Origin of the sequence: Halomonas sediminis, from assembly GCF_044871105.1 — a bacterium.
Taxonomy (GTDB): Bacteria; Pseudomonadota; Gammaproteobacteria; order Pseudomonadales; family Halomonadaceae; genus Vreelandella; species Vreelandella zhuhanensis.
The window spans coordinates 3270337-3384754 of record NZ_CP085246.1; the positions used below are offsets into that span (position 1 = coordinate 3270337).

The following is a 114418-nucleotide window of genomic DNA, read 5'->3' on the forward strand; positions in this document are numbered from 1 at the left end:
GACCCGCTACGTCAGCGAGGACCAGGCCATGGACTCCGTGGCCGGCTACTGCGTGGTCAACGACGTTTCCGAGCGCGAGTTCCAGCTCGAGCGCAGCGGCAGCTGGGACAAGGGCAAGGGGTGCGACACCTTCGGTCCCCTGGGCCCCTGGCTAGTGACCCCGGACGAGGTCGCCGACCCCCATGCCCTCGACCTCTGGCTGGAGGTAGACGGCCAGCGCTACCAGGATGGCAATACCCGCACCATGGTTTACCGGATCCCCTTCCTGATCAGCTATCTGAGCCGCTTTATGAGCCTGCAGCCAGGCGATGTCATCTCCACCGGCACACCGCCTGGAGTGGGCATGGGCCAGCAGCCGCCAACCTACCTGAAGCCCGGCCAGCGCATGCGCCTGGGCATCGAGGGGCTCGGCGAGCAGCATCAGACCGTCGTCGCCGAACCCGCACGCTAACCGGAGGCCGTCATGCGAACCGTCGTCTGCCAAGAGCCCGGCCGGCTGATCCTCGAGGACCGTGCCGCCCCGTCATGCGGGGCCGGCGAGGCCCTTCTGCGTATCCGACGGGTCGGGGTGTGCGGCACTGATATCCACGCCTTCGGCGGCAATCAGCCCTATTTCCAGTATCCGCGGGTACTCGGCCACGAGCTGGCCGGCGAGATCGTCGCCGTGGGCGACCACGTCGACCCGGCGCTGGTAGGCCGCAATGCTTACGTGATTCCTTACCTGCACTGCGGAGACTGCCGGGCCTGTCGCCAGGGCCATAGCAACTGTTGCCGGCACATGCAGGTGATCGGTGTACATCGCGACGGTGGCATGTGCGATAGTTTGGCGGTGCCCGTAGAGCAGCTCGTGACCTCCGACACCCTGCCTCTGGACCAGCTGGCCCTGGTCGAGTGCCAGGCCATCGGCGCCCACGCGGTGCGCCGCAGCGAGCTCAGCGAGGGCGAGCTCACCGTGGTGGCCGGCGCCGGCCCCATCGGCATGGGCGTAGCGCAGCTGGCACGCGAGCGAGGAGCCAGAGTGGTGGTGGTCGACACCAACCCCGAGCGCCTGGCCTTCTGCCGCGATCGGCTCGGCATCACAGACACGTTGAATCCCCTCGAGGAGGACGTTGCCGCGGCCCTGCAGGCACTCAGCGATGGCGAGCTGGCCGACGCAGTGTTCGATGCCACGGGTAACCCCTCCGCCATGCAGCAGGGCTTCGACTTGGTCGGCCACGCCGGCCGCTACGTGCTGATCAGCATCGTCAAGGCGGACATCACCTTCCACGATCCGGACTTCCACCGCAAGGAGATGAGCCTGCTCTCCAGCCGCAACGCCACCCGGGAGGACTTCGACGAGGTATGCCGGCTGATGGAAGCGGGCCGCCTCCCGGCCAGCGCCATGATCACCCACCGCGCCGAGCTGGATGATCTTCCCGACTACATGCCCGCCTGGTGCGCCCCGGACAGCGGCGTGATCAAGGCCATGATAGAGCTCGATTCCCCAGGATACGTTTCAGCGGAGGCCGACATTGCCCCACACCATCGCCAGTGACAGCGGCCAACTGGCCAGCCTACGCGTGCACGCCGCTGATAACGTGCGTGTCGCCCTCAAGGACCTGCCAGCCAGCAGCGAGATCGACGCTGATGGCCGCACCCTGCGCCTGGATGAGGCGATCCGCCACAAGCACAAGTTCACCGTCCGGCCGCTCGACACGGGCGAGGCCGTGATCATGTACGGCGTCACCGTGGGCCGCGCTACCCGACCGATCCCTGAAGGCGCGGCCATCACTACCGAAAATACCGAGCACGGCACGGCCACCACCCAGCCCCAGGCGCGGCGCGGCGAGTGGCAGGCCCCCGACGTCACGGCCTTTCGCGGCGCCACCTTCGACGGCTTCCACCGCCCCGATGGTCAGGTGGGCACTGCCAACATCTGGCTGGTGGTTCCCCTGGTATTTTGCGAGAACCGCAACATCGAGGTGCTGCGACAGTGCGTGGCCGACGCCCTAGGCGACGACCCCTTCCGCGACTACAAGCGCATGGCCCGCGAACTGCTCCACGGCGCCGCCGGCCAAGCGCCGGCCGAGCCGTCCGGTGAGCGGCTCTTCCCCAACGTCGACGGGGTGCGATTCCTCACCCACACCCTGGGCTGCGGCGGTACCGATGACGATGCCGAAGCGCTGTGCCAACTGCTGGCGGGCTACATCAGCCACCCCAACGTGGCCGGCGCCACGGTGCTGAGTCTGGGTTGTCAGAAGGCCCAGATCGGCATGCTGCGCGACGCCGTGGCCGAACGCGATCCCGACGGTCTGCGCCCGGTGCACTACCTGGAGCAGCAAGGAAGCACAAGCGAGGAGGCGCTGATCCGCGAGGCGCTGACCACCATCTTCGACGGCCTGGCCGAGGCCAACAACGTCACGCGAGCCCCGGCACCGCTCTCGGCGCTGAGCCTGGGCGTGGAGTGCGGCGGCTCCGACGGCTTCTCCGGGCTCTCCGCCAACCCCTTGGTAGGGGCTGTCGTCGATCGCCTGGTAGCGCTGGGTGGCAGCGGCATCCTCAGCGAGTTCCCTGAACTGTGTGGCGTGGAACACGAGCTGATCGCCCGCTGTACCGACGACACCGTGGCAAGCCGCTTCCAGGACCTGATGGAGGCCTACCAGCAGCACGCCGCACGGGTAGGCGTCGACTTCTCGATGAATCCCTCCCCCGGCAACATCCGCGACGGACTGATCACCGATGCCATGAAGTCCGCCGGTGCGGCCAAGAAGGGCGGCGACAGCCCAGTGGTGGCCGTGCTTGACTACACCGAACCCCGCACCAAGGCTGGCCTCAATCTGCTCTGCTCACCGGGAAATGACGTGGAGTCGACGACAGCACTTGCGGGTTCCGGTGCCAACCTGATCCTCTTCACCACCGGGCTGGGCACGCCCACCGGCAATCCGGTCACCCCGGTCATCAAGATCTCCAGTAACAGCGAACTGGCCGCGCGCATGAGCGACGTCATCGACTTTGACGCCGGCCCCATCATCCGCGGAGAGACCAGCATCGACGCGCTGGCAGAGCAGCTGCTGAGACTGTGCATCGACGCGGCCTCGGGGCGGTATCTGCCTCGTGCGGTGCAACTGGCTCAGTACGACTTCATCCCCTGGAAACGCGGGGTCTCCCTATAGTGGGTCGCTATAAAAGACAAGGCCCGCAGCTCAGCTGCGGGCCTTGTCTTTTATGGTGCGGGCGGGGTGACACAGATCACCCCTCGGCACTCAAGCGCTTCTTGAGCTGCATATAAGTGCCGTAGTGGCGATCCAGATGACGGCGCATAGCTGCTTCGGCGGCATCCGGATCGCCGGATTCGATGGCTTCGACAAGCTCGACATGGGCCGCCAGCGCCGCCTTGTCTTCGTCCTTCTGCTGTAGCACCTGGGCGCGACGGTCGTCGAGCCACTCGGAGAGCGCCACGTGGATGGCATCGAAGATCGGGTTGCGAGCGATGCTCGCCAGCACGCCGTGGAAGTCATTATCGGAGCGCTTGAAGCGAGCCTCGTCGCCTACGGCATCATGATTCTCCTGCAGGGCGCCACGCAGCCGAGCCAGGTCCTCCTCCTCGGCATAGCTCGCCGCATAGCGGGCCAGGGAGATCTCGAACAAGGCCCGGGCCTCCTGAAAGTACTGCTGGCCGTCAGGCTTGGAGAGCAGCTGGCGGGTTACTCCGGAGAGCCGCGCCATCACCGCCTCGGCGGTGGGCCGGATCACCCGTGCCCGGGTACCGCTGTTAATGGCGATCAGACCCAGCTGCTGCAAGTAAAATAACGCCTCACGCACCGCCGGACGGCCGACCCCAAACTGCTCCATCAACTCTCGCTCGGAAGGCAGTTGATCGTTCTCGCCAAGCCACCCCTCGAGGATATCCGCCTCGAGCTGCTCGGCGACTTGTTCGGAAAGCGTCTTGCGCTCGATCCGGTATCGGGACATGGGCTGGTTCTCCTGGTTGATCCGCTGCTTGACCGCCATATTACTACATTTAACCCTACCCCCGCTCAAGCCAGAGGCTGTAATGCCGGAACATTCAGGGTCTCGGCCAGTTCGGCGTAAGCACGTTGGTTGGCACTGTCCAGTGGGATACCCTCAGCGTCGCGGTGTGCCAGGCAGTTCCACTCCCGATCCCCGGGCACCAGTACCTCGCTGCCAGCCATGGCGGGGCGGGAACGAAGATCCGCGAGATATTCGCTCAGGCAGGCCTGAAAGGTCGACGCCTCGGTGAAGGCGGCGGGGTTCATCGCCAAAACGAAATGCCCGATACCACGCGGGGTCGACATGTCCGGCCCACCCATGGGCAGTAGTCGAAAACCGTGAAGCATGCCGGAGAGAGTAGAGCTGAGCACTTCCACCATGCCACCGAGTCCCGCCCCCTTAAAGCCGAAGTCGCTACCCCCAAGGGGCAGGAGTGCCGCCACCTCATCGGGCTGACGAGTCACTTCTCCCCGGGCATCCGCAGCGACCTGATCAGGAAGCTCACGGCCGATGGCGCCATACTGCTGGACACGGTTCCATGGCACCGAGCTGGTCGCCATGTCAAGCAGGTAGGGCGACTCCCCCGCTACAGGGGCGGCGAAGGCGATGGGATTGGTCCCGTGAAAGGGCGTCTTGCCTTCGTGCAGGAGCACGAAGGGATCGGAATTGCAGAAGGCCATGCCGATCAGGCCTCGCTCGGCGGCCGCCAAGGCATAACAGCCTGCCGCGCCGAAATGCGAAGAATGCCCAACGGCCACCGCCCCGAGCCCAACCTCTTCGGCCATGTCCCCGGCATGTGACATCGCGGTGTATGCGGCCAAGTGACCGAAACCATTATCGGCATCCAGAAAGCCGGTCGCCGGCAGTCGGCGACTGAAGCGCATCTCGGGATGCCCGCTGATTCTTCCACCTTGCAGCGCCTTGAGGTAATGAGGAAGCAGCCGCAGACCATGGCTGTCGGTCCCCAGTCGCGAGGCCGTGACCAAGGCCCGAGTCACGGCCACAGCCGAAGCCTCATCGGTACCGGAACGGACCAGTGCCGCCTTGATGAAATTCTTCAGGTCGTCAACAGGTACCCGGAACTCCTGCATTTGCTGTTTCATCGATCAGTATTCCTTTTTCCTCTCGTGGAAGCGTGGCTCACCGATAGACCAGAGTCGGCAGCCACAGTGAGATCGCCGGAATGAAGGTCACCAGCAGCAACGAAATCACCAGCGGAATCAAGAACGGCAGGGTGCCACGCATGCACTTTTCAAAGGAAATGTTCGACACCCGCGAGAGCACGTAGAGCACCATGCCGACAGGCGGCGTCAGCAGGCCGATCATCAGGTTGAGGACCATGATCACCCCGAAGTGGACCGGGTCGACTCCGGATGCCACCGCCAGCGGCAGCAGTACCGGCACCAGGATAGTAATGGCGGCAATGGTCTCCATGAAGCAGCCGACGATAATTAGCACGATGTTGATGATGATCAGTGTGGCCACAGGGTTATCGGCGAGGGGTCCGAGCAGATTGACCACCTGCTGAGCGACCTGGTTGCTGGTCAAGATCCAGGCGAAGATCGAAGCCCCTGCGACGATCAGTAGGATAACAGCCGTGGTCTCGATAGTTTCCATACTGACCTTCATCAGCCGCCGCCAGGTCAGGATGCGATACACCACGCCACCCAGAAAGAGTGCATATACCACGGCGGCGATGGCAGCTTCGGTGGGGGTAAAGGCACCGGTCATGATGCCGCCGACGATGATTACCGGGGTAAACAGCGACAGGATGGCGCGTCTGAAGGTCTGCCACAGCACCGACCACGAGAAAGCCGCGTCACGCTGATAGCCGCGACGCCTTGCCAGGAAGAATATCATCAGCATCAGCACGAGGCCCATCAGCAGTCCAGGGACCAAGCCGGCCACGAACAACTGGCCCACCGATACCGAAGCCATGACACCATAGATCACCATTGGCAGGCTGGGCGGAATGATGGGACCAATGGTCGATGACGCCGCAGTGATGCCCACCGCGAATTCCTCGTCATAACCGGCTTCGCGCATTGCTTTGATTTCAATGGTGCCCAGGCCACCGGCATCGGCCACGGCGGCACCCGACATGCCAGAGAAGACGATGCTGGCACCGACGTTGACGTGGCCGAGGCCGCCACGCATCCAGCCCATCAGTGCCTTGGCAAAGTCGAAAATACGCGTAGTGATACCACCGTTATTCATCAGGTTGCCAGCGAGAATGAAAAACGGAATCGCCAACAATGGAAAACTATCGATGCCGCTGATCATGCGCTGAGCGACCACCACCTCGGGCACGCTCCCGGACAACGCCACATAGAGCAGACTGGATCCCCCCAGGCTGACGGCAATGGGCACGCCAAGCACCAGCAGGGTGAAAAGCATGCCGAAGAGAAAAAACAAGTACTGCTCGGTGACCGCCAGGACGATACAGCCAAGGATGGCAAGCGCCGCGAGCACAGGTGGCACCAGGGTGCCGCGCCGCCTCAGGGTCAGGATATTGGACATGGAAAGGCTCTCTCGGTCGACGTTATCACTGGGAATCCAGCAGCTCACTGGTACCGCTGTGCCAGTGGCGGATGGCTAGCTGAACGGCGCGCACCAGCATCAGCACGAACCCCAACATTACGATGTAGTAGAGATAGCTCTTGGGGATATCCACGGATGTCATCAGCGCCGTGGTCAGGCTGGACAGATTGAAGGTGAGCCAGACCATGGCAGCAAAGAAGGCAATGTTGGCCAGATCCACCAGTGTCGAAGCCGTTCGGGCCATCCAGAATGGCATGTAGCGATAGAAGAACTCGACGGCGATCTGGGATCCCTTTCTCACCGTCATGGCGCCGCCCATGAAGCCCACCATCACCAAGAGGTAGCGAGCCATTTCCTCTGTCCAGGCAATGGAATTGCCCAGTACGTAGCGGCTAAAGAATTGGACGAAGACGTCCAGCGCCAGCACCCAGAACACCGCAAGGGTGGCGTAATCTTCAACACCGTAGTCCCGCCACTCGAAGGTATCGTCTTCCTCGATCTGAAAACCGGAATCCTCGTCAGGCCATTTTTCTGTCGTCATATGACAGCTCCATAGAGAGCGCCACCCCATTGAAGGGGTGGCGCGTCGGCAACGAGAAGGAGATTACTGACCGATCGCCTGAAGACGGTCGTAGGTTTCCTGATCCCAGGTAGCGTCTTCACCAGTATGGTAGGGAATCACCGCTTCGCGGAAAGGCGTGATATCCACTTCGTTGACTGCGACGCCCTGCTCTTCGAACCAGGCGACCAGATCCTCTTCTGACTGCAGGATGTCCTGAGTGATGCCCTCACCGGCCTCGGCATAGACCTCTTGGAAAACCTCGCGATCTTCCTCGGAGAGACGATTCCACAGCTGTCCGCCAGCGATGGTAATCAGCGAGTCGGTGATGTGCCCAGTGAGATTGATGTAGTCCTGCACCTCATGGAAAGCCTTGGCCTTGATCGTCGGAAGTGGGTTCTCCTGCGCGTCGACCACGCCCTGTTGGAGCGCCAGGTAAACCTCGGCGAAAGCAATCGGGGTAGGATTGGCGCCAACCGCCTCGGGGAACATCATGTACATGGGCGCATTGGGCGTGCGGATCTTCAGACCCTGCATGTCCTCGGGGGTGTTGATCGGCTTGTTGGAGGTGACGTGGCGCCGGCCATAATAGTTCATGGCCAGTGGCACGTTGCCGGTGGCGTTCTGGTAGCCCTGGGCGATCTCCTGGAAGAGCTCGCTGTCGGCATAGGCCTGCCAGTGGTCGAAGTCGCGGAACATGTAGGGTGCACCGGCGATGCCGATCGGACCGTAGAAGCGACCGGCGAACTGGTTGCCGGTATAGATCAAGTCAACGGTGCCCAGCTGCAGGCCTTCGTTGATATCCGCTTCCTTGCCCAGCGAGGAGGCCGGATGCACGTTGATGGAGTAGCGACCGTCGGTGCGATCTTCGATCTGCTCTGCTGCCCACAGAGCCCACATATGATAGGGCTCAGTGGTTTCGTAGACGTGGGCAAAGTTCAAATCCTCTGCCTGGGCGGCTCCGGCCAGGCTGACGCCGCTGGCAATGAGCATCGCGGTCATCATTCGGGACAATGGGAACTTGTGCTGAGGCTTGTGGCTCATCTTGTACTCCTCACAACCGTTAGGTTTGTTGTATTGTCGCTGGAACGGTGCGCATCATTGTTATTCGACGTCGTTTTGTGCGCTTATCTGAGCGTCTGGCTGTATACGTATCATACCAACAGATTCAACCTAGTCCTTACTGCAGGCACACGCAACCGCCGGCGGGGCTTTTGATATTCACCTTTAGTGGAAGCCTTGGTGAAGGCGCTGCAGCAGGTCAGGCATCCCGAAACCACCTGCTTTGGTCATCACCAGGCGATGTGAATCACCATCCAATCGTCCCAGTGGCACTCCAGGCGCCCATTCGGCCTCCACTTGGATGAATCCCACACCCAGCTCATCCAGTGCCGCCATCGCAATATCACCGCCGGTGAGAAACAGCAGGCCAGATGCCTCCGGTAGCCAGGTAGCCAGCACCTTGGCTACCCCGCGCCCCATTGCCTGTGCGATGAACCATGGATCATGCGCTTCATCTTCTCCTCCGGGTACCAGCAGCAGTTGTGGTACTAGGGTATCCGGCCAGTGATCAGCAAGAGCGTGCAAAACAGGCAGTGACGGAGCCGAGGCCTGTAGAAGAGAACACTGCTCTACCGCTCTGGCACTGCGCGAGCCGACGACATAGAGGCGTTGCGGTACCCGCTGCAGCGCAATTGTGGAGGCAGTCAGCCGACCAAAGCAGCGCTGCGCGATGGCCGTGGCCAAGCCTGCGGCTCCCACCATCAACCACATACCGGATGTGAACAGGACAGCGTCATAGAGGCGTGCCAGATCCTGATCACTAGCTGCGTCAGCCACACAGTCATGATCCGGCAGGCTATAACTTTCAGGCTGATGGCGCGACAGATCGACACCCCTGACAGCGAAGGCGTGATCCAATGGTCCGATCAGGGGCGCAGAGCGGGCATCCTTCGCGTAGGCGCTTTCGGTGAGCGGCATTCCCTCTACCCACACCTCGGCGTCACGCACCACCCGACCTTGAGTTGGTACTGCCGGCGCCACCAATAAACGACGGCCAGTCGCCTTGCGCAGGGCCAGGCTCTCGGCGATCACCTGGCCACGCAGAGTGGAATCGACCTTCTTGAACCACAGCTCGGGCGCTACTCGATCCAGCTGCCGGGCCGCATCAGCGACGCGAGCGGCAGCCTCGTCTGCATGCAGATGGCGCGACTCGGTATTCACGGCAAGGACCTGGGGGTAGTCTCCTTCCCAGTTCGCCAAGCAACGTTCCAGTCGCTCCAAGGACACCACCACGCGGGCATCAGCGCCACGTGAAGCAAAAGGAGCGGCGGCATCCAGCGCCCCGGTCAGGTCATCTGCGATGATAACCACCCGGCATCGACTCATGGTCCACCTCCCTCCGCCAAGCGACGGGCGTAGGCGATAGCCGATCCCATGTTGGTGGCATCTGCCCTACCCTGCCAGGCAATGTCAAACGCTGTGCCATGATCTACCGAGGTTCGCTGGAGCGGCAGACCCAGACTGACATTCACTGTCGTATCGAAGGCAATCAGCTTCACCGGGATGTGCCCTTGATCATGATACTGGGCCACCACCAGATCGAATTCACCCCGGCTGGCTCGATAGAAAACGGTATCGGCTGAGATCGGCCCCTGGACGCCGTAGCCCTGATCGCGCAGCGTCCTGACCGCGGGCGCAATGATGCGCTCGTCTTCGTCACCAAAGATTCCCCCTTCACCACAATGAGGATTCAACCCTGCGACGGCGATACGTGGTGCCTCAATGCCCATGGCCACCAGATGATCATGCCCGACAGCAACGGTCTCGGCGATACGCTGCTCGGTGACCCGGTCGATGGCCTCGCGCAGCGACACATGAGTCGACACATGCAGGGTCGACAGGTGCTCGGAGGCTAGCAGCATGAACGATGACGGCGCGCTGGTCAGCGACGCCAGCATGCCGGTGTGGCCGTCATAATGGTGGCCGGCGGCATGCAGTGCGGCCTTGTTGAGCGGCGCGGTGACGATCACCCTGGCCCGGCCGCTCTGCACCAGTTCCACGGCTGACCGGACGCAGCGGAACGCCATGTCGCCGGCACCGGCACTGATCTCACCATCGGGAATCTCGGCACCCTCCGGCGCCTCGATCACGGCGACTGCCACGCTGTCGTCGTCCTGCGTTTTCTGGTCGAGCGGAACGAAGGTGAGCGCGGTTCCGATGGTGTCCGCGGCACGACGATAGATCGCCGGGTCGCCGACGATCAGGCTGCTGGCCCGTTCAGCCGAAGACATGGCCGCCAGGGCACGACAGATGATCTCCGGCCCGATACCGGCCGGGTCTCCCATGGTGATGGCGATATCGTAGGTGTGCGATGAATTATTCATGGCATCAGCTGCCCGCCGTTGACTTCAATCACCTGGCCTGTGACGTAACCACTCATGCTCTCGGTGCCCAGAAATACGTAGGCGCCAACACACTCCTCAGCACTGCCCAGACGGCCCTGGGGAATCGACGCGCGTGCCGCCTCCATCTGGGTATCATTGGAGTGGCGCTCGTGGAAATCCGTGGTGATAACGCCGGGTGCCACGGCATTGACACGGATATTGTCGCCGGCGAGTTCCTTGGCCATGTTGCGGGTCAGGGTGGTCACGAATCCCTTCGCCGAGGCGTAGAGACCCGCGCCGGGACCACCGCCATTGCGCGCAGCAATCGAGCCGGTATGGATGATGTTGCCGCGACCGGCGCGACGAAAATGAGGCAAGGCAGCTCGACTTGCCATCACCACCGAGCGGGCGTTGAGATCCATCACCCGGTCATACTGCGTATCGTCCATCTCATCCAGCGTCACCCGACCCAGCATGTCACCAGCATTGTTGATCAGCAGATCCAGGCCACCCAGGCGATCGGCGGCCTCGTCGACCAGGCGAGCCGCCTCGACGGAACGGCTGACGTCACCCTTGACCGTGAAGGCGTCTCCGCCGGCTGCCTGAATCTCTTGTGCTACCGCCTCGGCACCCTTGGCGCTCGCATGGTAGTGCACCGCCACATGCGCGCCCAAGGCACCGAACTGTCTGGCCACGGCGGCCCCGATACCTCGGCTGGCACCGGTTACCAACACCCGCTTGCCCTTCCATTCCTCGAGCATCACCGTCTCCTGCTATTGTCTCTTTAATGGGTGAGTAGCTTCCTGCGTCGGCATCAACCTATCGACCCGACGCCGCGCCTTGCGCTAGAGTGAAGCCATTGGCATACCTGTCATACAACACGACATCAATAACATGATAGGCGAAAGCTGGCCAGACGCCAGCCCACCAGGAGGCCTCATGCAACCCATTTTCGCCCACAACTGTCTGCCGCGGGACCTCATCCGCGCCCCTGATGAATGACCTCGCCGCCAGAGGCTACGCCTGACCCGCATATCACCTTTATCTAAGGAGTCCGCCATGACCACCATCACTCGCCTCGAGGTGCAGGACATTCGTTTTCCCACCTCCCGCTCGCTGGACGGCTCGGATGCCATGAACGCCGCCCCTGACTACTCCGCCAGTTACGTGATCCTGCATGTCGATGATGGTGGGGCCCAAGGCCACGGCCTCACTTTCACCATCGGCCGCGGCAACGAGATCGTGGTCACCGCGGTACGCTCGTTGGCTCCCTTGATCGAGGGGCGCACCCTGGCCTCCATCACGGAGAACATGGGCACCTTCTGGCGCGAGATCACCGGCGACAGCCAGCTGCGCTGGATCGGCCCCGACAAGGGCGCCATACATCTGGCCACTGCGGCCATCGTCAACGCCGTCTGGGACCTGTGGGCCAAGCGCGAGGGCAAGGCGGTGTGGAAGCTACTGGTGGACATGAGTCCTGAGCAGCTGGTGCGCTGCCTCGACTTCCGCTTCGTCACCGACGCCTTGACCCCTGAAGAGGCGATTGCGCTGCTGCGCCGGCAGGAGACGGGCAAGGCTGCCCGGGAGGCAGAAATGCAACGCGTCGGCTACCCCGGCTATACCACCTCGGCGGGGTGGTTGGGCTACAGTGACGACAAGGTGCGCCACCTGGCCCGGGAGGCCCTCGCTGAGGGCTGGACTCACTTCAAGCAGAAGATCGGTGGCAACCTCGAGGAAGACGCTCGCCGTGCCGCCCTGCTGCGCGATGAAATCGGCTGGGAGAACGTGCTGATGATGGACGCCAACCAGGTGTGGGAGGTGGACGAGACAGTAAGCAAGATGCGCCGGCTGGCCGAATTCGACCCGCTGTGGATCGAGGAGCCCACCAGCCCCGACGACATCCTCGGCCATGCCGAGATCCGCCACCGCGTCGCGCCGATTGGCGTGGCGACCGGTGAGCATTGCCACAACAAGGTGATGTTCAAGCAGTTCCTCCAGGCCGAAGCCATCGACTACTGCCAGCTCGACGCCGCTCGCCTCGGCGGGCTCAACGAGGTAATCCTGGTGGCGCTGATGGCCGCCAAGTTCGGCGTTCCCATCTGCCCCCACGGCGGTGGTGTAGGGCTGTGCGAGTACACCCAGCATATCTCGCTGTTCGACTACATCGCCGTCTCCGGCAGCCTCGAAGGGCGGGTACTAGAATACGTCGATCATCTCCATGAGCACTTCATCGACCCCGTGGTGATCATACGCGGCCGCTATCAAGTGCCCGAGGCACCAGGCTACAGCATCGCCATGCACCCCGAGTCCTTGGCCCGACACCACTACCCGGACGGTGCAGCCTGGCAGGAGGAAGCCTGAGATGGATGCCGACGTCCTCCTCGATGCCCTCAGCAAACGCCTGGGGGAACGCGGCCTGCTCCGCGATCCCGAGGCCATGGCCCGCTACGCGTGCGACTGGGCCGGCGACCGCTTGGGTGTCCCCCTGGCGGTGGCTTGCCCCGCCTCCACCGCCGAGGTGGCCGAGACAGTCCGCCTGTGCCGCGAGCATGGCGTGCCCATGACGCCCCAAGGCGGCCACAGCGGTCTGGTGGCCGGTGCCCTGCCCGCTGTCGGCGACGGCGAACTGGTGATCAGCCTGGAACGCCTGGACCGGGTGCGCGACATCGACCCGGTCAACTTCACCATGACCGTGGACGCCGGCTGCATCCTCGAGAGCGTCAAGCAGGTCGCCGCCGAGCACGACTGCGACTTCCCACTGTCGCTGGGTGCCCAGGGCAGCTGCCAGCTCGGCGGCAACATTGCCACCAACGCCGGCGGACTCAACGTGCTGCGCCACGGCATGATGCGCCAACTGGTGCTGGGCCTGGAGGTGGTGCTTCCCGACGGCCGTGTCTGGAATAACCTCTCCACCCTGCACAAGGACAACCGCGGCGTCGACCTCAAGCAGCTGTTCCTGGGCAGCGAGGGCACGCTGGGCATCGTCACCGGCGCTGTGCTCAAGCTCTCGCCGCGACCCACCCAGAGTCGCACTGCGCTGCTCGGCCTACCCTCGGTGGCGGCGGTGATCGACCTCTACGGCCATGCGCGGCGCGACTGCAGCGACCTGCTCTGTGCCTTCGAGCTGATCCCTCGACGCTGCCTTGAGCTAGCCATGGAGGCCACGCCCAACCTTGGTGACCCCCTGGATGCCCCCTATCCCTGGTATGTCCTTATGGAGGTATCCGCCAGCGGCCCCCTTAATCTGGACGCCATGCTCGAGCATCTTCTGGAGCGAGGCATGGAGCGCGGCCTGGTGCTGGATGGCGCTCTGGCGTCCAACGATACCCAGGCCCAGCGACTCTGGCAGTTCCGCGAGAGCATGCTTGAGGGCCAGCGGCGGCGCGGCGAGCACTTGCGAACCGACATCTCCGTGCCCATCTCGGCGATTCCCGCCTTCGTCGAAAAAGCCAGCCAGGCGGTGATGGCGCGCTCGCCGAAGTGCGAGATCATCGCCTATGGCCACGTGGGTGATGGCAACCTGCACTTCAATATCCTGCCGCCGCCGGACATGGATGAAGCGGACAAGAAGGCACACCTTCATAGGCTGGAAGAGGAGCTCTTCGAGGTGCTCGATGACTTCGGCGGCAGCCTCAGTGCCGAGCACGGCATCGGCCGCACCAAGCAAGCCGCCTATCTGGCGCGGCTGTCGCCTATGGATCGCGAACTGGCAGGAGGCATCAAGGCACTGTTCGACCCTGAAGGACTGATGAATCCCGGGCGAATCCTGCCAACTGGCTAAGAGGGCCGGCCAGAAGGGAAGCGCCCTGCCAGGCCACGAAGCGCCTCGGCCAAGAGCGTGACATCAGCGCCCAGGCCCACGAAGGTACAGCCTGCAGCTAGGTAGTCGCGGGCCTCACGCTCGTCGAAGGTGACGATTCCCGCTGCCTTACCGGCCGCACGGATACGCTCGATAGCTTCCTTGATGGCGGCCACTACCTCGGGGTGGCCGGGGTCGCCCCGATGCCCCATGGCTGCCGAGAGGTCCGCCGGCCCGATGAAGAGGCCGTCGACGCCGTCGACGGCGGCAATCACCTCCAGATTCTCGAGAGCCTCGGGGCTCTCCAACTGCAGGATCAGGCAGACCTCCTCGTCGGCGCGATCGAGATAGTCGCTCATCTGGCCCCAGCGTGAGGCGCGAGCCAACACGCTACCCATGCCACGCATGCCTCGTGGCGGATAACGGGTGGCGGCCACCAACTCCTCGGCCTGCTGGGCGCTGTCCACCATGGGGATCAGCAAATTCTGCACGCCGATGTCCAGGTATTGCTTAAGCAGTACCGTCTCGCCATGAGGGGGACGAACCACCGGCTGACTGGCGTAGGGAGCGATCGCCTGCAACTGGGCCAGCAGGCTGCCGAGGTCGTTGGGCCCATGCTCGCCGTCCAGCAGCAGCCAGTCGAAGCCGGCAGTAGCGGCCAGTTCGCTCGCGTAGGGGCTGGCCAACCCCAGCCAGATGCCGGTCATGACCTCACCGTTGAGCAACCGACGCTTGAAGCGATTGATAGGCATGTGCATACGGGAGCCCCGTTCCTTAATAGTCTAGGATTCAAGCTAGCAGTGCATGAATCGAAGCTTTTCATTAAAGCATACTTGTCATACAAGCATACACTCACTCATAGTGAGTCGTGTAGAACAAATCCAATGCCCCATCCCTGGCAGTTTCTCTACGCCGGGAGTTAGACAAGGAGATCTCCATGAGCACGCTATGGCGCAACACCCTTATCTTTGCAGGAGCCGCCACCTTGGGCACCGGCCTCGTCCAAGCCCAGGACACCCCGAACCTTTCCGACCCGCCTGCCATCGACGGTGCCGTGGTCGGTGATCACGGCAGCCACACCATCCGCATGGGCATCGGCCTGGCCGAAACCTCGCCGCAGTATCTCTCAAGCCAGTATTTCGCCGACATCCTCGCCGAGCGCAGCGAAGGGCGGCTCACCGTCAACGTCTTTCCCAACAGCCAGCTGGGTGACGATGTACAGATGATGGAGATGATGCAGACCGGCACCCTGGACATGTCCTACCCCTCCTCATCGCCGGCCACCACCTATGTGCCCGAACTCGCGGTATTCGACCTACCCTTCCTGCTGCCGACCCGTGAGGCGGCCATCGCAGTGATGAACAGCGATGTCGCCCAAGGCATGCTCGATGCCTTCGATGGTACCGGCATCAAGGCGCTGGCCTTCTCCGAGAATGGCTATCGCCAGCTTTCCAACAGCGTCCGTCCCGTGGAAACGCCCGAGGACGTTGCCGGACACGGCACGGGTGGTCTAACTATCCGTACCATGGAGAACCCGGTCCATCTGTCCATCTGGGAAACCTTGGGTGCCAATCCCACTCCAATGGCCTTCGGTGAGCTGTTCTCGGCCATGGAACAGGGTGTCGTCGACGGCCAGGAGAATCCCTGGAGCACCATCCTGACATCAAACTTCCACGAGGTTCAGGACTACGGCTCCGAGACGCGCCACGTCTATACGCCCTTCATGCTGATGATGTCCGAGCGTACCTGGGATCGTCTGGACCCCGAGTACCAGGAACTCGTCCAGGAGGCAGCTCGCAAGTCCGCGGCCTACGAGATCCAGCTGGCCACCAATTACGACGACTGGGCGCGCAACCAGCTCGAGGAGCGCGGCATGCAGATCACGCGTCTCGACGACGACCAGATTGCCGCCTTCCAGGAAGCCGTGCAGCCGGTCTATGACGAGTGGGCTCCGCAGATCGGTGAAGACCTGATTGCCGATATCCGCGAAATCGTCGACGAAACCATGAACGACTGATATCGCGTCACCCGATGATCGCTCAGCGACAAGGGGCCTTGCTTGGCCCTTTGTCCTGCCTCTGGAGCCTCGCCATGTCTGAATCGATTTCTCCCCCACCCGATATCGATGCCTATCTTGCCGACCCCAACCGACGCGCCCTCGAACTGGATTTCAAGACGAGAAAAGGGCCCGCGGTCTTTCGTTGGCTAACCCGGTTCATGGAACACCTGATCGCCACCATCCTGGTGGCACTCATCATCTCGGTATCGGCCAACGTGATCGGACGCTCGTTGCTCAATAATTCGCTGCCCTGGGCGGATGAACTGGCACGAATGCTGTTTGTCTGGCTGATCTTCATCGGGGCCGCCGCGGCCTTCGCTCACTTCGAACATATCGCCGTTGATTTCGTGGTACGCAAGCTCAAGCCGCGTGCCGCCTACACGCTCTACCTAGTCCAGCACCTGATCATTAGTGGGCTGATGGGCATAATGATATGGGGCGGTTATGTGGTGATATCCCGCTCGACGGGTCGAACCGCAATCCTCGGTGTGCCTTGGAACCTGATCAATGTCTCCCTGGTGCTGTGTTCGATCTTTATCCTCGCCGTGGCGCTGTGGCGCGCCTGGCAGTGTGTGCGGCTGATCCGCACGTCGCCGTTGTCCTCAAACTCTCAAAGCGGAGTGCGTTGAGCCATGCTATGGATTTTTCTGGCTATCCTGTTTGCCTCCATCGGTATCGGGCTACCCATTGCCTTTGGCCTGGGTGTCGCTGCTGTGGTGATGGCGGTAATGTCAGACATCCCGCTGTCGATCCTCATCGAACAGTCGATCCGCGGCGTCAATAGCTTCCCGCTGCTGGCCATTCCCTTTTTCATCCTGGTCGGTGAGGTAATGAGTCAGGGCGGGATCGCCCGTCGCTTGATGGACCTGGCCGGGGCCTTGGTCGGCTTCATGCGGGGAGGGCTTGGCCAGGTGGCGATCACCGGCTCGATGTTCTTCGGCGGCATCAGTGGCTCGGCCGTCGCCGACACTGCGGCCACCGGGGCGATGATGATTCCCTCTATGAAGCAGCAGGGTTACTCGGCGGCCCATGCCACCGCTATCAACACTGTCTCCTCGGTGATTGGCATCATCATTCCACCGTCGATCCCCCTGATCTTGTTCGGCATCGTCACCGAGACCTCTATCAGTCGATTATTCATCGCCGGCATCGTGCCGGGAATGCTGATCGGCTTTGCGTTGATGTTCACCACCTTCATCATGGCCAGCTTCAAGCATGCCGGACAGACCCGGAAGTTTCGCCTCGATGTGCTCTGGCAGGCCTTCAAGTCGGCCTGGCTGGCGCTGGTGCTACCGGTGATCGTGATCGGCGGCATCATTGGCGGGGTGTTCACGGCCACGGAAGCGGCGGTGGCCGCGCTGCTCTATTCGCTGGCCATTTCACTGCTGGTCTACCGCGAGTTCCCCCTTCGTGATCTCTGGGGGATGCTGATCCGCACCGCTCGACTGACCGGCATGGTGCTTTTGCTGCTGGCCTTCGCCACCGTGATCGCCTGGTTTCTGACCATCAACATGGTGCCGCAGACACTGGTTCAGCAGGTCCAGGCGATCACCCAGGACCCCTTCTGGCTGTTGATGATCGTCGCTGGCCTGCTGCTCCTGGTCGGCTTCGTGATGGACCTTACCCCTGCCATGGTCATCATGGCGCCGATGCTCACGCCGATCGCCACCTCGGTGGGCGTCGATCCGGTCTACTTCGGCGTCCTGATGGCCTACATCCTCGGCATTGGCCTGCTTACACCGCCGGTGGGCACCTGCCTCTATGTGGGCTGTGGGGTCGGCAAGGTGTCTATGGAGCAACTGGTCAAGGCGATGCTGCCCTACTATGTGGCGCTAGTGGTCGTGCTGGTAATCCTGATCGCCTTTCCCGGCCTGGTGACCTGGTTGCCCAATCTCACCGCCGTACGTGGCAGTTGACGGAGCCGCCTGACCATGAGTTCACAGCGCATTCTGGTGATGGGGGTATCCGGTTCGGGCAAGTCCCATGTCGGCCTCCTGCTGGCGAAGCGCCTGGGTGTCGACTTCATCGACGGCGACGACTACCACTCGCCGATCAGCATCGACAAGATGGCCCGCGGCATCCCACTCACCGACGAAGACCGCCGTGAGTGGCTGAAGACTCTGGCAGGCTTTCTGGCCGACTTTCGCGCGCGCGATGCGACAGTAGTGATTAGCTGCTCGGCACTCAAGCGTCGTTATCGGGACACTCTGCGCCAGGGGGATCCAGCGCTGGCCATCCTCTTCCTGAGCGGCAGTCGTGAAACACTCCATCAACGGCTTGCGCAGCGTGAAGGACACTTCTTCAAGGGCGACGCCATGCTCGACAGCCAGTTTGCCGCTCTGGAGCCGCCGGACGCGGACGAGGCGGTAACCCTAGATATCTGCGCTGCCCCCGAGAGACTGGTCTCCGAGTTTCTTCAACAAAAGAGGTGAGTCGACCGCCCACACAGTGATGTCTAATCCAGTCAAGGAACACCAATGAAGATCACCCGACTCAGAACCTGGCAGGTACCACCACGCTGGCTGTTTCTCAAGATCGAGACCGACGAAGGCTGCTATGGCTGGGGTGAACCGGTCGTCGAGGGCCGTGCCGCCACCGTGGAGGCCGCCGTCCACGAACTGGCCGACTACCTGGTTGGCCAGGATCCGCATCGCATCGAGCATATCTGGAACCTGATGTACCGCGGCGGCTTCTACCGCGGCGGCCCCATCCTGATGAGCGCCATCGCCGGAATCGACCAGGCGCTGTGGGATCTCAAGGGGCGCGACTTGGGCGTGCCGGTCCACCAGCTACTGGGTGGTGCAGTACGCGAAAGGATGCGCATGTACGCCTGGACCGGTGGTGACCGCCCCTGCGACGTGGGGGCCGGTGCCAAGGTCTTGGTGGAGCAGGGATTTACTGCCTTCAAGATGAACGGCACCTCGGAACTACAAATTGTTGATTCCCACCGCAAGATCGACGAGGCCGTGGCCCGGGTAGCCGTGGCCCGCGAGGTGGTGGGCCCGGACATTGGCATCGCCATCGACTTCCACGGCCGGGTACATCGTCCCATGGCCAAGGCACTACTGCGTGAGCTGGAGTCCTTCCACCCGATGTTCGTTGAGGAGCCGGTATCCCCCGAGCACCTGCCCTGCCTTCGGCAGATCGCCGGCGGGCTCGGCTACCCACTGGCCACCGGCGAGCGGCTGCACACTCGCTTCCAGTTCCGCGATCTGCTCGCCGACGGCATGATCGACATCGTCCAGCCCGACCTCTCCCACTGCGGTGGCATTAGCGAGGGACTGAAGATCGCCGCCCTGGCCTCGGCCTATGATGTGGCATTGGCCCCGCACTGTCCGCTCGGTCCGCTGACCCTGGCCGCCTCCCTGCAGCTGGATGCGGTGTGCCACAATGCCTTCATCCAGGAGCAGAGCATGGGTATCCACTACAACCGCGACAACGACGTGCTCGACTACCTGGTCGACAAGTCGGTGCTGGCCATCGAAGAGGGCTTCTGCGCCATCCCCCAGGGGCCAGGACTAGGTGTGGAGATTGACGAGGCCTTCGTCGAGGAACGCGCCAAGGTTGGCCATCGTTGGCGCAATCCAGTGTGGACCCATGAGGATGGCTCCATCGCCGAATGGTAGGAGAGACACCATGACACCCACAGCTCATAAGACGGCCAATTGGATTGCCGTGGACTGGGGCTCCAGCAACCTGCGTGCCTGGGCACTGGACGCCCAGGGGGAGGTGCTGACGCGGGGCGGTAGTGAGCGCGGCATGCTCTCGTTGATGCCGGTCGATTACGAAAAGGCGCTACTGGAGGTGATCGACAACTGGCTGCCCAGCACCGGCACCGTTGACGTCCTGATCTGTGGCATGGCGGGCGCTCGCCAAGGCTGGCGAGAAGCCGCCTACCTGGCGGTGCCGACCCGCCTGGATGATCTGGTCCGGGGTGCCGTGGCTCCCCCGCTCAGCGACCCGCGCCTGAGGGTGAGTCTGCTACCAGGACTCTGCCAGACCACCCCTGGCAGCTTCGACGTGATGCGTGGCGAGGAGACCCAGATAGCAGGACTGGTCGCCTGCGAGCCTGACTTCTCGGGCCTCGCCTGCTTACCGGGCACCCACGCCAAGTGGGTCCGGCTCGAGAAAGGCTCGGTGACCCACTTCACCACCTTCCAGACCGGTGAGCTCTACGGGTTGTTGGCTTGTCAATCGGTACTGAGGCACTCCATCGGTGAGGACGACCTGACCGATCCCGGCTGTCGTGAGGCCTTCGTCACCGCAGCCCATGAGATCCAGTCGGCGCCCGGTCGCTATCCGGCATTGCTGTTCGGCCTGCGGGCCGCCGATCTGTTGGACGTGGATCTGCCCGCCGGCGAAGCTCGCAGAGCTCGACTGGCCGCACGCCTCTCGGGGCTCACCATCGGCCTGGAACTGGCCGGCCTGGACGCCGAACTGGATAGCCCCATTACCCTGATCGGCAATACCGCGCTCTGCAACCGCTATGCCCTTGCACTCGATGCCCTCGGCCACGAGAGCGGGCACCTGGACGGCGAGACCGCGGTACTCGCCGGCCTCGAGTTCGTTTATCGGACACTCGCTGTATGAGACTCAACTTCGGAGCCCCCTCATGACCTTGTCCCTGATCGGCATCCTGCGCGGCGTCACCCCTGAGGAGGCGGTGGCGATAGGTGAGGCGGTAGTTGCCGCCGGCATCACCACCCTCGAGGTGCCCCTCAATTCCCCCGACCCCCTGGAAAGCATCCGCCGCCTGGCCGAAACACTGGGCGGCCGCGCACTGGTCGGTGCCGGTACCGTGCTGACGGTCGCTCAGGTGCACGACGTCCATGCCGCTGGTGGTCAGCTGGTGGTCTCACCTAACTGCCGTCCGGCGCTAATTGAGGAAACCCGCCGCCTTGGCATGCAGAGCTGGCCAGGGATTGTCAGCCCCTCCGAGGCCTTCGATGCCCTGGATGCCGGCGCCACCGGCCTCAAGCTGTTTCCCGCCGTCCAGGTAGGCATCGGCGGGATGCAGGCACTACGCTCTGTGCTGCCTAAGGGCTCCCGGCTCTATGCGGTAGGCGGCATCGGCATCGATAATCTCTCTGCCTGGCGCTCCGCCGGCATCGACGGTGCAGGGCTGGGTAGCGCGCTCTATAAGCCTGGCCAATCCTCCGTACAGGTAGGGCAACAGGCACGCGAGCTGGTAGCTGCCTGGCAGGCCACCAAGGAATATATTAAATAATGAGCAATAGTCGCGTAATTTATTTGACAGGCGGTGCTCAGGGTATCGGACTGGGCATTGCCGAGCATTTACTCCACCAAGGTGACTGTGTTGCCTTGACGGATATCGATGCCGAAGCGATTGAATTCTGTCGGGAGCGGCTTGGCCACCCGCAGCAACTGCTTGCCATGCACTCGGACGTACGCGATGAAGCACAGATTGCCGATAGCCTGGCTCAAACGCTGACGCGCTTTGGCCGGCTGGACGGCGTGATTCATAATGCCGGGATTGCCGATCCGTTTTGTGGCCCCGTCGAGACCCTTGAACTAGCCACTTGGCAGAATTATCTGGATACCAACCTCACCCCGGGCTTTCTGTGTGCCAAGCATGCAGCACCTCATTTGCGTGCCACCTGCGGCAGCCTGATCTTGATAGGATCGACTCGCGCCCTGCAATCGGAGCCCGACAGCATTGCCTATGCGGCAAGCAAAGGCGGCATCCAGGCGCTTACCCATGCCTTGGCGGTAAGCCTGGGGCCGGATATCCGCGTCAACGCCATCAGTCCCGGATGGATTGACGTGAGCGACTGGCAGAAAACGTCACAACACCAGCCAGCTGAACTCGACGAACAGGATCATGCCCAGCATCCCGCCGGTCGGGTGGGAAGACCCCAGGACATCGCCGCCATGGTCGCCTATTTGCTTTCCGATCAAGCCGGCTTTATCACTGGACAGAATTTCGTGGTAGATGGTGGCATGACGCGCAAGATGATTTACGCCGATTAAGTTGTGTGGAAAAGAGCGTAAATCAGTCCTATCTTCTTCAAGAGGTCTGATGACTTGCAGGACATTTGGCCATAAGGCCCGACCAGTCTGTTGCAGGGCTCATAAGACCAACGATGGCATTCATTCCTGAGTGACTGAACAAGATTTGGAGGCACTGATGCTACGCATTCTTTTCGCAACCAGCACCATCGCCCTTATGAGCACTTCTGCGGCATTGGCCCAACAAGAGGAAATGACACTGGCATTCGGCGAGGCCGAGATCGCCGAAGAATGTCTCAACGACCTGATGGTCTTCTCCCAGCAAGTAGCCGAGGAGGGTTATTGGTTTAGCGGTTTTCGCGCAGGCTGGGGCTGGCGTGGTTATGGTACGACGCCCGGCGTTGCATCGGAACCTGTCCCGGCACCCGATAGCGTTCCGCCCGTTCCCGATCCGGAAGCGACGGTGCCTTGGGCTGCCATCGGCTGGCAGGCTGCCCCGGGGCACGAGCTCCGATCTCTGCAGAATGCCGCCGTCACGTTGGCGCGGCGCGGCGACGCGGAAGGCTGCGAGTTAGTCAGTCAACGTCTGCAGATGATTTATAACGGCTATGTTGAGCAGCTTCAGGAGGCGGGAGTCCAGCCAGGCGATGTGGTCGCGTGGCGCGAGCAGCAAATCGTGTCGGCAATCCCAGTGGATGAGTTAGGGCAGATGCTCTCGATCGATTGGGTTACCGGCACTGACTTGCGCAATCTCGAGGATGAGCAGCTGGGCAGTATCGAAGATGGAGTAATGGGGCCGGAGGGTGATGAACTTGCCTACGCGATCGTCGGCCATGGCGGCTTTTTGGGCTTCCGGCAGGAGCATGTTGCCGTGCCGTGGGATATGTTGCTAGTGACGCCCGGGGTAGAAACTTTCATCCTCGATGTACCCGAGGATGCGATCGAGAATGCGCCGCGCCTGGACCCAGAGCGCCGGGAAGTTACCGCCGAGATGGCCGATGAAATCGAAGGCTACTGGCAGCAGTACCGGGAAGACTGACCGTTCCTGAATAACCCCCACCGCCTGGCCAAGAGGTGGGGGATAAGTTGGCAGACTACGCTACGGAGCCAACAATTTCAGGTTAAGAACTCGCCGTTCCAAGGTTCATTCTTCGCCTTAAGGGGTAACGGGTTGGGTCGGCTCTTCCAGCATGTTGTCATCCGCCAGCCCCACTGAACGCTACTTCTGCGGTGGAGGATTGAGCGTTTACTCTTCCGTCGGCAGCCTCCTATCATAGGTGGCAACACGGCCCCGCCCCTCGGCTTTCACGAGCTTATGCGGGGGTTCTTATTTGCATGCCAATTTTTATGACCATCACTGCTCTCAGTCAGCTGGCGCCCCGCACGATAATTCGCCCCGCCGTTTATCCATGGCAGAGCCTGCTCGTCTGGCGGCTTGGGCGTTGAACGCCAAGCTTAAGATACTCAGTCGACTTAAGCAGTTTGTGCTAGGCCGGTCCCAGTGATTTGGCTGTGCAAAGCATGCAGTAAAGTAATGTTGAGGGTGTAGCTGCGCGAGGCATCAATATTGAGCTTGGAGCAGCTAACGACCCAAAGCGGCCTTTTAGGAGCTTTGCATATATGTTCAAAGCGTCGCTTTGTGCTTCAAATGAGAATGCTTGTCGGCGTTAGTCAAGTCATCACAATCAGCCGAATGTAGAGGCACGATAGGCTATACTTGAACAGTAATCCGGAAGGAGATTTAAGAAGAGGAGCTAGCATCCGGCCACTTATAAGGGGCGCCGATGACACAGGGATCTTCAAGGAAGCGGCACTGGTGGTGGCTCGCCCCGCTGATACTGGTGGTACTCGTCATTGCCCTCGTGCAGCTGATGTCATGGAACGTCTTCAAGCCGCTGATCGTCGAGCGTATCGAAGCGGCGACCGGACGCTCGGTGGCCATCGAGGGCGATGTAAAGGTCGACTTCCTTCCCCGCCCGGCGATTTCGCTGCACGACGTCAGGATCGGCAACCCGGCGTGGGCCGCCTCGCCGCAGATGCTCAAAGCGCAGCGCGTCAGTGTCTCGCCGTCGCTTGGCGACCTGCTCGATGGCGAGTTCGTGCTGGACGCGGTCGCGATCGACGGTCCGACCCTCACCCTTGAGCAGCGCCGCGACGCCCCCGGCAACTGGGTGTTTCCTGATATGCAGGACGGCGAGGAGACCCAGCAGCCATCTGCAGCCGATGATCCGACGGCGCCGCCGGTGGCCATCCGCCGGCTCTCCGTGACCGATGCCCAGGTGCACTACCGAGCCGCCGGCGCGGACACGCCGGTGGCGATGACGATTCCCTCCCTCCAGATCGAACGTGCCGGCGACGGCCTGGACACGTCCGCGGCATGGGTCTTCGACGAGCGCCGCTTTACGCTGCAGGCGCACACTGACTCCCTGGAGGCCCTGCTGGGGGATGCCGCGTCCTTCGGTGGCGAGATATCCCTGGGCGCCGACGATGACCGGCTGAGTGGCACCTTCCGTCTGCCCGAGTTTCCCTCCCTGGCGTCCCTGCAGGCAGACGCCGAGCTCAGCGTGGCGTCGACCGCCGACTGGGCCCAGTGGCTGGGGCTGCCTGTCGTGGAGCTGGGCGCTCTGCAGGTGGCGATGCGCCTGGTCCGCGAAGGCAGCGAATGGCGACTCAGCGAGATCGACGCCTCTGCCCTCGATAGCCGCCTCACCGGTGACCTGGAGGTGAAGACCGCCGACGAGGCCCCGCGCCTGAACGGTCGCCTGGATGTCACCCAGATCGATCTCGCTGCCTGGCGAGAGGCCCTGCCGGAAGGGGAAGAAACGGCAGGCTTGGCCATACCAGTTCTGCCGGACCTGCGCGGCAAGATAGCGCTGTCGGTGGGTCGACTGGCGCTGGATCAGTGGGTGTTGGAGGATCTGGAAGCCGAGATGCACCTCGCCGAGCACACGCTCGCCCTGGAGCCGATCACCTTCGCCGTCACAGGCGGCAATATCGAGGCAAGCATCGACCTGAACAGCAACCCCGACACACTCTCGGCAGAGGCGCGGATCTCGCTGCAGGAGCTGGATATGGAAGCCCTGGGTATCGCCCTCGAACCCGGTGACGCCGCATCGGGCGACACCTTGGTGGGCGACGTCGCGTTGCGCCTTTCGCCGCTGGAGCAGCGCGGTGCGTTCGCGCGTGAGACCCTGCTTGCGAACCTGCAGATCGACAACGGCCGCTTTTCCTACAGCAACCAGGAGGTCGGAAGTGACCTCGATCTCGTCCTCGCCACCGGCGAGGCACCGCCGCTGCGGCTCAGCATGACGGGCACCTTCCGCAACAACCCCCTGACCATGGAGGTCCAGGGCGGCCCTCTGCCCGAACTGGTCGCGCTGGATGAGGACTATCGCCTCGCAGCGGAGGCCAGCTCCGGAAACCTCCAGGCTCGGGTCGACACCACCCTCGCCTCGCTGCTGGACCCAGCGACACTCTCCGCCGACGTGATGCTCCAGGCCCCTGGCGCTGGCGACCTGGAAGCCTGGGCAGGGCCGGCGCTGCCTCCCCTGCCCGAGTTTCGCCTGGCAGGTCGCCTGGAGCGGGACAACGAACACTGGTCCGCCACCGGGCTCGAGGGCGAGATAGGCGGGGCCCGTGTCGCCGGCAGCGTCGAGTTTCGCAATGCCGAGCGTCCGGTGGTGCAGGCCGACCTCGAGGCGGGACGCATCGTCCTTGCCCGGCTTCTCCCCGATGGCGCCGAAACGAACGGGGAGGCCGAGCCAGATTCACTGCTGGCGCCGCTGCGGGGTTTCGATGGGCAAGTGGCGCTGCGCGCGGACAGCCTGGTACTGCCAGACGGCACCGTACTGCAGGACCTTGCCATGGACGCCGGCTTCGATGCCGGAACGCTGGACGTCGATCCCCTTCGCTTCGGTCTTGCCGGCGGCCTCGGGAAGCCTCGACACGGTAATCGACGACCTGTCGCTGGCCCGGCTGGTCGATACCTTCACGCCGATGGAAGACCGGCTGGGCAGGCTCTCCGGAGAATGGCACCTGGAGATGAGCGATACCTTGCCCGTCGGCAGGCGCCAGGACCTGCTCCTACCGTTTATCGGCCGAATACGGGTCGAGCCCTCGACGCTGCGCTTCGAGGCCCCTTGGGCCGATACCGACTTCACCTTGAGGCTCGAAAGTCGTGGCCTGGAGGAGGGGAATCGGCAGTTGCATGTGGCGGGGGAAGGCCGCTTTGACGGCGAACCGGCAACGCTCTCGCTGGTGGGTGATTCCCTGCTCGAGGCCCGTGACCCAGGCCGACCCTATGCACTGGACCTCGAGGCCGAGGTCGTTGGCAGCCGGATCGCGGTGCAGGGCTCCCTTCTGCGACCGCTCGCCCTGCAGGGCCAGAAGCTAACGTTTACCTTGGAGGGCCCCAACCCCCAGCGCCTCAGCCGCCTGCTGGGCGTGGCGCTGCCGAAGCTGCCGCCTTACTCGGTGTCGGGGAACCTGGAGCTGAACGACCAGCGCTGGAAGCTCGGCAACATGGAAGGGGAGATCGGCGGCAGTGACCTCGATGGCTGGCTTAGCCTCGATACCCGACCCCGCCCGCCGCACCTGACGGGCGAGCTGCAGTCCGACGCCCTCGATATCGCGGACCTGGGGGTCATCTTCGGGGCAACACAGGAAACACAGGAAAACGGTGACCGCTTCATCCTGCCCGACACGCCCTTCGTCGGCGAGGGCTGGCACACCCTGACGGCGGACGTAAGCTACCGGGGAACGTCCGTGCGGGCAGGCGATGTGCCGTTGAGCAAGGTGGATATCGACTTTCGCCTCGAGGACGGCCACGGCCGCTTCGAGCCGGTCAGTTTCGGCATCGGCGAGGGAAACATCGACCTGGAACTCGACCTGGATGCCGGCAGTTGGCCACCCGTCGGTACCCTGCAGGTGGAGATGCGACGCGTGGATCTGAACGATGTCCTGCGCCACTGGAACCTGACCAGAGAGAGCGCGGGCGTCGTGGGGGGACGGGGGAAGTTCTGGGTCGAGGGCCGCTCGGTCGCCCAACTCCTGGCGTCGGCCGATGGCGGCCTGCTCCTGCTGATGACCGGCGGCCGGCTCGACGCGGTGCTCGTGGAACTGGCCGGTCTCGATGCTCTCCAGGCGTTCTTCAGCTGGCTGCGCGGGCGCGAGCCGATCCCCATCGAGTGCGTCTACGCCGACCTGCAGGCGAGGAATGGCGTCGCCGAACTGGATACCCTCGTCATCGACACCCGGGATACCACCTTCACGGCGGGTGGCGAGGTGGACCTGAACACGGAGCGCCTGGATATCTCCGTCTTCGCCCACCCCAAGGATCCCAGCGTCTTTACCGGAAGCGCGCCCTTCCATCTGGGCGGAACCTTCGATGCCATCGAGCCAGGTGTCCATGATGGCGGCCTGGGGCTGGGAATGCGCGCCGGGGCCAGCGCCGTGCTCGGGGCCATCGCCGGCCCCATCGCCGCCCTGATCCCCTTTTTGGGCACGGGGGACGACCCGGACATGGCGTATTGCGAGGGGCTGGTCAGTCGCGCTCAGGAAGCGATCCGAGACGAGGTGGGCGGACCATGAAGCGAGGCGACTCGACAAGAAGCGTGACCCCAAACTATACACAACAACTTCCCGCTCCTGGGGAGACAGCTTGTTTGCCGGCTCCGGGCGGTCGGCGTCGGGGCGGCAATCAGCCGTCACTTCGCCTTTGGTGATTCAGCGGTAGTGGGTTCGCACATTGATGCCCATCACCTGACAGGCCTTGACCAGCCGAGCACCGTCACGCTGGGCGTCTTGCATCCATGTCACGATGCGCTGGCAATCCGGAAGGCTGGCCAGTCGTCCTCGTCGTGGGTCGTACCTCAGATCGCCTCTGCCTTTTTTTGACAAGGTCAGCAGGGCCGCCGTCTCGGCGAGCGCCTTGTCCTTGCGGTGCAACTCACGGCAGTAGGCGCTGAGTTCGGCCTTGTTCATCGGGGCCGTCTCCAGGACGACCTGGAACTTCTCCTGGCTGGTCCACTGGTTGGGTTGGATGGAACGTGATGGCAAAATCTGCCCTCGTGCTCTGGCCTGTTTCCGCCAATTATAGAGAGTTGCCGTCGAGATGCCCTGCCGTCGACTTGCCCGAGGCCTGGGAGGTCGTCGTCTTCGAGGATTCTTCTCCCAACGCCTTCGCTCTGCCGTGGCGACCTATCCCGCCGCCACCCCGGCTGACTGTTCCGGGACGCCTCTTCTCGTTTCAAGTAACAACATGCTTCACTTGAAGGCGAGTCTCGGTATTGCTTAAATACAAGATAAAAGATGATCCTGAAGAATCAGCTGGGGGCGCGACCGTCCTGTGGTTGCGATTCGCTACCCTCTCGGAGACGCTCGATGGACGCATTGCCCTGCTGCGACAGGGTCGCCAGGCGGTCGATCTGTTCATCCAGCCGGGGCAGGGCCTCCTGACGATAGGTCGAGAGATCATCGATCGCGCCCATCACCTCGCCGAAGGCCTCCTCGAGCACTTGCATGTCGAGCATCGCGCCGGATGCCCGCTTCTGGATGTCCACACCTTGCTGGCGCAGCGCCTTGGCGGTCCCGCCGATCATCTGCGATGTGGTGGTGTTGAGGGCTTCGATGCGATCCAGCACCAGGCGCTGGTTGGCCATGGCCATGGCCACGGTGACCGCCACGGTGAGGGCCGAGACGGTGACGTTGATGGCCCTGTCCACGCCGCGCATCAATTCCCGGTTGTTGCGGATGATGACCTCCAGCGCCAGCACGCCCTGCTGGCTTACCGCCAGTTGCTGCTGAAGGTCGACGATGCGCTGACGCAGGGGAAAGAGCAGTTCTTCCTCGAGGAAGCGACGCCGCGGATCATCGGCATCGCGAGCGGCGATAGCGTCCTGCAGACGGCGATCTATCAAGCGGCCCAGGGCGATCTGGCGGTTCAGCTCGCGCAGGATATCGCGCAGGGCCTGCTGGTCATCGTTCAGGGTGAGGTTGTCACGATGCAGCATGTCGCGACCACCTTTCAGGTCCTCGATAACCGCGTCCAGCGCCTGCTGGGCATTCTCGAACTTCTGAAAATAGCGCTGCAGGCGGCTGTCGATGCCGGGAATGATCGCCAGGACGCGGTCCAAGGCACTCGGTGCCAGGCGGTGGCGAGCAGGATCGAGCCCTTCCATACGCCCGCGAAGATCGACCAGCGCCTTGGCCACCGGCCCGCCCTCATCGCCCTGGTGAGCCAGCTTGCGCAGCGGCGTCTGCAGCATGGCGCTACGATGCGCGGCCTGCTGCTGCAACTCCAGACCCATCTCGTCCACGGCACGCCGCTGGCGAACCACCGAGCCCTCTTCATCTTCGGCGAGCACCTCCTCGACGAAGCGGTCGGCCATCGCCTCGAGTTCGGGGTCGATGTCCCGCTCATCGGGCTCGGCCGAGTCGGCTTTGGTCGTCCCCAGCTGGCTGGCGATCTCGTCCACCGGTGGCAGAGAAAGGCGACTGTCACCTTCGGATTGCGGGGTCATGGGCATCTCCTGAGCGATTAAAAAGACCGTTGTGAAGGCCGTCACAATAAATCGAACGGCTGATCAATCCTTGCGCGCGTAACGATCGGCGCCCTCGACGAAGCGGCGCAGGTCCTCCAGCGCCTTCTCGGTGGTGACCGAGGCCTGGGGGCGGGCCGTCTCGATGCGCGCCATGGAAACAGCGGTATCATCGAGGACGGTCAAGGCCGATTCGATGCGAGCGGAGAGCTCACTCAGCCGCTGTTCGGTCTCCACCAGCAGGTCCAGGCGCCGCACCAGGGCGGCGCGCTCCTCCTCGCTCAACCGCTGGCCTTCCCGCGCCAGGCGCCGCCGCACGTAGTCGCCGTCCACGCTGACCACCCCTCGCGCTTGGGACGCCATGGTGGTCAGCGTATCCACCGCGCCGAGACAGACCTGGGTCACCAGGCCGCGCGAGCGCTCGAAGGCCAGCTCGCCACTGTGGAAACGGCTACCCAGGACATCCAGCACATGGCGATAACGGCTGTAGAGGCGATCCGCCAGGACCGCCAGGTCGGGACGGTTAACCTCCAGCAGGCGCTGCTTGGCCCGGCACATGGCCAGCACCAAGTCATCGGCGCCTTCGGGCGGCCTAGCCGGGTCGAGTACTGCCAAGCCTGCCTCATGGGCCTCGCGTTCCTGCCGGGCACGGTGACGCCGGGTCTCGGCCGCCGTCAATGCCTGCCGACGCCGCTCGCGACGGCGGGCCAGCCAGCCACGCAGGGTTCGCTCAACGGGCAGCGCCACGGGAATAGCGACGATGCCCGCCAGCCAGCCAAACAGGCTGGGGCTGAAACCGCCCCACAGGGAGGTCAACCACAGCAGCATGCTGATGAAGGGAACCACCAGGCAATAGCGGAAAATCACCTGCAGCCGGCTGGGGGCCGCCACCGGAAGCGCCAGGCCAGGATTGAAGAGCCCCACCAGCAGCCAGGGCAGGCAGGTCATAAAGAGACCATAGGAAAATCCCTGCAGGAATCCCAACATTGATACGGCTATCCTTCATTCATGGAACGCAAACACCGAGTGTAGAGTAACCGAGATGGGATGCTAAGCAACAGCTGGGCACAATATGGGCTTCATGCGCAATGAAGTCATGATATGGCGATCCAAACACCCCTGCACCGTTACAATTTGCGACTCACGCCATGTTTGGTCCCGAAGAGTAATGGTTCATAACGTAGACCATTACTCTTCGGGACCAAACAGTTAAGTACGAATTGCGCCGTTCGTACTGGTACGCAGTCCAAGGCCGGATAGTACGCACCATTGGGTATGCACCTGGCTTGCGTACTTCACGCACAGTTTCGCGCAGTAATTCCACGCACTTTGGCTGCGTGACGATCACCTGAATTTCTTGGCACTATAAAAATGAGCCAAACACTGGTCATATAGTTCTAAAGATAGTCAACCAAGGCACCATGGAGCTGAATTGCAGCGGCGAGTATTGATGCCGAGTACAAATATAAGGAGCGAGGAACTATATGTTTTGTCCGAAGTGTGGGGAGCAAGTAGCAACACAAAATGCCGTATTCTGTTCTGCATGCGGAAGCAAACTGCCGCTAGAAAAGCAGTCTGATCTGGCAACAGTTTTCCGGACATGTTTTTCAAGCAGCTGCTCGTAGTTCTGATTCGTAGTCCGCTGGACTCATATAGTCATTGCTGGAGTGCAGCCGCACCCGGTTATAAAACACTTCGATATATTCGAAGATGGCCTGCTTCGCTTCTCCTCGCGTTATGAAGTCCTCGTGATAAATCAACTCGGTTTTCAGCGTGTGGAAGAAACTCTCGGAAGGGGCGTATCCCAACAATTCCCCTTTCGGCTCATACTGCATCTGAACTCATGCTGCTTGAGCAGCTGCTGGAAGCTATCCGAGGCATACTGGCTACCACGGTCACTATGAACCAGTAAGCCAGCCGTCGGCCGGCGTTTCCAGATCGCCATATTCAGGGCATCGTTCACCAGAGCAGCCGGCATTCGGTGGCTCATTGACCACCCCACAACAGCGCGTGAGCAGAGGTCAATAAAGACTGCCAGGTATAGCCAGCCTTCCCGTGTCGGGATATACGTTATGTCGCCTACATAGGCTTGATCCGGCTTCTTCGCCGAAAAGTGTCGATCCAGAAGGTTAGGGGCCACAGGCTTGTCATGCTTCGAGTGGGTGGTGGCTTTGAACTTCCGTCGCGTCTTGCATTCAAGGCTTTCTTCCTTCATCAATCGAGCGATTCGGCGGCGGCTGATGGTTTCGCCATCTCCGGTCAGCTTCTTTTGAATACGCCGTGTCCCATAGGTTGCCCGGTTCTTTTGGTGATGGTGGCGAATTTTGGCCTTCAACGCCTTATCCTGCTGATCTCGCTGACTAGGTGGTCGGGATCGCCCCTTGTAATAACCACTACGCGACACCTCAAACACTCGGCACATCAGGGCAGTACTGAAGTTACCCTGATGAGCTTTGATAAAGGCGTACCTCAGAGAGATTCCTTGGCGAAGAAGGCGGCCGTCTTTTTTAATATGGCTCGCTCTTCTTTAAGCAGGACGTTCTCTCGACGCAGCTGCTTCTGAAGTGGAAGCGGAAGTGCTGCCAGAAGACAAGGGCAAGATTGTCCAGCGCCTGAAAGACGAAGGCCGCATTGTGGTCATGGCCGGCGATGGCGTTAACGATGCGCCAGCCCTGGCAACGGCGGATGTCGGTGTGGCCATGGGCACCGGCACCGATGTCGCCATCGAAAGTGCCCGCATTACATTGTTGCGAGGCGATCTGATGGGTATTGTGGAAGCTCGCCGATTGTCTCTGGCGACCATGCGCAATATCCGGCAGAACCTGTTTTTTGCCTTTATATACAATTCCGCCGGCATTCCCATTGCAGCAGGAGTTTTGTATCCGTTTTTCGGCATACTGCTGTCCCCGATTTTTGCCGCGGCCGCCATGTCACTGTCCTCCGTCAGCGTGATCGTGAATGCGCTGCGTTTGAGGGTGGTCAAACTCGATCAATAACCATTGAACTTCCGAATCATTGGAGAAAAGCATGTCATACACAATCAATCGAATTATCAAAGATGCCGGTTTTGAGGATGTCGACCAAAGAGCGCGTCAGGCGCTTACCGACCACGGCTTCGGGGTGCTGACGGAAATTGACGTCAAGACCACCATGAAGAAAAAGCTGGATAAGGACATGCCGGCCTACCGGATTCTCGGGGCCTGTAATCCGGGTATGGCCTGGGAAGCCATCGGAGTGGAACCTCGTGTGGGTGCCATGCTGCCCTGCAATGTCATTCTTCGTGAGGTTTCGGAGGGCGTTGAGGTCAGCGCGGTAGACCCCGTGGTTTCCATGTCCGCCATTGACAATGACGAGCTCAAGCAGGTTGCCGGGAAGGTCAGGGATATGCTTTCTGAAGCTGTGCAGGCGATCTGACTAGCTCAGGGCTGATGATTCAGGTCAATAACTGTTGATTAAAACTCAATCGGAGCTCAATTTTCAGTCTCGATTCAGTTTAATGGCCTTTACTGAACATGATGCAGATGTCTGCAGATTTTAAGGAGGATCTCATGAACAGATTTACCCGTTTAATCGCGTGTTCCGTTCTGGTGGCAACACCCGTTTTGACTTTTGCACAGGGCAATTCCGATCAAATGCCCCGTGGCGGCATGATGAACCAGGAACAAATGCAGCAAATGAATGAAAACATGGCGCAAATGCAGGCCTTGAGGCAGGAGATGCGCAATGCCACGTCAAACGCCGAGCGCCAGCGCATCCGGGAAAAGCATATGGAATACATGCAGGACTATATGGGCATGATGCGTGGTGGCATGATGGGCCAAGGCATGGGTCAGGGCATGGGTCAGGGCATGGGTCAGGGTCAGGGTCAGGGTCAGGGTCAGGGTCAGGGAATGATGGGCAATGGCCAGGGCAGCCGTGCTGGTGCTGGTGCTGGTATGGATAATGAGCAGCGTCTGGAGATGATGGAGAATCGCATGAATCAGATGCAGTTCATGATGGAGCAAATGCTGGAGAACCAGGCTCAGAGCCAAAAAGGGCAGTAATCCTTACAGGGCCTGTCCTATTCCGTCAGCCCGGGAATCACCTTTCGGCGCGGTAGTGCGTCGCAGCATAGCGCTGTTTGCGGTGTGGTGGGTGTTAACCCTGGGCGATGCTTCCGGTCTGGGGGTTGGCGTTGTCGTCGCGGTTCTGGTTGCCGGGTTGTCTTTGCGCCTTTTCCCGCCTTCCGGTTATCGGCTTCGGCCACTCGGGTTGCTGCTCTTTTCCGGCTATTTTCTTTCCCGCTCCGTTGTTGCAGGGCTGGATGTCGCCCGCAGGGTATTGTCACCGGCCCTGCCGGTCAATCCCGGTGAAATTTCTCTGATCCTGGGTTTGCCTAAAGGCAGCCCGCGCTGGCTGCTGGCCAACACCCTTTCGCTGATGCCTGGTACCTTGAGTGTTCTGCTGGAGGGCAACCGGTTGACCCTTCATTGCCTTGATACCACCGTACCGGTTGAGCAGGACGTGCGGGAGACCGAAAAGCAGGTTGCCCGGGTATTTGGCCTGCAATTGAACGCCGATAACGGAGCGGCTTTGTGACTCTGATACTCAAGGCGGTTGCCGCTTTCCTGTTGCTGACATTGCTGATCGCCCTGATCTGGCGCGGCCCGGCACCGGCTGACCGGACACTGGCCCTTGCGCCGGGCGACTGTGGAGTATGTCTCGGTGAATGCCCCGTGTCCGGTGCTCGTACTGCCATCACTGGAAAAGTCCGGGCAGGGGAAGATAGCTAGAGTGTCGCCCCCTATTAAGGATGTGGCTATGGCTTGCCAGTGGCTTATATTGTATTTTCCTGAAGATCCGCTTCTGGCCGAAAGCGGATAGTGCATATTTCCCTTACTCCTAAGTTCCCCAACATCACATCGAGCGCTGGAATGCTGTTCTGCATTCATTCACTTACAACAAAATGAAAACACCGAGCAGTTAGCGTGTATTTTGGCGCAGGTATCTGGATATGACTGAAACCTACGACGCCTCGCACAGGCAATTTTCTATTTTGCTTGAGATTAAACGGCTGGTGAAAGCTAAAGCTGGTACGGTATCAGGGCTATTTAGTCGTTGCATATCAAGGATTCGGCATGGTTTCACCTCACAAACCAACTCCAGCCAGTCGTTTCTACGACGATCACGCTCAACAATTGTTTGCGCAGTATCAGTCGTTAAATTTTGAACGTATCCATGGCGAATGGCTGCACCACCTATCTGGGCAACCTGGCTTAGTACTAGACGTTGGCGCAGGCAGTGGTCGGGATGCCAAAGCACTTGCGAAACGTGGCTGGCAAGTCATGGCAGTGGAACCTGCCGATCGTCTGCGAGCGCTAGGGCAAGTGCACACATCTGGTGATGATATCTCTTGGCTAAACGACACACTGCCTGCATTGAACCGTGTGCGTCACCTATCGCAACGATTTCAATTGATACTGGTATCTGCTGTCTGGATGCACCTCGATCATGACGAGCAGCAGCGCGCTTTGCGGGTTCTATCGTCACTCCTGGCACCCGGTGGAATTCTTGTTATTACCTGCCGCGAAGGCCCAAGTCGTGATGAGCGCCTATTCCAAACAGTAAACCTGCCAGCATTAGAGCGCTGGGCACAAGACCTGGCGCTTCTGCAGTTGCAAGCAAGCCACAATGACGATCAACTTGGTCGTGACGGAATTGCTTGGCATTTACGTGTATTTAAACTACCGGACGATGGCTCTGGCGCATTACCCACGTTACGACACATCATCGTCAATGATGACAAAGCATCGTCTTACAAGCTGGGGTTACTACGCACTCTGACGCGCTTGGCCGACAGCGCGCCAGGCATCGTAATCTCACATACAGAAGATTGGGTCACGGTGCCGTTAGGTGCGGTAGGTCTTTTTTGGCTGAAGCTGTACCGCCCATTGTTAATAGAGCAACAATTGCGCCAGGCACCCGGCAAGAAAGGCTACGGTTTTGCAAAAGAAGACTTTTATCGTCTGAAGCAGGTCTCTCCGCACGACTTACGTATCGGCTCACCTTTTTACGACCCTCAAGTAGCAGCCACGGTTATGTGCTCGATTCGTGATGCTTGTCAGACGATCCTCAAGATGCCCACGCACTTCACCACTTGGCCAGGGAGCCAGCGCCCCATTTTCGATGGCAATAGCCAAAGCCTTCGTATTCGTGAGCAAGCGATTCGCCTTGATAGCGAAACATTGGCCACTTTCGGAACCTACTGCATTCCGACTCAACTGTGGGATTCCATGAGCCGCTATGCCTGTTGGCTAGAACCAGCGATAGTGCATGAGTGGGTGCAACTGATGCAACGCTATGATGCGTCTTACGATATTGGCAAACTGCATCAAGCCTTACAGTGGCAAGAAAGCCGCCGTGATACACAGCAAGTTCGCCTGCTGGTGAATCAACGCCTGCAAGATTCCACACCACTTCCCTGTGTTTGGTCGCAAAAAGATTTACACCGTTGGGCCTATGCGGTGGATCATTGCTTCCCTTGGTCGCGTTGGAACAATAACGATCTGTGGAATCTGCTACCTACCACCGAAAAAGCTAATCAAGCAAAATCCGATCGCTTACCGTCCGCTGGGGTTATGCAGAATGCCAAACAAGATATTTTGCACTGGTGGCACTACCTAGATGGTAGCAAAACAACCCACCAGCAATTTCGTGACGAGGCTGCCGTTGCCCTTCCTCTTGCCACCTCAGCAACTACTCTAGATATGCTGTTCGACAGCGCCCTATTGCAACGTCAACGATTAAAGGCAAATCAGCAATTAGCGGAGTGGATGGGTATGCGCCAATAAAGTGTGTGACCAAGCCTGCGACTAGTAAAAGCCAAAGGTCATAACCGAATAGGCGTATCAGGAAGGTGATTAAGAGGTTGTGGTCACGATTTGGTCACAGGCAAAAAATAAGGGCCTACGCGTTAGCGTAAGCCCTTGATATTCTTGGTGCGCCCGGCAGGATTCGAACCTGCGACCCTCGGCTTCGGAGGCCGATACTCTATCCAACTGAGCTACGGGCGCATTGCGTTTTTCAACGCGTGCGTATCGTAACCGTACGCGGGCAATGTGTCCAGCCGTGAGACGAGTCCGGCGCGGGAAAGCCGATTGACCGTTCTCGCTCCCCTGGTGCATTCTTTCAAGGCGTTATCGCCTTATTCCCAAGGAAAAACGACAATGAAAAAATTTGCTTTGAATACGCTGGCGCTGGGTGTGTCTCTTGCGTTGGCCGGTACGGCTTCCGCCTCCGAATTTACCGATATGGACCCGGTCACGCTGCGCCTGGCGCATGTGGTCAACGAGCAGGACGGCTTTCATATTGCCGCCGTCAAGTTTCAGGAACTGGTGGCCGAGCGTACCGAAGGCGCGGTGAGCATCGAGCTTTATCCCAACGCTTCGCTGGGTGACGAGCGCACCCTGCTGGAAGGCATGCAGATCGGCACCGTGGATATGGGCGTGATCACCAACGGCCCGGTGGCCAATTTCGTCGAAGAGATGGCGGTGTTCGAGTTGCCGTTTCTGTTCCCCTCGCCGGAAGCCGCTTACGGCGTGCTCGACGGCGAGATCGGCCAGGAACTGCTCGACAAGCTTTCCGAGGTCAACCTGAAAGGGCTGGCCTATGCCGAACGCGGCTTTCGTAACCTGACCAACAGTGAGCGCCCGGTGAATACGCCGGAAGAGCTGGACGGCCTGCGCATTCGCGTCATGGAAAATCCGGTGTATGTGGATACCTTCCGCGAACTGGGCGCCAATGCCATCCCCATGGCATGGACGGAAGCCTTGACCGCCATGCAGCAAGGCACCATCGATGGCCAGGAAAACCCGGTCAATGTGATCCATTCGTTCAAGCTCTACGAAACCCAGGACTACATGACCCTCTCGCGGCACACCTATGCCCCGGCGATCTTCGTGATGGGCATGCCTGTCTGGAACCAGCTGCCGGAAGCGGCTCAGGACGTGTTGACCCAGGCCGCCCAGGAAGCCGCCGAGCATGAGCGTCAGGTAAATGCTGAAATGGAGTCCGAGCAACTGGCCGATCTGCGCGAAGCCGGCATGCAGATCAACGAAACGCCGGATATCCAGGCCTTCCAGGCAGCGGTGACCCCGGTATACGAAAAATACGGTGAGCAGTTCGGCGACTACCTGACACGCATCCGCGAGGCGCTGGAGTAAGTGACCAAGCTTGCGCGACCGTTGTTAGGCTTTCTGCAGCGTATCGAGCGGGGCGTTGACGCCGTCATCGAGCCTACGGTTTTTTTGGGCATGGCGGCGTTGATCGGGGTGATCACCCTGCAGATCATTTCCCGGGTGTTGTTCTCCGCCGTGGGTTGGACCGAAGAAGTCGCTCGCTTTCTGCTGGTGTGGATTACCTTTCTGGGGGCAACCCTGGCCTTTCAGCGCGGGCGGCATATCGCCGTGACCTTCGCCGTGGACGCCCTGCCCGGGCGCCTGCGCCAAGTCGCCCGAATTGCCGCCACCTTGGTGGTACTGGCCTTCATGGTGGCGCTGGTGGTGATCGGCTATCGCTATATGCAGGTGCAAAGCTTTCAGAAGTCGGCGTCGATGCGACTCTCCATGACCTACGTTTATGCCGTGATTCCACTCAGCGCAGCCCTGATGGGCTGGTACGCCCTGGTCGATCTCTTGGAGCTACTTGTGGATGGCAAGCGCCTTGAGGAGCCGAAGTTATGACGCTGCTACTGTTCGGGCTGTTTTTCGGCTTCATGCTGTTGGGCGTACCCATCGCCCTGGCGATAGGCGCCAGCTCCCTGGTCGCCCTGAGCCAGGCCGGGGTGCCCTTGATGGTGGTCACCCAGCAGATGTTCCAGGGCATCAATTCGTTTGCCCTGGTGGCGATTCCCATGTTCATTCTGGCCGGCGACTTGATGGCCCAGGGCAAGGTCAGCGAGCGGCTGGTCAACTTCGCCGACTCCCTGTTCGGCTTTCTGCGCGGCGGCTTGTCGGTGGTGTCGGTGATGGCGGGGATGTTCTTTGCAGCGATTTCCGGCTCCGGGGCGGCGACCACCGCGGCGGTGGGCTCGAGCCTGGTGCCGGAGTTGCGCAAGAAAGGCTACGACCCGGCCTCCGCCGCCAGCCTGATTGCCGCCAGCGGCACCATCGGGGTGGTGATCCCGCCTTCGGTGCCGATGATCATCTATGCGGTGATCGCTCAACAGTCGGTATCCAAGCTGTTTTTGAGCGGTTTTCTGCCGGGGCTGGCCATGGGGTTGGGGCTGATGGCGATTGCGATTACCCAGGCGTACCGGCGTCAATACCCCAAGGGCACGCCGCTTTCTCTGGCGACTATCTGGCGCACGCTGAAAAGTGCCAGCTGGGGGTTGATGACCCCGGTGATCATTCTGGGCGGGATATTTTCGGGCATCTTCACCCCCAGCGAGGCGGCGGTGGTGGCGGTCAACTACGCCCTACTGGTATCGCTGTTCGTTTATCGCGACCTCAAGCTCGGCGATGTGTATCGCATCCTGATTCGCTCGGCGATGACCACCTCGGTGATCATGCTGGTGATCGCCACCTCGGCGGTGCTGAGCTGGACGCTTTCCAGCTGGCAGGTCCCCGGCGCCATCGCGCAAGCGGTACTGTCTATATCCACCAATCCTTACGTAATCATGCTGCTGGTGGTGGGGATAATCCTGCTGACCGGGGTGTTCATCGAAACCGCCAGCGCCTTGATCATTCTGACGCCGGTCTTGCTGCCGCTGGTGCTTCAGCTGGGCATCGACCCGATTCACTTCGGTTTGATCATTGTGGTGGGGTTGGCGATCGGCATGATCACCCCGCCGGTGGCGATCAACCTGTATGTGGCTTCATCGGTCACCCAGCTGCCCCTGGAGCGCATTACCCGGGCGATCATTCCCTACTTGCTGGGGTTGATCAGCGTGTTGTTATTGGTGGTGTATGTGCCGATTCTCGCCGGCTGGTCAGGGGCTTGAACAGCGGCCCGAGAGAGCCAAGGAGGCAATTCAAAAACAAAGAAGATTTAGCATTCTATAACTTAGGTTAACGAGTCCTACCGAGCATGCAGTGCACAGTGAAGGTGTGGCGGCCATGGAAGGCCCTCGAGGCCTGTGAAGGGAAGCGCGCGACACACAGGGAAAAGGAAAAAGGCCTGCCACGCCTTTTACAATTGCTCTGACCTTCTCCTGCCCGGTCAGGGCAATTTTTTATTCAGCGTTTGTTTATTCAGCGCTTAGCCAGTGCAGCGACTTCATCATGCACAAGCTCGGCAATTGCCTGTTCGTCACCCTTGAAGCGTTCAGGATCAATGGGCTCGCCAATCACTACCCTGACCCGCTCGCGCTTCGGCATTCGTCGTCCCGGCGGCAGTGCCTCCCAGGTGCCTTCGATCCATATGGGTATCACCGGCACCGGCTTGGCGCGCAATACCAGCCCCAAGCCCGGTTTGAAGGCTTGCAAGTTGCCATCGGGCGAACGCCTACCTTCAGGAAACCAGACCAGGCTATGGCCACGTTCAAGGCAGGTTACCGCAAGCGCCAGGCTGCTGCGTGGCGCAGCGCCGGGGTCGATAGGTAATACCCGCGCGCAGCGGCTTAACCAATGCGTCACCGGCCCGGAAAACAGCATGCCGGTCCAGCCCGCCCAGTAGAGCGATTCCAGCTGATCGCGGTCAAGTATCCGCGCCAGCACTAGGGGGTCGAGCAAGCTTAGATGGCGCGGCGCGATCAGATACCTGCCCTTGGCGGGCAATCTGCCGCGTACCTCCAGGTCCATGAACAGATAACTGATCGCTCGCGCCAGTCCCAATAGCACCACGCCGGTCGCTCGTTGCAAGGCGCTGCGTGGCGCCAGCGTGGCTTTCCGGTCGGCATCGAGCATTTCTTCCGGTTGACCGAGCGAGGTCAACAGATCCTCTCCGGCTTCATCGGCGCCGGACGCCCCCGCAGCCTCGTTGAGCAGGTCGCGTACATTGTGTACGCGGGAAATGGCGGCATCATCCAGTTCAATCCCGGCATGCTCACGCAGCGCCAGGGTCAAGTCGACCCAGCTGAGTGAATCAATCCCCAAGTCCCCTGCCAGGCTGCTGTCCGGGGTAAGGCGAATGTCATTGAACCGCCTGGCCAGATAGTGCCAGGTCTTCTCCGCCGCCGGGTCGGAGAGTAGCTGCTGATCTTCCGGGGCCATGGCTTCCGGGGTGATCGGCTCGGGCGCTGCCTGGGAGCTCTCGTCAACCTCACCCAGGCTCTCGAACAGCTCCTTCAACTTGTGGCGGCGCAGCTTGCCCAGGCGGGTGCGGGGCAGCGGGTCGAGCGTGATGCGCAGCTCCCCCGGCCGGTGGTGGCTGGGAAGCTCGCGGGCCGCTTCGCTCACCGCTTTCTTGACGGCCCGGCGCAGGTCTTCGCCGCCAGCTTCACGCAGCAGGTCGGGCTCCGGCACCACCACTGCCGCCAAGCGATCCTTATGCTCAAGCACGCCAGCTTCGCGGAGCTTCCCGGAGGCGGTCAAGGCCTTCTCGACACGTTCGGGGTCGACGTTTTCGCCGCCGGAAAGCACGATCATCGCTGACTTGCGACCCTCTATGTACAAATAGCCGTCTTCATCCAACCAGCCGACATCCCCGGTATGAAACCAGCCTTGGTCATCGAGATCTTCCCGGGTCTTTTCCGGCAGATTCCAGTAGCCACTGAAGACGTTGGGGCCACGCGCCAGTATCTCGCCCTTTTCGGAAATGCTCAGCTCGACCCCAGGCAAGGCGATGCCGGCGCTTTGAAGGCGAACTCTTTCGGGCGGGTTCATGGTCAGAATCGGCGAGGTTTCGCTGAGCCCGTAGCCGGTGGCCACTTCCCAGCCCAGCCCTTGCAGCTTGGCGCCCAGTTCAGGGTCTAGCGCCGCGCCCCCCGCCACCATCAGGCGTAGCCGGGGAGCAATGCGTTGGTGAAGCTTGCCGAATAGACGTTTTCCCAGCCGCCAACCAAAGCGCTGGCGTGCGGCAATCGAAAGCTGGAGCATTCCTGAAAACAGCTCAGCCGCCAGCTTGCCGCGCCCGGCCACGCGCTCGTGCAGTGCATTCCAGATCGCTTCATAAAGGCGGGGCACGGCTTCTATCAGGGTGGCGTCACCCTCGCGCAGCGCCCGGATGATCTGCGGCCCCACCAACGAGAAGGGAATGATGATCGGTGCGCCAAGGGTCAAGGGAATCAGGATCCCCACGGTAAAGGGATAGACGTGGTGAAACGGCAAGGGCACCAGGACGCGGTCGCTGCTGTCCGCCAGGTTCTGGGTGCGCAACGCTTCCACGTTGCTGGCGATGTTGTAATGGGTCAGCGGCACACCCTTGGGAGGGCCGGTGGTGCCGGAGGTATAAAACAGCGCCGCGATATCCTCCACCTGCGCGCGTATCGGCACCGGCTCTGCGTCCAGTAACTTTCCCCAAGGCTCTGCGGGTTCGGGTTCGCCCTGGGCGTTATCGGATGATTCGGCATCCAGCAGAAACAGCGTCACCTGGTCTTCGATATCCGCCAGACGTGAACGTAGTGCACAGGTGGTGATCGCGAAACGTGGCTCGCAATCATTCAGTGCATGCTGCATGTCTTCACCGGGCATCTGGGTATCCAACGGCACCACCACGCCCCCGGCATGCAGGATGCCCAGCGCCGAGACAATCCAATCGACGCTGTTGGGGGCCAGGATCACCACCCGGTCGCCACGTTCCAGCCCTTGCTTCTCCAAGCCGCCGGCGAGACGCGCATAACGTTCGAACACCTCCTGGCGGCTGGTGGTAGTTAGCGTTTCTCGCCCCAGTTCGACGACGGCCGGGTGCCGTTCGTCCACCTTCGCAGAGGTCAACATCTGATTGAGCGTGGTGACATCCATTGACTAGGCGACTCCTCACTTTTGGAATAACTACTTAGCCTTAACCCTAGTCAAGCTTGGTCGCCATCGCCATGCGCCGCCGATGAGGTGGCTCAACGCTGGGCTCGGCGTGCCTTGTAGCGCTGAGGTTTCATTCGTGTTGACATCCTTCACAAATATTAGACCTTTGTCTATGCCTAGGTTACAATTCTAAAAATCTCGTTCTATTTCCAGCGCCATTCATTGAGTGGCGTTTTTTTTATGCTCTTTTTTCCTACTGGATACGTCGTTCAATGGCTCAAACTCAAACCGATTCACCTCCTCGCTCACATAAGCTAGGCGATCCCGTGGTGCTTATATTGACCATCGGGTTCGTTCTCGCCTTTGTGCTGCTTTCGCTTTACGACACCGACCTGGTGGCCGACAGCATCAGCAGCGGCTTCGCCTGGACGGCGCTGACCCTGGGTTCTTATTTTCAGTTGCTGCTGATTCTGACGTTCTTCATTGCTATCGGCCTTGCCATGACGCCCGCCGCCAAGGCGCGTATCGGCAATCTCGATGCGCCGGAGATGAGTACGTTCAAGTGGCTCTCGATTATCTTGTGCACCTTGCTTGCCGGAGGTGGCGTCTTTTTTGCTGCCGGTGAACCGGTGTATCACTTCGTGGTGACGCCCCCGGCCTTCGATACCGAGGCAGGCACCGCCGAAGCGGTTGCCGGTGCCTTGGCGCAATCGTTCATGCATTGGGGATTTCTGGCCTGGGCGGTGCTCGGATCATTGTCTGCGGTCGTGCTGGCGCATGCGCACTACGTCAAAGGTGAGCCCCTGCAACCGCGTACCCTGCTCTACCCGGTGTTCGGCAAGCGCCTGATGCGCGGGCCGCTGGGCGGCGTAGTGGACGCCTGTTGCGTTATCGCGGTCGTGGCCGGCACGGTGGGACCCATCGGTTTTCTGGCGACCCAGATGAGTTACGGCCTGCATGAACTGTTTGGTTTGCCGCAAGGCTACCCGACTCAGCTGGGCATTCTGGGGGTATTGGGAGCTGTCTATGTCGGCTCAGCGGTCAGTGGCGTGCATCGCGGTATCCAGTTGCTCAGCCGTTTCAATGTGTTCCTGGCGCTGGCCATCGCTTTGGTCATCGTGGTGTTCGGTCCCACCCTGTTTCTGGTCAACAGCTACCTGCAAAGTACCGGCACTTACCTGAGTGAATTCTTCACCATGGCGAGCATGACCGCAGAAACCGCACCGGCCTGGTGGATGCAATGGTGGACGGTGTTCTTCTTTGCCTGGTTCATCGGCTATGCGCCGTTGATGGCCATTTTCGTGGCGCGAATTTCTCGTGGCCGCACCATCCGTCAGATGATTCTGGCAGTGGCGGTCATTGCACCGATTGCCACCACTATCTGGTTCACCTTGCTGGGTGGTTCGGGCATTTATTATCAATTGACCGATACCATCGACCTCACCGAAGCGCTGAATAATTTCCAGTTCGATGTGGCGACCCTCACGGTGGCTCAGGCACTGCCCGGCGGCACCTGGATGGCATTCGCCATTCTGCTTCTGACCAGTATCTTCGTGGCCACGACCGGCGACTCCATGAGCTACTCGATTGCGATGGTCGGCGCAGGCCATGACGCCCCGAGCTCTCTCATTCGGGCTTTCTGGGGGATCACCATGGCGCTGATGGCCGCCATTCTGCTGTACATGGGAGCCGGTCAAATCGGCGTGTTGCAACAATTCATCGTGCTTACCGCGATCCCGGTTTCCTTGATCCTGCTTCCCTCACTTTGGAAAGGGCCGCAAGCGGCTTATGCCATGGCGCGCGAACAAGGGATTATTGATTAACACGACATAAACCGCCGGTGTTTTGCCCATGAAAACGGGGCGCCGACTTTCGTCGACGCCCCGTTTTTTTCGGTACTACTCGCTTCCAGAAACAATCGCTTCCAGGATCAATCGCTTTCAGGCGTACCTTCAGTGGGTGCCTTCATCCGACGGCGTAGGATGGGGCCCACGATATAGGGCAGGATCAAGCCCAGTGCCGCGAAGACCCACAAACCGATGGCCAACCCGCTGTCCCACAGAATCATCCAGTCACCGTCGGAGATATCCATGGCATGGCGCAGGTTCTTCTCCATTTCCGGGCCCAGCAACAAGCCGAGGATCACCGGCACCAAGGGAATCTCCAGCTTGCGCAGTACGTAACCGCCCACCCCGAAGGCCACCATGAAATAGAGGTCGAATATGGTGTTGCTGATCGAGTAGATGCCCACGAAAGCCACCATGGTGACAATCGGCAGCAGGTACATCGGCGGCACCGAAAGCAGCTTGACGAAGATGCCCACCAGCGGAATGTTGAGCACCAACAGCAGGAAGTTGCCGATCAACAATGCCGCGATCACGCCCCAGACGATGTCGGCGTTCTGGGTGAACATCAAGGGTCCCGGGGTGATGTTGAGCGAGATCAACAGCGCCAAGAGTACCGCCGTGGTACCGCTGCCCGGTACGCCAAGAGTCAGCATGGGCACCAGGGCACCGCTGGAAGCGGCGTTGTTGCCAGCTTCGGGCGCCGCCACACCGCGTGGGTCGCCTTGTCCGAAATAGCCTTTCTTGCCCAGCACACGCTTTTCCAAGGTATAGCTGATGAAGCTACCCAAGGAGGCACCGGCGCCCGGCAATACCCCGGCGACAAACCCCAGCACCCCACCACGGAAGCTGGTGGGCAGGATATCGCGGATATCCTTCCAGGAAAGCGAGAGCCTGTTGACCTGCATCTTTTCCTTGCCGCCACCGGCGCGCTCCTCGATGAAGAACAGCAGCTCGGAAATGGCGAACAGCCCCACGATGGCGATGATGAAGTCCACGCCCTCGAAGAGTTCGAGCACGCCGAAGGTGTAGCGCGGCACCCCGGTGTTATCGATGCCGACAGTCGCGATCATCAGGCCGATACAGGCGGCGACCACCGTCTTGATGGGGTTCTTGCCGGTGATTCCGCCAAGGGTGGCGAACGCCAGCAAGAAGAGCGCGAAATATTCCGCCGGGCCGAACGTCAGGGCGAAGTTGGCCAGCAGCGGTGCCAGCAGGATCAGACCGATAGTGGCGATCAGGCTACCCACAAACGAGGCCACGGCGGAGATCGCCAGCGCCTCGGAGGCCTTGCCCTTCTGGGCCATGGGGTAGCCGTCCAGGCAGGTCATCATCGCCGGCTCATCGCCGGGAATATTCAACAGGATCGACGAAATGCGCCCGCCGTACATGGCCCCGGCATACACCGAGGTCAGCATGATCAGGGCAGTTTCCGGGGCCAGCCCCAGACTGAAGGCCAGCGGAATCAGGATGGCCACGCCATTGGCCGGGCCCAACCCCGGCAAGGCACCGATCAGGGTACCCAGAAAAGCGCCAAGCAAAGCGAACATCAGGTTATGCGGCTGCAGAGCAACGCCGAAACCGTCCATCAGATAGCCGAGGGTTTCCATCAGTTCACCTCCAGGAACGAAAGCAGACCCAACGGCAAAGCGAGATCAAGCGCAAAACTGAACAGGAAGTACACCACCACCCCCGAGACTGCCCCGGTGATATAAGCATTGACCGGGGGCGCGCCCATCCGCCAGCAAAGCGTTCCCACCGCCAGCGTGGTGCTGATGATGAAGCCCAATGGCTGAAGCAGCATGGCATACAGCAGCAATACCCCCACGGCGATAATCAGCTCGATGCCGGTACGGCTCCAGGGCCAGGCATTGTCAGGATCGGGGCGGACGATCAGATATAGGCTGGAAAGTGCCAGCACCACGGCCAGCAACTTTGGAAAAGTATCGGGGCCGACGGACTCGGCCCCCCCGAACGGTTCCGGGAACTGAGTCGCGGCCCAGCCGTACGCGACGGCCAGGACGATCATCAGGACCCCAAAGATGCGGTCGTTGAAGGTCATTACTGAATCAATCCGATATCTTTGGAAAGCTGTTCGATGTCCTTGATCTGATTGAGCACGAATTCCTCGAATTCACCCGCGGTCATGTGGAAAGGCATCAAACCGTTCTGGGTCATGACGTTCTGCCATTCCTCGCTCTGGTAGATGGTGTCCATGGCATCGGTCCAGTACGCCTCGGCGTCTTCGGAGATATCCGCCGGCATGTAGAAGCCTCGCCAGTTGGGACCCAGGGCATCGATGCCCTGCTCACGGGCGGTGGGGATGTCGGACAGATCGCCGGGTAGGCGCTCTTCGGAGAGGACCGCCAAGACACGCAGGTCACCGGATTCCATGAACCCCTGGGCTTCGGTGACATCGCCGGTAAAGGCATCAACGTGCCCACCGATCACCTGGGTCAAGGCTTCGCCGCCGTTGTTGTACGACAGATAGGCAATGCGCGGGAGGTTTTCGACATCGGCTGCCTGGGCGGCAATCAACACTTTGAGATGGTCCCAGCCGCCCTTGGCGCTACCGCCGGCGAACTTGACGCTACGCGGGTCTTCCTTGAGCGAGTCCATCAGTTCGTTGAGGTCATCAATCTCGGAATCGGCAGCCACGGCAATAATCCCGTAATCCGCGCCCAGAGCACCGATCCAGTTGACCATATCGGCGGACAGCCCCGGGAATTGCCCTTGGGCCAGACGCGTGGTGGTGGCAGTGGAGGCTGCGACCAGCAGATGGTCGTCACCGGCGCGCTTGCTCACGGTATGGGCAAACGCCACGCCGCCGCCGGCACCAGCCATGTTGATGGTCTGCACATTTGCTGGCACCAGATCGAGCTCCTGCATGACGTTACCCACGCTGCGGCAGGTAAAGTCCCAGCCACCGCCCGGGTCGGAGGGGGCGATACATTCCACCTTACCCTCCGGTTCGAAGGCGGCGGCAGTGCTGGAAAAAGTGGTAACAGCGGCTAGCGGCAGGGCCAGCAGGGTTACGTACTTCAAGGAAGGCTTGAGGGTCATGGCGTTCTCCACGTTTCAATCTGTTTTTGTAGTGATGCGTGTTGTGGCGATGTGTGGCACTTCACGCTGCGAACGTTAGAAGAATGCAGACCCTGGCGACAAGCTTGTGAACATAAAGCACAAAAAGAGCATTGTGAGCATTTTGTTCATTCTGTTCACGGACGCTTCTCAAGGCTTTTTCAAGGGCTTTCTTAAGGGCTTTCCAGCCAGCCGGTGGTATCCGCCTGCAACCGATAACGTCGCTCGGGCCTACCAACATCACCGTAGCCCAGTTCCGCTTCCACCACCTGTACCGATACCAGAAATTCCAGATAGCGCCGCGCCGTGGAACGACTTGCGCCCATGGCGCGCGCCACCTGCATGGCAGCCAGCGGTTCAGGCACTTGTTTGAGCGCTTCCACCACCGAGCGTAACGTCAGGCGGTCGATGCCTTTGGGCAAGGCACGCGTCCCTGCGTTTGATGAGTTTTCCGGGCGTAGCCTGGCCAAGGCGCGATCCAGTTCCTCCTGGCTCATTTTCCCCTGGGCCGCCAAGGCACTCCGCTCACGGCGAAAGCGCGCCAGCATCTGCGCCATGCGTGCCGCTTCGGTAGGCTTGATCAAGTAATCGAACACCCCGCCGCGCAAAGCTTCGCTGATGGTTTCCACCTCGCGTGCGGCGGTGACCATGACGATATCCACCTGGACGTAATCGCGACGCAGCGCCCAGAGCAGTTCCAGGCCTTCCACATCGGGCAGATAAGCATCCAGCAATACCAGCTGAACATTTGATGCATGGCGCGCCATCAGCTCGCGGGCTTCCGCCCCGTTGCGCGCCACGGCGACCACCTCAAAACCCGGGCTTTGTTCGATAAAGGCACGATGGATATCAGCGATGCGAAAGTCGTCTTCTATGATCAGGATTCCGTAATTCGAAGCGGGCATCCCTCCTCCTGCGATGTCGGGCATCGTCTTGTCATGGTTGGCGTGGGGTCAGGCAAAACCGGCTGGTGCGCGACACAGTGAGCGATCGAGCACCACGATAAAGCAGGCCCCGCCCAGCTCACTTTCCTCCAGCGTGATGGCACCGCCGTGTTCGCGGCATAGCCGCGCCACTAGTGCCAGGCCGATGCCACAGTGCTTGCCCGGCTTGGTCGAATAGCCTTCGCGAAAGATGTGTTCAATGTCCTCCGGCGGTACACCCGGGCCATTATCTTCCACCTCGATCAACAGCTGCTCGCCCAGATCGGTGAAAAACAATCGCACCTGAGGCTCATCGGAGGCTCCCTGCAAAGCGGCATGGCAGGCGTTATCCAGAAGGTTGCCTACCACGCTCATCAGCACTTCCTGGCCGGTGGCGGTCAACGGTTGGGAAAGCGAGCTCTGTTCGTCGATTTCCAGGCTGACACCAAGCTCCCGGGCGCGAGTCAGCTTGCCCAACAAGGTGCCGCTCAGCACGGCATCGGCGACATGCCGCATCAGGAAATTCATCTGCGCCTGGGCACGTTCGCTTTCCTGATGGATCAATGCCAGGGCGTCGTCGATGCGATCAAGCTGCAACAACCCCGAGATGGTATACAGTTTGTTGGAAAATTCATGGGCCTGAGCGCGCAGCATGTCCACGTCGCGACTGGCCTGACTAAGCGCCTGGGAAAGATCGACGATTTCACGGCGGCTACGAAAGGTCGCCACCGCTCCTTCGATTTCGCCTTCATAGGAAATAGGCACCCGGTTGACGACCACCGGGTGGTCCCCCAGCCACATTTGCTGATCGAACTGCTGCTCTCCCCGCTCCAGTACTTCAAGCAGGCGCGAATTAGGCACCACCGCCTGAATGTGCTGGCCCAACACGGCTTTTTCGGTAGCGGCCAATCCCAGAAAGCGCCGCGCCTGCTGATTGACCAAGGTGATGCGCCCTTCTCGATTGATCGCCAGGATACCTTCGTGGATCGACTGCAAGATGGCCTCTTTCTCCATGGCCAGACGGGCGATTTCATGCGGCTCCAGCCCCAGAATTACTTTCTTCAGATGGCGCGAGAGCAGGTAGGCCCCGGCAAAGCCGAGCACGATCATCGCCGCCACCAACCACCAGCCGAAGCTGGTGTGACGCCCCACGTCCATGGCGATTCGGTCAAGCATGAAGCCCACCGAGACCAGCCCGAGGATATTGCCTTCGCCGTCGAAGACCGGCGTCTTGCCGCGGATCGCCTTACCCAGCGAGCCGGTGGCTTCGGAGACATAGGATTCGCCGTGAAGCAGAGCTCGCTGGTTGTCACCGCCCACCATCGGCAAGCCAATCCGCTCAGGCAATGGGTGGGAGTATCGCACCCCCTGGGTATTGCCCACCACCACATAGCGCGCTCCGGTTCTCAGACGAATGCGCTCGGCAATCGGCTGGATGGTCGCAGCAGGGTTCTCATCGGAGAAGGCATCGATCAGCGCGGGAATACTCGCCACGCTCTTGGCCACCGCCAGGGCACGTTCGCCCATCTGGTCGCTGATGATCTCCGCCTTGCGATGATTGAGGTAAGTACCTTGGGCCAGCAACATGCCCGCCAGCAGTACCCCGACGAGCACCATGACCTGCAAGCGAAAACTACGCGTCAACCAGCTTCGCCGGGCACGTGCTCGGCGCCAACGCTGAATGTCGGCAATGGTTCGATAGCGAGGGGAGGACATGGCGGTACTCATCGGCGGTTGCTGCGCCAGTATGGCACGCCCGATGCTTGAGGTTAATCGGTGCCTTTTGTTACTGAACTGGCGCAGTGGTAGTCGCTACTTCCCAAGCATGGTCACCATTTCATGACGTTAATTAAATTGAAATTTTCGCCATGGCCGACTAACTTTTTTAGAGCATGCAAGCTTGGACGCTCGGGTATTGCATCAGCGCTGAAGCAAAAGGGAAAGCAGGTAACACAAGCATCCGGCTAACGCGCTTCAAGTGATTGATTAAACGTAAAGGGAGACTAACGATGCAAGCCAAAGAAGTCATGACAACACGCCCAGAGTACCTGAATGCGGACGCATCCATCCGTGAGGTCGCCGAACTGATGCGCGATACCGACTCCGGCTTTGAGCCTCTCGTCCGGGGTGCAAAAGTGGAGGGGGTAGTCACTGATCGAGATATCACCATCCGCGGCATTGCCGAAGGCAAGAACCCCGAAGACAACGCAACCGATATCGCGACGCAGGCCGCTCTCTACACCTTTTCAGACACGGATGTGGTGGATGTGCTGAAGAATATGCAGGAGCAGAAGGTTCAGCGCCTCCTGGTACTCAAAAGCCCGGACCAAAAAGACTTGGTGGGCATTATTACCGTGGGTGATATTGCCGATCAGTGCAAAGATGACGCAGTGATCAAGGAGCTGGTCAACTGCGCCAAACATTACCGCTAAGCACCTTTTCAAGCAAGATCGTTAAGGACTTTTCAGGCTGTCCGAGAGGCTTTTACAGCGAAGGGCAGCCTCGTCCATGCAACTGTCGCCCGCTACCGGAGAGCAGTTCATCCACCGGCTGGCGTACGTAATCATGCTGGTAATAGCCGTCGTCCACCACTTCGCCATCCCAGGCGATGATATCCAGGTCCATGGTGCGCGGGCCGGACTTGACCGGTCCGCGCACCCGGCCAAGCCTATCTTCTACTTCCTTGAGATAAGCACGAAAAACCTCTCGCTCCAGCGAGGTTTTCACCAATAAGGCGGCATTGAGAAAGTCCGGCTGCTCCTGCAACCCCACCGGAGCGGTACGAATGGCGCGCGAAGCCTTTATCAGCTCACACTCCTCCTTGAGAATCTTTTGGACCTGGGCAATATGCCATTCAGGTTCAATGTTCGAACCCACCGAAATCAGGCATTCATGCATGTCTCTCGACGTATCCGACGGTGACATCGGCTGCGGCATAACGGGCTACCTTGTATCAAGCTCAAATCGAAACGCAGCATGGCTGCCATGGCAAAGAAAAATATATAGAGAAATATACAAAACCAGTATGGAACTGTCTTTTGCCTAGCCTAGCGCTTTACGCTCCATGTGCAGGTACTGTACAACTTATTGACAAACGCTGCATTCACGCAGCCTGCCAGTCTACCGTATCAATGAGGGATAGTTCATGAGCTCATATGCTGCACTGATTACCGGGGGAGCCACCCGGCTGGGTCGCCACTTTGCCGAAGCATTGGCCGAGGCCGGGTTCGATATCGCCTTGCACGTCAATCGTTCCCGCGATGAAGCCGAAGAAGTCGCCACCGTCATTCGTGCCAAGGGACGAGAGTGCGAGATCTTCAGCTGCGATTTCATGCAAGAGGATGTCGCCGATCTGATCACAGCAGTGTCTCAGCGCTTTCCTCACTTGAATGTCCTGATCAACAGTGCCTCGGCTTATACGCCAGCATCGCTGGCCGAGACCGATATGGCCATGCTCGAAACCCAGTTTCGCGTCAACTTGTTCACCCCGCTGCTGCTGCTGAGGCATTTCGCCACCGTGGTAAAAGAGGGCCGCGTTATCAATATCATCGATAACAAGGTGGCTTATCACCAATACCCCTATGCGGCCTATCTGCTTTCCAAGAAAAGCCTGGCGGAAATGACCCGCATGGCGGCACTGGAGTTCGCTCCCCGCATTCGGGTCAATGGTATTGCGCCGGGGGTGGTGCTGCCTGCCTCGCAGCGCACCAGCGACTACATCCAATGGCGTATCGATGGTATTCCGCTCAAGCGTCAGGGCGACCCGGATCACTTGGTGCAGGCACTGCATTACCTGCTCGACAACCCTTTCGTGGCCGGGCAGATTTTGTTCGTGGATGGCGGCGAATCGGTCAATCTGGAAGGTCGGCATTCGGAAAACTACGCCCCTCTCTGAGCCGTTCATTTGCTATTGGATAACCAGCAGAAAGGGCTGCCGAAGCAGCCCTTTTGTGGTTTAGTTCCAGTCGATTCAGGTAGTTTCCTCATCATCGAAATCGCCCTTGAAAGCGGGGTTGGGTCTGGAGCGTGGGTTCTCCGAACGGTTCGACTCGTCGGAACGCGGCTGCCCGCCAGGGCGGCCGTCGATATCGAAAGGTTGCTGCATGACCCGCAGGTTGGCCGGGGGCGCTTCGCCCTCCTTACCCACACCGAAGTAGAGCGTGGTGTGCGGGAAGGGAATTTCGATGCCCGCCTGATCGAAGTGCAGCTTGACCAGACGATTATAGGCACGGCCGGTGGCCCATTGGGTGCCCGGGGTCGTCTTGATGCGTACCCGGATATTCACCGAGCTGTCGGCCAGGGCCACCACACCCGCCACTTCCAGCGGCGCCAGGATATTCATCTTGTGCTCTTCGTCATTCGACAGTTCATCGAAGGCGTTACGTAGCGCGATGATCGCGTCGTCGATGCTTTCACGATAGGCAATCCCGTACTCACCCACGTGATAACCGAACTCACGCATGAAGTTGGAAACGGTATCGACGCTCGAGAACGGAACGATGTGGTAGGTGCCGCTCAGATCACGGATGCCCACCGAGCGGATGCTCAGACGCTCCGCCGTGCCGGTGATTCCCCCGACCGTGACCACATCGCCGGTGTTCATGGCATTTTCCACCTGGATGAAAATCCCGGTGATGATGTCCTGCACCAGTTTCTGGGAACCGAAACCGATTGCCAGACCCAGCACCCCGGCACCCGCTATCAAGGGGCCGATATTGATGCCGATTTCTGCCAGCACGATCATCCCTGTCATGGTGATGATGGCGATCGCCAATGCATTGCGGAACAGGCTGAGCAGCGTCTTGGCCCGGGCATCCGGCTCGCCGGACCCGGTTTCGGGGTTGAGCTTGTGCTCGATCAGACTCGCCAGCCCCAGCCAGATGGCGATGGAAATGAACAGGATTAACGCTACCCCGAACACCTTGCTGACCAGCCCGCTCCCCGCTTCCGAGGCGTACCAGCCCACTAGGTCGAAGGCGCCCCAGGCATTGAGCACCACCATAACCACTACAATGAGGATGATCGTGCGGATAACCCTAAGGGCGTTGGGGACGTAGGAATTGAGACGAATTTCGAGTAACGGTAGCTTGCGTCGCAGGTCATCGGAAAGCGTGATGCGACGGCCGATGGCTTGCGTCAAAAACGCGGAAATCAGTAGGCCCACCACCACGGCCGCCAAGGTTTTCAGCGTCGCGAACAGCACAAAGGGCAATGCATCGGCGGGGCGTGTCAGCACCAGCACCAGCACCATCAGAAAATACAGCAAGGCAAACAGGTGCCAGGTACGCGCGAACAACGTCAACGACACTCGGCTGGCGGTAAAGCTCGAGTTGGCCGCCATCTGGTTGAGGTTATCGCGCAGGTGCACACGATTCTTGAGCACCACCGCCACGGCATAGATAAACGCCAATAGGATAATAAGCGTGCCCAGCATCTGTCCCAGCGACGTGGCCACGTAGAAGTTGACCAGTGGCACCACCACCATCAAACCATAGCCGACCATGCCAACCAGTCGGGCCAGCCAACGGTTCCAGTAGGAGGCTTCCAGCGTGGAAACCGGCAACAAGCGAAGGCCCTCATAGCGCGAGGAAAATAACATCCGAACCGCCGCCTTGAGCAGCTCAATCACCAGAAAGGCATTCAGGAACAGCGAGGCGCGGGTGGAAAGCTCACCGGCTTCTCCCACCGCAAAGGTAGCGATCAGGTTGCCGGCGACATAGGCCAGCACCACGACCAACACATCCAGCACGACGGCCAAGGCCACACATAATACCAGGCGCAACACCGGGTTGAGCCCCGCGCCATGCAGCGACCAGTTGCTGATCCTGGTGAATAGCGGCTTGGCAAAGCGGCGAAACAGGACGAAGGCAATGACGGTGGAGACAATCACCAAACCCAGGTTGACCGCTGCGCTGGTGAAGGCGGCCAGGTCGAAGGTGTTTTCTCCCTCGGCACTGAGCAGTTCTCTAACCAGCGAGCCCGTCTGGCCCAGCTGTTCTCCAACATCGCTGACCATACGGCTGGTCAGCTCCGCCAGCTGGCGGGGCAGCGAGACATCCGCCGGCGCCATGTCACTGCCTTCAGCGGCTTGTGCGGGCGAAAGCTCTGCACCTTCCGAGGCTTGCACAGCCAATTTACGCAACTGCTCAATCAGCTCCTGGCGCGCCTGGTCGTTCTCGAGCAGATCCGCCAGTGTGGAATACGCCGGGGGCTCGGCTTGCGATGATTCTTGCGGTGGATCGGCGGGACTGTCCAGCGTCAGTGTTGTCTGCGCCGAAACCGGCGCTGCCAGCAAGACCAGCATTGCCAACAACCAGATGCCCAGCCAGGGCAATAATCGTAATGGCGTCACCATAACCTCCGTATCGGTGGGGAAATATCAAAAGCTAACGTCTGTCTACTTTTTGTACAAGTCGGGCTACTGACACAGCGGGGAAAGCCACAGATGGGCCAGCGACAGCACCACCGCGTAGCGTCCGCCCTTGGCAATCAGTATCCATGCCAGTGCCCGCCACCAGGGCAAGCGAAATACACCTGCCAGGACGGTCAAGGGGTCGCCGATCACCGGCACCCAGGCGACCAGCAGGCTGTACTCACCAAAGCGATGGTACCAACCTTCGGCACGCGCCAATCCTTGAGGCGAGGCGGGAAACCAGCGCTTGTGCTGAAAATGCCTGGCGTAGCGTCCCATGGCGACATTGACCAGGCTGCCTAGCGTATTGCCGGCGGTGGCGACTATCCACAGCATCACCACCGGCTCGCCGAGGCACCATTGGCGCGCCAGCCATACTTCCGAGCCCCCGGGCAGTAACGTGGCGCTTAGCAGCGCTACGATAAACAGGCTTAGCATGCGATCAGCAACACTTGGGCGCCTGGCCTCCCAATGTTGCAGTGATCTCGGCGGCCACTTCCCGCACCAGCTCACCGAGTTCCATCAAACGTGCCTCAGGGATCCGCGCCACCGGCCCGGAGACCGAAATCGCTGCCAGGGGCGTCGCCGTTTCATCGTGAATACAGGCGGCTACACAATGCAGGCCGATAGCATGTTCTTCACGGTCACAGGCAAAGCCTTGGTGGCGAACCTCGCTCAGGTTCTCCAGCAGCGTCTCGGGCTGGTACAGGGTGTTATGGGTCACCTGAGCCAGCTCACGCCCTTCAAGCAGGCGCGCGCGCTCATCATCCGGCAACCAAGCCAGAAGCGCCTTGCCCACGCCGGAAGCATGCAGCGGTGCCCTTGAACCCAGCCGGGTGATCATGCGCATCATCTGCGGTGATTCATGCTGGGCGAGAAATACCGCTGTGGTAGCGTCACGCACGCCCAGGTTGGCGGTTTCCCCGGTTTCAGCAGTCAACCGGCGCAAGAAGGGGCGACTGGTGGCGACGAAATCACGTGCTTCGAGAAAGCTATTGCCGATACGAAACGTCTTGACGTCGATGCGCCACAACCCCTGCTCGCTTTCCTGGGTGACAAATCCCTGGCTCTGTAATGCCTGTAATAGGCGGTGTGTTGTGGAAGGGGCCAGATCAGCGGTCTCGGCAAGCTCGGAAAGCGCCATGCCGTCGGGACTGGCCGACAGATATTCCAGCATGTTCAGGCCACGCACTAACGACTGGCTGTGTCCGCCACTGGCTTTCTTGGTTCCCGCTGGGCGGCCCGCCGTCCTGCGCTTGACTTCATTCACCCTGTTTCTCCCGCTTGAAAACGTCAAAGCGCATCAGGATAACGTGCCAGCCCGGTGCTGTCGCCTTCACGGAAGGCGCTCAGCGATGCTTCCATTGCGGCGCGCGCTTGGCCATGAAGGCATCGATGCCCTCGGCTGCATCGTCTGCCAGCATGTTGCAGGCCATGGTTTCTCCGGCAAATGCATAGGCGTCTTCCAACGGCATCGCCAGTTGGCGGGCGAACATTGCCTTGCCGGTACGTATCGCCACGGCACTCTTGGCGCAAATACTCGTGGTGAACTCGGCCACGACAGCGTCTAACCCATCCTCCTCCGCGACACGATTGACCAGCCCCCACTCACAGGCCTGATCGGCACTAATGAATTCGCCGGTCATGAGCATTTCCATGGCGCGCTTGCGCGAGACGTTACGGCTCAACGCCACTGCCGGAGTGGAACAGAAAAGCCCCACATTGATACCCGAAACGGCAAAGCGGGCCGAACGGGCGGCTACCGCCAGATCGCAGCTCGCCACCAACTGACAGCCCGCCGCCGTGGCAATGCCCTGAACCCGGGCAATCACCGGTATCGGCAGATTGACGATGGCTTGCATTACCTGGCTGCACCGGGCAAATAGCGTTTGATAATAGGCCTTGTCCGGGTTGGCGCGCATCTGCTTCAAATCGTGCCCGGCGCAGAACGCCTTGCCTTGAGCGGTCAGCACCACGCAACGCGCATCTTGATCCTGAGCAATCTCATCAAGCGCCGCCTGGAGCGCTTCGAGCATTTCTTCGGAAAGGGCATTGAAGCTTTTGGGACTGTTGAGTGTCAGCGTGATGACCCCCTGTTGAGCATCTCGCTGAACCAGAGGCTCGGTTGTAACGCTAGTCGTCATCTTGTGTTCCTTTCTAGTTGTTCCTTGCACGAGGGTGGTTATCCACCATCGGCGTTAGTCCACGGGTTCGGACTCGAAGTGCAGGCTCTCCAGGCATTGCTGATAATGGTCGCGAAGCTGTTCATGATTCTCGGCCCCCAGAAAGATAATGCCGAGATGATAGGACACGGGATTCTGATTGGGCAACTCGCTGAGGCGCGTGCCCGGTTCAACTTTCAGCTGCACCCGGGTGCCTGGAAAACGCTCGGCAAGCGCATCGAGTTCCTCCCTGCTGGGCACTCGGGTAATGATCCGATCCTCATTGCCATAAGGAATGAAGCATTTGGCGGCAACGGCGAAGCGTCCTTCACGATTTGGCAGCGAAGGTCGCCTGCCCAGCGCAATGTCGACCATCACTGCATGGTTGGACATGCCATCGACCATGACGAATATTTGGCTATGCGACTGGGAGATACGCGGGTTGAACTCCACCACCCAGAGGCGTTCCTCTTCCTGGTTCCATAGGAACTCGACATTGAAGCCGCCATTGTCGTAGCCGATATGCTCGAGAAAGCGCTTGCTGGCCTCCACCATCTGCTGCTGGATGTGTTCAGGCATGCTCGAGGGATATTCCAGGCGGTCATACAGCGCCTCTTGCTCCTTGGGCTGATCGATTACCCCGTGCACGCTGAATTTACCCTGAAAAGCCACCCCTTCTGGGGCTGCCTGCCTGCCTGAGATTATGGCTTCGGCAATGCAGGTATTGCCGTTGGCGCGCTGAATTTCCTCGGGTACATCAATATACGCCAAGGCTTCATTGAAAGGGTCACCGAGACGATGAATGCCTTCGCGAGTTTTCTCGATGGCCTCATGGAACTGGGCGTCGTTCTCTATCAAAAACCCCAGCTGCGAGGAAAACGCCTTGACCGGCTTAAGCCAGAACGGATAGTCGAGCGTCACCTGATCCAGCGGAGAATCGGCAAAGGGGTCGACACTGCAAAAATCGGGTACGAACTCGGGAATCACCTTGCGTTGTTCCAGGCGGCTCCAATACTTGTGTTCACACTTGAGCACGCTTTCCAGCGAAGCAGCGGGAAGCCCGTACTCCTTACACAGCAGCGGCACCATGACGCTAGTAGGGAAATCCCACTGGGCGATAATCGCATCGATGGAGCCTGGAAAGGCGTCCAGTTCCTGACGCGCCTCTTCGACAAGCTTATTGAAAGAGAACGTTTCCGATGTCGTCAGCCTTTGCTCATCCAACAGATCATGAAAATTTAGCTGTTCGGCGTTATGCAAGGTTTCAAGCTCGGCATGTTGCCCCTGCTTCATCGCTGGAATAAAGACATTCTTCTTCATCGTTCCATCCTCCTTGTATCTCCGCCCATCAAGAGATCAGCGACGAACGTCAATCCAGCATGTCGCCCTCCTCTTTTGTATCGGGCCATGAAAACAACGTAGACAGAGAGTGGTTCCAGCGCAAAACACCAGGCCCCCTTTCAAAAGGGTCTTGCACTGACAATGGGACTGATCACTCCCGGGTGATAAGCTCTCGAGCCTGCATCGATCCGACCCTTGAGGCAACCACAGTGAACAGGAAAATCTGGCTACGCGCCCTGGTTCTGCCACCGTTGCTGGCGCTGGGCCTTTTGGGGCTGTGGTGGTTATGGCATTGGCAATACAGCCAAGCCCAAGCCCAAGCCCAGCGCCACGCCGAAAATCGCCTGGCACTTTACACCAGCAGCCTGCAAGGCGCGCTGGAACGCTTTACCTATTTGCCTGGCCTACTGGCCCAGCAGCCTTTAATCCAGACAGCGCTACGCGAACCCAATGATGTAGTCCTGCCTCAAGTCAACCAGCACCTGGCATTGGTCGCCGAACGTTCCGGCGCCGAAACGATCTTTCTCATGAATGATCAAGGTGTCACCCTGGCCAGCAGCAACCATGAACTCGAACAAAGCTTCATCGGCCACGATTATCACTTTCGCCCGTATTTTTTCGATGCCATGCACAAGGGTAGCGGAGAATTCTTTGCGGTAGGCAGCACGACCGGGCGGCCGGGTTATTTCACCTCTTACGCCGTCACGCTTTCCGATGCTCCTTCCGACACGGCGACCGCAGGGGTGCTGGTGGTCAAGGTCTCGCTGGAAGCGCTCCAGGACGATTGGCGCCGAGCGCATGAAAACGTCATGTTGTCGGATGCCAACGGCGTGGTGATACTTTCCAGCCGCGAGCAATGGCGTTTTCAGCACATCGATGGGCTTTCCGATACCGCCTTGGCGCAGATTCACGCCCAACGTCAATTTCTCGACGAACCGCTCCCCTTGCTGGGTCGCCGTCTGCATGACGGTACCCTGGTAATGGACACCCAAGGGGTAGGCAATCGTTTTCTGGTCACATCCTTGCCGCTTTCCACGCTTGGATGGTCCATGCATTACCTGAGCCCGGTGCGCCCGCTTTATATCAGTGCGCGCAACATGCTACTGGCCGGTCTGGTCACGCTTTCCGCTTTACTGTTGCTTGGCCTGTGGCTACGCGAACGCCAAAAACGCCAGCACATGCGCGATGCCCAGGCGCAGATCGTCCAGCAAGCCAATGTGCGCCTGGAAGAGCGTGTCCAGGAGCGTACCCGGGCATTGGAGGATGCCCAGGCCGAGCTGGTCCAAGCGGGTAAACTGGCCGCCTTGGGCACCATGGCGGCAGGTATCGCCCATGAGCTCAACCAGCCACTTTCCGGCATACGCACCTATGCCGCCAACGGCGAACGCTTGCTGGCGCTTGGCCGCCAGGAAACGGCGGGGGCCAACTTTCAGCGCATTCAGGTATTGAGCAAGCGCCTGGCCCGGCTGATCGAACAACTCAAGCTCTTCGCCCGCAAGGGTGGCAGCCGAGACAGTGCGGATCTCCAGACCCATCTGGACTTCGTGCTTGAACTACTCGAGGAGCGCTTCCAGCAACAAAAAGTACGCCTAGAGCGTGACGGTACCTGGCAGCAGCCACTGCTGGTGCGCGGGGACGACGTTCGCCTTGAGCAATTGCTCACCAATTTGCTGGGTAATGCGCTGGATGCCTTGGGCGACACGCCGGACGGCGTGATTCACCTTCACGCCGAGGTAACCCCGGCGCAAGTGCTATTGACCATTCATGACAACGGCCCCGGCCTGCCCCAAGAGGTTATCGACCAGATGTTCGACCCCTTCTTCACGACCAAGCCGGTGGGCGAAGGCCTGGGGCTGGGTCTGTTCATCAGCTACGGTATCGTTCAGGACCTTGGCGGCAAGCTCAGCGCCGGCAATCACACCGCCAAAGGCGCCTGGTTTCGTCTGGCGTTACCGCATGGCGAGGAGACCCCTTCATGACACCACCATCTGCCAGCGCCTTCTCTCGCATACCTGCCGCCACTTTGTCGGTCTGGCTGGTAGAAGACGACGCCGATGTACGCGACTCCCTCAGCCAGTGGCTGGAAGTATCCGGGTTAGAGGTGCGAACGTTTTCCCGTGCCCGCGAGGCGCTCAAGGCACTTCAGAATGACCAGCAGTGCGGTGTCTTGATCAGTGACATCAAGATGCCCGAGATGGATGGCCTAGCCTTGTTCGCCGCCGTGCAGGCGCTCGACACACCGCCTCCGGTGATTCTGATTACTGGCCACGGCGACGTGCCCATGGCGGTGGCAGCGATTCAGCAGGGGGCCTGGGATTTCGTGCAAAAGCCCTTCGAGCCCGAACGCCTGGAAGAGTGTGTTCGCCGGGCGCTTGAGCATCGCGCCCTGGCGCTGGAAAACCTCCAGCTGCAACAGGCGCTGCGCCATAACTATCTGAACACTCGACTGCTTGGCGACTCTACGCCCATGCAAACGCTGCGGCGCCAGGTGGAAAACCTGGCCGCCAGCCGCGCTAACGTGGTGATCAACGGGGAAACCGGCAGCGGCAAGGAAGTGGTGGCCCGCGCCCTGCACGATTTCGGCACCGGCAGCCAAGGTAACTTCGTGGCCTTGAATTGCGGCGCCATGAACAGCGACTTGATCGAATCGGAGCTGTTCGGGCATGAAAAAGGCGCCTTTACCGGGGCGGGCGAGCGGCGCATCGGCCGCCTGGAAGTCGCCAGCCACGGCACCCTGTTTCTGGATGAAATAGAATCACTGCCCATTTCCGCTCAGGTCAAGTTGTTACGCGCCCTGCAGGAAGGCGAAATCACTCGACTGGGCAGCAACCAGGTAATTCACCTTCACCTGCGAGTCGTAGCGGCGAGCAAGGAAAACCTGCTGGAAATGGTGTCGGACGGGGGTTTCCGAGAGGATCTCTATTATCGCCTCGCGATTGCCGAGCTTGCGATTCCTCCCTTGCGCGAGCGACGCGAGGATATTGCCTTGTTGTTTCGCCACTTCTGCCATCAGGCCGCCGAGGTTCACGAAAGGCCCCTGCGCGAGCCCACAGCGCAACTGCTTGGCGCCCTGGGCAATCACCGCTGGCCGGGAAACCTGCGTGAGCTGCGCAATATCGCCACGCGCTTTATTCTGGGGCTGGATCTACCCTGGCAAACCTCGCTTGTGCCGCAACACCAAGCCTGCGCCCTGTCGGCCCGCACAGAAGCATTTGAAGCCACCGTCCTGAAAGAGGCACTGCAGCGCCATGCCGGCAACATTCAAGCAGTGCTCGAAGAGCTCGACCTGCCTCGCCGCACTCTCAATCAGAAGATGCAACGCCATCAGTTGCGCCGCGAAGATTTCCTGGTTCCCTGAAAGCTTTTCAGACAGGCCTGGGTCATCGGCCATTTCTTGCCGATGAAAGCGAAAATCACCGGCGAAAAATGGCCGATGGTCGCGCTGCCTTCTTCGCCTTTCGTCGCATGAATAAAAACACAAGTTATTGATTAGTATAGACCTACTGAAACATGGCCAGTTTCTCGCTCTATTGGAAACGGGGTAGCGATTACTCCCACAATTCCAATAAGCCAGGAGACACTCCATGCTGAAACGCCAATTTCTCAAAACCTCACTTTGCCTCGCTACCGCTGCCGCAATAGGCGTGAGCGCCTCCACGGTTACCGCTCAGGAAAATGACCAAGGCGGCCAATACATCATGGGCACCGCCACCACCGGGGGCACTTTCTACCCGGTAGGCGTGGCGCTTTCCACCCTGGTACGTGTCAAGCTCGAACCCACCCACGACATCTCCGTTTCCGCCATCAGCTCAGCGGGCTCGGCGGAAAATTTACGTCTGATGGACGACGACCAAGCCCAGTTCGGCATTCTCCAGGCGCTCTATGGCGCCTGGGCGTGGTCCGGTGAAGGCCCGGTACCCAAGGCCTACGACAACGTGCGCTCAATTTCCATGCTGTGGCAGAACGTCGAACACTTCGTGATGCGCGACGCGCTTGTCGAAACCGGCACCATCGACGACCTGGCCCAGCTGTATGGACGCGGCTTCTCCATCGGCGCACGCAATTCCGGCACCGAAGGCTCCGGTCGGCAGATTCTTGCCGGTCTGGACATCGATCCGCAACAGATGGACATTGCCTACCTGGGTTACAGCCCCAGCGCCGATTCCATGCAGAACGGCAATATAGACGGCATGAACATACCGGCCGGCGTGCCGGCTTCCGCCGTGACCAGTGCCTACGCCAACATGGGCGATGACATCACCACCCTGAACGTGACCGCTGAGCAGCTTGAACGCATCAATGGCCAATACCCGGTGTGGAGCGCTTTCGAAATTTCCGCCGACACCTACCCCGGTCAGGACACGCCGATCAATACCATTTCCCAGCCCAACATCCTGGTGGTCAACGCCGATGTGCCGGAAGAACATGTGTATCAGATCACCAAGGCGATGTTCGAGAACCTGCCGTTTCTGAACAACATTCACCCAGCAACTCGCGACATGGCAGTGGAAAAAGCCCTCGACGGCCTGCCGATGCCGCTGCATCCAGGTGCCGCACGCTATTTCCAGGAGCAAGGCATGCAAATTCCCGAGCACCTTCTCGAAGGCTGATGTTCCTCTCGTCCAGCATCCGCCCGGCACCGGCCGGGGGGATGACCTCTCTATGCCTTACTGTGTTTCATGAGGTACACCATGCGCCATTCGACACCTGATACGGTGCGCGACGAATCTGCAAGCAACGCCCCGGAGCGCCTCGACCACCCTTGGCTTGGCCGGATTCTGAGTCTGCTCGCCATCGTCGTTGCCTTCTCGCATATCTATTTCAATACCCTGGGCACCGTCTCGGAGGTCTGGGTCAGCGCCCTGCACTTCGGCATGTTCGGGCTGCTGTGCGCCCTTTCCGTGCCCATGTTCAAGGCGCGCTCCGCTAGCGGTCAACGCCTGTTGCTCGCGGTCGATGTGTGTCTCGGCCTGGCCGCCCTGGGGTGTGCGTTTTACTTGATCGGCTTCGAAGACGCCCTCTATGCTCGTGGGGTGCGCTTTTCCCTGGCCGACTGGATCGTTTCGATTACCGCTTTGGCGTTGGTACTGGAATTCGCCCGCCGTACCACCGGCTGGTTCATCCCACTGCTATGTATCATTGCGCTGACCTACGTTGCCTGGTGGGGACGCTATGTAGGTGGGGTGTTCAATTTTCCCGGGCTGAACTGGGAAACCGTGCTCTTTCGCAGCTTTCTCGGCGGTAACGGCATCCTGGGTTCGATCGCCCGAATTTCCTGGTCCTATGTCTTCATGTTCATTCTCTTCGGCGCCTTTCTGGTACGTTCCGGCGCCGGAGAGTTCATCATCGAGTTGGCGCGTTGCGCCGCTGGTCGCTTTGTCGGCGGCCCGGGGTTCGTGGCGGTGTTCGCTTCCGGGTTGATGGGGTCGGTCTCGGGTTCCAGCGTGGCCAATACCGTTTCCACCGGCGTGATCACCATTCCGCTGATGCGCAAGGCCGGTTTTCCACCGCGCTTCGCTGCCGGGGTTGAAGCCGCGGCTTCCACCGGGGGCCAGCTCATGCCTCCGGTGATGGGTGCGGGCGCCTTCATCATGGCCTCCTATACCCAGGTGTCGTATCTCACCATCATCGGCGTCGCCGCCCTGCCGGCACTGCTGTACTTTCTTTCGGTGGCCATGTTCGTGCGCATCGAAGCCAAGCGCAGCGATGCACAGCAGATGGAAACCGAACAGGCGCCGCGGCTGCTCGACGTACTCAAGGGCGGCTGGCATTTCCTGCTACCGTTGGTGATACTGGTCGCGGCGCTTATCAATGGTTTCACCCCCACCTACGCCGCTGGTATCGCTATCGTGTCGGTGGTGGGCGCCTCCTGGCTGTCACGTTCCCCCATGAACCTTCGGGCGATAGTCGACGCCCTGGTGCTGGGCACCCGCAACATGATTCCCACCGCGATCCTGCTGCTGACGGTCGGATTGATCGTCAACGTGGTGGCCACCACGGGTATCGGCAACATCTTTTCGTTGATGATCACCGACTGGGCCGGCGGCAGCCTCTTGATCACCATGGTGTTGATCGCGATTGCCTCCCTGGTGCTGGGCATGGGCCTGCCGGTAACCGCCGCTTATATCGTGTTGGGCACGCTGTCGGCACCGGCGCTTTACGGCCTGATGGCGGAAAGCCAGCTGCTGGAACTGATCATGGCCGGTGAGCTACCCGAGCAGGCACGCGCGATCTTCATGCTCGCAGCCCCAGATGCGCTGGAGGCGTTGAATGCGCCGATGGATGCCGCCAGCGCCCAGGAACTGCTGGCGGTGGTCCCGGATAACTTCCGCTCACAGCTTTACGAGCAGGCGCTTTCGCCGCATACGTTGTCGATGCTGCTGGTCGCCGCGCACATGGTGATCTTCTGGCTGTCGCAGGATTCCAACGTGACCCCGCCGGTATGCCTTACCGCTTTCGCCGCGGCGGCCATCGCCAAGACACCGCCCATGCGCACCGGCTTTACCGCCTGGAAAATCGCCAAGGGGCTCTACATCATTCCCTTGCTGTTCGTGTGGTCGCCAATGATCACCGGCACGCCAATGGAGATACTGGTGGTATTCGCCTTCGCGCTGTTCGGTATCTACGCGATTATCGCGGGGCTGGAAGGCCATCTGGAAAGCGAGCTGCCCTGGTGGCTGCGCCTGGCCATGTTCCCCATAGGCGCCCTGATGCTGTGGCCCCATGGTGTCTTGCTGATGGACTTCCTAGGCCTGGCGCTGTTTCTGGCCACGCTGGTGTGGAGTGCCAGACGCGACCGCCAGACGGTGCTTGCCACCGCCTGACACTGGGCGGGAACACGGGGAAATCGATCGACTCTGCAAGGCATTCAAATAAAAATGCCGCCACCCAAAAGAGCGGCGGCATTTTTGTGTTACTTCTTAGTACTTCTTCTTGCACTACTTCGAAAGTGATCGGTTTGCAAGCGATTGGCAGATCAGCCGTTCTTTGACGAATACAAGGCACGGATCTTCAGGGTGTGCTGGACCTTCTTCAAGGCTTCCAGCGCCTGAGGGCCGTAGGCTTTGTCTACGTCGATCACTACGTAGCCGACCTTGTCGTTGGTCTGCAGGTACTGGCCGGAAATGTTGATATCGTTTTCCGACAGCACCCGGTTGATCTCGGAAAGTACCCCGGGCACGTTGTCGTGAATGTGCAGCAGGCGATGCTTGTCCGGGTGGGCGGGCAGCGCCACTTCGGGAAAGTTGACCGAGGTGACGGTGGTGCCGTTGTCGGAATAGGTGATCAGCTTCTCGGAAACTTCGATGCCGATATTTTCCTGGGCTTCCAGGGTCGAACCGCCGATGTGCGGGGTCAGGATAACGTTTTCCAGTCCGCGCAACGGGCTTTCGAATTCTTCGTTGTTGCCCTTGGGCTCCACCGGGAACACATCGATGGCCGCACCGTTGAGTCGGCCTTCCTTGATGGCAGCTGCCAGGGGTTCGATTTCCACCACGCTACCGCGCGAGGCGTTGATCAGAATACCGGCGTGCTTCATGGCGGCGATTTCTTTCTCACCGATCATCCAGCGGGTGGAAGGCAGGTCCGGCACGTGCAGACTGACCACCTCGGAACGGCTCAGCAGCTCCTCCAGGCTGGCGACCTGGGAAGCATTGCCCATGCCCAGCTTGGCGATGGCGTCGTAAAAAAGCACCTTGAAGCCCAGCGACTCCGCCAGTACCGAAAGCTGCGCGCCGATGCTGCCATAGCCCACGATACCCAGCGTCTTGCCGCGGGCTTCATGGGAATTGCTGGCCGATTTCAGCCAGCCACCCTGGTGGGCTCGGGCATTCTTCTGGGGAATGCCGCGTAGCAGCATGATGGCTTCCGCGAGCACCAATTCCGCCACCGAGCGCGTGTTGGAATAGGGCGCGTTGAACACCGGGATGCCGCGCGCCAAGGCCGCATCCAGATCTACCTGGTTGGTACCGATACAAAAGCAACCCACCGCGACCAGCTTTTCCGCCGCATCGAACACCCGCGCATTGAGCTGGGTACGCGAACGAATGCCGATAAAGTGTACATCGCGGATCTTTTCGACCAGCGTGTCCTCGGCCAGCGAGGTCGGCAGATGTTCAATGTTGCTGTAACCCGCGTCATGAAGATTGTCCACCGCACTCTGATGGACGCCCTCGAGTAGCAGGATCTTGATCTTGCTCTTGTCCAGGGACGTTTTGGTCATGGCTGAATCAACCCCTTGGTCGGCGGCTTACGCCGTGTATCGGTTCGTGGAAGGGCAATATGTTAGCACAGCCGATTCCCCACAACGGTCCGAGCAAGATGAAAATGCTGCGCTGCGCGCATGAAGGCGACGCATATTCGCCGCATGGCGGGGCAGACGTCACCCCTGGGGTAAGGTGTATACTATCGGCTTTATTCCGAGTCACTGGGTAGACGGGCACTGGCATGAGCGACACGAGCAACCAATCTCAGCGGGATTTCGCCACCACGGTCGAGCAACTCGAAGCACTGGTCGAGCGCCTGGAGTCCGGCGAACTCTCGCTTGAAGACGCCTTGAGCGCCTTCGAGCAAGGCGTCCGCCTGACCCGCGACGCCCAGCAACGCCTGGATAACGCCGAACTCAAGGTACGCGCCTTGAGCGAAAGGCCTGATGGTAGCCTGGAGGTCGCCTCCTTCAGCGCAGGCGGCGTTGAACAAGCCTTTGAAGTCGACGATGACGCGGCACAGGAGACACCCCCATGGTAGCCTCACAGCTCGCTGCCCCGATCTCGCTGGATGCCTTGCGTGAACAGGCCCGTGCCCGCGTGGACACCTCCCTGGCGGCACTTTTCGACGAGCGGCACACTAATGGCAACCCGGCGACGGCCTTGCGTCTGGAAGCCGCCATGCGCCACGGCCTGCTGGTGGGAGGAAAGCGCTTGCGGCCATTGCTGGTATATCTTGCCGGGCAGGCGCTGGGCGCCGATGAGCGCGCCCTCGACGCCCCTGCCGCTGCCATCGAGCTGATTCATGCCTATTCGCTGATTCACGACGACCTGCCCGCCATGGATGACGACGACTTGCGTCGCGGCCAGCCCACGGTGCATAAGGCATTTGACGAAGCCAGCGCGATTCTTGCCGGTGATGCGCTGCAAGCCCTGGCCTTCGAAGTGCTGGCCGGTTCCGCGCACCCGCGTCTGGCCAGTATGGTGCTGACGCTGGCCCAGGCCTCAGGACGTGATGGCATGGTGGGCGGTCAGGCGCTGGATCTCGACGCGGTGGGCGGCCATCCGGATGTCGATGCCCTGGCGCATATGCACGCCCACAAGACCGGCGCGCTGATTGTCGCCGCCGTGCGCCTGGGAGGGCTCGTTGCCGTGGCCGAGACCGACCCGCGCCTGCAAGCCCTGACACGCTACGCCCGTGCCGTCGGGCTGGCATTTCAAATCCACGACGACATCCTGGATGTCACCGGCGACACCGTAACGCTAGGCAAAGCCTCCGGTGCCGATGCCGCCCGCGCCAAGCCCACCTACCCCAGCCTGCTGGGCCTGGAAGGCGCCAGGCAAAAATCCTTGGCCCTGGTGGACGAAGCAGTGGCCGCCCTGGCACCGTTAGGCGATGCCGCCATCCCGCTGGCCGATCTGGCCTGTTACATGATCGAGCGTGACCACTGACCTTATGCCCATGAAGCTGTTCGACGAGATTCCCCGCGAGCGCCCGGCCACGCCGTTGCTCGACTCTTTTGATCATCCTGCAGCGCTGCGGGCCATGAACGCCAAGCAACTGGCCCAGCTCGCCGATGAATTGCGCGCTTACCTCCTGTACAGCGTGGGACAAAGCGGCGGTCATTTCGGTGCGGGGCTCGGCGTGGTGGAACTGACCGTGGCCCTGCACCAGGCGTTCGACACGCCCTTTGACCGCCTGGTCTGGGATGTCGGCCATCAGGCCTACCCCCACAAGATTCTCACCGGGCGTCGCGAGGCAATGCTCAGCATCCGCCAGTACGGCGGCCTGGCCGCCTTCCCCCGGCGCTCCGAGTCCGAATACGATACCTTCGGGGTGGGGCATTCGAGCACCTCGATTTCTGCCGCCCTGGGCATGGCGCTGGCAGCACGTGCCCGAGGTGAAAAACGCCGGGTATGCGCCGTGATCGGCGATGGCGCCTTGACCGCCGGCATGGCCTACGAAGCGCTGGCGCATGCCGGCCATGTCGATGCCAATCTGCTGGTGATACTCAACGACAACGAGATGTCGATCTCGGAAAACGTCGGCGGGATTGCCACTTACCTGGCGCGGGTGCTTTCCAGCAAGCCCTATCTGAAGATGCGCGAGGAAGGCAAGAAAGTGCTCTCGCACCTGCCCGGCGCGCTGGAGCTGGCGCGGCGAACGGAAGAGCACATGAAGGGCATGGTCAGTCCGGCAACCTTATTCGAGGAAATGGGCTTTCATTACATCGGCCCGATCGACGGCCATGACCTGGAAATGCTTACCCAGACATTGCACAACCTGCGCGACCTCGACGGCCCGCAGTTTCTGCATATCAAGACCTGCAAGGGCAAAGGCTTTCTGCCGGCCGAAGCCGACCCCATCGGCTACCACGCCATCACCAAGCTGGAAAAACCCGCCGCCGCCAAGCCGCCACCCACCGCTGCGACACTCGACCCGTCGCAAACCGGCCCTGTAAAACGCAAGTACTGCAACGTGTTCGGTGAATGGCTATGCGACATGGCCGCCGCCGATGAGCGCTTGATCGGCATTACCCCGGCGATGCGCGAAGGCTCCGACCTGATCCGATTTTCCAAGGAGTATCCCGGGCGCTACTTCGACGTGGCGATCGCCGAACAGCATGCGGTCACTTTGGCGGCGGGCATGGCCTGTGAAGCCATGAAACCGGTGGTGGCAATCTACTCCACCTTCTTGCAGCGCGGCTATGACCAGCTGATTCACGATATCGCCGTGCAACACCTGGATGTGACGTTCGCCATCGACCGGGCCGGCCTGGTGGGCGAAGACGGTCCCACCCATCACGGCAGCATGGACCTTTCCTTTCTGCGCTGCGTACCCGACATGGTGATTCTAACCCCAGCGGATGAAGCCGAGTGCCGCGCCATGCTCAGCGCCGCCTACAACCACCCAGGCCCCGCGGCGGTCCGTTACCCGCGCGGCAGCGGCCCTGGCGCGGCGATACCCGATCATCTCGAGCCACTTGCCATCGGCAAGGCCGAGCTGCGCCGCACCAGCAAAAAACAGGGACCCCGCATCGCCCTGCTGGCGTTCGGCAGCCTCAACACCGCGGCTGCCGAGGTCGCCGAACGTTTGGACGCCACCTACCTCAACATGCGTTCGGTCAAACCGCTGGACCGCGATGCCGTGCTTGCCGCTGCCGACGACCATGAGCTGATCGTCACCCTGGAGGAGAACGTGATCGCCGGCGGCGCGGGTAGTGCCGTCAACGAACTTCTCGCCGCCGAAGGCGTCCAGGTGGAAGTGCTCAACCTGGGCCTGCCCGATGCCTTTGTGGAGCACGGCACGCCCGCCGAGTTACTCGCCGAATGCGGCCTGGATGCTGACGGCGTCGAGAAAGCCATTCGCGCCCGCTTGCCCGAGGGCTGATCACTCAATGCAGTATTTTTCGAGATTCCTATGCTATTTCTGATATTGATTTTTGCCCTGCTGGGGTATGCGTTTGGCGGCCCCTTGGGGATATTGATCGGCGGCGGTCTGGGGTGGTGGCTTGCCCGCCGGATTCGCCGCGGATTGAACAGGGTACGCACCCGCACCCAGACACAGTTTTTGGATTCGGTTTTTTCCGTGATGGGCTGTCTGTGCCAAGCCGATGGCAAGGTGACCGAGGGCGAATTGAATGCCGCTGAAAAGCTGTTCGATCAGCTCCATCTTCAGGAGCAGCAACGTGCTCAGGCGCGTGCAGCCTTCGAGCGCGGCCGGGCCGATGACTTCGACCTGGACGCCGAATTGGGCGAGATTCAACGCCTGACCAAGGGGCAGCGTGCCCTGCGCCAGGTCTTCCTGCAGGTACAGCTTGCCGCTATAGCCGCCGACGGTGTGCTCCACACTTCCGAGCACGAGATGATTCTGCGCGTGGCTCGCGGGCTGGGATGCAGCGAGGCGGAAGTCCAGCAGATCGAAGCAATGCTCCATGGGGCGGCGGCCAACTCCCAGGGCGCCAGCGAAGAAGCGCTCAAGGATGCCTACCGCGTGCTCGGTGTCGAGGAAGAGGCCAGCGACGCCGAACTCAAGAAAGCCTACCGCCGCCTGATGAGCCAGAACCACCCCGACAAGCTTGCCGGCAAGGGTTTGCCCGATAGCATGCGCGAAGTCGCTCAGGCACGTACCAGCGAAATCACCAATGCCTATGAGCGCATTCGCAAGGCTCGCGACGTTTAGGGATTGGGTATTTTCCTCTAAGAGATCTCAAGGCCGCCAGGTCAAATGCTGGGTCAACATCTCGCCCAGCGCCTCGACAGCGGGCCAGGAAGCTGCGGAGACGTGGCGTCCATAATGCAACTGGGCCTGACAGCTGGGTAATGGCGGCAAGCCGTCGGTCTCGCCCAACTCGCGCATGGTCGGCGTCAGCCGACTGCGCTCCAGAATGCTGATTGCCAACCCCGATTCCACCGCCGCTTCCAGCACATGGATGCTGGTGCTGGTGAAAACGGCATGCCAGGCACGTCCCACGGCTTCCAGGGCTTCGACGCCCAAATGGCGATAAGGGCAATTCAGTGGATGCAGCGCTAATGGCAGCGGCTTATCCGCGGCTACCGCCAACTCCCTGGCACTGGCCCACACCGGCATGGTTTGCCACAGCGGCGTGCCCCCCGCCAGCGAATGGGGGCGATCCAGGGCAACGATCAACGAGAGGTCGCCCTTTTCCAGCTGCTTGACCAGGTCGCCACTGGTGGCCGTGACGGCCTCGAGCACCACCTCTGGATGGCGGGCCATGAAATCGGGCAACAACCTTCCGACAATCTGCGTCGCATAATCTTCCGGCATTCCAAAGCGCACCCGCCCGCTCAGCCCCCGCCCCGTCATTCGCGCCACCATGCCATCATGCTGACGCAACAGTTCACGCGCTTCTCCAAGTAACACCTCACCGCTCATGGTGAGGGTCATGCCCCGGGCGCTGCGCACCAGCAGGCGGGTGTCCAGGCTCGCTTCCAAGCGTTTGATCTGCATGCTCAGCGCGCTGACCGTGCGATGGCGTTGCTGGGCGGCCGCCGCCAGAGTGCCCAGACGCGCCACGACCACGAAACTGCGCAGTGCCTCGAGATCCAGGGTGCTCAAGGGGGTTCAGCCATATTGAACGCTCAGTGAAGTAATTATCGATTCCCTGAAGACTGTATGCCTCCCAGACTGTCGTCACAAGTCACATGACACACCTGGAGGCTGCATGACCGCTATCACGCGCCAGCTCTATCATTCATTGTCACCTCCGACCCCGAGCTTTCTGGGGGGATGGGTTGTCGCGGCAGGATTCGTGCTCTGCTGGAGTAGCGGCTTTGTGGGAAGCCGGCTGGCAGTGGCCATCGAAACGCCCACCTTGGCGCTTTATGCCTGGCGTTTCGCGCTGGCTACCTTGCTGGTCGGGTTATGCTGGGGTTTTCGGGCTTGCCGAAGCAGACGGGCTATCCATCTCCCGAGCCTTGCCCATGAGGCCTTGATCGGCAGCCTGACGGTGGGCATTTACTTGCTTGCCATGCTGCTGGCGGTAAAGGCCGGCGTCAGCGTCAATGTGGCGGCGCTGGTTGGCGCCCTGCAACCCTTGGCCGCCATCACTCTGGCCGGTTGGTGGCTAGGCGAACGCTCCGTGCCGCTTCAATGGCTGGGCATGAGCGTGGCGACACTGGGTGCCGGCGTGAGTGTGCTGGATGATTTTCAAGGCATGAGCGGCGCCCCGGCCTGGGCCTACGGCCTGCCGGTGCTGGCAGTCGCCGCCGTGACCCTGGGCAGCGTCATGGCGGCGCGTCGGCCCGCGACACTGCCCCTGGAGGCCCGGTTAACCGTGCAGCTGGGCGCAGCCACGCTGGTCTTCTTTGTGGCCGCCGGATATCTGGACGAAGGCCGAGTGGCACCGCCGCCCTTGTCCATGGACAGCTTCCTCACCCTGACCTGGCTGATCGTGCTGGCGACCTTCGGCAGCTACGGCTTCTTCAACGAGAGCCTACGGCGTTTTGGCGTCGGGCAAAGCGCTGCCCTGATCGCCCTGACCCCGGCGATGACATTGGGCTGGACGGCGCTGCTTTTCAAGGAACTGCCGGGGTGGCTGGGCGGTGCCGGCATGCTTCTGGGCCTGCTGGGGGCTATCGGCGCCCTTGCCGCCAAGCGGTTGACGCTCTTATGGCGGGCAACTAAGTTGAATCGGTACTCCCGATAACAGCAACAACAACACTGATGGAGGCATGGCATGGATTTCCCTTCTTGGCAGCATGGCCGGTCTCGCAGCCGGCTACTGGCAGGTGCCCTGTCGTTGTTATTCGCACCTTCCCTTGTTTATGCCCAATCCGCGGGGACCGGCACGATACCGCTCATGGAGAGCACGGATTGCCCCACCGAAGCGCTCAGGACGCTAGGCGCGGAGTGCTACACCTTTTACGGCGAGGAAAACTGGGATGAACCCAACGGCAATATCCTTCAGATGCCGGTGGCGGTGATTGAGCCGGAAGGCGAAAAGACGGGCGAGGTACCGGTGTTCTTCTTTCCAGGAGGCCCCGGCTACTCCTCGCTGGGCAACCTGGACTATCTGGAACAGCTGCGCAAGGATATCGGCGAGCGCACGCTGGTGACGATGGACCATCGCGGCTACATCCACTCCGAACCAGCACTGGAATGTCCCGACTACGCCCATGTCTCGCCCTACCACAACATCGTTCATACGCCGGCCATCACCTCCTCGCTCGACCCCATGCAGCGGCTCGAGAGCATTACCCGCGTCGTGGAAGACTGCTATGACAAGCTCAAGGAGGAAGGCATCGACGTCGCCCAGTACAACCAGTACAGCGTGTCGCGGGATGTCGACGAAATCCGTCAGCTGCTCGACTACGAACGCATCGACGCCTTCGGCTCTTCGACCGGCAGCGGCACGGTGCTGTCGTACATTCAGTATCATCCCGAGAGTGTACGCGCCGCGATTTTCGGCTGGCCCTGGTTCGCCCACCTGCGCAACCGGCCGCCCGTCGACGAGTTCTACACTGCCAAGCAGACCTTCAACGATGTGCTGGCACTGTGCGTGGCTGAGGATCCGGCATGCCGGGAGATGCTGCCCGCCTGGCTACTCTCCGTGGACAGGGCTCGCCGAACCCTGGATGAGCGGCCCTTTGTGGCCACGGTCGAAGACAGCGATGGCCGCGAGAAAACCCTGTATTTCGACGGTGCCGCCTTTCTCGACACCCTCTATCTGTTTCTTCCCAGCGTCTATGCCGAGCTTCCCAGCCTGGTCGCCGACATCCAGGCCGACGACTATTCGCGCCTCAACGACTTTTTCCTGGTCGACGACTACAACCCCGAACCCGCAGCGCCCAACTATGCCCTGGGCTATTTCCTGGCCCATGTGTGCAACGACATGGGCAACAACCGGCCCAGCCGTGACGACTCAATTGCGGCGGTACAGCGCGAGCCCGCCGTGCTGGGCTTCGAGCCACCCTGGGTATGCGGCTGGTGGGGCGAAGACGGTGACGTCCCCCTCGAGCACAACGATCCGCCCGCCACCGACATACCGGCCCTGGCGATTCACGGCCAGATGGATCCCTGCTGCGGGACGCGCTGGAGCGAACACGTCAAGAAGACCATGCCCAACCTGCAGTTCGTGGAGTATCAGGGGCTGGGGCACAGCCCCGTCAACGAATGCCGCTCGACCATGGTCGACGCCTTTCTTGACGACCCGCATGCCGAGGTGGATGACAGCTGCAAAAATGAGGTAGAGCTCGAGCCTTGGGTGATCGAACCGCCGCAATCGCAATCATCGAACCGCTGAAAGAACGCTGCCTATCGAGCTCAGGTGCCAGACGTTAGCTAACCCCATTAGGTGCTTAACGCTGTGCAAGCGCTTGGCGAAACTCGGCGTGATAGGCGCTCGCGTGCTGCGCGGGGTCCGGTGGGAAACGCCCGAGTTCGACAGCGAGATCGAAAAAGCCTGCGGCGGGTAATCCTTCGCCTCGCCTGCTGATCACCAGGGCGGCAATGAAGGGGCGTCGCTGCTCGGCGTCCTCGCGCATCAGCGCTTCGAGGGCCATGGCAACGCGCTGGATGGTCCGCGGGGGGCTAAGTCCCAGCACCTCGGCAAGTTGTTGGTAGGTGACCGGCAACTTCGCTTCGGGTGTCGTTTCGAGGATCTTTCGCACCTGGGCCGCCAAGTAGGCGTTGCGGCTATCTGCGTTCATGCCGGCTCCATGTGAATAAGGGCCAAAGAAGCACCTCACTCCTTGCGTTCGATGTCCACATCGCTGGCCTGGGTGAAATCACCCAGCGCCATCATGTGGCCGAGCTTGCCTGCCTTGGTAGAAAGGTACTGTTCGTTGTGCGGGTTCAGGCCGGTGGTGATCGGCAGGCGTTCGGCGATAATCACGCCGTCCCGGGTCAGGGCATCCACCTTGCGTGGATTGTTGGTCATCAGCCGAAGTGATTTGATGCCCAAATGATCGAGCATGGGAATGCAAAGATCATAACGACGCATGTCGGCGCCAAAGCCCAGATCTTCATTGGCCTGCACCGTATCGCGGCCTTGATCTTGAAGATGGTAGGCACGAATTTTGTTGAGCAAACCGATCCCGCGCCCTTCCTGGCGCAGGTAGAGCAGCACCCCTCGCCCTTCTTCGGCAATGCGCTTGAGCGCTTCCTGCAACTGATAGCCACAGTCGCAGCGCATGGAAAACAGCGCATCGCCGGTCAAACACTCCGAATGCACACGGCCCAGCACCGCCTCACCATCGGCCACATCGCCCAAGGTCAAGGCAATGTGATCCTTGCCGGTGGCCTCGTCTTCGAAACCATGCATAGTGAATGTCGCCCAGGGGGTGGGCAGCTGAGAAGCGGCAATGAAGCGAATCGTCACGGGGTACCTCGGGATCAGCCACGCCAAGTTGGCAAAAGGGGAGCCATTCTAGCAGGAACCGGCGCCGGGCTCACGAATGTTGCGTATACGAAAGGCGCTGCCATGAAGCCATGCTGATTCACCTGACCCCGATCCGCCTGTATGGTGGGATCTCAGCTATTTTTTAACAAGGACGAAGCCTACCCATGACGAACCGACTCAAGACCTTACTGTTACTGCTGTTGCTGCTGATTCCCTTGAGCGTGAGCGCCCAGGAGAACGAGCCGCGTGTCACCGAACACCAGGATTGGCGCAGCGTCTGTATCGATACGCCACAGGGGGAGCGCTGCCAGGCCCAGCAGTCACTCAATATGGAAAACGAGCAAGGCAGCAGTCGCTTGTTGCTGGCGAGTGTTCTGCAAAATGGCGAAAACGCCCCTCGCATCCTGGAGCTGCTGTTACCCCTGGGGCTGGATGTGTCCTCGGGTATCGTGATGCAGATAGACGACGGTGAGGAAATGCGCGTGCCTTTCGCTACCTGCCTGGAACAGGGCTGCTATGCCATCTTGCCTCTTGAAGACAACCTCATGAAGAGCATGCGCAGCGGTAGCGTAATCCGCATCGGGTTCCGGCCTTTCAATGCGCGCCAGACCCACGCGGTGGAAGTGTCGTTGATGGGGTTCACCGCGGCCACCAACGCCGTGAAGTAACGGCGTTGATACACGCTCTATCCATCAAGACGATTTCAGCAAGGCGATGCTTCGCTTCAGCCAGGCTGGAGCGAAGTGCTTGCGACTTTGTAGCGCGCCGGTACGTGCTATCTCACTTCCGCTCAACTCAAGTACAATGCAGACAAATGTCTCAAGAGTTCGTCTTTCATGTCTATCCAACCTCTGCATAATGATCGTTTCCTGCGCGCCCTGGCGCGCCAGCCCGTGGACCGCACCCCGGTATGGATGATGCGCCAGGCCGGGCGTTATCTGCCTGAATACCGTGCTTCACGCGCCGATGCCGGAAGCTTCATGGACCTGTGCCGCAACCATGACCTGGCCTGCGAAGTCACCATGCAGCCGCTGGAACGCTACCCGCTGGACGCCGCCATCCTGTTTTCGGACATTCTGACCATCCCCGATGCCATGGGGCTGGGCCTTTACTTCGAAACCGGCGAAGGGCCGAAATTTCGCAAGACGGTGCGTACCGCGGAAGACGTCGCCGCGCTCAGCGTTCCCGATGCCGAACGTGACCTGGGCTATGTCATGCGGGCGGTTTCCACGATCCGCCGTGAACTCAACGGTCGCATGCCGCTGATCGGCTTTTCCGGCAGCCCTTGGACGCTGGCCACCTATATGGTCGAAGGCAGCTCGAGCAAGGACTTCCGCCATGTGAAGACCATGCTCTACGACACGCCGGATACCATGCATCAGCTGTTGGATACCCTGGCTCATGCGGTCACCGACTACCTCAATGCCCAGATTCGTGCCGGTGCCCAGGCAGTACAGATCTTCGATACTTGGGGCGGGGCACTTTCCACGCCGGCGTACCTGGAATTCTCGCTGCGCTACATGGAGCAGATTGTCGCCGGCTTGATTCGCAACCACGAAGGGCGGCGTGTACCGGTCATCCTGTTCACCAAGAACGGCGGGCAGTGGCTGGAACACATCGCCGCCGTCGGCAGCGACGCCGTGGGCCTGGACTGGTCGACCGAGCTTTCCAACGCCCGGCAGCGCGTGGGGCATAAAGTGGCACTCCAAGGCAATCTCGACCCCAATGTACTGTTCGCCCGGCCTTCGGCCATACGTGCGGAAGTCGCCCGGGTACTGGAAAGCTACGGAGAAGGCCCGGGTCATATTTTCAACCTCGGCCACGGCATCAGCCAGTTTACCAATCCGGATCACGTCACCGCCTTTATGGATGCGCTGCATGAGCTCAGCCCGGCGTATCACCGCGATATTGCGAGCACCTCCACTCAAGGAGCCAAGTAATGTCCTCATCGCTTGACGGTCAGTGGTTCACCGAAGTCTTCAACAGCCACGGCAGCGCCTTTTCGCTCAAGGTAACCGAAAAGCTGCTCGACGTGCAGAGCCCCTATCAACACCTTGAAGTCTACGCTACCGAGACCTTCGGCAACCTGATGGTGCTGGATGGCTGCGTGATGCTGACCGATCGCGACAACTTCCTCTATCACGAAATGATCGCTCACCCGGCCCTGTTCACCCATGCCGATCCCAGGCATGTGGTGATTATCGGTGGGGGCGATTGCGGCACACTGAAGGAAGTGCTGCGTCACCCCGGGGTGGAAAAGGTCACTCAGATCGATATCGATCAAGAAGTCACCAAGGCCGCCGAGCGTTTCTTTCCTGCCCTGGTGGAAGCCAATGACGACCCGCGTGCCGAGCTGCTGTTCGCCGATGGCGTGAAATGGGTGGATGACACCCCGGATGAAAGCATTGACGTCCTGATCATCGACTCCACCGACCCGGTGGGCCCGGCGGAAGGCCTGTTCAAGACCGATTTCCTCAAGCGCTGCTACCGCATCCTCAAGCCCGGCGGTGTCATGGTGCAACAGAGCGAATCGCCGCTTTATCACAGCGGCTCGATCATTCGTGAACTGCGCCGGGACATGCAGGAAGCGGGATTCGACAGCGTGGCGACGCTGCCCTTCCCGCAGCCGGTATATCCTTCAGGCTGGTGGAGCGTGACCTTGGCGGGCAAGAATGCCGATGTCGGCGCTTTTCGTGAACAAGACGCCGCCAGCAGCGAAATGCCATTGGACTACTATACGCCCGAGGCGCATCGTGGCGCCCTGGTATTGCCGCCCTTCATGCGTCGTGCGTTTGTCGAATAAGCGTCTCGAAATGCTTTGAAGCTACTCAGTGCCGGTGCTACCTAACAACCGTTCCGAGAACAGTCGTTCCAAAAACAATGCCAAGAAAGGGGAAAAGTATGCGCAACAATTTGATGGTGGGGATGGCCGCGTTAATGACCGGGCCGTTATTGGCCCAGGCGGCAACACTGGATGATGTGTTGGAAAATGACAGTGTGCGTTGTGGCGTGAATGCCGCCCAGCCGGGGTTTTCAGCGCTCAACGATGAAGAGACCTACCTTGGCCTGGACACCGATGTGTGCCGCGCCGTGGCAGCGGCGGTACTCGGCGACTCCGAAAAAGTACAGTTCGTGCCGCTGGATTCGGTGGAACGTTTCACCGCGATTCAATCCGGTGAAGTGGACATGTTGTCGCGCACTACCACCTGGACCTCGAGCCGCGATACCGGCATGGGGGTGAACTTTACCGGCGTCAGTTATTACGATGGCCAGGCCTTCATGGTGGCAAGCGATCTGGGCGTCCAGAGCGCACAGGAACTGGATGGCGCAGCCGTCTGTACTCAGGCGGGCACCACCAGCGAGCTGAATCTGGCGGATTATTTCCGGGTCAATGACATGAGTTACGATCCGGTCATATTCGATGCCCCTGAACAGTCGATCATCGGCTTCGAAGAGGGCCGCTGTGATGTTCTGAGCTCGGATGCTTCCCAGCTCTACGCCCAGCGCATGCAACTGAAAGACCCGGAAAGTGCCGAGGTATTGCCGGAAATCATCTCCAAGGAACCGCTAGGTCCCGCCGTTCGCCAAGGTGACGATCAATGGTTCAACATCGTCAAATGGTCGCTGTTCGCCATGATCAATGCCGAAGAGTACGGCATCAGCAGTACCAATGTGGATGAGATGTTGGGCTCCGAAGACCCCAACATCGCGCGCATTCTGGGCCAGGGCGACAACTACGGCGAAGCCATGGGTCTCGAGGCCGACTGGGCCTACAACATCATCAAGCAAGTGGGCAATTACGCCGAGATGTACGACCGTAACCTCGGCAAGGACTCCGAATTTGCCATTTCCCGTGGCCTCAACGCCTTGTGGACAGATGGCGGCATTCTGTACGCCCCGCCGATTCGCTGATTGCTTTCCCGCTGATTCCTTCCAAGAACTGTTGCCAAAAACGATTCTCGAAACCCTGCAAGACCCTGTCGAGCTGATGTCGGCAGGGTCTTGCGTACCCCACGAATAGCCTATTTCACCGCCAAGCCTTGCGCCTTTTTCGAGCAGTTTTATCAAGCGTTGAAAGCTCGATGAATTCACAGCCATACCCCTCTTGGCACCTTCTTTGTTAGGTTTTAAAACACATGCCTAGGCATGCAACATATTATTTTCGTAGGTGAGGAACTCACATGCTGAACAAGAAACACTGGGTACTGCTGGCGTCAGCCGGCTCCTTGGCACTGACGGGCATGACCACCGCTCAGGCCGATACGCTTGAAGATACACGCAGCAACGGCGCCGTACAGTGCGGTGTCAGCGATGGTCTGCCGGGCTTCTCTTCTCCCGATGACCAAGGCAACTGGCAAGGGCTGGATGTGGACGTATGCCGCGCGGTAGCCGCTGCCGTACTCGGTGATTCCGAGGCCGTGGACTACATTTCGCTGAATGCCGTGGAGCGTTTCACCGCCCTGCAGTCCGGCGAAGTAGACGTCCTGTCGCGCAATACCACCTGGACCACCACCCGCGATACCACTCTGGGGCTGAACTTCACCGGCGTGAGCTTCTACGACGGCATCGGCTTCATGATCAATCGTGACCTGGGTGTTGGCAGCGCCAAAGAGCTTGATGGGGCGGCCATCTGCGTTCAATCCGGGACCACCACCGAACTCAATGTGGCCGACTACTTCCGCGCCAATGACATGCAGTTCGATCCGATCGTTTTCGATACTTCCGAACAGACCGTGGGCGGCTATCAGGCGGGGCGCTGTGACGTCCTGACTTCTGATACCTCCCAGCTGGCCGCACTGCGCATTCAGCTGGACAACCCTAAAGGCTCCATGATCCTGCCGGAAATCATTTCCAAGGAACCGCTGGGTCCCGTGGTTCGTCAAGGGGATGACACCTGGTTCAATATCGTCAAATGGTCGCTGTTCGCCATGATCAATGCCGAGGAATATGGCCTTAACAGCGCCAATGTCGACGACATGCTGAGCTCCGAAGACCCCAACATCGCGCGTATCCTGGGCCAGGGCGACAACTACGGCGAAGCCATGGGTCTCGAGGCCGACTGGGCTTACAACATCATCAAGCAAGTGGGCAACTACGGCGAAAGCTTCGACCGTAACGTGGGCATGGACTCCCCGCTGGAAATTGAACGTGGTGTCAATGCTCTATGGACAGAGGGCGGCATCCAGTACGCACCGCCGATTCGCTAAGCGTCTCGCTTGACCTTTGGCCCGCCGCCCTTTTCAAGAGCATGGCGGGCCTTTTGAATGACTTTCCGTGTGGCGGAGACGCAACCCATGTCCGTTAGACCCAATGCTCGCCCAGGGGGCCAAAAGCCCCCTTTCTGGCGAGACCGCGCCAAGCGTGCCCTCATCTTTCAGCTGCTGTTAGTCGCTGCCGTGGCAGCTTTCCTGCTGTATATCGTGGGAAACACCCAGGCCAACCTGGAAGCTCGCGGCATCACCACAGGCTTCGGTTTTCTCAGCAATACCGCCGGTTTCGGCATCGTCCAGACGTTGGTGGATTACTCTTCTCAAAGTAGCTACGCACGCACCTTTCTGGTGGGGCTACTCAATACGTTGCTGGTAGGGGGCCTGGGCGTTCTCGCAGCGACTATCATCGGCTTTACCGTGGGTATTGCCCGGCTGTCGCCCAATTGGTTGTTGGCACGCCTGGCCAATGGCTATATCGAGATCTTTCGCAACATCCCTCTGCTACTGCAGATTTTTTTCTGGTATTTCGCCGTGCTGCGTACCCTGCCTAGCGCAAGGGACAGCCTCGCGTTCGGCGAAGCGGTGTTTCTCAATGTGCGCGGACTCTACCTGCCCGAGCCGTTGTTCGAATCGGGTTTCGGCATCATCCCGGCGACGTTCCTTGTGGCAATCATTGCTAGCATCGTGCTGGTGATATGGAACAAGCGGCGCCAAGACGCTACCGGCAAGCGCCTGCCGGCGGGCTGGATATCGCTGCTGCTGATTTTCGGCTTGCCGCTATTGGCATTGGTTGCCACCGGTGTACCGGTGACCTGGGATATGCCGGAACTACGCGGTTTCAACTTCCGCGGTGGTATTACGATCATTCCCGAGTTCCTGGCACTGTGGCTGGCGCTATCGATCTATACCGCCTCGTTCATCGCCGAAATCGTGCGTTCGGGTATTCAGGCGATTTCTCACGGACAGACCGAAGCCGCCCAGGCGCTGAGCCTGCCCCGCAAGCTGGTGCTACGCCTGGTGATCATTCCCCAGGCACTGAGGGTGATCATTCCCCCGCTGACCAGCCAATACCTGAACCTGATCAAGAACTCGTCGCTGGCCACCGCCATCGGCTATCCGGATCTGGTTTCGGTATTCGCCGGCACCACACTGAACCAGACAGGCCAGGCAATCGAAGTCATCGCCATGACCATGGCGGTATACCTGACCATCAGTCTAGTGGTCTCCATGTTCATGAACTGGTTCAACGCCCGCGTTGCGCTGGTGGAACGCTAGGCCCAGGCGAGGTTAGGAGACAAGCATGATCCATAATCAAGACATGATTCCCCAGCAGCCGGCACCGCGCAGCACCATCGGCCCGCTAGCCTGGATGCGCGCCAACCTGTTCAGCGGACCGATCAATAGCGTCTTCACGCTGCTCGGGCTCTACGTGCTGTACCTTCTTTTGGTACCCACCATTCAGTGGGCATTCATCAATGCCGACTGGATCGGTACCTCACGCGATGACTGCTCCGGCGAAGGCGCCTGCTGGGTATTCGTCAATGCGCGCTTCACCCAGTTCATTTACGGACTCTATCCCCGGGAAGAACTATGGCGGGGCAATATCGTCTTCGCAGGCTTCGCCATCCTGATTGCCTGGCTGGCGATCCCGCGCCTGCCTTACAAGCGCTGGGTGGCGATCTTCGCCCTGACCGCTTTTCCGGTCATCGCCTATGTGTTGCTCCACGGTGGCTATTTCGACCTGCCCCGGGTGCCGACGCATCGCTGGGGCGGGTTGATGTTGACCCTGATCCTGGCAGTGGTGGGCATGGTGGGTGCTTTACCTATCGGTATCGTGCTGGCACTGGGGCGGCGCTCGAACATGCCTATCGTCAAGAGCTTCTGTGTGGTGTTCATCGAGTTCTGGCGTGGTGTGCCCTTGATCACGGTGCTGTTCATGGCCTCGGTGATGCTGCCGCTGTTTTTGCCCTCGGAGCTCAGTGTAGACCGCCTGATACGCGCCCTGATCGGGATAACCCTGTTCCAGAGCGCCTACATGGCGGAAGTGATACGTGGCGGACTGCAGGCGATTCCCAAAGGTCAGGAGGAAGCTGCCGCCGCGCTGGGCATGACCTACTGGAAACGTACCGCCCTGATCGTGATGCCCCAAACGCTCAAGATGATGATTCCCGGCATCGTCAATACGTTTATCTCGTTGTTCAAGGACACCACCCTGGTAATGATCATTGGGTTGTTCGACTTGCTCGGGATCGTGCAGGCTGCGCTTTCCGACTCGCGCTGGCTGGGCTTTTCGCTGGAAGGCTACGTCTTTGCCGCCTTCATGTTCTGGATCTTCTGTTTCAGCATGTCGCGCTACAGCCAATACCTCGAACGCAAGCTGCACACCGGCCACAAGCGTTGATCACTCAGGAACCTGTCAGGAAAACATCATGAATCAAACAGCCACACAGCCAGCAGACCTGATGGTCGAGATGCACAATGTCAATAAATGGTTCGGTGATTTTCACGTCCTGCGCGACATCGATCTGGAAGTGAAGCGTGGTGAGCGTATCGTCATCTGCGGCCCTTCGGGGTCGGGCAAGTCCACCCTGATTCGCTGCATCAACCATCTGGAAGAACATCAGAAAGGCGAAATCGTGGTGGGTGGCGTCCCACTGACCCAGGATGTGAAGCGCATCGAGCAGATTCGCCGGAGCGTAGGGATGGTGTTTCAGCACTTCAACCTGTTTCCCCACCTGACCGTCCTCGAAAATTGCTGTATTGCACCGATGTGGGTCCAGAAGAAATCACGGCGCGAGGCCGAGGCGGAAGCCATGCAGTACCTGGAGCGAGTACAGATCGCCGAGCAGGCGAAAAAGTACCCAGGCCAGCTTTCCGGGGGTCAGCAGCAGCGCGTGGCTATTGCACGTTCGCTGTGCATGCACCCGGACGTCATGCTGTTCGACGAACCGACCTCGGCGCTGGACCCGGAAATGATCAAGGAAGTGCTGGATGTCATGGTCGAGCTTGCCCATGAAGGCATGACCATGATGTGCGTGACCCATGAAATGGGCTTTGCCAAGACCGTGGCAGATCGGGTGATCTTCATGGATCAGGGCCAGATCATCGAGGAAAATGCACCCGAGCCGTTCTTCAACAACCCACAATCCGAGCGCACACAGCTGTTTCTCAGCCAGATCCTCGGTCACTGAGTCATGGGATTGGAATAGTGAGTCTTTGAAATAGCGAGTCTTGGGGTACCGTGAGTCTTTGTAGCGGCAGCGGTAGTTGACCATTTCCCCAAGACTTGCCATGGTTTAACTGACACTCACCCACAGGAGTAAGCGACTCTATGACGACTTATATCGTGGTAGCCGATGCAGCACGCGCTCGAATCTTCACCCGTGACGCCCTGACAGTGACCGAAAAGGAAAGCTTGGTGCATGCCGAAGGGCGGTTGCACGAAGGTGACCTTGTAACAGGTAGCGACGCTGATGTGAGTGAGTCGATGGCACCTGGCTCACGGTCTTCTTACCCGGAAGGCGTCGCCTCGAAACATGAGGCGAGAGTATTTGCCAAACAAGTCGCCGACCGGCTTTACCAGGCTCGCGTTGATAACCAGATGGAAAAACTCATCCTGGTGGCCCCTCCCAAGTTTCTCGGATTGCTGCGAGACGAGCTGGATAACCCCACCCGCAAACTGGTTCTGCACACTCTGTCCAAGGACCTCAGCAAGGCGCCGCTGGAAGATATCAAGGAAGCCGTCAGCGAGTTGCGTTGAACCTGAGCTCTTTACTCAAGGAGTGTAAGGTAGCGCGATTTCATCACTACGCTTGGCCCCGGCAGTCATCTCGCGGCACAGCCGCAGAAACTCCCTTACGCCGGTGGTCAGGTATTTGTGACGGTGCCAGATGAAGGTGAACTGGCGTTTCAAGTCCAGCTCCGGCGTGGGCAGCGGTACCAGACTGCCGCGCCGGAACGCATCGCGCAGGGCCAGTTTCGAAATACAGCCAATGCCCAAGCCCGACTCTACTGCTCGTTTTATGCCTTCGGTATGCTCAAGTTCGAGCAACGTATTGAAACGGCTGCGCCGGTGGCGGGCGGCCTGCTCCAGCGTCATGCGCGTCCCCGAGCCCTGTTCGCGCATGATCCAGTCCTCGCGCAACAGGCGCTCGAGTTCAAGGTTCTGACTTCCCGCCAGCGGATGGCGTGGTGAGCAGAACACGCATAGCTCATCTTCCACCCACGGCTGGCTGATGATTGCCTCGTCATCGCATTGGCCTTCTATCAAGCCCAGATCCAATGTGTGTTGACGTACACCCTCGATGATATTGCGCGTATTGCGCACCGCCAGCCGCACCCGGCTTCCGGGATAGCGCTGCATGAAGTCACTGATCAACAGCGTTGCCAGGTAATTGCCAATGGTCAGCGTTGCCCCCACATCCAGCGAGCCTACCCCCTGCTGACCACGCAGCAGTTCTTCGATCTCTTCGCCCCGATCAAGCAGCGCTACCGCCTTGGGTAGTAGCTGAAATCCCAGCGCATTGAGCTTCAAGCGCTTTCCGAGGCGATCCAGCAGCTGGCAGTCAAATTGTCGCTCCAGCTCCGCAAGTGCCGTACTCGTAGCAGACTGGGAAAGCGCTAAGGTGCGTGCCGCCTGAGAAACGCTTTCATGCTGGGCCACCGCCACAAACACTTCCAGCTGACGCAGGGTGTAATGCATGATTCACCTCAGTGACACGAATGCCGACCTATCGGTTGAACATTAGCGTTGGCGAAACGCCTTATCAAAATTGCTTATCGAAAACCCTTTATCGAAAACACTGATAAACGTTATCCATATTATCTGCTTAACAGATATACCAAAGTTTTTTAGACTTGTCGGCAACCTTACTCAATTTTTTATTCTAAAAACGAATAAAAACGACCCAACAGCAAGGAGCCATCATGAGCAAATTTGCCCTGGAAGAAGTTCTCAGCGTTCATCATTGGAACGATTCGCTGTTCAGCTTTCGTACCACCCGTGAGCGAAGCCTGCGTTTCAAAAACGGTCAATTTGTCATGATCGGGCTGGAAGTGAATGGTAAGCCCTTGATGCGCGCCTATTCCATCGCCAGCCCCAACTACGAAGATCACCTTGAATTCTTCAGTATCAAGGTGCCGGACGGCCCACTGACATCACGCCTGCAACACCTCAAGGTCGGGGATCAGATCATGGTCAGCCGCAAGCCCACCGGCACCCTGGTCACCGATGACCTTCTGCCGGGGCGCAACCTTTATATGCTCTCGACCGGCACCGGTCTGGCGCCGTTCATGAGTTTGATTCAAGACCCGGAAGTTTTTGAGCGCTTCGAAAAAGTCGTGTTGATTCATGGGGTGCGCCACGTTTCCGAGTTGGCCTATACGGATTTCATCACACGTGAATTGCCCGCGCATGAATACTTGGGTGAAGAGATCGCTGAAAAACTGGTCTACTACCCCACGGTCACCCGGGAAGAGTTCCACACCATGGGTCGCCTGACCGATCATATTCGCACCGGCAAGTTATTCGAGGATACTGGCCTGCCTCCCATCGACCCGCGTCAGGACCGCGCCATGATCTGCGGCAGCCCCGCCATGCTTGACGACACCAGTGCCTTGCTTGATGAACTGGGTCTGAATATTTCGCCACGCATGGGCGAGCCAGGCGATTACGTTATCGAGCGCGCCTTCGTCGAGAAGTAAACCCGCCCCGGCGCCATCAAGAAGTCGTTATCGAAAAAAGTCCCATCGCATTGAAGCGATGGGACTTTTTTGTTGCCGCAACTAACTTGTTCACCGAAACTAGTGGGTTAGCGCAGCCAAGTAGCGGTCACACCGCGTCTTTGCCGGTTTCGCCGGTACGGATACGAATCACCTGCTCCAACGGCATCACGAAAATCTTGCCGTCGCCGATCTTGCCGCTATTGGCCACTTGAGTGATGGCATCAATCACCTGCTCCGCCATTTCATCATCCACCGCCACTTCCAGCTTCACCTTGGGCAAAAAATCCACCACGTACTCGGCACCCCGATACAGCTCCGTGTGGCCCTTTTGCCGGCCGAAGCCTTTCACTTCCGTCACGGTGATGCCTTGCACGCCAATATCGGACAGCGACTCGCGCACGTCGTCAAGCTTGAACGGCTTGATAATTGCTGTGATCAGTTTCATCGCCAATTCCTCTATGGATCATATTATCGAGCTTAGTGCCCAAGCATACACCGCCAAGGTCACAGAATAAAAAAGACCTCCCCGAAGGGAGGCCAAGAGGAGCACGCCAGCTCACCAAGTAAGTGACAGCTTGTTGTTTTTGCTTTATTTCTTGCTGGCACTAAACTCAGGGTAGGCTTCGAGACCGCATTCGGCGATATCGACGCCTTCATATTCTTCTTCTTCAGTGACTCTGATGCCCATCACGGCTTTGAGAATCAGCCAGACAACCAGGCTGGCCAAGAATACCCAACCGAAGATAGCGATTGCACCGATGATCTGGGCGCCGAAGCTGGCATCCGCATTGGACAGCGGCACCGCCATCAGGCCCCAGATACCCGCGACCCCGTGCACGGAAATAGCGCCCACCGGGTCGTCGAGTTTCATCTTGTCCAGCGTAACGATGGCCCCCACCACGATCAGCCCGCCCACGGCCCCTATGGCCGCAGCACCTAGCGCAGAAGACGACAAGGGGTCAGCGGTAATCGACACCAGACCGGCAAGGGCACCGTTCAGCGCCATGGTCAGGTCCGCCTTGCGGAACCACAGTTTGGCCAGAACCAGCGCAGCGATCACACCCCCAGCGGCGGCGGCATTGGTATTGACGAAGACTTGAGCGACGTTATTGGCGGACGCCACATCGGACATCTTCAATTCAGAGCCGCCGTTGAACCCGAACCAGCCCATCCACAGGATGAAGGTACCCAAGGTGGCCAGCGGCATGTTGGCACCCGGAATAGCAAAGATAGTGCCGTCTTTGCCGTACTTGCCCTTACGCGGACCCAGCACCAGAACACCGGCAAGCGCAGCGGCGGCACCCGCCATGTGGACGATGCCGGAGCCAGCGTAGTCAGAGAAGCCGACCTCGGCGAGCCAGCCCCCGCCCCAGGTCCAGTAGCCGGACACCGGATAGATGAAAGCTGTCATCACCACGGAGAAAGCCAGGAAGGCCCAGAGCTTCATGCGCTCGGCCACGGCACCCGAGACGATCGACATGGCGGTGGCCACGAATACCACTTGGAAGAAGAAGTCGGCGCGCATGGAATAGTAGGGGGCATCATCGCCACCGGCGGTCACCGCCTCCACGCTATTTTCGCCGCCCAGCAGGAAACCGAGATTAGGCAAAAAACCACCGCCCGGACTTGAGTACATGATGTAGTAGCCGACTAACAGGTACATGGTGCAGGCGATGGCGAACAAGGCAATGTTCTTGGTCAGAATTTCAGCGGTATTCTTGGAACGCACCAAACCGGCTTCCAGCATGGAAAAGCCCGCGGCCATCCACATCACCAGCACACCACAAATCAAAAAATAGAACGTATCGAGCGCATAACTCAGCTCTGTTAATTCCGTCATTGGAATGTCCCCTTAGGCTTGCAAACGACGCAGTCACTGGACGGCGAGAGGTTTAAATGGCATCAGATTTAAACGGCATCGGCGCCGCGTTCACCGGTACGAATGCGAATGACATCTTCAAGAGGAGTGACGAACACCTTGCCGTCCCCGATCTTGCCGCTATTGGCGGCGTTACAGATGGCATCCAGAACGCTTTCCAGACGGTCGTTGTCGACCGCGACTTCCAGTTTGACCTTGGGCAGGAAATCCACCACGTATTCTGCACCCCGGTAAAGCTCGGTATGGCCTTTCTGGCGACCAAATCCTTTGACTTCCGTGACGGTAATTCCTTGAACCCCATTGTCTGCCAGGGCTTCGCGCACGTCGTCCAGCTTGAATGGTTTGATGATGGCGGTAATGAGTTTCATCCGGAACTCCTTTGGTGAACAGCGGCAAATGCCGCCCGGCAATTACCTGAACCGTTAATGCGCATACCGTGCCACCAATAATTTATTTGTTTTTTTTCAAAATCTTATTTTTAAATTCCTTGTCTTCCTCTAGTCAAACAAGCCAGTTTTCGAGAGCCGTTTTTCCGCTGATGCACCAGGAAAGATCAGCCTGTGAAGTCGCTCGCATCATTTTGATGCATAAAAGACCCTGACAAGCACATGCGCGTCGTCATTGGGTTGCGTATCCTGTGAGGGATACCGTAAAAAGCAACGCCCAATTTCACAGGCTTTACTTTCAGGCCTTACTTTTAGGAGACTGCCATGGCGCCCCAAGACCCCATCAGCCGGCTGGCCCAGCAAATCGGCGAGCGTTTGCAGAATGCATCCCAGGCCCCCGAAGACATTCAAAAAAGCATGCAGCAGGTCGTGCGCGGTGCATTCGACCGTCTCGAGCTCGTGTCGCGGGAAGATTTCGATATCATGATGGACGTGCTTCAGCGTACCCGTGCCCGTGTAGAGGCCCTGGAAAGCCAGGTGGCCGCCCTCGAAGCGGCGGTGGATAAAGCACAGTCCGCTTCCGCCGCGCCTGTCCCGACGAAAGACACGCCCCCCATGGAAGCCGAAGCGCCTCCTCTCCCGGCGGACGCCAGCAGCGAAGTACCCAAGCCTGCGGATACGTCACCCAAGCCCGGCGATTCATGAGGCAAACCAAGTCCACAACAACTGGCCAAGCCCACACCCGCTGGGCTTGGTTTTTTTTGATGCTCTGCTATTTTTTCCTGAAGGGAGCTGGAAAGGTAGTTCAGCCGGAAAGCTAAATGGCCACCACAGCCAAAGGAGCAATCACATGAAAAACGCCCCCACCGATAAGGAAAAAGCCAACGAAAAGCAACGGGCTGAAGAGCTAATAAAAAGAGACATGCCCAAGGGAAGTCCATCTCAACCTTCCAGACCTTCCCCAGAAGACGCAAAAGAAGAGGTATATCGTCCCGAGGAGAATGTAGATAACCAAAAAGCGGGCACGACAACGCCTCATCACGGCAATGTGCATGATGATGAAAAGGAGCTGCCTGGCTGGCAACTGACCAAGGACAAGGCCGAGCATAAGAAGCACATCAACGAAGCGACCGAAAAGGCCAAAAACCCCAGACGTAACGGTTAACACCGACCGGCCCGAAGGCAGACGGGCAGGATTAGCCTGTGGAGCGACTGGAGCGGGGGGCAGCGGCCTAGCCGTTGTCTAGTGAAGGCGTGTTGAAGCAGTATCGTCTCTTCACGGTGGCCTGCTTGTAGGCGTGTGGGCCTGGCTGTTTGCAGATCAGTTCCAGTTCACTCATCAGCTGGCGAACCTTGAAGCGTCCGATCACAACGCCTTCGTCATTAAGCATGGTGGTGATCATACGGCTGCCCGCTGAACTTCAGTTCTTGCGAAATATCCGGTTCACATCGGCTCACAAAACCACTCGTTCGGCGTCCACTACCGACCGCCTGGAGCGAGATACTTCAAACGCTCACAGCGGGATTTCCAATTCCTGGATCCGCTGCTGCTTCGGCATCAGCGCTTTGGACTTGGGAGTAACCCCGCCATGTTCTTCTGAGAGCTGCTTTACCCACCCCCTCAAGGCGTTTCGCCGACATTCAAGGAGCGGCTGGCTTCGGCAATCGTATACCTTGATCAAGCACCAGGCCGGCAGCTTCCTGCTTGTACTTCGGCATAAAAGATCGCCGTTTTTCTGGTCATCAGACACCTCACTTATGGTGGCAATATTACCACCTACGTTGGTGCTCGGTTTCATTGGACTACTACACACGATCACTCCGGCTGTCCTCGATGAGCTGATGAGATTCGATACCAAGACGTTTTACCAGAAGATTTGTCCCGGACGAAGAGCCACGCTGTAGCTGAGAAAATCTTGGGAGAACGGACCATGTAGTCCATCGGTGTCAGACAAGGCACACAAACCCTAGAGACAGCCATAGCCTTGTTCTTCATGTTAGTCCGGAGGGAAGTCGCTGATACCAATGACCCCGAGTTTCTTGAGGTATACCCATATGAATCCATTAAATTTAGGAATAAATCGCGAGAGAAAATGAGAATTATTTATATCTGTTACATATGTGTGGTGGTATGATTTTTCAGCAATATCTCAATGACTTAATGAGATTTTTTCGAAGCAGCTCTAGGCGAGGGGCTATAATAAAGCTAGCACCTTATAACGAAGGTATTAGTAATTGAAGAGTGTTAAATGCCGTCAAATGTCCTAATCTGAATTAGTATTACTCAAAAAATAAGTAACCTAAATTCAAGGATCAAGGGATTAAACATGAACACCCGTAAGGTATTATTTATCGCTCTTATATCACTGACTGTGACTGGCTGTGCAAGCCGTGCAAACTCAGTGGCCCCAGCATCTGTGTCTGCCGTGGAGTATTCGGGAATGTCTTGTGGAGATACTCGCGCCCAACTCTTTGATGCTCGCGAGCGTAGCAACGTACTTACAAGGAAGCAGAACAACGCGGCAACGGCGGATGCAGCCTCAGTCTTTCTTTTCCTGCTGCCTCTGGGATCAGTGTTCGGGGCTGATGTTTCCGGTGAACTCGCCCAAGCCAAAGGAGAAGTCGGAGCACTGGAGCGTGCAGCCACCATCAACTGTAGAAGAGAATCAGTTGCAATGAATGCGAACTGAACAGGATGATCACACACATTCTCTAACCTAAGTTCGTCTATTCGCTCCTGAAGGCCCATTGAAGCTCCAGGGGCGAAATTACATTCAAATGAGCTTATGATGAGCTGCATGTAATTGCTTGGAAATGATTACTAATACTCTTCTATGTGGTGTTCATTGAGAAGGCGGTACCTTATACGGCGATCAAGTCTCACTGCCATGCTCCAGTGGAACGCCAGGTCTCCCGATAGGAAATCCACGACAACCTTCGAGCTTGTTTCTCGTCTGCTCTATTTCATCGTCTAGGGAACCGCTGATCAATTCGTCTCTGGGCAACTGAAGCGTTCAACGTAGCCTGATTACCGTCTCAGCAATCGATATCTGACCACCTCAAGTGGCCTGTTCACCTGACAGCCGTGTTATCCGGTCGCCAAGCAGGACTCAAGACACACTGACCCTGTCAGCGTGTCCTTGGCATCAGGTGCGCTCTCAATGGCTAGGTCGATACTCATGCAGCCACACGTGGCCTGGCTGTCGTAGATGACATCTTCTAACACTTCATCGGCGAACGCCGACAGCGATGCATACAAGCCTGCGGATACGTCACCCAAACCGGGAATTCATGATCCAGCCCAAGCCCACACCAGCTGGGCTTGATTTTTTTGATATTCTCTTCGCTGACCGCGTGGGTGTTACCGCCACCGCCCGTGAGCCGAGCAAGATCAATCTTCCAGCCTGTGCTGGGTCAACCTTCCTAGAAAGATCTAGCCCTTTTATCTTACAAGAAAGAGCCAAATAGGCTAGGTTGGAGAGAAATCGCGAGGGAACCGCCATGACACTGGCCATTGTCGCCACCCGTGCCGGGCTGGGGCTGGAAGCACCGGAAGTGCACGTCGAAGTTCACCTGGCCAACGGCCTGCCGGGCTTGACTCTGGTGGGTTTGCCGGAAACCGCCGTAAAAGAAAGCCGCGAGCGGGTACGCAGTGCCTTGGTCAACGCCGGCTTCGATTTTCCCAACACCCGGCGCATTACCCTGAATCTCGCCCCGGCGGATCTACCCAAGGAAGGCGGGCGTTTCGATTTGCCTATCGCCCTAGGGATCCTGGCGGCCTCCGGCCAGCTTCCGGTGGAAGCCCTGGAAGGCATGGAGTGCGCCGGAGAATTGGCGCTGGACGGAAAGTTGCGCGCTTTTCCCGGGGTGCTGCCCTTTGCGCTGGCCACCCGCAGGACAAGGCGCCGCTTGATCATCCCCCGGGAATGCGCCGAGGAAGCCGCCCTGGCCGGTGATCTGGAGGTATTGCCTGCCGACAACCTCTGGCAGGTGGTCGCCCATCTGCTCGGCCAGGAACACATTGCGCCGCACCGGCTCGGCCCCAGAGCCAAGGCGGAAGGCCTGATCGACGACCTGGCCGAAGTGCGCGGACAGCATCAGGCGCGCCGCGCCCTGGAAGTCGCTGCGGCAGGTGGCCACAACCTGCTCTTCGCAGGTCCGCCGGGTACCGGCAAGACCATGCTCGCCAGCCGGCTGCCCGGCATTTTACCGCCGCTGAGCGACGATGAAGCCCTGGAAGTGGCCGCCGTGCGCTCGGTCTGCGGGCTGACGCTGGACCAGCATTGGGGGCGAAGACCCTTTAGACAACCACACCACAGTGCCAGTGCCGCGGCCCTGGTCGGCGGCGGCTCCAAACCCAAGCCCGGCGAGATCTCGCTTGCCCACCACGGCGTGCTGTTTTTGGACGAATTACCCGAATTTTCGCGCCATGTGCTGGAGGTGCTCAGGCAACCGCTGGAATCCGGCACCATTCATCTGGCACGCGCCAGCCACGAACGCCGGTATCCGGCTCAGTTCCAGTTGGTGGCGGCGATGAACCCCTGCCCTTGCGGGCATCTGGGCGACCCGCGCCAGCGTTGTCAGTGCAGCAACGCCCAAATCCAGCGTTATCAGGCCCGGGTTTCCGGCCCGCTGCTGGACCGCATCGACCTCCAGGTGGAGGTGCCCGCCTTGCCTGCGCAGCAACTCACCGCCCAGACCCAGGGGGAGTCCTCCGCCGCGGTACGCGAGCGGGTCATCGCTGCACGGGAACGCCAGTTGGCACGTGGCGCATTGAATAGCCATCTGGGTGGGCGCGAACTCGAAGCCGCCTGCGCCCTGCAAGCCGACGAACGCGCCTGGCTTGCCGAGGTACTGGAAAAACTCAGGCTTTCGGCCCGCGCCTACCATCGGGTGCTGCGTGTGGCGCTGACCCTGGCGGATCTTCAAGGGGAGCCACGTCCCGCGCAACCGCATCTCATGGAGGCAATTGGCTATCGTCAGCTGGATCGGCTGTTGAAAGGAGGCTAGCCGACAGCGCCAGGTGGTCGATGAAGTCATCCAGAGCACTGAATAACACTTGGCGAATGGGCTCGGCTTCATTGACCAGATGATGACGCGCCTCGGGGTGACGATGCACTTGCGCTTGCGGAAACTTTTCCTCCAGCACTGCCAGGTTCCATTCCCAATCCACGGTAATGTCCTGTTCACCTTGAAGAATCAAGGTGGGTACCTGGCTGGGGGGCAGCGCTAGCAGCCGAGGCATCCAACGGCGCATGGCGCTTATCCAGGCCACGTTCAAGTGGTTGTGCTGGAGCGGGTCCTGTTCACGTAAAAATTCGGTGAAGGCCTCATCGGTCGTGTTAGCCCGGTATTTGCGCGGTAGCTGACTCACGAACGGACTTGCCAACCAATGCACCCAACTCGATTGGCTCCAGCCCCAGGGGCGCACCAGCGGTGCCAGCAATACCAGCCCCGACCAATGGGCGTTATCCGCGCGGGTCAGAGCGTCGGTGGCCAGAATCGCCGCGCCGGTACTTTGCCCGACACCCAGCCAAGGTTTCGGGGCCAGACCTTGTTGCTCAAGGTAGTCCTGCAGGTAGATCAGGCAGTGTTGATAGTCTTCAAAATCTTTAATCGTGGCGCGTGGTCCGCTGGAAAGGCCGTGGCCGGGCAAGTCCCATAACACCACGCGAAAGCGTTGTGCTAATAGTCTTTCGAGTAGATGTCGATAAAGCCCCAAATGGTCGTAATAACCGTGCACCACAAACGCCGTGCCTATCGGTTCCGGTGGACTCCATACCTGGCACCACAACTGGAAGCGCTGCGTGTCGAGATAGCCGACATACAGACCCACGTGCTCGGTCAACAGCGGGGCCAAACCATAATATTCCAGATAATCGGTCAGCGGTTGACCACCTTTCGAATCGAAAGGGGCTATCGGCCCCAAGGCCTGCAGGGGGGTAAAGTCGGTCATCGTATCCTCCAACAGGGTAGGACAGGGGTATGCCACGAGTCGTTCACGCTGAGACGAAAGCGATTTGCGTGAATGCAGCAAAATCTCACCATACCAGAAGGTACCCGCGCCGGCAGGACGGCATGAAACGATTGCAGCCTCACTCCCAGTCTTCGACGCCCGCCATGTCAGGAAGCTCGTGGGCGATGCCCTTGTGGCGGGTAAAGTCCATGCCCCCTCGTCGTGACAGTTGCGACACTCCAGTGAATCGTTGGCCTCGGAGCGGTTGGTGAAGTGGATGGTCGGCGGGCAGCGCTGCACCGAAGTAATAGCCAGACAGGCCTTGACTCACCGGGGCCTTTCCCCGACTCCTGCCGGTGCCGCCCTTACGGGTGGACGGCCGGCTTCTTCACCTCATCCTCGGCGGGCTCCTCCAGCGGCTCGCCCTCCTCGTTCTGGAGCTGATGATCGTACGCCGCCTGGAGGCCGGCATCCTCCTCTTCTTCCTCATCGGCCTGGGCTATGTGGCCCGGGTAGAACGGCGACAGGATGGCCGCCAGGATGCCGAGCGCGGCGAACATGGCAAACGCGTCGGCGTAGCCGAAGGCATTCACCAGCCCGCCGACGACCGGTGAGCCGCTCGCCTGCCCGAGCGATACCGCCATGAAGGGCAGCACCGGGCCCATCGACAGCCGGCCCGGCAACAATCGGATGCCGGTCATCAGGTAGAGCCCCGTCAGGCTCATGTAGGCCAGGCCGAAGACCAGTGCGGAGAAGACCGCCAGCAACGACTGCCCGGGACTCGCCGCCAGCAGCGCCAGGCTCGCGGCCAACATCATCAGCATCAGGGCCTGGGTGATGGGAGGATTGTTACGATCAGCCAGGTCGGCCACCACGGCACCGCCGAGGCCGGCGATGCCCACCGCGAGCCATAGCCAGCCGGTGGTGCCGGACGGAAGGCCGCCGAGGGTGACCACCAGGTCGGGCGCGAAGATCCAGTACGCAGAGGAGACGAAACCCATCACGAAGGCAAACAGCGATAGCCTGACGAGGCGCGACCATGGCAGCTCGCTGATCGGGGGCGGCGGCGCGGCGTTCCCCGGCGCGATCCGCGACACGGAGGGCAGGAAGAGCCAGGCGGCAATCAGGCCGATGCCCGCCAGGACGGCGAAGGAGAGGTACGCGAAACGCCAGGCGTCGGCCAGGAATAGCACCGTCGGTACGGCTACGATCACGCCGATGCTGGTCCCCGCGTTCATGATCGAGCTAACGCGTCCGTGCATCGAGCGTTTCACCAACGCCTGCATGACGGCCGTGAGCGCGGGCATCATCAGGCCGGTGCAGATACCGCACGCGAACACCCCCACGCCCAGCAGCAGCGCGTCGGCGGCCTGGCTGATCATCGTCAGGCCGCCGACGCCGAATGCCCCGGAGAGCACCGCCGTGTTGCGGGCGCCGAGATGGTCGGTGATGAACGGCGCGATCGCCGTGGCCAGCAAGAAACTGATGAGCGGCAGCGCGCCGATGATGCCGATCACATATGGCGTGAGTCCCAGCTCGTCTCGGATGGGGGGTACGAAGAGCCCGAAGGCGAAGCGCGCGAGCCCGTAACTGATCGCGACCAGCGCCGCACCGAAGATCGCAAACCCTGTGCTCGAAAGAGGCTTCATGCCGCTTCCCCCAGGCAAGCATCGAGGATGCCGGTTGCTCCCGGGGCCCGGCGCCGCACTTGCCGCGCGATCACCGCCTGTTGATGCCCGCTATGGTTATTTTCCTGGATCACACTGCCTCCCTCATATCTCGGGTTCATAGAATAGCTGCCGCGCTCTGAAGCAGCAGGTAAAGTCGGGAGGGCCAGCGGCACGACCGTGGTGGCAAAGGACTCGAGGACAGTCGCGCGATCCGGGGTGGCGCCCATGGCAGTGCCTCTTGGCGGGTGAAGTCAGGACGCTCGATTGAATCGCACTCCTGGGGGCCGGTCAAGCCGGCGCCCCCAGGAGTGCGGCGCCATCGGAGGTGATCTCACGGCCCTTGTAGCGTGGAAACGAGGCGGTCGGCGTGATACATTTCGTCATGGTGGCTGTTGCGGTTGATTTTTGCGTAGGCTCTTGAATAATAACCGATTTTCAGCCGTTTTTTTCATTTATGGTGCAATTTCCGGGCTAGCCAGGTCGGCAATGGCGTAGCTCGATCCGATGGCAACGGGCCGGGTTGGCGTTGGGTTAACCCTATGTCTAGGGCAGGGATCTTGATCTTCGGGTTTACATGTGGAAGTATTTTCCACAAAATCGTGGCATGCCGGTTGAGTGATGCCACTACCGCTTATCCTGCGATAGGCGCAAGCCGACCGCCGACGAACATGAGGAGCCCTCTATGTCCCAACGTATCTCTCGCCATCGCCTGCAGGTGGCCACCGAGCTGGATCAGTTCATCACGGAACAGGCACTGCCGGGCACCGGCGTCGATCCCGAAGCCTTCTGGGCCGGCGTGGATGCACTCTTCCATGACCTGACGCCCAAGAATCAACAACTGCTGAAAACCCGCGACACCTTGCAAGAAGCGCTCGATACCTGGCATCGCGAAAACCCCGGTCCCGTGCAAGACATGCCGGCCTATCGCGCCTTCCTCAAGAAGATCGGTTACCTTGTCCAAGCACCGGCACATGTCTCGGCGACTACCACCAATGTCGACCGTGAAATCGCCGTTCAGGCCGGTCCCCAGCTGGTGGTTCCGGTAAGCAACGCTCGCTACGCCTTGAACGCTGCCAATGCTCGTTGGGGCAGCCTGTATGATGCTCTTTACGGCACCGATGCCATCTCCGAAGCCGATGGCGCCGAAAAAGGCACCAGCTTCAACCCCAAGCGCGGCCAAAAGGTCATCGCCTACGCGCGAGGCGTGCTTGACCGTGCCGTGCCGCTGGCCACCGGCTCGCACCATGATGCCGTGAAGTATGTGTTGCGCGACGAGCACTTGATCGTGACCTTGGAAGGCGGGCGTGAAACCGGCCTCAAGGATCCGGGCAAGCTGATCGGCTTCACCGGCGACGCTGCCAAGCCCGAGAGCATCCTGCTGGCCAACCACGACCTGCATCTGGAAATCCAGATCGACCCGTCTCATCCGATCGGCAAGACAGATCCGGCGGGCGTCAAGGATGTCGTCGCGGAAGCCGCGCTCACCACCATCATGGATTGCGAAGACTCCGTCGCCGCCGTGGATGCCGAGGATAAAGTGGGCGTCTACAGCAACTGGCTGGGCCTGATGAAAGGCGATCTCGAAGAGCAGATCGAAAAAGGCAGCAAGACCAGCACACGCCGGCTGCATGCCGACCGTATCTGGCAGACCACCAATGGCGGTAGCGTCACCTTGCCCGGCCGCTCCTTGATGTTCGTGCGCAACGTAGGGCATCTGATGACCACGCCGGCGGTACTCGATGCCGAGGGTAACGAACTGCCGGAAGGGATTCTGGATGCAGTGATGACCTCGCTGCTCGCCCTGCATGACCTCAAGAAGGATGCCAGCCAGCCGCGCAATTCGCGTACCGGTTCGGTGTATATCGTCAAACCCAAAATGCACGGTTCCCAGGAAGTGGCCTTCGCCAACGAACTGTTCTCGCGCGTCGAAGACATTCTGGGCATGCAGCGTGACACCCTGAAAATGGGCATCATGGACGAGGAGCGTCGCACCACGGTCAACCTCAAGGCCTGCATTGCCGAAGCGGCGTCACGGGTGGTGTTCATCAACACCGGTTTCCTGGATCGCACCGGTGACGAAATGCATACCGCCATGGAAGCCGGGCCGATGATCCGCAAAGGCGACATGAAAAACGCCGCCTGGATCGGGGCCTACGAGCGCAACAACGTTCTGGTCGGTCTGGCCTGCGGGCTGCGTGGCCGCGCCCAGATCGGCAAGGGCATGTGGGCCATGCCGGATCTGATGCACAACATGCTGGAGCAGAAGATCGGCCACCCCAAGGCCGGTGCCAACACCGCCTGGGTACCTTCACCCACCGCCGCCGTGCTGCATGCGCTGCACTACCATCAGGTCAACGTGGCACAGGTTCAGCGCGAACTGGAAGACCAGGGCGAGTCGGACCTTCTGGATGACCTGCTTAGCGTGCCGGTGGCGGAAAACGCCAACTGGTCGGATGACGAGATTCAGCAGGAGCTCGACAATAACTGCCAAGGTATCCTGGGTTATGTGGTGCGCTGGGTCGAACACGGCGTGGGCTGCTCCAAGGTGCCCGACATCCACAACGTCGCCTTGATGGAAGACCGCGCCACGCTGCGCATCTCCAGCCAGCACATCGCCAATTGGCTGCACCATGGCATCGTTGACGCAGCGCGCGTCGAAGAGACCCTGCAGCGCATGGCCAAGGTGGTCGACAAACAGAATGCCGGTGATCCGACTTATACCGCCATGAGTGACGATTTCAACGCCTCCACCGCCTTCAAGGCCGCCAGCGACCTGATCTTCAAAGGCCGCGAACAACCTTCCGGCTATACCGAGCCGTTGCTCCACGAATGGCGCCAAGTACACAAGGCCAAGTAAGCGGCCAATACTGCACGACTCAGCCCCGGGCTCGCACCCCGGGGCTTTTTTATTTATGCTCCATTACGTTAACGTTAACGGATGCTTACAACCGCACCATCATCCAAGGATAATTCCAATGACCATGATGACTGTCGAGCAAATCGAGCACTTTCTGGACGAGGTCTTTCCCCAGCGAATGGGCAAGATCGAAAGTGTCGGTGACGACATGCATGCCAATATGCGCTTGGCAATTAACAACACACATCTGCGCCCAGGCTCACGGGTATCCGGACCCACCATGATGGGCTTGGCCGATGTTTGCCTGTACGTGGCCATTTTGGCGCAAATCGGTCCTGTCGCCATGGCGGTGACCACCGACCTTAATTGCCATTTTCTGCGGGCAGCGCCGGGGGATCGTGACATGATCGCCAAGGCTAAAGTGATCAAGCTCGGCCGCCGCTTGGCGGTGGGCGAAGTTCAGCTATTTTGCGTGGATGATGATCGCCCGGTTGCTCACATCACCGCCACCTATGCCCTGCCGGAAAGCGAGCTAGCGATTACTCGTTAACGCAACAAACGCCAGACAAAGCCAGCCGGCGATCAACAACGCCCCACCGAACGGGGTTATCAGGCCAAGGTTCCACCCCCCCAGCGCCATGGCATAAAGCGACCCGGAGAAAGCCAGCATTCCCAGTGTCCATAGCCCTAATACCCATCGCTGTCCCGCCAGTGGCATGGACGCACGCCAGGCCAACACCGCAAGCATCGCCAGGGTATGCCAAGCCTGATAGCGCACACCGGTTTCAAACACCCCGACCATGACGGCACTGGCACGTGATGCCAACCCATGGGTCGCATAAGCGCCGGCGACCACCATGACCGCTCCGGAAAGCGCCACGCCCGCCCACCATGCCTTGTCACGCATCATTGTCTCTCCTGTTGGCATTGTCTTATTACCCTTTCGCCATACCTTGGTCTTGTCTGAACCGCTACAATAGGGGCGTTTTCATTTCATTTGCGAGGATGCCATGCAGATTCAACTCAACGGCGAACCTCATGCAGTCGACAGCGCTGCCACGGCGGCTGATCTGGTCGAGACGCTCGGGCTGACCGGTCGCCGTATCGCCGTGGAGGTCAACGAGCAGATCGTGCCACGCAGTCAGCTGGCCGAAACGCCTCTTCGCGACGGTGACCAAGTAGAAATCGTCCATGCCATCGGCGGTGGTTAAGCTACCGGCTTTATCTTGAGGAAACGTTCAATGACACAACAGTTCAACGACAGCCCACTGACACTGGCCGGCCAAATCTTTCATTCACGGCTGCTGGTGGGCACGGGCAAATACAAGGACATGCAGGAAACCGGCGAAGCGATTGCCGCCAGCGGCGCTGAAATCGTCACCTTTGCCGTGCGCCGCACCAACCTGGGACAAGATGCCGAGGGGCCTAACCTGTTGGATGTGGTGCCGCCCAGCCGCTATACCCTGCTGCCCAACACTGCCGGATGCTACACCGCCAAGGATGCGGTACGCACCTGCCGCCTGGCGCGCGAACTGCTCGATGGCCATAAATTGGTCAAGCTGGAAGTGCTGGGTGATGAAACCACTCTTTACCCCAATGTCATGGAAACTCTGAAAGCCGCCGAAACCCTGCTGGCCGATGGTTTCGATGTCATGGTTTACACCAGCGACGACCCCATTGTGGCGCGGGAACTGGAAGCCATGGGCTGCTGCGCCATCATGCCGCTGGGCTCGTTGATCGGCTCCGGTCACGGCATCCAGAACCCGCATAACCTGCGCTTGATCGTAGAACAGAGCTGCGTGCCGGTGCTGGTGGATGCGGGTATCGGTACCGCTTCAGATGCCGCCATGGCCATGGAACTGGGCTGCGACGGGGTTCTGCTCAATAGCGCCATCGCCCATGCGCGTGAGCCGCTACGTATGGCCCGCGCCATGCAGCTGGCGGTACAGGCCGGACGCGACGCCTTTCTCGCCGGGCGGATGCCGCGCCGCCAGAGTGCCGAACCCTCTTCTCCCTTTGCCGGTCGTATCAACGGCTGAACCCGACTCCACGCTATCCGAGAACTCATGACAGAACCACACGACAACGTCGGTAACGAAGAAGCTACTGCAAAAGATAGCGGCGGCCCGGAAAACTCGGCTGCCCCGCTGCATCGGCGGGGCATCAAAAGCTACGTGATCCGTGGCGGGCGCATGACCCAAGCCCAAACCCGTGGGCTCGATGCTATCTGGCCACGCCTGGGCCTCAGCCTTGCCGACGGCCTACAGGACCTTGATGGCCTGTTCGGGCGCCGGGCGTCACGTGTAGTGGAAATCGGCTTCGGCATGGGCAATTCGCTGATCGAGCAGGCCGAAAGCCACCCTGACACCGATTTCATCGGTATCGAGGTACATGCCCCAGGCGTGGGCAAGTTGCTCGATGAAGCCGACAAGCGCGGTCTGACCAACCTGCGCATTTATCGCGAAGACGCCTTGGCGGTGCTTGAGCAGTGCCTGCCGGAAGGTTCGATCGATACATTGCAGCTGTTCTTCCCCGACCCCTGGCCGAAGAAGAAGCATCACAAGCGGCGTATCGTGCAACCGGCCTTCGTCGAGTTGATTCGGACGCGTTTGAAGCCCGGCGGTAACTTTCATCTGGCCACCGATTGGGAAGCCTATGCCCAGTGGATGGCGGAGCTCATGGACGCTACCCCCGGCTTCACCAATACCGCCGAAGCATCGAGCGCCCCTTATGTGCCGCGCCCTGCCTTTCGTCCTCTCACCAAGTTCGAAGCGCGCGGTGAACGCCTGGGGCACGGTGTATGGGACCTGATCTACCAGCGTACCGACTGAAAACGGCGTTTCTGTCAGCCTCGAGTGCTGCAATCACTCCATGAATCCAGGTTTATCAGCACTCGATGGTATTGACCGCCAAGCCGCCACGCGACGTTTCCTTGTACTTATCCTGCATGTCGGCACCGGTATCGCGCATGGTGCGAATCACCTTGTCGAGCGAGATGAAGTGCTCGCCATCGCCCCGCAAGGCCATCTGAGCGGCATTGATCGCTTTCACCGACGCGATGGCATTGCGCTCGATACAGGGGATCTGAACCAGCCCTCCCACCGGATCGCAGGTCAGCCCCAGGTTATGCTCGAGACCGATCTCGGCGGCATTCTCGACCTGACCCACACTACCCCCAAGCACCTCGGCAAGCCCGGCGGCGGCCATGGCGCAAGCCGAACCGACCTCTCCCTGACACCCTACCTCGGCTCCCGAAATCGACGCATTCTTCTTGCACAGGATACCCACGGCGCCGGCAGCCATCAGGAAATCCACCACATCTTCCTCTCGGGCATTGCCATGAAATTTCATGTAATAGTGCAAGACTGCCGGGATAATGCCTGCCGCCCCATTGGTAGGGGCGGTAACCATACGCCCCCCGGCGGCATTCTCCTCGTTTACCGCCAGCGCAAAGACATTGACCCAGTCCATGGCCGAGAATGTCGAGGCAAAGACGCTGGTATCTTCCTCCATGACCAGCAAACGACGATGCAATGATGCTGCCCGGCGTTTCACATTGAGTCCGCCGGGCAGAACACCGTCATGCTGAAGGCCGGTTTCCACGCAAGCCTGCATGGCTTCCCAGATTTTCCGAAGCCCGGCACGAACATCGGCTTCGCTGCGCCAGGCCATTTCGTTGGCCATCATCAATTGGCTGATACGCAGACCATGCTGGCGACAAAGCCTCATCAATTCAGCCGCCGAATTGAAGTCATACGGTAGTGGCGTGGTATCACTATCAAGCTCACCGGTACTGGCCTGCGCCTCATCGATGACGAAGCCACCACCCACCGAATAATAGGTGTTGCGGTACAGTTCGCCATCCCAGCTGTAGGCGACCAAGCGCATGGCATTAGGGTGATGCGGCAGGCTCTCTTCGTGCAATTGCATATCCCGGCGCCAGTCAAAGGGAACCGCCAGGTGGCCATCGAGTTGCAAGGTTCGGGTGGTTTGTAACGTCTCGATGACGGGCGTGATCATCGCCGGGTCGATACGGTCGGGGCGCTCTCCCATCAACCCCATGATCACGGCCTGGTCGGTACCATGGCCAAGGCCCGTGGCGGAGAGCGAACCAAACAGCTGTACCTCTATTCTTGTCACACGCATCAGCAGGTTGGCGTTGCGCAGTGCTGCCACGAAGTCGTAAGCAGCGCGCATCGGGCCTACCGTATGCGAACTCGACGGTCCAACGCCGACCTTGAACAGATCGAATACACTAATGGACATCTCGTTTGCTCCAAGACGACATCGAGCGTCGCCATCAATTCTATTTGTCTGCCATGCATGAGCTCGCTTAAATCATAAGGAGGCATATCAAGATGGTCAGGTGCCTAAAATAGGCGTTGACGCTATATTCAACGCACGTTGCACTAGGCACAATCGATAATATCTTTTCCACGCTTTAGCAGAACTCAACCATGAACCGTCATCTCAACGCTCAGACTCACGCCTGGCTAAAGGTTTTCGCGGTCAGCGCCAGGCACCTGTCCTTCACGCGCGCCGCCGAGGAATTGAATGTCACCACTGGTGCCATCAGTCAACAGATCAAGCAATTGGAGGAACGGCTGGGCTTCAAGTTGTTCCGGCGTCGCCCGCGCCAACTTGAACTGACCGAAGAAGGCAGCCGTTTGGCCGCCGTGGTAGATGAAGCCTATCAAGCAGTGGAGCTCGAGGTGAAACGGCTGCGCTCCGGGGTGATGAGCGGCATCATTCGGCTGCGTAGCGTGCCCTCTTTTCTAGCCCGCTGGCTGATGCCGCGCTTGCCACGACTGCAGGCACGCTTTCCCGATATCGAACTGCACCTGCTCGCCGAAGACAGCACCATCTCGCTGCGCGACGCCGACTTTGACTTGGCTATCGACCTCAACAATGGTCAGATTCCAGGGTTCTCGATCACGCCGTTAATGGAGGAATACATCTTCCCTGTCTGCTCGCCGGCACTGTTACGCCACCACCCACCGTTGCGCCGCCCCGAGGACCTGGCCGAGTATCCCTTGCTGCATGACGTCACGGCCTGGCGCGGCAGCCATGACTACGCCGAATGGGAGTATTACTTGAAAGCCATCGGTGCTCCTCATGTCAACGTCCAACGCGGTTACACCTTCAACCGCAACCAGCTGACCATTGGCGCGGCGACCGCCGGCATGGGCGTGGCCATTGCTCGTCAGACGCTGATCAGCGGCGAGCTGGAAAGCGGCACCTTGATTGCGCCTTTCTCCGAACGGGTCGCCACCGGCATGCATTACGGCATCGTGAGTAGCCCGGGCGCTCTTGACGACCCCCGGGTTCTGGCGGTGCATGACTGGATCGTCAATGAGGCGCGCAGCACTGTCCACCGAACCGAGGGTGGGCACCTGCCTTGGGGCATTGCATAAAAAAGAAAGCCGCCCTGCAGGAGGGCGGCAAAAGACCGTGACTAGCAATGAGAGGGAGAAACCATCACAGAAACTGGCAAGTTCCGTTCTGGTCGTGTGGCGCCTCACCAACGCCACACCCACACTGTAATAATTCTCATTCAACTCGTCAACAATAATGCGAATGTTTTTTATTTAGATCTTCTCATCCTCCTGCCAGGCGTAGCCAGAGGGGCAACGTGACCATGGCCAAGAGCGTCTGACTGGTAATCAAGGCGGCCATCATTTCGGCATCACCGCCCAACTGACGCGCCAGGATGTAGGCTGATGTGGCCGTGGGCAGGGCGGCGAACAGCAGGGCGACATCGCGGCTGACCGTATCCAGCCCCAGTAGCGACGCCAGCACCAATACCATTAGCGGCATCAAGCCCAGCTTGATCATGTTGGAAGCAACGAGACCGCGATCGAGACGCAACAGCGCCATCGGGCGCAGCGCCACGCCCACCGCCACCAACCCCAGCGGCAGTGCTGCGCGACCGACAAGCTCCACGGCACCACCGCTCCAGCCGGGCAAGCCCACCCCGGATAGATTCAGCGCAATGCCTGCGATACAGGCCAGGATCAAAGGATTGCGCGCCAGAGCGGCAAAGCTCTTTCCCAGACTGGAAGGCCCCAGGGTACCGGCAGCGATAAAACTTCCCACACAGAGCACATTGACCACCGGCACCATTAAAGCCACCGCGACCGCAGCAGTGGTGGCGCCCAAGCTACCATGCAAGGCCGCCGCTCCGGCGACGCCCACATAGGTATTGAAGCGTACCGCCCCCTGAAACACCGAGGTGAAGGCCGGCGCCTCCAACCCGAGCCTGTGGCGCAGCCACCACAGCAAGAAACTGCCTAGCAGAATGGCGCCCAACAGCACCAATGCCAAGCGGCCTACCGGCACCTGATTGACGTCGGCAGTGGCCAGGGTGGACACCAGCATGGCGGGGAACAACAGGAAATAGATCAAGCGTTCCATCTGCGGCCAGAAAGTGGCACTCGGCTGGCGCCAATGGCCCAGCAAGGCACCCAGTAGAATCAGCAGGAAAAGTGGCCCCAACGCATCCGCAACACTTCCCATTAGGTTATTCCTCCTCGTGTTCTGCGACATCCCGGCACAGGGGCTTCACGCTAAATGCTGCTAGTATGGAAAACACTTTCCGCCACACTTGCGTAGACACTTATTCTGCCATGAACACCTCTCCGGAATCCGCCGGCTCTTCGCCAGGCTATCCCATCCTACGGCTGTTGACGTTACTCACCTGCCTGGCGCTTGCCGTCAGCGGCTGGTATTTACTCACCCATTGGCTACGTGACGATACCCACGTAACCTGGTTTCCTGCCCAGCCGGGGTGTAATTTGCATGAAGCGCCCTGTTCGGCGACGCTGGGTGAGCACGGTCGCATTTCCCTGGCCATTGATACGGAGGGCCATATCGAGGCGCTACAACCCCTGCCCTTGAACCTGCATCTGGAAGACATCCAGGCAAGCTCTGCCGAAGTGGATTTCGTGGGACGTGACATGGACATGGGCCTGCACCGTTTCCCGCTTGAAAATGCCGCGCCCAATCTTTTTTCAGGGATCGGGCAAGTGGGTATATGCACTCAGGCAGTCATGCCTTGGCGTGCCCGTGTGATTATCGATACCCCACAGGGCAAGATGGGCAGCTGGTTCGATTTCGACGTAACCCGGAGTTAACGATGTCACGAAAAACACTCGGCCTGGGAATCGGCGCCGTCACACTTGTATTGATGGCGTTCGGCGGCATTGCCTGGTACGACCACCAGCTAACCTCTTCTTCCAATGATGGCATCGTCGGCGGGCCGGTAGAGCTGCCGTCCACTCAGGGTGATTTTTCACTGACCCAGCTGACCGACGATCAGATCGCCGTGCTCTCGTTCGGCTATACCTACTGCCCCGACATCTGCCCCATGAATCAGTCGGTCAAGCGTCAGGCATTACAGAAACTGAGCACCGAGCAGCGTGAAAGAGTCGTGCCGGTGATGGTTTCCGTCGACCCGGAGCGCGATACACTGGAACGCCTGAAAGAGTACATGGGTTATTTCGGCGAGGAATTTATCGGAGCTACCGGCAGTCAGGCGCAGCTTGAAGAACTGGCCGAGCGCTACGGAGTGATCTGGCGGCGGGTCGAGACGCCTGAGTCGTCCATGGAATACACCATCGACCACAGCGCCTCGTTATATCTGGTCAACCCTGAGGGCAAGCTTCTTCAGCGAGTGCTGTATTCGCCCACCCCCCACACCCTGGTTTCAGCGCTTCAGGGCGTGCTGGAAGGTTGAAGCAACGCTATTGCGATAACGCCTCGCTGGGTTCCTGCAGACGCGACAGCATGGCCATCAAGGCTTCGATTTGAGTCCCGCTGCGTGTTTCATGCAAGGGACTTATCTGCCAGGTGCTTTCGGCAAACCCCCACCAGTCCCAACAGCCTTGGGGGTTGCCGAGGGTGGTGGTTGCCTGGGGATAAAGCACCACCTGCTCATGCTCAAGCGCCCAACGGTTCAAGCCGCTGTGACGCACGAAGGTCTCACCGATCTGTTCATGGCTCATCTGGCAGCCATGTAGCGCTAGCGTTACCCCGCAATCGCCGTCGGCACAGCCCGGCGGTATGAACAGATAACCCACATCCGCCAGCCCCTTGGCATCGAATTCCGTCTGATCAAAGCGCAGTAATTCGCCATCCTGCTGAGGATCTTGCGCCTCTTTCCGAGGATGCAGCCACTCCATCATGTCGCCGGCAATATCCTTGCCGCAGGATAAAACGTGACTTCCCCCACCTTCTTGGCAGTCGCCTAGCATCTCGGGCGATACGGCTTCCTCTTCGGGCAGGCGTACCGGCCAGCCATGCCCCGCCTGTTCATCTCGCACCACCTTGAGCTGCTCGCCGGACGCATCCAGCCAGGTGGAAAACTGCTCCGCCAATGCATCGCTCAACCTGGGGTCGAACACCGGATCATTCTCGCCGTGCCAAATGAAGACCTTCAGTTGGCTAAGCGCCTCTCGGCTACCTACTTCGCCGCGCTCGGCATAATCCTGTCGCCGCTGCTCCAGTTGGTCGAGATCGGGCAACCCCCGGCGCGTCATCATGCATTGGTTCAAGGCCAGGCTAAGCGAGCCTTGTGAGCAGCCCCAAGGGCCGGCGGCCAGCACGCCCAGACCGCTAAAACGCTCCGGCCAGGCGACCGCCAGCTGGCTGGCCATGTATCCCCCGGAGGATACCCCTACCACGCTCACTTGCTCGGTAGAGGCGGCCAAGGCGGGCAACGCCATGGGGGAATCAGCCGTTTCCTCAGCATGCAGTGATGCTGACATTCCCAGGCCCACCAGCACACAAACTGTCGTGGTGCGTCTCATGGCGGTTACTCGACGTCCAACAATTCCACGCGGAACGTCAGCGTTTCATTGGGGCCGATGGGACCTTGACCTTGTGCGCCATAACCGAGTTCGGCGGGAATATAGACCATCCAGGTGTCGCCGACGCTCATCAGCTGCAGCGCTTCCTGCCAGCCTTCGATCACTTGGCCGACCTGAAAGCTGACCGGTTCACCGCGTTCGTACGAGCTATCGAATACAGTGCCATCCAGCAGCATGCCTTCGTAATGAACTTCGACGGTATCTTCAGGCCCCGGCGTAGCGCCGTCGCCGGACTCGACCACTTCGTATTGCAGACCGGATTCGGTTACGGTGACTTCCTCGCGGGCGGCATTCTCTTCCAGGAAGGTCTCACCGACTTTCAGGTTGGCTTGAGCCGCCTCATCCGCCTCGGCCTGACGCGCTTCCAGGGAGCGTTGCTGGAAAGCCATCAAGGCGTCGGCCATCTGCTCTTCACTCAAGGCAAGTTCATTGCCTTCAAAGACATCACGCATGCCTTGAGTAAAAGTATCCATGTCCAGATCGCTGATATCTTCCTGCATACTTTCGCCCAAGGTTACCCCAAGGCTGTAGGCCAGTTGTTCCTGCTCGGTTTCCGGTGCGGCCAGCGCCCAGGGCGAAGCGACCAGCAGACCTGTCAGAACAGTAGAAGAAAGCAGTGTTTTCATTACATAACCTTAATTAGACAATTGATAAGAAAAAGCTAAAAAGAAAAGCTAATAGGAAAAAGCGCCATGCGCCAATCAATAACCGGTTTCACACAGAGCCTAACACCAGCGAGCCGAGGCTGCATCCGCCTCGGCCCGCTGTCAGTACGAATCAGAAAGTCTCAGAAAGACGTCTCGATCACACCACCAGTGTAGGACAGTGAGCCGAGCCCGCCACACGTTGCGCCACACTGCCCAGCAAGGCCCCTTTTTCGCCATTGGTGCCCTGGGCACCGATCACGATGAGGTCACACTCATGCTTGAACGCAAAACGCGAGATAATGCGCGACGGCTGCCCCCCCTTGATAAAGGAACGCACACTAAGCGCATCGACCCCCAGCTCGATAGCATGCGCCTTGGCGTGCATGGCGATCTCCGTGGCGTACTCCTTGAGTGCTTCATCGGGTATATCAAGCTTGGCTGGACGTACCATGGAAAGCGATGCTTCAAGCAGACTGTGATGTTTGAAGACACACAGCAGATAAAGTTCGGCACCGGTCAGCAAATGTAGCGCTGCCGCTTTTTCCAGTGCCTTCAAAGCCCCCCTCGAACCATCCACCGGTACCAGTATACGATTGAACATTCAGCGACTCCTTATGAACGGTTACCGGAAGGCCAGGTCACGTAAGAACAGCGCGATTTGCGGGAACATGATCAACAGTGCCGCCGCCAATATCAGCATGAAGACAAACGGAGGCGTGCCTTTTATCACATCCCAATAGGGCCGCTTGAAAATCGCGATGGCCGTGAATATGTCGCACCCGAAGGGCGGCGTCGCCGACCCTATCGCAACCTGCAAGGTGATCAGGATACCCACCAGCACCGGGTCCAGGCCTGTCGCTGCCACGGCCGGTGCAAAGATCGGCGTCAACACCAGGATTACCACGATGGGATCGACGAACATGCAAGCCACAAAGAAAGCGATACAGATGGCTATCAGAACCCCTGTCGGCCCGGCCTCGTTGACCCCGACGGTTTCGAGAATAGCCTGGGGAATCTGGGCAAATGAGATAATCCATGAGAAGCCGTTGCCCACCCCCACCAGGATAAATACCACAGCGGTGATCAGGCCAGTGGATTTGGCAATCGCATAGATATCGTTCATCTTCAGTGAGCGGAACACCACAAACTCGAGCAGAATGGCATAAAGCACACAGGCGGCAGCAGCTTCCGTAGGGCTGAAGATCCCCCCGTAGATACCACCCACGATAATTACCGGAAACCCTAGTGGCCATAATGCCAAGCGCACAGCGGAAAGACGTTGCCGCCAGGTGGATTTGGGCTCGGTAGGCACATCACGGATCACCGCGTAAAGCACGCAGTACGCTGAAAACATCAACAGAATCAGCAACCCTGGTCCGATACCTGCAATGAACAGCTCGGCGATCGACGTACCGGAAATAACTCCATAGATGATCATGCCGATACTCGGCGGGATCAGAAAGGCAATGTCACTGGCATTGATGATCAACGCCAGGGTGAAAGAGTCGGAATAACCGGCCTTGAGCATCTTGGGGCGCAAAGGTGAACCGACGGCGACTACCGTGGCCTGCGTGGAACCCGAGACAGCGCCGAACAAAGTACAGGAAGCAGCGGTACTCACTGCCAACCCGCCTTTCACATGCCCGATAAAGGACATCACCATGTCGATAAGGCGATTCGCCGATTGGCCACGCGTCATGATGTCGGCAGCCAGGATGAACATGGGAACCGCGATCAGCGAGGCTGGGCGGATACCCGCCACCACCTGCTGAATAAAGGTCTCCATTTGTCCAAAGCCATTGAACATCATGTAAAAACCGATGACCGCCGCGGTTATCAGCGGCACCATCATGGGAAAGCCCAGCAACAGCAGGGCAATCATGGTCACAACCATTATCGTCGTCATTATTCGTTTCCCCGGGCATGGCGCCCTAGATCAGACTTCCGTTTCCGTATCCTTGTAACCATCAAGCACGGCGGTCGATAGATACACATCACGCGTCGTCATGTTCTTGATAGCCGTCAGCAAGTACTGAATGCCCGTGATCAAGAACCCCAATGGTACCCAGATATAGATCACCCAGATCGGGAACCCCAGCGCCGGAAGAATCCTGCCTCGCGAATAGAGATCGAGAATGTAATAGATCGAGTAGTAAAGCAGGAAGAACATCACCATTGCCGTGAACAGGGAAATGAAGATCATCAGCGCCTTGCGCCCTCCTACCGGGAGCGCATCGTAGATCGCCGACATGCGGATATGACGTCCATGACGTGCCGCATAACCGACCCCCGCAAAGGTGATCATGATGATTAATATCCGATTGATTTCACCGGAAAAGAAAATACTCTCCCCAAATACGAAACGGGCAATGACGTTGGCAACGGTATTGAAAGCCATCAATAGGACGCCCATTGCCAGAATGACGGCTTCAAGTTTGCTGATTAGCGTATCGACCGTGCCGAGTACCCCCGGAAGGCCGGACCGGTAATTTCTTTCAATTTCTTCATCAGACATGGCCGCACTCCCTTTTCTGCAGTTGATGCAGTAAAAAACATGGCTTCCTAGCAGCTTAGCGGCAAAGCGTCTGTTGGTATGCCGCTCGGTTCAACGCTGGCTGGACGCAGGTACAAACGACAAGGGGGCAGCTTAGCTGCCCCCTTGTCGTTTGCTCTTGCCAGTAATATCAGTCCTCGGTAACTTCTTCGAGGTCTTCATGGAACTGGTTCAGCAATTCACGGCCGTCTTCGCCGGTCATTTCGATGTATTTTTCCTCGACCTGCGGGGCACGTTCCTTGAACGCCTGCATCTGCTCTGCGTTGAGGCGGGTCACGGTGCACTCTTCACAGGCACTCATGATCTTATCCAGGGATTTTTCGGCCAGCCCTTGAATATGCTCAATGGTATGATCGTAAGCCGCATCAGAGGCGTCCTGTACCAACTGCTGGTTATCCTCGGAAAGCCCTTCGTAGAAGTCCTGATTGGCCATCATGGCGGTAGTGAACCAGCCGTGGCCGGTAAAGGTCAGGTGCGGCGATACTTCATACAGACCACCGGATTCGATCCAGAAGATGGGATTTTCCTGGCCATCGAGAATGCCGGTCTGCAAACCACCGTAGACTTCACCCCAAGGCAGCGGTGTGGCGGTGGCACCGAAGGCATTGTAGGTCTCGGCCAGCAGCGGGTTAGTCATCACGCGGATCTTCTTGTTGTCGAAGTCCTCGGGAGAGGTGATCGGCTCGTCGGCGGTAACCACCATTTCACCTTCCGGATACATCTGCAGCAGTTCCAGGCCGTGCTCTGCGTATAGTTCCGGGAACATTTTATTGATGGCTTCGCTTTCCTCGAAGAACTCGAGCACGGTCTCCATGTCGGTAGGCAACAGATAGGGAATGAAGAAGATCTGGGCCTCGGGAATCGTCGAGCCGGTAAAGCCGGGCGACTGATTGACGAATTGCAGGATGCCGCTGAGGGTCTGTCCCATTATGTCGTCGGACTCGCCGAGCTCGCCGAAGCGGTAGACCTGAACCGAATGCTCGGAGTTCTCTTCGATATAATCCTTGAAGGCGTGAGCGAACACATCCTGAACGTCACCTTCGTATTCTTCGTGAGCATAACGCCAGTTGTCGGCGTGTGCGGCTGCCGATAGACCAAATAGCAGGGCACCAATACTTGCGGTGGTTAGCAGCTTGCTTTTTTTCATCAACTGGGTTGTTTTCATCAAGTCGTTCCCCTTGCAATAGGTTGCATAGCCGTTGGTTATGCAGATTACCCGAAGTGGTATTACTACCCGGCGTTTAAGCAAGATGGTAATCATTTCAGACGTAATTTGGATTTAGGCTAGCGCGCTACATGCAAGGGGTCAAGCTGGCGTCCCAACGTCTGCCAGGCCCTTTCAAGGGTTGAGGATGAATAATCCAGCGTTTCATCACGGTCTGTATAGGCTTGTATAACTACTTGATTTCTTAGCCACCAAGCACTGTTACCCGAGGCTACTCGCGTCACTCTCAAGCGAGCTTCAGAGGTCGTTTCGTCCAACGCCCATTCCTGCCAGCGTTGAAGGTTTTCACGCTCTGCCAGAAGTTCCGCCTGCTTGAGCGTCTCTCTCAGCGCCAACACCCCTTGCCTGGCGGCTGCCTCGGCTTTGAGCCCACGACGCAAGTCGCGTAACACAGCGGTGACCTCATGCTGCCAACGCAGGCGTTCTTTCCGGTACTTTTCCACCCGCTCGGGAGAGGCCTGAAAGCCGTGACTGTACAGCCAGCCATGAAACAGCAATTCGCAGACGTCCACCCCGGCCTCTTCCTGCAAGCGCAGGCAAGCGGCTTCAACCCCGGGGCGTGAGTACCATTTCAAGGCAAAGTCCCACAGAGGAGTCTGCTCCAAGTGTGCCAATCGGTTAGAATCACCCATCGTATTACCCTTTTATTCGGGAGCCTGCATGATCGCACTGCGCCAAGTTGCCCTGCAACGCGGCACCCAGCCGCTACTGGAAGACGCCGACCTTACCCTCAATGACGGCGTCAAGGCCGGCATCATCGGTGCCAACGGGGCCGGTAAAACCAGCCTGTTCAAACTGTTGCTGGGTGAACTGAGTCCGGATCGTGGCGATATTCACATGAGCGGGGGCCAGCGAATCGCCCATATGGCACAGGAAGTGGAGACACTTGACCGTGCCATTCTCGACTACGTCCTGGACGGCGACCATGCCCTGCGCGATGCGGAAGCTCAACTGGAAGATGCACGCCTGCGCGACGACGCTCACCGTGAAGCCGAACTGCATGGCTTGATCGAAACCTTGGACGGCTATCGTGCCGAATCCCGCGCGGCCCAGTTGCTGGTGGGGCTCGGCTTCGTCCAGGCGGATCTCAAGCGTCCATTATCGGCTTTTTCCGGGGGCTGGCGGATGCGCATCAACCTGGCACGCACCTTGTTCATGCCCTCGGATCTATTGTTGCTCGACGAGCCCACCAACCACCTCGATCTCGATGCGCTGTTGTGGCTTGAGCAATGGCTCGCCCGTTATCCCGGCACCTTGCTGCTGATTTCCCACGATCGGGATTTTCTCGATGCCGTCTGTGATCACATCGTTCACGTTCATCAGCAACAACTGACCCTGTATCGCGGAAATTATTCACGTTTCGAGCGTACCCGGGCGGAAAAGCTTGCCCTGCAACAGGCCGAAGCTATCAAACAACAGGCACGCCGCGAGGAAATCGAGCGTTTCATCGCCCGTTTCAAGGCTCAGGCCACCAAGGCCCGCCAGGCACAAAGCCGGGTCAAGATGCTGGAACGCATGGGTACCATTGCCATGGCCCATGTCGATTCGCCCTTTCACTTCACCATCCCCGCCGCCGACAAGACGTCTCATCCCTTGCTGGTGCTGGATGACGCTCGGCTGGGCTATCGTGACAAAGAAGGCAACGAGAACGCACAGCTGGAGCAGGTGAAGATATCATTGCTCCCCGGCCAGCGTATCGGCTTGCTCGGCCCCAATGGCGCGGGCAAATCCACCTTGATCAAGTCACTGATCGGTGAATTGCCTCTCCTTTCAGGCAAGCGGATACCCGGTGAACATCTGTCTATCGGCTATTTTGCCCAGCATCAGCTGGAAAGCCTGGACCTTTCCACCACGGCGTTTGTGCATGTTCAGCGCTTGTCGCCTACCGCCAG

The 114418-nt window shown here is 59.6% G+C and carries 108 protein-coding genes, 1 tRNA gene and 2 pseudogenes (2 of these 111 running past the window's edge); 62 read left to right on the plus strand and 49 right to left on the minus strand.

What is annotated here, in order from left to right:
- The 3 genes in view from LG290_RS15470 to LG290_RS15480 are tightly spaced (at most 12 nt apart) and all read left to right on the plus strand, a layout consistent with a single transcriptional unit that may run on beyond the window.
- On the plus strand, window positions 1–451 hold the 3' portion of the coding sequence (locus tag LG290_RS15470; protein WP_499835547.1) for a fumarylacetoacetate hydrolase family protein. Its footprint begins 401 nt before the window's first position; 451 of the gene's 852 nt are visible here — the last part of the coding sequence; its start codon lies off the left edge, out of view; it ends in the stop codon at window positions 449–451.
- Window positions 452–463: 12 nt separating this feature from the next.
- A complete protein-coding gene (locus LG290_RS15475; protein WP_499835548.1) occupies window positions 464–1534 on the plus strand; it encodes a zinc-binding alcohol dehydrogenase family protein in 1071 nt (356 codons plus the stop codon).
- Complete coding sequence (locus tag LG290_RS15480) at window positions 1512–3152, plus strand: UxaA family hydrolase (protein ID WP_499835549.1); 1641 nt, start codon at window positions 1512–1514, stop codon at window positions 3150–3152. Before LG290_RS15475 ends, LG290_RS15480 begins: the two co-directional genes overlap by 23 nt.
- A gap of 76 nt (window positions 3153–3228) precedes the next feature.
- Here the strand turns inward: LG290_RS15480 and nanR are convergent, their stop codons facing one another.
- The 8 genes from nanR to LG290_RS15520 all read right to left on the minus strand — a co-directional run bounded on the left by nanR (window position 3229) and on the right by LG290_RS15520 (window position 11237).
- Window positions 3229–3951 carry a transcriptional regulator NanR gene (nanR, locus tag LG290_RS15485; RefSeq protein WP_499835550.1) on the minus strand — a complete coding sequence of 241 codons (723 nt, stop codon included), beginning with the start codon at window positions 3949–3951 and terminating at the stop codon, window positions 3229–3231.
- Window positions 3952–4016: 65 nt separating this feature from the next.
- Window positions 4017–5093 carry an Ldh family oxidoreductase gene (locus tag LG290_RS15490; RefSeq protein ID WP_499835551.1) on the minus strand — a complete coding sequence of 359 codons (1077 nt, stop codon included), beginning with the start codon at window positions 5091–5093 and terminating at the stop codon, window positions 4017–4019.
- Window positions 5094–5130: 37 nt separating this feature from the next.
- Window positions 5131–6510, minus strand: a complete 1380-nt coding sequence (locus tag LG290_RS15495) for a TRAP transporter large permease (RefSeq protein ID WP_499835552.1) — start codon at window positions 6508–6510, stop codon at window positions 5131–5133.
- A gap of 25 nt (window positions 6511–6535) precedes the next feature.
- Window positions 6536–7072, minus strand: a complete 537-nt coding sequence (locus LG290_RS15500; RefSeq protein WP_499835553.1) for a TRAP transporter small permease — start codon at window positions 7070–7072, stop codon at window positions 6536–6538.
- A 63-nt stretch (window positions 7073–7135) separates the two neighbouring features.
- Complete coding sequence (locus LG290_RS15505) at window positions 7136–8134, minus strand: sialic acid TRAP transporter substrate-binding protein SiaP (RefSeq protein WP_499835554.1); 999 nt, start codon at window positions 8132–8134, stop codon at window positions 7136–7138.
- Window positions 8135–8317: 183 nt separating this feature from the next.
- On the minus strand, window positions 8318–9478 hold the full coding sequence (locus LG290_RS15510; protein ID WP_499835555.1) for a four-carbon acid sugar kinase family protein: 1161 nt from the start codon (window positions 9476–9478) through the stop codon (window positions 8318–8320).
- On the minus strand, window positions 9475–10476 hold the full coding sequence (gene pdxA / locus LG290_RS15515; protein ID WP_499835556.1) for a 4-hydroxythreonine-4-phosphate dehydrogenase PdxA: 1002 nt from the start codon (window positions 10474–10476) through the stop codon (window positions 9475–9477). Before pdxA ends, LG290_RS15510 begins: the two co-directional genes overlap by 4 nt.
- Complete coding sequence (locus LG290_RS15520; protein WP_499835557.1) at window positions 10473–11237, minus strand: SDR family NAD(P)-dependent oxidoreductase; 765 nt, start codon at window positions 11235–11237, stop codon at window positions 10473–10475. Before LG290_RS15520 ends, pdxA begins: the two co-directional genes overlap by 4 nt.
- 298 nt (window positions 11238–11535) lie before the next feature.
- Between LG290_RS15520 and LG290_RS15525 the strand changes: the two genes are divergently transcribed.
- Together LG290_RS15525 and LG290_RS15530 are read left to right on the plus strand one after the other, a co-directional pair.
- Window positions 11536–12837, plus strand: a complete 1302-nt coding sequence (locus LG290_RS15525) for an L-fuconate dehydratase (RefSeq protein WP_499835558.1) — start codon at window positions 11536–11538, stop codon at window positions 12835–12837.
- A 1-nt stretch (window position 12838) separates the two neighbouring features.
- Entirely contained in the window at window positions 12839–14257 is a 1419-nt protein-coding gene (locus tag LG290_RS15530) for an FAD-binding oxidoreductase (protein ID WP_499835559.1), read from the plus strand.
- On the opposite strand, the gene hpaI is transcribed toward LG290_RS15530, so the two are convergent.
- Entirely contained in the window at window positions 14254–15033 is a 780-nt protein-coding gene (hpaI, locus tag LG290_RS15535; RefSeq protein WP_499835560.1) for a 4-hydroxy-2-oxoheptanedioate aldolase, read from the minus strand. The two genes, LG290_RS15530 and hpaI, sit on opposite strands and share 4 nt — an antisense overlap.
- 179 nt (window positions 15034–15212) lie before the next feature.
- Between hpaI and LG290_RS15540 the strand changes: the two genes are divergently transcribed.
- From LG290_RS15540 to LG290_RS15590, 11 genes are all read left to right on the plus strand, one after another.
- The gene (locus tag LG290_RS15540) at window positions 15213–16292 is read left to right on the plus strand and encodes a TRAP transporter substrate-binding protein (protein ID WP_499835561.1); all 1080 of its coding nucleotides are present in this window, start codon (window positions 15213–15215) and stop codon (window positions 16290–16292) included.
- Between the two features lie 74 nt (window positions 16293–16366).
- Complete coding sequence (locus LG290_RS15545; protein ID WP_499835562.1) at window positions 16367–16963, plus strand: TRAP transporter small permease; 597 nt, start codon at window positions 16367–16369, stop codon at window positions 16961–16963.
- Window positions 16964–16966: 3 nt separating this feature from the next.
- Complete coding sequence (locus LG290_RS15550) at window positions 16967–18250, plus strand: TRAP transporter large permease (protein ID WP_499835563.1); 1284 nt, start codon at window positions 16967–16969, stop codon at window positions 18248–18250.
- A gap of 15 nt (window positions 18251–18265) precedes the next feature.
- Window positions 18266–18766, plus strand: coding sequence for a gluconokinase (locus LG290_RS15555; RefSeq protein WP_499835564.1), 501 nt, complete (start codon window positions 18266–18268; stop codon window positions 18764–18766).
- Window positions 18767–18811: 45 nt separating this feature from the next.
- Window positions 18812–19960: a galactonate dehydratase gene (gene dgoD, locus LG290_RS15560; protein WP_499835565.1), complete on the plus strand. Its 1149-nt coding sequence runs from the start codon at window positions 18812–18814 to the stop codon at window positions 19958–19960.
- A gap of 10 nt (window positions 19961–19970) precedes the next feature.
- Window positions 19971–20924 (plus strand): 2-dehydro-3-deoxygalactonokinase, encoded by a 954-nt coding sequence (locus tag LG290_RS15565; protein WP_499835566.1) that lies wholly within the window; start codon window positions 19971–19973, stop codon window positions 20922–20924.
- 22 nt (window positions 20925–20946) lie between these two features.
- Window positions 20947–21561, plus strand: a complete 615-nt coding sequence (locus tag LG290_RS15570; protein ID WP_499835567.1) for a 2-dehydro-3-deoxy-6-phosphogalactonate aldolase — start codon at window positions 20947–20949, stop codon at window positions 21559–21561.
- A complete protein-coding gene (locus tag LG290_RS15575) occupies window positions 21561–22325 on the plus strand; it encodes an SDR family oxidoreductase (protein WP_499835568.1) in 765 nt (254 codons plus the stop codon). The genes LG290_RS15570 and LG290_RS15575 overlap by 1 nt, the downstream gene beginning before the upstream one ends.
- Window positions 22326–22482: 157 nt before the next feature.
- Window positions 22483–23343 (plus strand): PRC-barrel domain-containing protein, encoded by an 861-nt coding sequence (locus LG290_RS15580; RefSeq protein ID WP_499835569.1) that lies wholly within the window; start codon window positions 22483–22485, stop codon window positions 23341–23343.
- A gap of 745 nt (window positions 23344–24088) precedes the next feature.
- Window positions 24089–26536 carry an AsmA family protein gene (locus tag LG290_RS15585; RefSeq protein WP_499835570.1) on the plus strand — a complete coding sequence of 816 codons (2448 nt, stop codon included), beginning with the start codon at window positions 24089–24091 and terminating at the stop codon, window positions 26534–26536.
- Window positions 26514–27893, plus strand: a complete 1380-nt coding sequence (locus tag LG290_RS15590) for an AsmA family protein (protein ID WP_499837124.1) — start codon at window positions 26514–26516, stop codon at window positions 27891–27893. The genes LG290_RS15585 and LG290_RS15590 overlap by 23 nt, the downstream gene beginning before the upstream one ends.
- A gap of 135 nt (window positions 27894–28028) precedes the next feature.
- Here the strand turns inward: LG290_RS15590 and LG290_RS15595 are convergent, their stop codons facing one another.
- The 3 genes from LG290_RS15595 to LG290_RS15605 all read right to left on the minus strand — a co-directional run bounded on the left by LG290_RS15595 (window position 28029) and on the right by LG290_RS15605 (window position 30829).
- Window positions 28029–28361 (minus strand): hypothetical protein, encoded by a 333-nt coding sequence (locus tag LG290_RS15595; RefSeq protein ID WP_499835571.1) that lies wholly within the window; start codon window positions 28359–28361, stop codon window positions 28029–28031.
- Window positions 28362–28627: 266 nt separating this feature from the next.
- Window positions 28628–29830 (minus strand): toxic anion resistance protein, encoded by a 1203-nt coding sequence (locus LG290_RS15600; protein ID WP_499835572.1) that lies wholly within the window; start codon window positions 29828–29830, stop codon window positions 28628–28630.
- Window positions 29831–29887: 57 nt separating this feature from the next.
- Entirely contained in the window at window positions 29888–30829 is a 942-nt protein-coding gene (locus tag LG290_RS15605) for a cobyrinic acid a,c-diamide synthase (protein ID WP_499835573.1), read from the minus strand.
- A 497-nt stretch (window positions 30830–31326) separates the two neighbouring features.
- Between LG290_RS15605 and LG290_RS15610 the strand changes: the two genes are divergently transcribed.
- Complete coding sequence (locus tag LG290_RS15610) at window positions 31327–31467, plus strand: zinc-ribbon domain-containing protein (RefSeq protein ID WP_499835574.1); 141 nt, start codon at window positions 31327–31329, stop codon at window positions 31465–31467.
- On the opposite strand, the gene LG290_RS15615 is transcribed toward LG290_RS15610, so the two are convergent.
- Together LG290_RS15615 and LG290_RS15620 are read right to left on the minus strand one after the other, a co-directional pair.
- Entirely contained in the window at window positions 31450–31677 is a 228-nt protein-coding gene (locus LG290_RS15615) for an IS3 family transposase (protein ID WP_499835575.1), read from the minus strand. The two genes, LG290_RS15610 and LG290_RS15615, sit on opposite strands and share 18 nt — an antisense overlap.
- Window positions 31611–32354 (minus strand): IS3 family transposase, encoded by a 744-nt coding sequence (locus LG290_RS15620; protein ID WP_499837125.1) that lies wholly within the window; start codon window positions 32352–32354, stop codon window positions 31611–31613. The genes LG290_RS15615 and LG290_RS15620 overlap by 67 nt, the downstream gene beginning before the upstream one ends.
- A gap of 49 nt (window positions 32355–32403) precedes the next feature.
- Here LG290_RS15620 and LG290_RS15625 point away from each other — a divergent pair.
- From LG290_RS15625 to LG290_RS15650, 6 genes and pseudogenes are all read left to right on the plus strand, one after another.
- Window positions 32404–32838 (plus strand): annotated as a pseudogene (locus LG290_RS15625) (HAD-IC family P-type ATPase); the annotation flags it as partial.
- Between the two features lie 31 nt (window positions 32839–32869).
- A complete protein-coding gene (locus tag LG290_RS15630) occupies window positions 32870–33256 on the plus strand; it encodes a DUF302 domain-containing protein (RefSeq protein WP_499835576.1) in 387 nt (128 codons plus the stop codon).
- Window positions 33257–33354: 98 nt separating this feature from the next.
- The gene (locus LG290_RS15635) at window positions 33355–33885 is read left to right on the plus strand and encodes a hypothetical protein (RefSeq protein WP_499835577.1); all 531 of its coding nucleotides are present in this window, start codon (window positions 33355–33357) and stop codon (window positions 33883–33885) included.
- Between the two features lie 55 nt (window positions 33886–33940).
- Complete coding sequence (locus LG290_RS15640; RefSeq protein ID WP_499835578.1) at window positions 33941–34420, plus strand: Na+/H+ antiporter subunit E; 480 nt, start codon at window positions 33941–33943, stop codon at window positions 34418–34420.
- Window positions 34417–34614: a hypothetical protein gene (locus LG290_RS15645; RefSeq protein ID WP_499835579.1), complete on the plus strand. Its 198-nt coding sequence runs from the start codon at window positions 34417–34419 to the stop codon at window positions 34612–34614. Before LG290_RS15640 ends, LG290_RS15645 begins: the two co-directional genes overlap by 4 nt.
- Before the next feature lie 345 nt (window positions 34615–34959).
- A complete protein-coding gene (locus LG290_RS15650) occupies window positions 34960–36672 on the plus strand; it encodes a class I SAM-dependent methyltransferase (protein ID WP_499835580.1) in 1713 nt (570 codons plus the stop codon).
- Window positions 36673–36817: 145 nt separating this feature from the next.
- On the opposite strand, the gene LG290_RS15655 is transcribed toward LG290_RS15650, so the two are convergent.
- Window positions 36818–36894, minus strand: a tRNA-Arg gene (locus tag LG290_RS15655).
- Between the two features lie 153 nt (window positions 36895–37047).
- Here LG290_RS15655 and LG290_RS15660 point away from each other — a divergent pair.
- Genes LG290_RS15660 through LG290_RS15670 form a run of 3 tightly spaced genes read left to right on the plus strand, consistent with a single transcriptional unit; the run spans window position 37048 to window position 39821 of the window.
- On the plus strand, window positions 37048–38043 hold the full coding sequence (locus LG290_RS15660; protein WP_499835581.1) for a TRAP transporter substrate-binding protein: 996 nt from the start codon (window positions 37048–37050) through the stop codon (window positions 38041–38043).
- A complete protein-coding gene (locus LG290_RS15665) occupies window positions 38044–38562 on the plus strand; it encodes a TRAP transporter small permease (RefSeq protein WP_499835582.1) in 519 nt (172 codons plus the stop codon).
- A complete protein-coding gene (locus LG290_RS15670; protein WP_499835583.1) occupies window positions 38559–39821 on the plus strand; it encodes a TRAP transporter large permease in 1263 nt (420 codons plus the stop codon). The genes LG290_RS15665 and LG290_RS15670 overlap by 4 nt, the downstream gene beginning before the upstream one ends.
- 250 nt (window positions 39822–40071) lie before the next feature.
- On the opposite strand, the gene LG290_RS15675 is transcribed toward LG290_RS15670, so the two are convergent.
- A complete protein-coding gene (locus tag LG290_RS15675) occupies window positions 40072–42720 on the minus strand; it encodes an AMP-binding protein (RefSeq protein ID WP_499835584.1) in 2649 nt (882 codons plus the stop codon).
- Between the two features lie 272 nt (window positions 42721–42992).
- On the opposite strand from LG290_RS15675, the gene LG290_RS15680 reads away from it, so the two are divergent.
- Window positions 42993–44543 carry a BCCT family transporter gene (locus tag LG290_RS15680; RefSeq protein WP_499835585.1) on the plus strand — a complete coding sequence of 517 codons (1551 nt, stop codon included), beginning with the start codon at window positions 42993–42995 and terminating at the stop codon, window positions 44541–44543.
- A 107-nt stretch (window positions 44544–44650) separates the two neighbouring features.
- Here the strand turns inward: LG290_RS15680 and LG290_RS15685 are convergent, their stop codons facing one another.
- The 5 genes from LG290_RS15685 to LG290_RS15705 all read right to left on the minus strand — a co-directional run bounded on the left by LG290_RS15685 (window position 44651) and on the right by LG290_RS15705 (window position 50284).
- Window positions 44651–46174, minus strand: coding sequence for a tripartite tricarboxylate transporter permease (locus LG290_RS15685; RefSeq protein ID WP_160418330.1), 1524 nt, complete (start codon window positions 46172–46174; stop codon window positions 44651–44653).
- Complete coding sequence (locus tag LG290_RS15690; protein ID WP_499835586.1) at window positions 46174–46626, minus strand: tripartite tricarboxylate transporter TctB family protein; 453 nt, start codon at window positions 46624–46626, stop codon at window positions 46174–46176. The genes LG290_RS15685 and LG290_RS15690 overlap by 1 nt, the downstream gene beginning before the upstream one ends.
- On the minus strand, window positions 46626–47627 hold the full coding sequence (locus tag LG290_RS15695) for a Bug family tripartite tricarboxylate transporter substrate binding protein (RefSeq protein ID WP_160418334.1): 1002 nt from the start codon (window positions 47625–47627) through the stop codon (window positions 46626–46628). The genes LG290_RS15690 and LG290_RS15695 overlap by 1 nt, the downstream gene beginning before the upstream one ends.
- Before the next feature lie 191 nt (window positions 47628–47818).
- Window positions 47819–48550, minus strand: coding sequence for a response regulator (locus LG290_RS15700; RefSeq protein WP_499835587.1), 732 nt, complete (start codon window positions 48548–48550; stop codon window positions 47819–47821).
- A 48-nt stretch (window positions 48551–48598) separates the two neighbouring features.
- Window positions 48599–50284 carry an ATP-binding protein gene (locus tag LG290_RS15705; RefSeq protein WP_499835588.1) on the minus strand — a complete coding sequence of 562 codons (1686 nt, stop codon included), beginning with the start codon at window positions 50282–50284 and terminating at the stop codon, window positions 48599–48601.
- A 293-nt stretch (window positions 50285–50577) separates the two neighbouring features.
- Between LG290_RS15705 and LG290_RS15710 the strand changes: the two genes are divergently transcribed.
- Window positions 50578–51000: a CBS domain-containing protein gene (locus tag LG290_RS15710; RefSeq protein ID WP_499835589.1), complete on the plus strand. Its 423-nt coding sequence runs from the start codon at window positions 50578–50580 to the stop codon at window positions 50998–51000.
- 52 nt (window positions 51001–51052) lie between these two features.
- Here LG290_RS15710 and folK read toward each other — a convergent pair whose 3' ends face one another.
- Window positions 51053–51505 (minus strand): 2-amino-4-hydroxy-6-hydroxymethyldihydropteridine diphosphokinase, encoded by a 453-nt coding sequence (gene folK / locus LG290_RS15715; protein ID WP_499835590.1) that lies wholly within the window; start codon window positions 51503–51505, stop codon window positions 51053–51055.
- Window positions 51506–51713: 208 nt separating this feature from the next.
- On the opposite strand from folK, the gene LG290_RS15720 reads away from it, so the two are divergent.
- Window positions 51714–52463: an SDR family oxidoreductase gene (locus tag LG290_RS15720; protein ID WP_499835591.1), complete on the plus strand. Its 750-nt coding sequence runs from the start codon at window positions 51714–51716 to the stop codon at window positions 52461–52463.
- A gap of 75 nt (window positions 52464–52538) precedes the next feature.
- On the opposite strand, the gene ybiO is transcribed toward LG290_RS15720, so the two are convergent.
- The 5 genes from ybiO to LG290_RS15745 all read right to left on the minus strand — a co-directional run bounded on the left by ybiO (window position 52539) and on the right by LG290_RS15745 (window position 58462).
- The gene (gene ybiO / locus LG290_RS15725; protein ID WP_499835592.1) at window positions 52539–54923 is read right to left on the minus strand and encodes a mechanosensitive channel protein; all 2385 of its coding nucleotides are present in this window, start codon (window positions 54921–54923) and stop codon (window positions 52539–52541) included.
- 63 nt (window positions 54924–54986) lie between these two features.
- Complete coding sequence (locus LG290_RS15730) at window positions 54987–55418, minus strand: YqaA family protein (RefSeq protein WP_160418352.1); 432 nt, start codon at window positions 55416–55418, stop codon at window positions 54987–54989.
- A 4-nt stretch (window positions 55419–55422) separates the two neighbouring features.
- Complete coding sequence (locus LG290_RS15735) at window positions 55423–56250, minus strand: IclR family transcriptional regulator domain-containing protein (protein WP_499835593.1); 828 nt, start codon at window positions 56248–56250, stop codon at window positions 55423–55425.
- Window positions 56251–56329: 79 nt separating this feature from the next.
- Window positions 56330–57124, minus strand: a complete 795-nt coding sequence (locus LG290_RS15740; RefSeq protein WP_499835594.1) for an enoyl-CoA hydratase — start codon at window positions 57122–57124, stop codon at window positions 56330–56332.
- 54 nt (window positions 57125–57178) lie between these two features.
- On the minus strand, window positions 57179–58462 hold the full coding sequence (locus LG290_RS15745; protein ID WP_499835595.1) for an ATP-grasp domain-containing protein: 1284 nt from the start codon (window positions 58460–58462) through the stop codon (window positions 57179–57181).
- A gap of 230 nt (window positions 58463–58692) precedes the next feature.
- Between LG290_RS15745 and LG290_RS15750 the strand changes: the two genes are divergently transcribed.
- From LG290_RS15750 to LG290_RS15765, 4 genes are all read left to right on the plus strand, one after another.
- Window positions 58693–60462, plus strand: coding sequence for a sensor histidine kinase (locus tag LG290_RS15750; protein WP_499835596.1), 1770 nt, complete (start codon window positions 58693–58695; stop codon window positions 60460–60462).
- On the plus strand, window positions 60459–61841 hold the full coding sequence (locus tag LG290_RS15755) for a sigma-54-dependent transcriptional regulator (RefSeq protein WP_499835597.1): 1383 nt from the start codon (window positions 60459–60461) through the stop codon (window positions 61839–61841). The genes LG290_RS15750 and LG290_RS15755 overlap by 4 nt, the downstream gene beginning before the upstream one ends.
- A gap of 226 nt (window positions 61842–62067) precedes the next feature.
- Window positions 62068–63093: a TAXI family TRAP transporter solute-binding subunit gene (locus tag LG290_RS15760; RefSeq protein ID WP_499835598.1), complete on the plus strand. Its 1026-nt coding sequence runs from the start codon at window positions 62068–62070 to the stop codon at window positions 63091–63093.
- Between the two features lie 81 nt (window positions 63094–63174).
- Window positions 63175–65307: a TRAP transporter permease gene (locus LG290_RS15765; RefSeq protein ID WP_499835599.1), complete on the plus strand. Its 2133-nt coding sequence runs from the start codon at window positions 63175–63177 to the stop codon at window positions 65305–65307.
- Between the two features lie 152 nt (window positions 65308–65459).
- On the opposite strand, the gene serA is transcribed toward LG290_RS15765, so the two are convergent.
- Window positions 65460–66704, minus strand: coding sequence for a phosphoglycerate dehydrogenase (gene serA, locus LG290_RS15770; RefSeq protein ID WP_499835600.1), 1245 nt, complete (start codon window positions 66702–66704; stop codon window positions 65460–65462).
- A gap of 224 nt (window positions 66705–66928) precedes the next feature.
- On the opposite strand from serA, the gene LG290_RS15775 reads away from it, so the two are divergent.
- Genes LG290_RS15775 through djlA form a run of 4 tightly spaced genes read left to right on the plus strand, consistent with a single transcriptional unit; the run spans window position 66929 to window position 70870 of the window.
- Window positions 66929–67228, plus strand: coding sequence for an exodeoxyribonuclease VII small subunit (locus LG290_RS15775; RefSeq protein WP_499835601.1), 300 nt, complete (start codon window positions 66929–66931; stop codon window positions 67226–67228).
- The gene (locus LG290_RS15780) at window positions 67222–68139 is read left to right on the plus strand and encodes a farnesyl diphosphate synthase (RefSeq protein WP_499835602.1); all 918 of its coding nucleotides are present in this window, start codon (window positions 67222–67224) and stop codon (window positions 68137–68139) included. Before LG290_RS15775 ends, LG290_RS15780 begins: the two co-directional genes overlap by 7 nt.
- Window positions 68140–68143: 4 nt before the next feature.
- The gene (gene dxs, locus LG290_RS15785; protein WP_499837126.1) at window positions 68144–70078 is read left to right on the plus strand and encodes a 1-deoxy-D-xylulose-5-phosphate synthase; all 1935 of its coding nucleotides are present in this window, start codon (window positions 68144–68146) and stop codon (window positions 70076–70078) included.
- A gap of 30 nt (window positions 70079–70108) precedes the next feature.
- Window positions 70109–70870 carry a co-chaperone DjlA gene (gene djlA / locus LG290_RS15790; RefSeq protein ID WP_160418366.1) on the plus strand — a complete coding sequence of 254 codons (762 nt, stop codon included), beginning with the start codon at window positions 70109–70111 and terminating at the stop codon, window positions 70868–70870.
- A 27-nt stretch (window positions 70871–70897) separates the two neighbouring features.
- Here the strand turns inward: djlA and LG290_RS15795 are convergent, their stop codons facing one another.
- Window positions 70898–71767, minus strand: a complete 870-nt coding sequence (locus LG290_RS15795; protein ID WP_499835603.1) for a LysR substrate-binding domain-containing protein — start codon at window positions 71765–71767, stop codon at window positions 70898–70900.
- A gap of 106 nt (window positions 71768–71873) precedes the next feature.
- Between LG290_RS15795 and LG290_RS15800 the strand changes: the two genes are divergently transcribed.
- Window positions 71874–72857, plus strand: a complete 984-nt coding sequence (locus LG290_RS15800) for a DMT family transporter (protein WP_499835604.1) — start codon at window positions 71874–71876, stop codon at window positions 72855–72857.
- Between the two features lie 30 nt (window positions 72858–72887).
- On the plus strand, window positions 72888–74453 hold the full coding sequence (locus LG290_RS15805; RefSeq protein ID WP_499835605.1) for an alpha/beta fold hydrolase: 1566 nt from the start codon (window positions 72888–72890) through the stop codon (window positions 74451–74453).
- Window positions 74454–74508: 55 nt separating this feature from the next.
- Here LG290_RS15805 and LG290_RS15810 read toward each other — a convergent pair whose 3' ends face one another.
- Window positions 74509–74859, minus strand: coding sequence for a hypothetical protein (locus LG290_RS15810; RefSeq protein WP_160418372.1), 351 nt, complete (start codon window positions 74857–74859; stop codon window positions 74509–74511).
- 35 nt (window positions 74860–74894) lie between these two features.
- Window positions 74895–75530, minus strand: coding sequence for a GTP cyclohydrolase II (ribA, locus tag LG290_RS15815; protein WP_160418374.1), 636 nt, complete (start codon window positions 75528–75530; stop codon window positions 74895–74897).
- A gap of 185 nt (window positions 75531–75715) precedes the next feature.
- Here ribA and LG290_RS15820 point away from each other — a divergent pair, with 185 nt between their 5' ends.
- The 9 genes from LG290_RS15820 (at window position 75716) to LG290_RS15860 (ending at window position 84521) form a co-directional block, all read left to right on the plus strand.
- The gene (locus LG290_RS15820; protein ID WP_499835606.1) at window positions 75716–76219 is read left to right on the plus strand and encodes an invasion associated locus B family protein; all 504 of its coding nucleotides are present in this window, start codon (window positions 75716–75718) and stop codon (window positions 76217–76219) included.
- Window positions 76220–76387: 168 nt separating this feature from the next.
- On the plus strand, window positions 76388–77491 hold the full coding sequence (hemE, locus tag LG290_RS15825) for a uroporphyrinogen decarboxylase (protein WP_160418376.1): 1104 nt from the start codon (window positions 76388–76390) through the stop codon (window positions 77489–77491).
- Window positions 77491–78354 (plus strand): polyamine aminopropyltransferase, encoded by an 864-nt coding sequence (gene speE, locus LG290_RS15830; protein WP_499835607.1) that lies wholly within the window; start codon window positions 77491–77493, stop codon window positions 78352–78354. The genes hemE and speE overlap by 1 nt, the downstream gene beginning before the upstream one ends.
- Before the next feature lie 98 nt (window positions 78355–78452).
- The gene (locus LG290_RS15835) at window positions 78453–79463 is read left to right on the plus strand and encodes an amino acid ABC transporter substrate-binding protein (RefSeq protein ID WP_499835609.1); all 1011 of its coding nucleotides are present in this window, start codon (window positions 78453–78455) and stop codon (window positions 79461–79463) included.
- Window positions 79464–79732: 269 nt separating this feature from the next.
- The gene (locus LG290_RS15840; protein ID WP_160418379.1) at window positions 79733–80758 is read left to right on the plus strand and encodes an amino acid ABC transporter substrate-binding protein; all 1026 of its coding nucleotides are present in this window, start codon (window positions 79733–79735) and stop codon (window positions 80756–80758) included.
- 87 nt (window positions 80759–80845) lie between these two features.
- Window positions 80846–82036 (plus strand): amino acid ABC transporter permease, encoded by a 1191-nt coding sequence (locus LG290_RS15845; RefSeq protein WP_499835610.1) that lies wholly within the window; start codon window positions 80846–80848, stop codon window positions 82034–82036.
- Window positions 82037–82061: 25 nt separating this feature from the next.
- Window positions 82062–83162, plus strand: a complete 1101-nt coding sequence (locus tag LG290_RS15850; protein WP_160418381.1) for an amino acid ABC transporter permease — start codon at window positions 82062–82064, stop codon at window positions 83160–83162.
- A 61-nt stretch (window positions 83163–83223) separates the two neighbouring features.
- The gene (locus tag LG290_RS15855) at window positions 83224–83952 is read left to right on the plus strand and encodes an amino acid ABC transporter ATP-binding protein (protein WP_114485434.1); all 729 of its coding nucleotides are present in this window, start codon (window positions 83224–83226) and stop codon (window positions 83950–83952) included.
- A 140-nt stretch (window positions 83953–84092) separates the two neighbouring features.
- Window positions 84093–84521: a host attachment protein gene (locus tag LG290_RS15860; protein ID WP_160418382.1), complete on the plus strand. Its 429-nt coding sequence runs from the start codon at window positions 84093–84095 to the stop codon at window positions 84519–84521.
- A gap of 15 nt (window positions 84522–84536) precedes the next feature.
- Here LG290_RS15860 and LG290_RS15865 read toward each other — a convergent pair whose 3' ends face one another.
- Window positions 84537–85463, minus strand: a complete 927-nt coding sequence (locus LG290_RS15865; protein ID WP_160418383.1) for a LysR family transcriptional regulator — start codon at window positions 85461–85463, stop codon at window positions 84537–84539.
- Window positions 85464–85687: 224 nt separating this feature from the next.
- On the opposite strand from LG290_RS15865, the gene LG290_RS15870 reads away from it, so the two are divergent.
- Complete coding sequence (locus LG290_RS15870; protein WP_160418384.1) at window positions 85688–86464, plus strand: ferredoxin--NADP reductase; 777 nt, start codon at window positions 85688–85690, stop codon at window positions 86462–86464.
- 127 nt (window positions 86465–86591) lie between these two features.
- On the opposite strand, the gene glnK is transcribed toward LG290_RS15870, so the two are convergent.
- From glnK to LG290_RS15885, 3 genes are all read right to left on the minus strand, one after another.
- Window positions 86592–86930, minus strand: coding sequence for a P-II family nitrogen regulator (glnK, locus tag LG290_RS15875; RefSeq protein WP_160418385.1), 339 nt, complete (start codon window positions 86928–86930; stop codon window positions 86592–86594).
- 144 nt (window positions 86931–87074) lie between these two features.
- Window positions 87075–88325, minus strand: a complete 1251-nt coding sequence (locus LG290_RS15880) for an ammonium transporter (RefSeq protein ID WP_499835611.1) — start codon at window positions 88323–88325, stop codon at window positions 87075–87077.
- 68 nt (window positions 88326–88393) lie between these two features.
- On the minus strand, window positions 88394–88732 hold the full coding sequence (locus LG290_RS15885; protein ID WP_499835612.1) for a P-II family nitrogen regulator: 339 nt from the start codon (window positions 88730–88732) through the stop codon (window positions 88394–88396).
- 342 nt (window positions 88733–89074) lie between these two features.
- Here LG290_RS15885 and LG290_RS15890 point away from each other — a divergent pair, with 342 nt between their 5' ends.
- A complete protein-coding gene (locus LG290_RS15890) occupies window positions 89075–89455 on the plus strand; it encodes an accessory factor UbiK family protein (RefSeq protein WP_499835613.1) in 381 nt (126 codons plus the stop codon).
- Window positions 89456–89600: 145 nt separating this feature from the next.
- Window positions 89601–89915 (plus strand): hypothetical protein, encoded by a 315-nt coding sequence (locus LG290_RS15895; RefSeq protein ID WP_499835614.1) that lies wholly within the window; start codon window positions 89601–89603, stop codon window positions 89913–89915.
- Window positions 89916–90027: 112 nt separating this feature from the next.
- Here LG290_RS15895 and LG290_RS15900 read toward each other — a convergent pair.
- Window positions 90028–90469: pseudogene (locus LG290_RS15900) on the minus strand (transposase); the annotation flags it as partial.
- A 608-nt stretch (window positions 90470–91077) separates the two neighbouring features.
- Here LG290_RS15900 and LG290_RS15905 point away from each other — a divergent pair.
- Window positions 91078–91440 (plus strand): hypothetical protein, encoded by a 363-nt coding sequence (locus LG290_RS15905; protein ID WP_499835615.1) that lies wholly within the window; start codon window positions 91078–91080, stop codon window positions 91438–91440.
- An 811-nt stretch (window positions 91441–92251) separates the two neighbouring features.
- The gene (locus LG290_RS15910; RefSeq protein WP_499835616.1) at window positions 92252–93760 is read left to right on the plus strand and encodes a YifB family Mg chelatase-like AAA ATPase; all 1509 of its coding nucleotides are present in this window, start codon (window positions 92252–92254) and stop codon (window positions 93758–93760) included.
- On the opposite strand, the gene LG290_RS15915 is transcribed toward LG290_RS15910, so the two are convergent.
- The 3 genes from LG290_RS15915 to LG290_RS15925 all read right to left on the minus strand — a co-directional run bounded on the left by LG290_RS15915 (window position 93708) and on the right by LG290_RS15925 (window position 96355).
- Entirely contained in the window at window positions 93708–94706 is a 999-nt protein-coding gene (locus LG290_RS15915) for an alpha/beta hydrolase (protein WP_160418396.1), read from the minus strand. The two genes, LG290_RS15910 and LG290_RS15915, sit on opposite strands and share 53 nt — an antisense overlap.
- Before the next feature lie 139 nt (window positions 94707–94845).
- A complete protein-coding gene (locus tag LG290_RS15920; protein WP_499835617.1) occupies window positions 94846–95037 on the minus strand; it encodes a hypothetical protein in 192 nt (63 codons plus the stop codon).
- A gap of 34 nt (window positions 95038–95071) precedes the next feature.
- A complete protein-coding gene (locus tag LG290_RS15925; RefSeq protein WP_499835618.1) occupies window positions 95072–96355 on the minus strand; it encodes an MFS transporter in 1284 nt (427 codons plus the stop codon).
- A gap of 703 nt (window positions 96356–97058) precedes the next feature.
- Here LG290_RS15925 and LG290_RS15930 point away from each other — a divergent pair.
- Together LG290_RS15930 and LG290_RS15935 are read left to right on the plus strand one after the other, a co-directional pair.
- The gene (locus tag LG290_RS15930; RefSeq protein ID WP_499835619.1) at window positions 97059–99233 is read left to right on the plus strand and encodes a malate synthase G; all 2175 of its coding nucleotides are present in this window, start codon (window positions 97059–97061) and stop codon (window positions 99231–99233) included.
- A gap of 118 nt (window positions 99234–99351) precedes the next feature.
- Window positions 99352–99783: a PaaI family thioesterase gene (locus LG290_RS15935; protein WP_499835620.1), complete on the plus strand. Its 432-nt coding sequence runs from the start codon at window positions 99352–99354 to the stop codon at window positions 99781–99783.
- Here the strand turns inward: LG290_RS15935 and LG290_RS15940 are convergent.
- Window positions 99766–100140, minus strand: coding sequence for a DUF423 domain-containing protein (locus LG290_RS15940; RefSeq protein WP_499837127.1), 375 nt, complete (start codon window positions 100138–100140; stop codon window positions 99766–99768). The genes LG290_RS15935 and LG290_RS15940 overlap by 18 nt on opposite strands.
- Before the next feature lie 103 nt (window positions 100141–100243).
- On the opposite strand from LG290_RS15940, the gene thiS reads away from it, so the two are divergent.
- From thiS to trmB, 3 genes are read left to right on the plus strand one after another with little or no spacing between them, the layout of a single operon-like run.
- Window positions 100244–100444: a sulfur carrier protein ThiS gene (gene thiS / locus LG290_RS15945; protein WP_499835621.1), complete on the plus strand. Its 201-nt coding sequence runs from the start codon at window positions 100244–100246 to the stop codon at window positions 100442–100444.
- A gap of 30 nt (window positions 100445–100474) precedes the next feature.
- Window positions 100475–101272, plus strand: coding sequence for a thiazole synthase (locus LG290_RS15950; RefSeq protein ID WP_499835622.1), 798 nt, complete (start codon window positions 100475–100477; stop codon window positions 101270–101272).
- Between the two features lie 27 nt (window positions 101273–101299).
- Window positions 101300–102064 (plus strand): tRNA (guanosine(46)-N7)-methyltransferase TrmB, encoded by a 765-nt coding sequence (trmB, locus tag LG290_RS15955; RefSeq protein ID WP_499835623.1) that lies wholly within the window; start codon window positions 101300–101302, stop codon window positions 102062–102064.
- Window positions 102065–102119: 55 nt separating this feature from the next.
- On the opposite strand, the gene LG290_RS15960 is transcribed toward trmB, so the two are convergent.
- Window positions 102120–103499 carry an L-serine ammonia-lyase gene (locus LG290_RS15960; RefSeq protein ID WP_499835624.1) on the minus strand — a complete coding sequence of 460 codons (1380 nt, stop codon included), beginning with the start codon at window positions 103497–103499 and terminating at the stop codon, window positions 102120–102122.
- Between the two features lie 191 nt (window positions 103500–103690).
- Here LG290_RS15960 and LG290_RS15965 point away from each other — a divergent pair, with 191 nt between their 5' ends.
- Window positions 103691–104647 (plus strand): LysR substrate-binding domain-containing protein, encoded by a 957-nt coding sequence (locus tag LG290_RS15965; protein WP_499835625.1) that lies wholly within the window; start codon window positions 103691–103693, stop codon window positions 104645–104647.
- A 184-nt stretch (window positions 104648–104831) separates the two neighbouring features.
- Here LG290_RS15965 and LG290_RS15970 read toward each other — a convergent pair whose 3' ends face one another.
- Entirely contained in the window at window positions 104832–105749 is a 918-nt protein-coding gene (locus LG290_RS15970) for an AEC family transporter (protein ID WP_499835626.1), read from the minus strand.
- 110 nt (window positions 105750–105859) lie between these two features.
- On the opposite strand from LG290_RS15970, the gene LG290_RS15975 reads away from it, so the two are divergent.
- On the plus strand, window positions 105860–106366 hold the full coding sequence (locus LG290_RS15975) for a hypothetical protein (protein WP_499835627.1): 507 nt from the start codon (window positions 105860–105862) through the stop codon (window positions 106364–106366).
- Window positions 106367–106368: 2 nt separating this feature from the next.
- Window positions 106369–106968: an SCO family protein gene (locus LG290_RS15980; RefSeq protein ID WP_499835628.1), complete on the plus strand. Its 600-nt coding sequence runs from the start codon at window positions 106369–106371 to the stop codon at window positions 106966–106968.
- A 7-nt stretch (window positions 106969–106975) separates the two neighbouring features.
- Here the strand turns inward: LG290_RS15980 and LG290_RS15985 are convergent, their stop codons facing one another.
- The 7 genes from LG290_RS15985 to LG290_RS16015 form a co-directional block, all read right to left on the minus strand.
- Window positions 106976–108040 (minus strand): prolyl oligopeptidase family serine peptidase, encoded by a 1065-nt coding sequence (locus LG290_RS15985; RefSeq protein ID WP_499835629.1) that lies wholly within the window; start codon window positions 108038–108040, stop codon window positions 106976–106978.
- Window positions 108041–108045: 5 nt separating this feature from the next.
- Window positions 108046–108726 (minus strand): BamJ family beta-barrel-assembly machinery protein, encoded by a 681-nt coding sequence (bamJ, locus tag LG290_RS15990; RefSeq protein WP_499835630.1) that lies wholly within the window; start codon window positions 108724–108726, stop codon window positions 108046–108048.
- 178 nt (window positions 108727–108904) lie between these two features.
- Entirely contained in the window at window positions 108905–109348 is a 444-nt protein-coding gene (locus LG290_RS15995) for a universal stress protein (protein WP_499835631.1), read from the minus strand.
- 21 nt (window positions 109349–109369) lie between these two features.
- Window positions 109370–110653 carry a TRAP transporter large permease gene (locus LG290_RS16000; protein ID WP_499835632.1) on the minus strand — a complete coding sequence of 428 codons (1284 nt, stop codon included), beginning with the start codon at window positions 110651–110653 and terminating at the stop codon, window positions 109370–109372.
- Between the two features lie 30 nt (window positions 110654–110683).
- Window positions 110684–111262 carry a TRAP transporter small permease gene (locus LG290_RS16005; RefSeq protein WP_499835633.1) on the minus strand — a complete coding sequence of 193 codons (579 nt, stop codon included), beginning with the start codon at window positions 111260–111262 and terminating at the stop codon, window positions 110684–110686.
- 169 nt (window positions 111263–111431) lie between these two features.
- Window positions 111432–112448, minus strand: coding sequence for a TRAP transporter substrate-binding protein (locus tag LG290_RS16010; protein ID WP_499837128.1), 1017 nt, complete (start codon window positions 112446–112448; stop codon window positions 111432–111434).
- A gap of 137 nt (window positions 112449–112585) precedes the next feature.
- Entirely contained in the window at window positions 112586–113158 is a 573-nt protein-coding gene (locus tag LG290_RS16015; protein WP_499835634.1) for a TIGR02444 family protein, read from the minus strand.
- A gap of 28 nt (window positions 113159–113186) precedes the next feature.
- Between LG290_RS16015 and LG290_RS16020 the strand changes: the two genes are divergently transcribed.
- Window positions 113187–114418: the 5' portion of an ABC-F family ATP-binding cassette domain-containing protein gene (locus LG290_RS16020; protein ID WP_499835635.1), read on the plus strand. 727 nt of this gene lie beyond the right edge of the window; only the first 1232 of its 1959 coding nucleotides appear in the window; the start codon lies at window positions 113187–113189; the stop codon falls past the right edge of the window.

Excerpts from the sequence above, each read along its gene's own strand:
- LG290_RS15475 (WP_499835548.1), top strand. The coding sequence starts at position 464 with ATGCGAACCGTCGTCTGCCAAGAGCCCGGCCGGCTGATCCTCGAGGAC.
- nanR (WP_499835550.1), bottom strand. The coding sequence starts at position 3,951 with ATGTCCCGATACCGGATCGAGCGCAAGACGCTTTCCGAACAAGTCGCC.
- LG290_RS15490 (WP_499835551.1), bottom strand. The coding sequence starts at position 5,093 with ATGAAACAGCAAATGCAGGAGTTCCGGGTACCTGTTGACGACCTGAAG.
- LG290_RS15495 (WP_499835552.1), bottom strand. The coding sequence starts at position 6,510 with ATGTCCAATATCCTGACCCTGAGGCGGCGCGGCACCCTGGTGCCACCT.
- LG290_RS15500 (WP_499835553.1), bottom strand. The coding sequence starts at position 7,072 with ATGACGACAGAAAAATGGCCTGACGAGGATTCCGGTTTTCAGATCGAG.
- LG290_RS15505 (WP_499835554.1), bottom strand. The coding sequence starts at position 8,134 with ATGAGCCACAAGCCTCAGCACAAGTTCCCATTGTCCCGAATGATGACC.
- LG290_RS15510 (WP_499835555.1), bottom strand. The coding sequence starts at position 9,478 with ATGAGTCGATGCCGGGTGGTTATCATCGCAGATGACCTGACCGGGGCG.
- pdxA (WP_499835556.1), bottom strand. The coding sequence starts at position 10,476 with ATGAATAATTCATCGCACACCTACGATATCGCCATCACCATGGGAGAC.
- LG290_RS15520 (WP_499835557.1), bottom strand. The coding sequence starts at position 11,237 with ATGCTCGAGGAATGGAAGGGCAAGCGGGTGTTGGTAACCGGTGCCAGC.
- LG290_RS15525 (WP_499835558.1), top strand. The coding sequence starts at position 11,536 with ATGACCACCATCACTCGCCTCGAGGTGCAGGACATTCGTTTTCCCACC.
- LG290_RS15530 (WP_499835559.1), top strand. The coding sequence starts at position 12,839 with ATGGATGCCGACGTCCTCCTCGATGCCCTCAGCAAACGCCTGGGGGAA.
- hpaI (WP_499835560.1), bottom strand. The coding sequence starts at position 15,033 with ATGCACATGCCTATCAATCGCTTCAAGCGTCGGTTGCTCAACGGTGAG.
- LG290_RS15540 (WP_499835561.1), top strand. The coding sequence starts at position 15,213 with ATGAGCACGCTATGGCGCAACACCCTTATCTTTGCAGGAGCCGCCACC.
- LG290_RS15545 (WP_499835562.1), top strand. The coding sequence starts at position 16,367 with ATGTCTGAATCGATTTCTCCCCCACCCGATATCGATGCCTATCTTGCC.
- LG290_RS15550 (WP_499835563.1), top strand. The coding sequence starts at position 16,967 with ATGCTATGGATTTTTCTGGCTATCCTGTTTGCCTCCATCGGTATCGGG.
- LG290_RS15555 (WP_499835564.1), top strand. The coding sequence starts at position 18,266 with ATGAGTTCACAGCGCATTCTGGTGATGGGGGTATCCGGTTCGGGCAAG.
- dgoD (WP_499835565.1), top strand. The coding sequence starts at position 18,812 with ATGAAGATCACCCGACTCAGAACCTGGCAGGTACCACCACGCTGGCTG.
- LG290_RS15565 (WP_499835566.1), top strand. The coding sequence starts at position 19,971 with ATGACACCCACAGCTCATAAGACGGCCAATTGGATTGCCGTGGACTGG.
- LG290_RS15570 (WP_499835567.1), top strand. The coding sequence starts at position 20,947 with ATGACCTTGTCCCTGATCGGCATCCTGCGCGGCGTCACCCCTGAGGAG.
- LG290_RS15575 (WP_499835568.1), top strand. The coding sequence starts at position 21,561 with ATGAGCAATAGTCGCGTAATTTATTTGACAGGCGGTGCTCAGGGTATC.
- LG290_RS15580 (WP_499835569.1), top strand. The coding sequence starts at position 22,483 with ATGCTACGCATTCTTTTCGCAACCAGCACCATCGCCCTTATGAGCACT.
- LG290_RS15585 (WP_499835570.1), top strand. The coding sequence starts at position 24,089 with ATGACACAGGGATCTTCAAGGAAGCGGCACTGGTGGTGGCTCGCCCCG.
- LG290_RS15600 (WP_499835572.1), bottom strand. The coding sequence starts at position 29,830 with ATGCCCATGACCCCGCAATCCGAAGGTGACAGTCGCCTTTCTCTGCCA.
- LG290_RS15605 (WP_499835573.1), bottom strand. The coding sequence starts at position 30,829 with ATGTTGGGATTCCTGCAGGGATTTTCCTATGGTCTCTTTATGACCTGC.
- LG290_RS15610 (WP_499835574.1), top strand. The coding sequence starts at position 31,327 with ATGTTTTGTCCGAAGTGTGGGGAGCAAGTAGCAACACAAAATGCCGTA.
- LG290_RS15615 (WP_499835575.1), bottom strand. The coding sequence starts at position 31,677 with ATGCAGTATGAGCCGAAAGGGGAATTGTTGGGATACGCCCCTTCCGAG.
- LG290_RS15630 (WP_499835576.1), top strand. The coding sequence starts at position 32,870 with ATGTCATACACAATCAATCGAATTATCAAAGATGCCGGTTTTGAGGAT.
- LG290_RS15635 (WP_499835577.1), top strand. The coding sequence starts at position 33,355 with ATGATGCAGATGTCTGCAGATTTTAAGGAGGATCTCATGAACAGATTT.
- LG290_RS15650 (WP_499835580.1), top strand. The coding sequence starts at position 34,960 with ATGGTTTCACCTCACAAACCAACTCCAGCCAGTCGTTTCTACGACGAT.
- LG290_RS15660 (WP_499835581.1), top strand. The coding sequence starts at position 37,048 with ATGAAAAAATTTGCTTTGAATACGCTGGCGCTGGGTGTGTCTCTTGCG.
- LG290_RS15670 (WP_499835583.1), top strand. The coding sequence starts at position 38,559 with ATGACGCTGCTACTGTTCGGGCTGTTTTTCGGCTTCATGCTGTTGGGC.
- LG290_RS15675 (WP_499835584.1), bottom strand. The coding sequence starts at position 42,720 with ATGGATGTCACCACGCTCAATCAGATGTTGACCTCTGCGAAGGTGGAC.
- LG290_RS15680 (WP_499835585.1), top strand. The coding sequence starts at position 42,993 with ATGGCTCAAACTCAAACCGATTCACCTCCTCGCTCACATAAGCTAGGC.
- LG290_RS15685 (WP_160418330.1), bottom strand. The coding sequence starts at position 46,174 with ATGGAAACCCTCGGCTATCTGATGGACGGTTTCGGCGTTGCTCTGCAG.
- LG290_RS15690 (WP_499835586.1), bottom strand. The coding sequence starts at position 46,626 with ATGACCTTCAACGACCGCATCTTTGGGGTCCTGATGATCGTCCTGGCC.
- LG290_RS15695 (WP_160418334.1), bottom strand. The coding sequence starts at position 47,627 with ATGACCCTCAAGCCTTCCTTGAAGTACGTAACCCTGCTGGCCCTGCCG.
- LG290_RS15700 (WP_499835587.1), bottom strand. The coding sequence starts at position 48,550 with ATGCCCGCTTCGAATTACGGAATCCTGATCATAGAAGACGACTTTCGC.
- LG290_RS15705 (WP_499835588.1), bottom strand. The coding sequence starts at position 50,284 with ATGTCCTCCCCTCGCTATCGAACCATTGCCGACATTCAGCGTTGGCGC.
- LG290_RS15710 (WP_499835589.1), top strand. The coding sequence starts at position 50,578 with ATGCAAGCCAAAGAAGTCATGACAACACGCCCAGAGTACCTGAATGCG.
- folK (WP_499835590.1), bottom strand. The coding sequence starts at position 51,505 with ATGCCGCAGCCGATGTCACCGTCGGATACGTCGAGAGACATGCATGAA.
- LG290_RS15720 (WP_499835591.1), top strand. The coding sequence starts at position 51,714 with ATGAGCTCATATGCTGCACTGATTACCGGGGGAGCCACCCGGCTGGGT.
- ybiO (WP_499835592.1), bottom strand. The coding sequence starts at position 54,923 with ATGGTGACGCCATTACGATTATTGCCCTGGCTGGGCATCTGGTTGTTG.
- LG290_RS15730 (WP_160418352.1), bottom strand. The coding sequence starts at position 55,418 with ATGCTAAGCCTGTTTATCGTAGCGCTGCTAAGCGCCACGTTACTGCCC.
- LG290_RS15740 (WP_499835594.1), bottom strand. The coding sequence starts at position 57,124 with ATGACGACTAGCGTTACAACCGAGCCTCTGGTTCAGCGAGATGCTCAA.
- LG290_RS15745 (WP_499835595.1), bottom strand. The coding sequence starts at position 58,462 with ATGAAGAAGAATGTCTTTATTCCAGCGATGAAGCAGGGGCAACATGCC.
- LG290_RS15755 (WP_499835597.1), top strand. The coding sequence starts at position 60,459 with ATGACACCACCATCTGCCAGCGCCTTCTCTCGCATACCTGCCGCCACT.
- LG290_RS15760 (WP_499835598.1), top strand. The coding sequence starts at position 62,068 with ATGCTGAAACGCCAATTTCTCAAAACCTCACTTTGCCTCGCTACCGCT.
- LG290_RS15765 (WP_499835599.1), top strand. The coding sequence starts at position 63,175 with ATGCGCCATTCGACACCTGATACGGTGCGCGACGAATCTGCAAGCAAC.
- serA (WP_499835600.1), bottom strand. The coding sequence starts at position 66,704 with ATGACCAAAACGTCCCTGGACAAGAGCAAGATCAAGATCCTGCTACTC.
- LG290_RS15775 (WP_499835601.1), top strand. The coding sequence starts at position 66,929 with ATGAGCGACACGAGCAACCAATCTCAGCGGGATTTCGCCACCACGGTC.
- LG290_RS15780 (WP_499835602.1), top strand. The coding sequence starts at position 67,222 with ATGGTAGCCTCACAGCTCGCTGCCCCGATCTCGCTGGATGCCTTGCGT.
- dxs (WP_499837126.1), top strand. The coding sequence starts at position 68,144 with ATGCCCATGAAGCTGTTCGACGAGATTCCCCGCGAGCGCCCGGCCACG.
- djlA (WP_160418366.1), top strand. The coding sequence starts at position 70,109 with ATGCTATTTCTGATATTGATTTTTGCCCTGCTGGGGTATGCGTTTGGC.
- LG290_RS15800 (WP_499835604.1), top strand. The coding sequence starts at position 71,874 with ATGACCGCTATCACGCGCCAGCTCTATCATTCATTGTCACCTCCGACC.
- LG290_RS15805 (WP_499835605.1), top strand. The coding sequence starts at position 72,888 with ATGGATTTCCCTTCTTGGCAGCATGGCCGGTCTCGCAGCCGGCTACTG.
- LG290_RS15810 (WP_160418372.1), bottom strand. The coding sequence starts at position 74,859 with ATGAACGCAGATAGCCGCAACGCCTACTTGGCGGCCCAGGTGCGAAAG.
- LG290_RS15820 (WP_499835606.1), top strand. The coding sequence starts at position 75,716 with ATGACGAACCGACTCAAGACCTTACTGTTACTGCTGTTGCTGCTGATT.
- hemE (WP_160418376.1), top strand. The coding sequence starts at position 76,388 with ATGTCTATCCAACCTCTGCATAATGATCGTTTCCTGCGCGCCCTGGCG.
- speE (WP_499835607.1), top strand. The coding sequence starts at position 77,491 with ATGTCCTCATCGCTTGACGGTCAGTGGTTCACCGAAGTCTTCAACAGC.
- LG290_RS15835 (WP_499835609.1), top strand. The coding sequence starts at position 78,453 with ATGCGCAACAATTTGATGGTGGGGATGGCCGCGTTAATGACCGGGCCG.
- LG290_RS15840 (WP_160418379.1), top strand. The coding sequence starts at position 79,733 with ATGCTGAACAAGAAACACTGGGTACTGCTGGCGTCAGCCGGCTCCTTG.
- LG290_RS15845 (WP_499835610.1), top strand. The coding sequence starts at position 80,846 with ATGTCCGTTAGACCCAATGCTCGCCCAGGGGGCCAAAAGCCCCCTTTC.
- LG290_RS15850 (WP_160418381.1), top strand. The coding sequence starts at position 82,062 with ATGATCCATAATCAAGACATGATTCCCCAGCAGCCGGCACCGCGCAGC.
- LG290_RS15855 (WP_114485434.1), top strand. The coding sequence starts at position 83,224 with ATGGTCGAGATGCACAATGTCAATAAATGGTTCGGTGATTTTCACGTC.
- LG290_RS15860 (WP_160418382.1), top strand. The coding sequence starts at position 84,093 with ATGACGACTTATATCGTGGTAGCCGATGCAGCACGCGCTCGAATCTTC.
- LG290_RS15865 (WP_160418383.1), bottom strand. The coding sequence starts at position 85,463 with ATGCATTACACCCTGCGTCAGCTGGAAGTGTTTGTGGCGGTGGCCCAG.
- LG290_RS15870 (WP_160418384.1), top strand. The coding sequence starts at position 85,688 with ATGAGCAAATTTGCCCTGGAAGAAGTTCTCAGCGTTCATCATTGGAAC.
- glnK (WP_160418385.1), bottom strand. The coding sequence starts at position 86,930 with ATGAAACTGATCACAGCAATTATCAAGCCGTTCAAGCTTGACGACGTG.
- LG290_RS15880 (WP_499835611.1), bottom strand. The coding sequence starts at position 88,325 with ATGACGGAATTAACAGAGCTGAGTTATGCGCTCGATACGTTCTATTTT.
- LG290_RS15885 (WP_499835612.1), bottom strand. The coding sequence starts at position 88,732 with ATGAAACTCATTACCGCCATCATCAAACCATTCAAGCTGGACGACGTG.
- LG290_RS15890 (WP_499835613.1), top strand. The coding sequence starts at position 89,075 with ATGGCGCCCCAAGACCCCATCAGCCGGCTGGCCCAGCAAATCGGCGAG.
- LG290_RS15895 (WP_499835614.1), top strand. The coding sequence starts at position 89,601 with ATGAAAAACGCCCCCACCGATAAGGAAAAAGCCAACGAAAAGCAACGG.
- LG290_RS15905 (WP_499835615.1), top strand. The coding sequence starts at position 91,078 with ATGAACACCCGTAAGGTATTATTTATCGCTCTTATATCACTGACTGTG.
- LG290_RS15910 (WP_499835616.1), top strand. The coding sequence starts at position 92,252 with ATGACACTGGCCATTGTCGCCACCCGTGCCGGGCTGGGGCTGGAAGCA.
- LG290_RS15915 (WP_160418396.1), bottom strand. The coding sequence starts at position 94,706 with ATGACCGACTTTACCCCCCTGCAGGCCTTGGGGCCGATAGCCCCTTTC.
- LG290_RS15925 (WP_499835618.1), bottom strand. The coding sequence starts at position 96,355 with ATGAAGCCTCTTTCGAGCACAGGGTTTGCGATCTTCGGTGCGGCGCTG.
- LG290_RS15930 (WP_499835619.1), top strand. The coding sequence starts at position 97,059 with ATGTCCCAACGTATCTCTCGCCATCGCCTGCAGGTGGCCACCGAGCTG.
- LG290_RS15935 (WP_499835620.1), top strand. The coding sequence starts at position 99,352 with ATGACCATGATGACTGTCGAGCAAATCGAGCACTTTCTGGACGAGGTC.
- LG290_RS15940 (WP_499837127.1), bottom strand. The coding sequence starts at position 100,140 with ATGCGTGACAAGGCATGGTGGGCGGGCGTGGCGCTTTCCGGAGCGGTC.
- thiS (WP_499835621.1), top strand. The coding sequence starts at position 100,244 with ATGCAGATTCAACTCAACGGCGAACCTCATGCAGTCGACAGCGCTGCC.
- LG290_RS15950 (WP_499835622.1), top strand. The coding sequence starts at position 100,475 with ATGACACAACAGTTCAACGACAGCCCACTGACACTGGCCGGCCAAATC.
- trmB (WP_499835623.1), top strand. The coding sequence starts at position 101,300 with ATGACAGAACCACACGACAACGTCGGTAACGAAGAAGCTACTGCAAAA.
- LG290_RS15960 (WP_499835624.1), bottom strand. The coding sequence starts at position 103,499 with ATGTCCATTAGTGTATTCGATCTGTTCAAGGTCGGCGTTGGACCGTCG.
- LG290_RS15965 (WP_499835625.1), top strand. The coding sequence starts at position 103,691 with ATGAACCGTCATCTCAACGCTCAGACTCACGCCTGGCTAAAGGTTTTC.
- LG290_RS15970 (WP_499835626.1), bottom strand. The coding sequence starts at position 105,749 with ATGGGAAGTGTTGCGGATGCGTTGGGGCCACTTTTCCTGCTGATTCTA.
- LG290_RS15975 (WP_499835627.1), top strand. The coding sequence starts at position 105,860 with ATGAACACCTCTCCGGAATCCGCCGGCTCTTCGCCAGGCTATCCCATC.
- LG290_RS15980 (WP_499835628.1), top strand. The coding sequence starts at position 106,369 with ATGTCACGAAAAACACTCGGCCTGGGAATCGGCGCCGTCACACTTGTA.
- LG290_RS15985 (WP_499835629.1), bottom strand. The coding sequence starts at position 108,040 with ATGAGACGCACCACGACAGTTTGTGTGCTGGTGGGCCTGGGAATGTCA.
- bamJ (WP_499835630.1), bottom strand. The coding sequence starts at position 108,726 with ATGAAAACACTGCTTTCTTCTACTGTTCTGACAGGTCTGCTGGTCGCT.
- LG290_RS15995 (WP_499835631.1), bottom strand. The coding sequence starts at position 109,348 with ATGTTCAATCGTATACTGGTACCGGTGGATGGTTCGAGGGGGGCTTTG.
- LG290_RS16000 (WP_499835632.1), bottom strand. The coding sequence starts at position 110,653 with ATGACGACGATAATGGTTGTGACCATGATTGCCCTGCTGTTGCTGGGC.
- LG290_RS16005 (WP_499835633.1), bottom strand. The coding sequence starts at position 111,262 with ATGTCTGATGAAGAAATTGAAAGAAATTACCGGTCCGGCCTTCCGGGG.
- LG290_RS16010 (WP_499837128.1), bottom strand. The coding sequence starts at position 112,448 with ATGAAAAAAAGCAAGCTGCTAACCACCGCAAGTATTGGTGCCCTGCTA.
- LG290_RS16015 (WP_499835634.1), bottom strand. The coding sequence starts at position 113,158 with ATGGGTGATTCTAACCGATTGGCACACTTGGAGCAGACTCCTCTGTGG.